General features: G+C 71.9%; 103 protein-coding genes (1 of these 103 cut by a window edge). 56 read left to right on the top strand and 47 right to left on the bottom strand.

All coding sequences use genetic code 11. The annotated features are described in order from the left end of the window. On the bottom strand, positions 1-330 hold the 5' portion of the coding sequence (locus ACLZOT_RS16590) for an NAD(P)-dependent oxidoreductase (protein WP_416969676.1). The gene continues 564 nt to the left of window position 1, outside the view; only the first 330 of its 894 coding nucleotides appear in the window; it begins with the start codon at positions 328-330; its stop codon lies off the left edge, out of view. A gap of 140 nt (positions 331-470) precedes the next feature. On the opposite strand from ACLZOT_RS16590, the gene ACLZOT_RS16585 reads away from it, so the two are divergent. The 3 genes from ACLZOT_RS16585 to ACLZOT_RS16575 are packed head-to-tail and all read left to right on the top strand — an operon-like array spanning position 471 to position 3,352. After that, positions 471-1,748, top strand: a complete 1,278-nt coding sequence (locus ACLZOT_RS16585) for an aromatic ring-hydroxylating oxygenase subunit alpha (RefSeq protein ID WP_416969675.1) — start codon at positions 471-473, stop codon at positions 1,746-1,748. Positions 1,749-1,760: 12 nt separating this feature from the next. Next, a complete protein-coding gene (locus ACLZOT_RS16580; RefSeq protein WP_416969674.1) occupies positions 1,761-2,090 on the top strand; it encodes a hypothetical protein in 330 nt (109 codons plus the stop codon). After that, positions 2,090-3,352, top strand: coding sequence for an amidohydrolase family protein (locus tag ACLZOT_RS16575; protein ID WP_416969673.1), 1,263 nt, complete (start codon positions 2,090-2,092; stop codon positions 3,350-3,352). The genes ACLZOT_RS16580 and ACLZOT_RS16575 overlap by 1 nt, the downstream gene beginning before the upstream one ends. 17 nt (positions 3,353-3,369) lie before the next feature. Here ACLZOT_RS16575 and ACLZOT_RS16570 read toward each other — a convergent pair whose 3' ends face one another. Further along, a complete protein-coding gene (locus ACLZOT_RS16570) occupies positions 3,370-5,358 on the bottom strand; it encodes a beta-N-acetylhexosaminidase family protein (RefSeq protein WP_416969672.1) in 1,989 nt (662 codons plus the stop codon). Positions 5,359-5,369: 11 nt separating this feature from the next. Next, a complete protein-coding gene (locus tag ACLZOT_RS16565; RefSeq protein WP_416969671.1) occupies positions 5,370-7,487 on the bottom strand; it encodes an endo-beta-N-acetylglucosaminidase in 2,118 nt (705 codons plus the stop codon). Positions 7,488-7,778: 291 nt separating this feature from the next. On the opposite strand from ACLZOT_RS16565, the gene ACLZOT_RS16560 reads away from it, so the two are divergent. The 4 genes from ACLZOT_RS16560 (at position 7,779) to ACLZOT_RS16545 (ending at position 12,039) form a co-directional block, all read left to right on the top strand. Beyond that, entirely contained in the window at positions 7,779-8,825 is a 1,047-nt protein-coding gene (locus ACLZOT_RS16560) for a LacI family DNA-binding transcriptional regulator (RefSeq protein WP_416969670.1), read from the top strand. Between the two features lie 156 nt (positions 8,826-8,981). Next, the gene (locus tag ACLZOT_RS16555; RefSeq protein WP_416969669.1) at positions 8,982-10,262 is read left to right on the top strand and encodes an ABC transporter substrate-binding protein; all 1,281 of its coding nucleotides are present in this window, start codon (positions 8,982-8,984) and stop codon (positions 10,260-10,262) included. Positions 10,263-10,288: 26 nt separating this feature from the next. Beyond that, entirely contained in the window at positions 10,289-11,230 is a 942-nt protein-coding gene (locus ACLZOT_RS16550) for a carbohydrate ABC transporter permease (protein ID WP_416969668.1), read from the top strand. Continuing rightward, complete coding sequence (locus ACLZOT_RS16545; RefSeq protein WP_416969667.1) at positions 11,227-12,039, top strand: carbohydrate ABC transporter permease; 813 nt, start codon at positions 11,227-11,229, stop codon at positions 12,037-12,039. Before ACLZOT_RS16550 ends, ACLZOT_RS16545 begins: the two co-directional genes overlap by 4 nt. A gap of 10 nt (positions 12,040-12,049) precedes the next feature. Here the strand turns inward: ACLZOT_RS16545 and ACLZOT_RS16540 are convergent, their stop codons facing one another. From ACLZOT_RS16540 to ACLZOT_RS16530, 3 genes are read right to left on the bottom strand one after another with little or no spacing between them, the layout of a single operon-like run. Beyond that, the gene (locus tag ACLZOT_RS16540) at positions 12,050-12,784 is read right to left on the bottom strand and encodes an alpha/beta hydrolase fold domain-containing protein (protein WP_416969666.1); all 735 of its coding nucleotides are present in this window, start codon (positions 12,782-12,784) and stop codon (positions 12,050-12,052) included. Continuing rightward, the gene (locus tag ACLZOT_RS16535; RefSeq protein WP_416969665.1) at positions 12,774-13,493 is read right to left on the bottom strand and encodes an enoyl-CoA hydratase/isomerase family protein; all 720 of its coding nucleotides are present in this window, start codon (positions 13,491-13,493) and stop codon (positions 12,774-12,776) included. The genes ACLZOT_RS16540 and ACLZOT_RS16535 overlap by 11 nt, the downstream gene beginning before the upstream one ends. Before the next feature lie 40 nt (positions 13,494-13,533). Next, the gene (locus tag ACLZOT_RS16530) at positions 13,534-14,520 is read right to left on the bottom strand and encodes a 2Fe-2S iron-sulfur cluster-binding protein (protein ID WP_416969664.1); all 987 of its coding nucleotides are present in this window, start codon (positions 14,518-14,520) and stop codon (positions 13,534-13,536) included. Between the two features lie 67 nt (positions 14,521-14,587). Between ACLZOT_RS16530 and ACLZOT_RS16525 the strand changes: the two genes are divergently transcribed. The 7 genes from ACLZOT_RS16525 to ACLZOT_RS16495 are packed head-to-tail and all read left to right on the top strand — an operon-like array spanning position 14,588 to position 22,752. Further along, a complete protein-coding gene (locus tag ACLZOT_RS16525; protein WP_416969663.1) occupies positions 14,588-16,150 on the top strand; it encodes an AMP-binding protein in 1,563 nt (520 codons plus the stop codon). Positions 16,151-16,185: 35 nt separating this feature from the next. Then, on the top strand, positions 16,186-17,364 hold the full coding sequence (locus tag ACLZOT_RS16520) for an amidohydrolase family protein (protein ID WP_416969662.1): 1,179 nt from the start codon (positions 16,186-16,188) through the stop codon (positions 17,362-17,364). Further along, positions 17,361-18,794, top strand: a complete 1,434-nt coding sequence (locus tag ACLZOT_RS16515) for a FadD3 family acyl-CoA ligase (RefSeq protein ID WP_416969661.1) — start codon at positions 17,361-17,363, stop codon at positions 18,792-18,794. Before ACLZOT_RS16520 ends, ACLZOT_RS16515 begins: the two co-directional genes overlap by 4 nt. Continuing rightward, positions 18,791-20,365, top strand: a complete 1,575-nt coding sequence (locus tag ACLZOT_RS16510; RefSeq protein ID WP_416969660.1) for a methylmalonyl-CoA mutase family protein — start codon at positions 18,791-18,793, stop codon at positions 20,363-20,365. The genes ACLZOT_RS16515 and ACLZOT_RS16510 overlap by 4 nt, the downstream gene beginning before the upstream one ends. Beyond that, entirely contained in the window at positions 20,365-20,763 is a 399-nt protein-coding gene (locus tag ACLZOT_RS16505; RefSeq protein ID WP_416969659.1) for a cobalamin B12-binding domain-containing protein, read from the top strand. The genes ACLZOT_RS16510 and ACLZOT_RS16505 overlap by 1 nt, the downstream gene beginning before the upstream one ends. 1 nt (position 20,764) lies before the next feature. Beyond that, complete coding sequence (locus tag ACLZOT_RS16500; RefSeq protein ID WP_416969658.1) at positions 20,765-21,721, top strand: TIGR03564 family F420-dependent LLM class oxidoreductase; 957 nt, start codon at positions 20,765-20,767, stop codon at positions 21,719-21,721. Beyond that, positions 21,718-22,752, top strand: a complete 1,035-nt coding sequence (locus ACLZOT_RS16495; RefSeq protein ID WP_416969657.1) for a CaiB/BaiF CoA transferase family protein — start codon at positions 21,718-21,720, stop codon at positions 22,750-22,752. Before ACLZOT_RS16500 ends, ACLZOT_RS16495 begins: the two co-directional genes overlap by 4 nt. On the opposite strand, the gene ACLZOT_RS16490 is transcribed toward ACLZOT_RS16495, so the two are convergent. The 5 genes from ACLZOT_RS16490 to ACLZOT_RS16470 all read right to left on the bottom strand — a co-directional run bounded on the left by ACLZOT_RS16490 (position 22,745) and on the right by ACLZOT_RS16470 (position 28,302). Next, the gene (locus ACLZOT_RS16490; protein WP_416969656.1) at positions 22,745-23,380 is read right to left on the bottom strand and encodes a GNAT family N-acetyltransferase; all 636 of its coding nucleotides are present in this window, start codon (positions 23,378-23,380) and stop codon (positions 22,745-22,747) included. The two genes, ACLZOT_RS16495 and ACLZOT_RS16490, sit on opposite strands and share 8 nt — an antisense overlap. Positions 23,381-23,469: 89 nt before the next feature. Next, positions 23,470-26,097 carry a caspase, EACC1-associated type gene (locus tag ACLZOT_RS16485; RefSeq protein ID WP_416969655.1) on the bottom strand — a complete coding sequence of 876 codons (2,628 nt, stop codon included), beginning with the start codon at positions 26,095-26,097 and terminating at the stop codon, positions 23,470-23,472. A 6-nt stretch (positions 26,098-26,103) separates the two neighbouring features. Beyond that, positions 26,104-26,517, bottom strand: a complete 414-nt coding sequence (locus ACLZOT_RS16480; protein WP_416969654.1) for an effector-associated constant component EACC1 — start codon at positions 26,515-26,517, stop codon at positions 26,104-26,106. 84 nt (positions 26,518-26,601) lie between these two features. Continuing rightward, entirely contained in the window at positions 26,602-27,447 is an 846-nt protein-coding gene (locus ACLZOT_RS16475) for a polysaccharide deacetylase family protein (protein WP_416969653.1), read from the bottom strand. Positions 27,448-27,534: 87 nt separating this feature from the next. Next, positions 27,535-28,302: an SDR family NAD(P)-dependent oxidoreductase gene (locus tag ACLZOT_RS16470; protein ID WP_416969652.1), complete on the bottom strand. Its 768-nt coding sequence runs from the start codon at positions 28,300-28,302 to the stop codon at positions 27,535-27,537. Positions 28,303-28,348: 46 nt separating this feature from the next. On the opposite strand from ACLZOT_RS16470, the gene ACLZOT_RS16465 reads away from it, so the two are divergent. From ACLZOT_RS16465 to ACLZOT_RS16455, 3 genes are all read left to right on the top strand, one after another. Beyond that, a complete protein-coding gene (locus ACLZOT_RS16465; RefSeq protein WP_416969651.1) occupies positions 28,349-28,945 on the top strand; it encodes a TetR/AcrR family transcriptional regulator in 597 nt (198 codons plus the stop codon). Positions 28,946-29,000: 55 nt separating this feature from the next. Further along, positions 29,001-30,326: an acyl-CoA dehydrogenase family protein gene (locus ACLZOT_RS16460; protein WP_416969650.1), complete on the top strand. Its 1,326-nt coding sequence runs from the start codon at positions 29,001-29,003 to the stop codon at positions 30,324-30,326. 73 nt (positions 30,327-30,399) lie between these two features. Further along, positions 30,400-31,467 (top strand): phosphotransferase family protein, encoded by a 1,068-nt coding sequence (locus ACLZOT_RS16455; RefSeq protein ID WP_416969649.1) that lies wholly within the window; start codon positions 30,400-30,402, stop codon positions 31,465-31,467. Positions 31,468-31,481: 14 nt separating this feature from the next. On the opposite strand, the gene ACLZOT_RS16450 is transcribed toward ACLZOT_RS16455, so the two are convergent. Next, positions 31,482-32,249, bottom strand: a complete 768-nt coding sequence (locus ACLZOT_RS16450; RefSeq protein WP_416969648.1) for an SDR family oxidoreductase — start codon at positions 32,247-32,249, stop codon at positions 31,482-31,484. Positions 32,250-32,303: 54 nt separating this feature from the next. On the opposite strand from ACLZOT_RS16450, the gene ACLZOT_RS16445 reads away from it, so the two are divergent. Together ACLZOT_RS16445 and ACLZOT_RS16440 are read left to right on the top strand one after the other, a co-directional pair. Beyond that, a complete protein-coding gene (locus tag ACLZOT_RS16445) occupies positions 32,304-33,758 on the top strand; it encodes a class I adenylate-forming enzyme family protein (RefSeq protein WP_416969647.1) in 1,455 nt (484 codons plus the stop codon). A 48-nt stretch (positions 33,759-33,806) separates the two neighbouring features. Next, a complete protein-coding gene (locus ACLZOT_RS16440) occupies positions 33,807-34,922 on the top strand; it encodes a thiolase family protein (RefSeq protein ID WP_416969646.1) in 1,116 nt (371 codons plus the stop codon). A 59-nt stretch (positions 34,923-34,981) separates the two neighbouring features. Here the strand turns inward: ACLZOT_RS16440 and ACLZOT_RS16435 are convergent, their stop codons facing one another. The 4 genes from ACLZOT_RS16435 to ACLZOT_RS16420 are packed head-to-tail and all read right to left on the bottom strand — an operon-like array spanning position 34,982 to position 38,020. Next, positions 34,982-35,776 carry an acyl-CoA thioesterase gene (locus ACLZOT_RS16435; RefSeq protein WP_416969645.1) on the bottom strand — a complete coding sequence of 265 codons (795 nt, stop codon included), beginning with the start codon at positions 35,774-35,776 and terminating at the stop codon, positions 34,982-34,984. Between the two features lie 8 nt (positions 35,777-35,784). Further along, positions 35,785-36,519: an acyl-CoA dehydrogenase family protein gene (locus ACLZOT_RS16430; RefSeq protein ID WP_416969644.1), complete on the bottom strand. Its 735-nt coding sequence runs from the start codon at positions 36,517-36,519 to the stop codon at positions 35,785-35,787. A 5-nt stretch (positions 36,520-36,524) separates the two neighbouring features. Further along, complete coding sequence (locus ACLZOT_RS16425; RefSeq protein ID WP_416969643.1) at positions 36,525-37,613, bottom strand: acyl-CoA dehydrogenase family protein; 1,089 nt, start codon at positions 37,611-37,613, stop codon at positions 36,525-36,527. After that, positions 37,610-38,020 carry a nuclear transport factor 2 family protein gene (locus tag ACLZOT_RS16420; RefSeq protein WP_416969642.1) on the bottom strand — a complete coding sequence of 137 codons (411 nt, stop codon included), beginning with the start codon at positions 38,018-38,020 and terminating at the stop codon, positions 37,610-37,612. Before ACLZOT_RS16420 ends, ACLZOT_RS16425 begins: the two co-directional genes overlap by 4 nt. 93 nt (positions 38,021-38,113) lie before the next feature. On the opposite strand from ACLZOT_RS16420, the gene ACLZOT_RS16415 reads away from it, so the two are divergent. Genes ACLZOT_RS16415 through ACLZOT_RS16390 form a run of 6 tightly spaced genes read left to right on the top strand, consistent with a single transcriptional unit; the run spans position 38,114 to position 43,620 of the window. Then, the gene (locus ACLZOT_RS16415; RefSeq protein ID WP_416969641.1) at positions 38,114-40,219 is read left to right on the top strand and encodes an ABC transporter permease subunit; all 2,106 of its coding nucleotides are present in this window, start codon (positions 38,114-38,116) and stop codon (positions 40,217-40,219) included. Further along, positions 40,203-40,928 (top strand): ABC transporter ATP-binding protein, encoded by a 726-nt coding sequence (locus tag ACLZOT_RS16410; RefSeq protein ID WP_416969640.1) that lies wholly within the window; start codon positions 40,203-40,205, stop codon positions 40,926-40,928. The genes ACLZOT_RS16415 and ACLZOT_RS16410 overlap by 17 nt, the downstream gene beginning before the upstream one ends. Then, positions 40,925-41,632 carry an ABC transporter ATP-binding protein gene (locus tag ACLZOT_RS16405; RefSeq protein WP_416969639.1) on the top strand — a complete coding sequence of 236 codons (708 nt, stop codon included), beginning with the start codon at positions 40,925-40,927 and terminating at the stop codon, positions 41,630-41,632. The genes ACLZOT_RS16410 and ACLZOT_RS16405 overlap by 4 nt, the downstream gene beginning before the upstream one ends. Beyond that, on the top strand, positions 41,629-42,021 hold the full coding sequence (locus ACLZOT_RS16400; RefSeq protein ID WP_416969638.1) for a hypothetical protein: 393 nt from the start codon (positions 41,629-41,631) through the stop codon (positions 42,019-42,021). Before ACLZOT_RS16405 ends, ACLZOT_RS16400 begins: the two co-directional genes overlap by 4 nt. After that, positions 41,993-42,304, top strand: a complete 312-nt coding sequence (locus ACLZOT_RS16395) for a hypothetical protein (protein ID WP_416969637.1) — start codon at positions 41,993-41,995, stop codon at positions 42,302-42,304. The genes ACLZOT_RS16400 and ACLZOT_RS16395 overlap by 29 nt, the downstream gene beginning before the upstream one ends. 17 nt (positions 42,305-42,321) lie before the next feature. Next, positions 42,322-43,620 (top strand): amidohydrolase family protein, encoded by a 1,299-nt coding sequence (locus ACLZOT_RS16390; RefSeq protein WP_416969636.1) that lies wholly within the window; start codon positions 42,322-42,324, stop codon positions 43,618-43,620. A gap of 50 nt (positions 43,621-43,670) precedes the next feature. Here ACLZOT_RS16390 and ACLZOT_RS16385 read toward each other — a convergent pair whose 3' ends face one another. Genes ACLZOT_RS16385 through ACLZOT_RS16375 form a run of 3 tightly spaced genes read right to left on the bottom strand, consistent with a single transcriptional unit; the run spans position 43,671 to position 46,336 of the window. Further along, complete coding sequence (locus ACLZOT_RS16385) at positions 43,671-45,014, bottom strand: hypothetical protein (RefSeq protein ID WP_416969635.1); 1,344 nt, start codon at positions 45,012-45,014, stop codon at positions 43,671-43,673. Positions 45,015-45,029: 15 nt separating this feature from the next. Beyond that, the gene (locus ACLZOT_RS16380; RefSeq protein ID WP_416969634.1) at positions 45,030-45,851 is read right to left on the bottom strand and encodes a hypothetical protein; all 822 of its coding nucleotides are present in this window, start codon (positions 45,849-45,851) and stop codon (positions 45,030-45,032) included. 23 nt (positions 45,852-45,874) lie between these two features. Continuing rightward, on the bottom strand, positions 45,875-46,336 hold the full coding sequence (locus ACLZOT_RS16375; RefSeq protein ID WP_416969633.1) for a hypothetical protein: 462 nt from the start codon (positions 46,334-46,336) through the stop codon (positions 45,875-45,877). Between the two features lie 288 nt (positions 46,337-46,624). On the opposite strand from ACLZOT_RS16375, the gene ACLZOT_RS16370 reads away from it, so the two are divergent. Genes ACLZOT_RS16370 through ACLZOT_RS16360 form a run of 3 tightly spaced genes read left to right on the top strand, consistent with a single transcriptional unit; the run spans position 46,625 to position 50,163 of the window. After that, positions 46,625-47,806, top strand: coding sequence for an RCC1-like domain-containing protein (locus ACLZOT_RS16370; protein WP_416969632.1), 1,182 nt, complete (start codon positions 46,625-46,627; stop codon positions 47,804-47,806). Then, positions 47,796-48,947, top strand: coding sequence for an RCC1 domain-containing protein (locus ACLZOT_RS16365; RefSeq protein WP_416969631.1), 1,152 nt, complete (start codon positions 47,796-47,798; stop codon positions 48,945-48,947). The genes ACLZOT_RS16370 and ACLZOT_RS16365 overlap by 11 nt, the downstream gene beginning before the upstream one ends. Positions 48,948-48,966: 19 nt before the next feature. Continuing rightward, the gene (locus ACLZOT_RS16360; RefSeq protein ID WP_416969630.1) at positions 48,967-50,163 is read left to right on the top strand and encodes an RCC1 domain-containing protein; all 1,197 of its coding nucleotides are present in this window, start codon (positions 48,967-48,969) and stop codon (positions 50,161-50,163) included. 54 nt (positions 50,164-50,217) lie between these two features. Here ACLZOT_RS16360 and ACLZOT_RS16355 read toward each other — a convergent pair whose 3' ends face one another. From ACLZOT_RS16355 to ACLZOT_RS16345, 3 genes are all read right to left on the bottom strand, one after another. Continuing rightward, positions 50,218-51,042: an SAM-dependent methyltransferase gene (locus ACLZOT_RS16355; protein WP_416969629.1), complete on the bottom strand. Its 825-nt coding sequence runs from the start codon at positions 51,040-51,042 to the stop codon at positions 50,218-50,220. Positions 51,043-51,357: 315 nt separating this feature from the next. Then, positions 51,358-53,049 (bottom strand): ABC transporter permease subunit, encoded by a 1,692-nt coding sequence (locus ACLZOT_RS16350; RefSeq protein ID WP_416969628.1) that lies wholly within the window; start codon positions 53,047-53,049, stop codon positions 51,358-51,360. Further along, on the bottom strand, positions 53,046-54,539 hold the full coding sequence (locus tag ACLZOT_RS16345) for an ABC transporter substrate-binding protein (RefSeq protein WP_416969627.1): 1,494 nt from the start codon (positions 54,537-54,539) through the stop codon (positions 53,046-53,048). Before ACLZOT_RS16345 ends, ACLZOT_RS16350 begins: the two co-directional genes overlap by 4 nt. Before the next feature lie 201 nt (positions 54,540-54,740). Here ACLZOT_RS16345 and ACLZOT_RS16340 point away from each other — a divergent pair, with 201 nt between their 5' ends. Continuing rightward, positions 54,741-55,259, top strand: coding sequence for an NUDIX hydrolase (locus ACLZOT_RS16340; protein WP_416969626.1), 519 nt, complete (start codon positions 54,741-54,743; stop codon positions 55,257-55,259). Here ACLZOT_RS16340 and ACLZOT_RS16335 read toward each other — a convergent pair. Together ACLZOT_RS16335 and ACLZOT_RS16330 are read right to left on the bottom strand one after the other, a co-directional pair. Then, positions 55,256-56,701 (bottom strand): glyceraldehyde-3-phosphate dehydrogenase, encoded by a 1,446-nt coding sequence (locus ACLZOT_RS16335; protein WP_416969625.1) that lies wholly within the window; start codon positions 56,699-56,701, stop codon positions 55,256-55,258. The genes ACLZOT_RS16340 and ACLZOT_RS16335 overlap by 4 nt on opposite strands. Before the next feature lie 143 nt (positions 56,702-56,844). Beyond that, positions 56,845-57,240, bottom strand: a complete 396-nt coding sequence (locus ACLZOT_RS16330) for a DUF3291 domain-containing protein (RefSeq protein ID WP_416969624.1) — start codon at positions 57,238-57,240, stop codon at positions 56,845-56,847. A 110-nt stretch (positions 57,241-57,350) separates the two neighbouring features. On the opposite strand from ACLZOT_RS16330, the gene ACLZOT_RS16325 reads away from it, so the two are divergent. After that, positions 57,351-57,977 (top strand): MerR family transcriptional regulator, encoded by a 627-nt coding sequence (locus ACLZOT_RS16325; protein WP_416969623.1) that lies wholly within the window; start codon positions 57,351-57,353, stop codon positions 57,975-57,977. Positions 57,978-58,026: 49 nt separating this feature from the next. Here ACLZOT_RS16325 and ACLZOT_RS16320 read toward each other — a convergent pair whose 3' ends face one another. The 5 genes from ACLZOT_RS16320 to ACLZOT_RS16300 all read right to left on the bottom strand — a co-directional run bounded on the left by ACLZOT_RS16320 (position 58,027) and on the right by ACLZOT_RS16300 (position 63,877). After that, positions 58,027-59,289 carry a beta-ketoacyl-[acyl-carrier-protein] synthase family protein gene (locus ACLZOT_RS16320; RefSeq protein WP_416969622.1) on the bottom strand — a complete coding sequence of 421 codons (1,263 nt, stop codon included), beginning with the start codon at positions 59,287-59,289 and terminating at the stop codon, positions 58,027-58,029. Between the two features lie 40 nt (positions 59,290-59,329). Further along, positions 59,330-59,575: an acyl carrier protein gene (locus ACLZOT_RS16315; RefSeq protein WP_416969621.1), complete on the bottom strand. Its 246-nt coding sequence runs from the start codon at positions 59,573-59,575 to the stop codon at positions 59,330-59,332. Between the two features lie 80 nt (positions 59,576-59,655). Next, positions 59,656-60,495 (bottom strand): IclR family transcriptional regulator, encoded by an 840-nt coding sequence (locus ACLZOT_RS16310; protein WP_416969620.1) that lies wholly within the window; start codon positions 60,493-60,495, stop codon positions 59,656-59,658. Between the two features lie 224 nt (positions 60,496-60,719). Beyond that, a complete protein-coding gene (locus tag ACLZOT_RS16305) occupies positions 60,720-61,697 on the bottom strand; it encodes a hypothetical protein (RefSeq protein WP_416969619.1) in 978 nt (325 codons plus the stop codon). Continuing rightward, on the bottom strand, positions 61,694-63,877 hold the full coding sequence (locus tag ACLZOT_RS16300) for an MMPL family transporter (RefSeq protein ID WP_416969618.1): 2,184 nt from the start codon (positions 63,875-63,877) through the stop codon (positions 61,694-61,696). Before ACLZOT_RS16300 ends, ACLZOT_RS16305 begins: the two co-directional genes overlap by 4 nt. A 309-nt stretch (positions 63,878-64,186) precedes the next feature. On the opposite strand from ACLZOT_RS16300, the gene ACLZOT_RS16295 reads away from it, so the two are divergent. The 10 genes from ACLZOT_RS16295 to ACLZOT_RS16250 all read left to right on the top strand — a co-directional run bounded on the left by ACLZOT_RS16295 (position 64,187) and on the right by ACLZOT_RS16250 (position 78,229). After that, positions 64,187-64,888: a TetR/AcrR family transcriptional regulator gene (locus ACLZOT_RS16295; protein WP_416969617.1), complete on the top strand. Its 702-nt coding sequence runs from the start codon at positions 64,187-64,189 to the stop codon at positions 64,886-64,888. A 345-nt stretch (positions 64,889-65,233) separates the two neighbouring features. Beyond that, positions 65,234-69,880 carry an aminotransferase class I/II-fold pyridoxal phosphate-dependent enzyme gene (locus ACLZOT_RS16290; RefSeq protein WP_416969616.1) on the top strand — a complete coding sequence of 1,549 codons (4,647 nt, stop codon included), beginning with the start codon at positions 65,234-65,236 and terminating at the stop codon, positions 69,878-69,880. A gap of 186 nt (positions 69,881-70,066) precedes the next feature. After that, the gene (locus ACLZOT_RS16285; RefSeq protein ID WP_416969615.1) at positions 70,067-71,185 is read left to right on the top strand and encodes a Gfo/Idh/MocA family protein; all 1,119 of its coding nucleotides are present in this window, start codon (positions 70,067-70,069) and stop codon (positions 71,183-71,185) included. Beyond that, complete coding sequence (locus ACLZOT_RS16280) at positions 71,186-72,964, top strand: acyl-CoA dehydrogenase family protein (RefSeq protein WP_416969614.1); 1,779 nt, start codon at positions 71,186-71,188, stop codon at positions 72,962-72,964. It begins immediately after the preceding gene. Positions 72,965-73,010: 46 nt separating this feature from the next. Beyond that, entirely contained in the window at positions 73,011-73,163 is a 153-nt protein-coding gene (locus tag ACLZOT_RS16275) for a hypothetical protein (protein WP_416969613.1), read from the top strand. Continuing rightward, complete coding sequence (locus ACLZOT_RS16270) at positions 73,160-74,173, top strand: AvrD family protein (protein ID WP_416969612.1); 1,014 nt, start codon at positions 73,160-73,162, stop codon at positions 74,171-74,173. The genes ACLZOT_RS16275 and ACLZOT_RS16270 overlap by 4 nt, the downstream gene beginning before the upstream one ends. After that, positions 74,170-74,853: an AAA family ATPase gene (locus ACLZOT_RS16265; RefSeq protein ID WP_416969611.1), complete on the top strand. Its 684-nt coding sequence runs from the start codon at positions 74,170-74,172 to the stop codon at positions 74,851-74,853. The genes ACLZOT_RS16270 and ACLZOT_RS16265 overlap by 4 nt, the downstream gene beginning before the upstream one ends. A 37-nt stretch (positions 74,854-74,890) precedes the next feature. Then, positions 74,891-75,979: an NADH:flavin oxidoreductase gene (locus ACLZOT_RS16260; protein ID WP_416969610.1), complete on the top strand. Its 1,089-nt coding sequence runs from the start codon at positions 74,891-74,893 to the stop codon at positions 75,977-75,979. A gap of 28 nt (positions 75,980-76,007) precedes the next feature. Next, complete coding sequence (locus tag ACLZOT_RS16255; protein ID WP_416969609.1) at positions 76,008-77,282, top strand: nucleotide disphospho-sugar-binding domain-containing protein; 1,275 nt, start codon at positions 76,008-76,010, stop codon at positions 77,280-77,282. Beyond that, positions 77,279-78,229: a dTDP-glucose 4,6-dehydratase gene (locus ACLZOT_RS16250; RefSeq protein ID WP_416969608.1), complete on the top strand. Its 951-nt coding sequence runs from the start codon at positions 77,279-77,281 to the stop codon at positions 78,227-78,229. Before ACLZOT_RS16255 ends, ACLZOT_RS16250 begins: the two co-directional genes overlap by 4 nt. Positions 78,230-78,494: 265 nt before the next feature. On the opposite strand, the gene ACLZOT_RS16245 is transcribed toward ACLZOT_RS16250, so the two are convergent. Beyond that, complete coding sequence (locus ACLZOT_RS16245) at positions 78,495-79,310, bottom strand: AraC family transcriptional regulator (RefSeq protein WP_416969607.1); 816 nt, start codon at positions 79,308-79,310, stop codon at positions 78,495-78,497. Positions 79,311-79,554: 244 nt separating this feature from the next. Here ACLZOT_RS16245 and ACLZOT_RS16240 point away from each other — a divergent pair, with 244 nt between their 5' ends. Both ACLZOT_RS16240 and ACLZOT_RS16235 read left to right on the top strand, forming a co-directional pair. After that, positions 79,555-80,343, top strand: a complete 789-nt coding sequence (locus tag ACLZOT_RS16240; RefSeq protein ID WP_416969606.1) for an IclR family transcriptional regulator — start codon at positions 79,555-79,557, stop codon at positions 80,341-80,343. A 171-nt stretch (positions 80,344-80,514) separates the two neighbouring features. Then, a complete protein-coding gene (locus tag ACLZOT_RS16235; protein WP_416969605.1) occupies positions 80,515-81,060 on the top strand; it encodes a cysteine hydrolase family protein in 546 nt (181 codons plus the stop codon). 71 nt (positions 81,061-81,131) lie between these two features. Here ACLZOT_RS16235 and ACLZOT_RS16230 read toward each other — a convergent pair whose 3' ends face one another. Genes ACLZOT_RS16230 through ACLZOT_RS16190 form a run of 9 tightly spaced genes read right to left on the bottom strand, consistent with a single transcriptional unit; the run spans position 81,132 to position 89,831 of the window. Next, positions 81,132-82,514 carry an FAD-binding oxidoreductase gene (locus ACLZOT_RS16230; RefSeq protein WP_416969604.1) on the bottom strand — a complete coding sequence of 461 codons (1,383 nt, stop codon included), beginning with the start codon at positions 82,512-82,514 and terminating at the stop codon, positions 81,132-81,134. Beyond that, positions 82,511-83,617 (bottom strand): acyl-CoA dehydrogenase family protein, encoded by a 1,107-nt coding sequence (locus tag ACLZOT_RS16225; RefSeq protein WP_416969603.1) that lies wholly within the window; start codon positions 83,615-83,617, stop codon positions 82,511-82,513. Before ACLZOT_RS16225 ends, ACLZOT_RS16230 begins: the two co-directional genes overlap by 4 nt. Then, a complete protein-coding gene (locus tag ACLZOT_RS16220) occupies positions 83,614-84,606 on the bottom strand; it encodes an ABC transporter substrate-binding protein (RefSeq protein WP_416969602.1) in 993 nt (330 codons plus the stop codon). Before ACLZOT_RS16220 ends, ACLZOT_RS16225 begins: the two co-directional genes overlap by 4 nt. Before the next feature lie 27 nt (positions 84,607-84,633). Then, the gene (locus tag ACLZOT_RS16215) at positions 84,634-85,737 is read right to left on the bottom strand and encodes an LLM class flavin-dependent oxidoreductase (RefSeq protein ID WP_416969601.1); all 1,104 of its coding nucleotides are present in this window, start codon (positions 85,735-85,737) and stop codon (positions 84,634-84,636) included. Between the two features lie 27 nt (positions 85,738-85,764). After that, positions 85,765-86,730 (bottom strand): ABC transporter substrate-binding protein, encoded by a 966-nt coding sequence (locus ACLZOT_RS16210; protein ID WP_416969600.1) that lies wholly within the window; start codon positions 86,728-86,730, stop codon positions 85,765-85,767. Continuing rightward, positions 86,727-87,443 carry an ABC transporter ATP-binding protein gene (locus ACLZOT_RS16205; protein WP_416969599.1) on the bottom strand — a complete coding sequence of 239 codons (717 nt, stop codon included), beginning with the start codon at positions 87,441-87,443 and terminating at the stop codon, positions 86,727-86,729. The genes ACLZOT_RS16210 and ACLZOT_RS16205 overlap by 4 nt, the downstream gene beginning before the upstream one ends. A gap of 2 nt (positions 87,444-87,445) precedes the next feature. Further along, a complete protein-coding gene (locus tag ACLZOT_RS16200) occupies positions 87,446-88,279 on the bottom strand; it encodes an ABC transporter permease (protein WP_416969598.1) in 834 nt (277 codons plus the stop codon). A 14-nt stretch (positions 88,280-88,293) separates the two neighbouring features. Beyond that, the gene (locus ACLZOT_RS16195; RefSeq protein ID WP_416969597.1) at positions 88,294-89,136 is read right to left on the bottom strand and encodes a sulfurtransferase; all 843 of its coding nucleotides are present in this window, start codon (positions 89,134-89,136) and stop codon (positions 88,294-88,296) included. Then, on the bottom strand, positions 89,133-89,831 hold the full coding sequence (locus ACLZOT_RS16190) for an alpha/beta hydrolase (protein WP_416969596.1): 699 nt from the start codon (positions 89,829-89,831) through the stop codon (positions 89,133-89,135). The genes ACLZOT_RS16195 and ACLZOT_RS16190 overlap by 4 nt, the downstream gene beginning before the upstream one ends. Positions 89,832-90,125: 294 nt before the next feature. On the opposite strand from ACLZOT_RS16190, the gene ACLZOT_RS16185 reads away from it, so the two are divergent. Beyond that, positions 90,126-90,974 carry a LysR family transcriptional regulator gene (locus ACLZOT_RS16185; RefSeq protein WP_416969595.1) on the top strand — a complete coding sequence of 283 codons (849 nt, stop codon included), beginning with the start codon at positions 90,126-90,128 and terminating at the stop codon, positions 90,972-90,974. Positions 90,975-91,081: 107 nt separating this feature from the next. On the opposite strand, the gene ACLZOT_RS16180 is transcribed toward ACLZOT_RS16185, so the two are convergent. From ACLZOT_RS16180 to ACLZOT_RS16155, 6 genes are all read right to left on the bottom strand, one after another. Beyond that, entirely contained in the window at positions 91,082-91,477 is a 396-nt protein-coding gene (locus ACLZOT_RS16180) for a MarR family winged helix-turn-helix transcriptional regulator (RefSeq protein ID WP_416969594.1), read from the bottom strand. 65 nt (positions 91,478-91,542) lie between these two features. Beyond that, positions 91,543-91,893, bottom strand: a complete 351-nt coding sequence (locus ACLZOT_RS16175) for a VOC family protein (RefSeq protein ID WP_416969593.1) — start codon at positions 91,891-91,893, stop codon at positions 91,543-91,545. Positions 91,894-92,096: 203 nt separating this feature from the next. Further along, entirely contained in the window at positions 92,097-93,128 is a 1,032-nt protein-coding gene (locus ACLZOT_RS16170; protein ID WP_416969592.1) for a LacI family DNA-binding transcriptional regulator, read from the bottom strand. After that, on the bottom strand, positions 93,125-94,030 hold the full coding sequence (locus tag ACLZOT_RS16165; RefSeq protein WP_416969591.1) for a carbohydrate ABC transporter permease: 906 nt from the start codon (positions 94,028-94,030) through the stop codon (positions 93,125-93,127). The genes ACLZOT_RS16170 and ACLZOT_RS16165 overlap by 4 nt, the downstream gene beginning before the upstream one ends. Next, complete coding sequence (locus tag ACLZOT_RS16160) at positions 94,027-94,953, bottom strand: carbohydrate ABC transporter permease (protein ID WP_416969590.1); 927 nt, start codon at positions 94,951-94,953, stop codon at positions 94,027-94,029. Before ACLZOT_RS16160 ends, ACLZOT_RS16165 begins: the two co-directional genes overlap by 4 nt. After that, positions 94,950-96,272, bottom strand: a complete 1,323-nt coding sequence (locus ACLZOT_RS16155) for an ABC transporter substrate-binding protein (RefSeq protein WP_416969589.1) — start codon at positions 96,270-96,272, stop codon at positions 94,950-94,952. Before ACLZOT_RS16155 ends, ACLZOT_RS16160 begins: the two co-directional genes overlap by 4 nt. A 228-nt stretch (positions 96,273-96,500) precedes the next feature. Here ACLZOT_RS16155 and ACLZOT_RS16150 point away from each other — a divergent pair, with 228 nt between their 5' ends. Continuing rightward, positions 96,501-98,519, top strand: a complete 2,019-nt coding sequence (locus ACLZOT_RS16150; RefSeq protein WP_416969588.1) for a beta-galactosidase — start codon at positions 96,501-96,503, stop codon at positions 98,517-98,519. Between the two features lie 125 nt (positions 98,520-98,644). After that, the gene (locus tag ACLZOT_RS16145) at positions 98,645-100,213 is read left to right on the top strand and encodes a glycoside hydrolase family 53 protein (protein WP_416969587.1); all 1,569 of its coding nucleotides are present in this window, start codon (positions 98,645-98,647) and stop codon (positions 100,211-100,213) included. A gap of 59 nt (positions 100,214-100,272) precedes the next feature. Here ACLZOT_RS16145 and ACLZOT_RS16140 read toward each other — a convergent pair whose 3' ends face one another. Then, entirely contained in the window at positions 100,273-100,659 is a 387-nt protein-coding gene (locus ACLZOT_RS16140) for a VOC family protein (protein ID WP_416969586.1), read from the bottom strand. A gap of 285 nt (positions 100,660-100,944) precedes the next feature. Between ACLZOT_RS16140 and ACLZOT_RS16135 the strand changes: the two genes are divergently transcribed. The 10 genes from ACLZOT_RS16135 to ACLZOT_RS16090 all read left to right on the top strand — a co-directional run bounded on the left by ACLZOT_RS16135 (position 100,945) and on the right by ACLZOT_RS16090 (position 110,773). After that, positions 100,945-101,238 (top strand): ArsR/SmtB family transcription factor, encoded by a 294-nt coding sequence (locus ACLZOT_RS16135; protein ID WP_416969585.1) that lies wholly within the window; start codon positions 100,945-100,947, stop codon positions 101,236-101,238. 128 nt (positions 101,239-101,366) lie between these two features. Next, entirely contained in the window at positions 101,367-102,326 is a 960-nt protein-coding gene (locus ACLZOT_RS16130) for an SMP-30/gluconolactonase/LRE family protein (RefSeq protein ID WP_416969584.1), read from the top strand. A gap of 64 nt (positions 102,327-102,390) precedes the next feature. Beyond that, complete coding sequence (gene crcB / locus ACLZOT_RS16125) at positions 102,391-102,828, top strand: fluoride efflux transporter CrcB (RefSeq protein ID WP_416969583.1); 438 nt, start codon at positions 102,391-102,393, stop codon at positions 102,826-102,828. 9 nt (positions 102,829-102,837) lie between these two features. Beyond that, positions 102,838-103,203, top strand: a complete 366-nt coding sequence (gene crcB / locus ACLZOT_RS16120; protein ID WP_416969582.1) for a fluoride efflux transporter CrcB — start codon at positions 102,838-102,840, stop codon at positions 103,201-103,203. A gap of 85 nt (positions 103,204-103,288) precedes the next feature. Beyond that, positions 103,289-104,128, top strand: coding sequence for an undecaprenyl-diphosphate phosphatase (locus ACLZOT_RS16115; protein WP_416969581.1), 840 nt, complete (start codon positions 103,289-103,291; stop codon positions 104,126-104,128). A gap of 157 nt (positions 104,129-104,285) precedes the next feature. Then, positions 104,286-104,963 carry a FadR/GntR family transcriptional regulator gene (locus ACLZOT_RS16110; RefSeq protein ID WP_416969810.1) on the top strand — a complete coding sequence of 226 codons (678 nt, stop codon included), beginning with the start codon at positions 104,286-104,288 and terminating at the stop codon, positions 104,961-104,963. Further along, on the top strand, positions 104,960-106,399 hold the full coding sequence (locus tag ACLZOT_RS16105) for an amino acid permease (protein ID WP_416969580.1): 1,440 nt from the start codon (positions 104,960-104,962) through the stop codon (positions 106,397-106,399). The genes ACLZOT_RS16110 and ACLZOT_RS16105 overlap by 4 nt, the downstream gene beginning before the upstream one ends. Positions 106,400-106,434: 35 nt before the next feature. Further along, positions 106,435-107,451: an asparaginase gene (locus tag ACLZOT_RS16100; RefSeq protein WP_416969809.1), complete on the top strand. Its 1,017-nt coding sequence runs from the start codon at positions 106,435-106,437 to the stop codon at positions 107,449-107,451. Positions 107,452-107,582: 131 nt separating this feature from the next. After that, positions 107,583-108,992, top strand: coding sequence for an aspartate ammonia-lyase (aspA, locus tag ACLZOT_RS16095; RefSeq protein ID WP_416969579.1), 1,410 nt, complete (start codon positions 107,583-107,585; stop codon positions 108,990-108,992). A gap of 134 nt (positions 108,993-109,126) precedes the next feature. Beyond that, positions 109,127-110,773, top strand: coding sequence for an alpha/beta hydrolase (locus tag ACLZOT_RS16090; protein ID WP_416969578.1), 1,647 nt, complete (start codon positions 109,127-109,129; stop codon positions 110,771-110,773). Here the strand turns inward: ACLZOT_RS16090 and ACLZOT_RS16085 are convergent. Continuing rightward, entirely contained in the window at positions 110,754-111,815 is a 1,062-nt protein-coding gene (locus ACLZOT_RS16085) for a hypothetical protein (protein ID WP_416969577.1), read from the bottom strand. The genes ACLZOT_RS16090 and ACLZOT_RS16085 overlap by 20 nt on opposite strands. A gap of 110 nt (positions 111,816-111,925) precedes the next feature. Between ACLZOT_RS16085 and ACLZOT_RS16080 the strand changes: the two genes are divergently transcribed. Continuing rightward, positions 111,926-113,245 (top strand): hypothetical protein, encoded by a 1,320-nt coding sequence (locus ACLZOT_RS16080; protein WP_416969576.1) that lies wholly within the window; start codon positions 111,926-111,928, stop codon positions 113,243-113,245. Positions 113,246-113,280 lie beyond the last annotated feature (35 nt).

Here is a 113,280-nt window from a genome sequence, read left to right as displayed (position 1 = left end):
GCGGGCCGCCGTCACCCCGACCGTCGACGTGTCCACGATGTGCGTCACCCGGCGGCCTCGCGCGGTCGCGAGCTGCCGTACGACGTCCGCGCAGACCGTGCCGTCGGGCAGGCTGAGGACGACGGTGTCGGCGGCGCGGGCGAGGTCCGCCGGGGACGGGGACCAGCGGGCGCCGAGCGGGGTGCGGGCCGGGCCCGCCGTGTCGTGGGCGACGAGTTCGAAGCCGGAGCGTACGAGGTTGCCGGCGAGGGCGCCGCCCATGTTGCCGAGGCCGACGAAACCGACGACGGGCCTGGTCACCGGGTGGCGCCGCCTTGGGGCGTCGTCCATGTCCTGCTCCTTCGGCGGGCGTCCTCCGTGGAGGAGAGTCAAGTTCACGCTATACGAGAACGCAGGGTGCGGAAATGGCATTCTCAAAAAGCGAGATCCCTGTTACCTTTGCGGTGTCGACCGACCGGAGGTTCCGATTCATGGCGCACTTCCCGAAACCCGCCGAGGGCAGTTGGACCGAGCACTTCGAGCTCGACACGGAGCCGGTCTCCTACGCGGACTCCATCTCGCCCGAGTACTACGAGCAGGAGCGCGAGGCGATCTTCCGCCGAACGTGGCTGAACGTCGGACGGGTGGAGCAACTCCCCCGCAAGGGCTCGTACTTCACCCGTGAACTGGACGCGGCCGGCACCTCGCTGATCATCGTGCGCGGCACCGACGGCGAGGTCAGGGCCTTCCACAACATCTGCCGCCACCGGGGCAACAAGCTGGTGTGGGACGACAACCCGCGCGACGAGACCAAGGGCACCTGCCGCGCCTTCACCTGCAAGTACCACGCCTGGCGCTACGACCTCGAAGGCAAACTCGCCTTCGTGCAGCAGGAGTCGGAGTTCTTCTCCGTCGACAAGTCGCGCTACGGCCTGCTCGGCGTCCAGACCGAGATCTGGGAGGGGTTCGTCTTCGTCAACCTCGACCCCGACAACACCACGCCCCTGCGCGAGTACCTCGGCCGCTTCGGCGCCGGCATCGAGGGCTACCCCTTCGACAAGCTGACCCAGGTCCACAAGTACCGCGCGGAGATCGGCTCCAACTGGAAGCTGTTCATCGACGCGTTCGCCGAGTTCTACCACGCGCCGATCCTGCACTCCGGCCAGTACGTCTCCGAAGAGGCCGCGAAGATCAAGAAGTACGGGTACGAGGCCCTGAGTTACGACATCGACGGCCCCCACAGCATGGTCTCCTCCTGGGGCGGCATCGCCCCGCCGAAGGAGCGCGCCATGGTCAAACCCATCGAACGCGCCCTGCGCAGCGGGCTGTTCGGCCCCTGGGAGGCCCCCGACATCGGCCTCACCACCGAACAGCTGCCGCCCGCCGTGAACCCGACCCGCAGCAAGGTCTGGGGCATGGACTCCTTCGTCTTCTTCCCCAACTTCATGCTGCTGATGTGGCGCCCCAACTGGGTCCTGACGTACCACTACTGGCCGACGTCCTACAACACCCACATCTTCGAAGGCACCTGCTACTTCGTCCCGCCGGAGAACGCCTTCCAGCGCCTCCAGCAGGAGCTGGCTGTCGTCTCGTTCAAGGAGTACGGCCTCCAGGACGGCAACACCCTCGAAGCCACCCAGACCATGCTGGAGACCCGCACGCTCGACGCCTTCCCGCTCTGCGACCAGGAAGTCCTGCTGCGCCATCTCCACACCACCGTACGCAAGTTCGTCGACGCCCACGCCAAACAGCCGTCCACCGCCTCCTGAAGGGACCCCGGCATGAGCAACGTCTTCCCCGCCGAGTTCGCGGCCCTGGAGCCCTACGCGGACTGGGCGCTCCAGGGCGAGAAAGCCCGCTACGCGAAGCGGATCGCCTCCACGATGGAGGAGCTGCAAGCCTTCTACGACGTGGCGTTCCCGCTGCTGGAGAAGGGCACCGCGTATCTGGAGAACGTCACTCTCGACGGTATCGGTGACGAGGACAAGCACCTGTTGTGGGCGTTCTGCTCGCTGGTGACCGTCGCGTTCCCCGTCGAGGCGTGGGGGCAGCCGCGCGTCCCCGACAGCGGGCCCTCCGCGATCGACGCCGTCGTCGAACCGGCCGTCTGATGGCGCCGGCCCGCGCCGACGGCCCGCCGACACTGCTGCGGGCCGCCCGCCTCCTCGACGTCGACAAGGGCGAACTCGTACGGCCCGGCGCCCTGTTGGTGACCGGCGAGCACATCGCAGAGGTCGGCGAACCCGAGCGGCTCCCCGAGGGCACGGTGATCCGCGACCTCGGGGACGTCACCCTCCTGCCCGGCCTCATGGACATGGAGGTCAACCTCTTCCTCGGCGGCCCCGACCACCGCAGCCCCCTGATCCCCGTCCAGGAGGACCCGGCGCTGCGGACCCTGCGCGCGGTCACCAACGCGCGCCGGACCCTGCACCGGGGCTACACGACCGTACGCAACCTCGGCCTCTTCGTGCAGACCGGCGGCGTCCTCCTCGACGTCGCCCTCAAGAAGGCGATCGACCTCGGCTGGGTCGACGGGCCCCGGATCGTCCCCGCCGGGCACGCCATCGCGCCGACCGGCGGGCACCTCGACCCCACGATGTTCCAGGCGTTCGCGCCCGGCGTGCTGCCGCTGACCGTCGAGGAGGGCATCGCGAACGGCGTCGCGGAGGTCCGCAAGGCCGTCCGCCACCAGATCAAGTACGGCGCGCAGGTCATCAAGGTGTGCGCCTCCAACGGGGTCATGTCCCACACCGGGCCCGCCGGCGCCCAGCAGTACTCCGACGAGGAGCTGCGCGCGATCACCGACGAGGCCCACCGGGCGGGCCTCAAGGTCGCCGCCCACTGCATGGGCGACACCGCGATGCGGGCCGCGATCGAGGCCGGCATCGACTGCATCGAGCACGGCTTCCTCGCGAGCGACGCCACCCTCGGCCTCATGGCCGAACGCGGCACGTTCCTCGTCGCCACCACGTCCCTGACGGAATCCATGCCCACCGCCCACGCCGACCCCGTCCTCCAGGCCAAGGCCGCCGACGTCTTCCCCCGCGCCCGCGAGTCCACGTCCCGCGCCATCGCCCGAGGCGTCCGCATCGCCCTCGGCACCGACGCCCCCGCCGTCCCGCACGGCCGGGGCCACCTGGAACTGGCCGCGCTGGTCAGGCGCGGGATGCACCCCGCCGACGCCCTGCGCGCGGCCACGACCGTCGCGGCCGACCTGATCGACGCGCAGGACCGGGGGCGGCTGGCGGCGGGACTGCTGGCGGACGTCATCGCCGTACCGGGGGACCCCCTGGCCGATGTGGGGGTGACGGAGAAGGTGACGTTCGTGATGAAGGGCGGGCGGGTGTACCGGGACGACGCGGAAGGGGCGTGAGGCGCTTGAGGCGCAGGTCAGCGTAGGGAGCGCGCCTCCGTGAGGAACACGTCGAGGACCCCGTCCGCGACCCGCACCGGGCCCTGCGGGCGGGTCTCGCCGGGGATCGTCCGGATGGCGCCCGCGCGGGTGGCGAGGGTCTGGGCCTCCGTGAACAGGCGTTGTGCTTCAGGCTCGTTGGCGGAGAGACGGGCGGTGAGGGCGTCCAGGGTGCGTTCGAAGGCCGGGCCCCACAGGCGCAGGGCGTTGAGCCACGGGACGGAGTCGGCGACGAAGCCCGGGTCGGTGACGCCGGTGGTGATGCGGTCCGGGGTGGCGGTGAGGAGTTGGGCGTACGGGCGCAGGGCACGCAGCGCCGGGTCCTTGGCGCCGGTCGCCCATGCCGTACGGAACTCGCCCAGGCGCGCTGCCAGTTGAGGGGCCTGGGGCTGCCAGGGGGCCGCGCCGAACGTCGGGGCCAGGTGCTCGACGTCGAAGAACGCCAACAGGGCCTCCACGGTGGCCGGATCGCCGTTCGCGAGGTACGCGGCGGCTGCCCGCCACGCCCGCTGCGCGTCGTAACCCGTGTCGTTCCAGGCGAAGTCGGCGCCGCCGAACAGCGCCACCTTGCTGGCCGCCGCCTGGTTCATGGGGTTGAGGACCAGGCCCGACAGCTGGGCGTGCAGGCCCGGTTCGCGCGCCGAGTAGGGGGCCAGCAGGAGACGGCCCTCCGCCTGGCCGTAGTCGTTGACGGGGTAGTTGTCCCACAGGAACACCTTGCGGCCCCACACCGTCGCCGCCCGGGACGCGTCCTGGACGGTGACGCGCGGCGGGACCGTGTCGGTGCCGGTCCACATCACCTCGACGCGGGCGTCGAGTTGCTCACGGATCGTCCGCTTGTAGGGGGTCTCGGTGACGTCGCCGTACTCGGTCGGGACCATCTGGAGCGGCCGGGTCCCCGCGCGGGCGTCGAGGAACTCCCGCTGCAACCGGTTGAGGAGATCGACTTGGGCGCGTGCCGCCGACTGCTGCGAGGGCGCCCCGTACGCCGTCCGGTCGCCCGTGCAGTTCCAGCGCGTGTAACTGATGTCGTCCAGCGGCACGGAGAAGCTGCGCACCCCGAGGTCGTACACGGCCTGGAGCTTGGCCTGAAGGGCCGCGCGGTCGGCGGCGGAGCTGTAGCAGATGGAGACGCCGGGGGAGAGGGCGAAGGTGAAGCGGACGTGATGGTCGGTCGCCTGACGCACCAACTCACCGAGCTGGGACAGGAGCTGAGGGGGGTAGGGGTCGCGCCAGCGCTCGCGGTGGTAGGGGTCGTCCTTCGGCGCGTACAGGTACGTGTTCATCTTCAGCGCGCCGTAGAAGGCGAGTTGGTCGAGGCGCTCCGCGTGCGTCCACGGACTGCCGTAGAAGCCCTCGATCGCACCACGCAACGGCATCAGCGGACGGTCGACGACGGATACGGCTGACAGGGTTGCTCCGGCGGCGAGTTGGCGCAGGGTCTGCGCGGCGTAGTAAGTGCCGCTCGCGTCGGCGCCCGCGAGGACCACCGTGCCGCCGCCGGTCGCGGCGCGGGAGGCGAGCGCGTAGCCCTCGGCGGGGAGGGTGGCCGGCACCTGACCGCCCGCCGCCCGGAGGGCGTCGGCGACCCGGGTGTCCTGGATGCCGCCGATCACCACCGTGAGGTCGGCGGGGTCGACTCCCGTGGCGGGCAAGGGGGATTCGTCGATGTCCGTGGCGCCCGCCGCACGCAGGACGGAGACGACGAGGTCGCGGGTGGGGCGGTCCTGCTGGCCGGCGGTGCGGACGTGGACGCGGGGCGGGACGGTCAGGGGGTCGCCGTTGGCCGCCAACTGCTGGGGGCGGGGGGTGACTTGGGGGAGCGCGGCGTCGGTCGCCGAAGCCGGTGGGAGCGCGGCGTTTGTCGCGGGGGCCGGTGAGGGCGCGGCATCGGCCGCCGAGGCCGGTGGGGGCGCGGCGAAGACGCAGGACGCGACGAGTGCGGCGACGGTCAGCCTGAGGCCCATGCCGTTCCCTTCTACCAGGCCAGCGAGGTCGAGGCGGCGGGGCTGCGGCGCCCGGTCAGGGACACCGCCTCCAGTTCGAGCGTCGTCACCGCGTCCCCGCCCCGGTCCAGCGGCGACACGCAGTACGCGCCGTCGTACGTCCGCCCCAGCCACCGCCGGCCACCGGACGTGCGCCGGAAGACGTCGTACCGGGCCACCTCGTCCGGCGCGAAGTCCCAGGTCAGATAGGCACTCGCGGCGTCCCCGGCCCGCACCGCGCGCTCGACGGCGAACCCGGTCGGACGGCCCGGCACCGGATCGGGCCCCGCGTCCGCGATCCGCAGCTCACCGAGGTGCACGGCGATCCCCGGGGCCCCGCCCGCGCCGGCCAGCAGCGAGACGTGGACGGCGACGACCGTACGGCCCGCCCACGTACCGAGGTCGCCGGTCCAGCGCGTCCAGCTCCCGGAGACCGGACCGGCGTTCAGCCAGGTGATCTCCGTGGGCGTGTCCTCGAAGACCAGCCCGAGCCGCAGCGCCGCCGTCCCGGTCGAACCCCGGTGCACCAGCGAGGCGGTCGACGCCGAGGTGAGCGGCAGCCGTGTCTTGTACAGGCGCACGACAGCCGACGCGGACGCCCCGAGCGCGCCGCTCAGCCGCAGGGAGTTGCCGCCGTCGTACGCGATCGTGTGGTCGTAGTCCGCGCGAACCGCCGTACTGGGGGCGCCCGTTGCGTCGCGTATCCACCACTGCCAGGTCGGCAGGAGGTCCTGGACACCGATGTCGAACCACGGGCGGTCGCCGACCTGGACGCCGTCGACGAAGAAGCGTTCGCCCGTGCCGGTGCAGAAGCGGGTGACGAACGGGAGCCGGCCGATCACCGACTTCTCGACGATGTGGTGGGCGGTGCCGTCCCAGCCCGCCGGGTCGAGCGGGCTGCCGCTGCTCGGCTGCCGGGTGCGGCCGGACCGCGAGGGGTCCTCGGCGGGGCCCGACCAGAGCTGGCGTTCACGGGCGTACGCCGGGGCCTGGTTCGCGATCGTGCTCTTGTCGCCGTCCACCGTGTACCAGACCATCTCGGAGCCGAGGAACGCCCAACTCGTGCGCGGTTCACCGCCGTCGGGGAAGATCGCGCGCGGGTCGTAGGGCTGGGCGAAGCGGTACATGCCGATCTCGCTGCCCGCGTACACGACCTCGAACGGGTCGAGGCCGAGGGACTGGGCGTGGGTGCGGGACGCCTGGATCTTGGCCGAACTCCACCAGTAGTTGAGGAACACGCTGTTGTTGACGCGCTGGCCGCCGTTCACGATCCAGGGCGAGTTCACCGAGTTGAACTCGTTCTGGTAGGAGATCCCGCCGCCCACCGTGAGGGAGTCGTACCACTGGAGGTGGAAGCCGGCCGGGGCCTTGCGGGCGAGGTAGGTGAGCATCTCCATCAGGAGCCTCGCCTGCGCCGCGGTGATCGTGGCCTCCTGGTTGATGAAGTAGCCGTCGAAGCCGAAGTAGCGTGCCATCGCGATGAGTTGGTCCGCGAGGGGGAACGTGCCCTGCGGGGTCCTCTCCACGATGTCCGCGAAGTTCTCCGGGCGCGGCCAGAACCAACACCCCAGGCTGAGCACGCCGTTGCGGTGAGCGGCGTCCGTGTAGCCGGGGTTGGGGAGGTTCAACAGGCCGTAGGGCGGGTTGGGTTCGGTGTGGCGGCCGTCCAGCGGGAGGCCGTGCCAGGAGGCGTACAGGTCGGGGTACTGCCAGAAGCGCAGCGCGTACGCCTCGGCGACCGGGCCGTACGGATAGCCCTCGGTCTCCCAGCTCGGCTGGACGTAGTCGTTGGCGAGGACCGCGAGCTTCGGCCGGGGGTCCAGGTTCCGGCGGGACTGGGTCGGCTCGAAGGGGGCGATGCGGGAAGCGAGCGGGACGCGGGAGCGCAGGTAGCGGGCGTGGCGGTCGGTGTCCGGGTGCCACGCCTTGATCTGCGGGCCGGAGTAGCCGTGCATCAAAGGAGGTTCGGGGCCGAAGCCCGCCGCCGCGAGGGACTGCGCGTGCGCGGCTGTCGCGGGGAGGGCGGTGGCCAGCAGTCCGGCGCCCGCAGCTTGCAGAAGGCTGCGGCGCCGCAGGGATCTCGGTAACGGGCCTGACGCGTCGACGGGCATGGGGGTCCCCTCTCCTCGGTAAGAGCCTTTGTCGCATCCCTGGCCGGGCGCCCGCCGCCTGGCACGCACTCTCGCCGCGTTGCCGGAGCGCCCACGTGACTCCTCCCCCAAGCTCTCGGCTTCGCTCGACCAGGGGGCACCGGACGACGTGCGCTGATCCGACCAGGGATGCGACAAAGGCTCTAGGCGAGAGCTGACACTAAAGCGCTAAAGTGTGCGCCGCAAGAGGCAGTTGACGAGGTATCAGGTCAATGAGTCACGAGCGTCAGGCGTCAGAACACCGAGGTTTCCATGACCGGCCAGGGCCGCCGCCCCACCCTCCGTGACATCGCCGAGCGGTGCGGGATATCCGAGGCCGCCGCCTCCTTCGCCCTGAACGGCAGGCCCGGCGTCTCCGAGGCCACCCGCAGACGCGTCCTGGAGGTCGTCGAGGAGCTGGACTGGACCCCGCACCCGGCCGCCCGCGCCCTCACCGGCGCAGGCTCCTCCACCGTCGGCTTCGTCGTCGCCCGCGACGCCCGGGACGTCGGCACCGAACTCTTCTTCCACCGCCTGATGACCGGCATGCAGACCGTGCTGAGCGGTCGGCACTACGGACTGTTGTTCCAGGTGGTAGCCGATGTGGACGAGGAGATCGCGACCTACCAGAAGTGGTGGCACGAGCGAAGAGTCGACGGCGTCGTCCTCGTCGACCTGCGGCAGGACGACCCGCGCCCGGCCGCCGTCGCCGCCCTCGGCCTGCCCGGCGTCGTCGCGGGCGGCCCCGACCCCGGCGGCCACCTGCCCTCCGTACCCGTCGACGACGCCGCCGCGATGCGCGCCGTCATGGGCCACCTGCGCGAACGCGGCCACGACCACGTCGCCTACCTCTCCGGCACCGCCGCCATGCTGCACGTGCACCGCCGCATCGAATCCTTCGAACGCACCGGCCACGACCTGGGATTCGCCGGCCTTCGCACCCTGTCCACGGACTTCTCCGCAGCGGCCGGCGAGCGCGCGACCGAGACCGCGCTCACCGCCACCCCCCGTCCCACGGGCCTGATCTACGACAACGAGGTGCTGGCCGTCGCCGGCCTGGACGTCGTCCGCCGCCACGCCCTGCGGATCCCGGACGACGTCGCGGTGGTCGTCTGGGAGGACACCCCGGTCTGCACGGCACTGCGCCCCGCGCTCACCGCCCTGCGCCGGGACGCCGTCGGCTTCGGCGCGGACGTCGCCCGGCGGCTGCTGAACCTGCTGGACGGGGAGCCGCCGACGGAACCGGCGGAACTGGTGCCGGTGTTGGTGACCCGCGCCAGCACTCGCTGTGTCAACTCGCCGCAAGATCAAGAGGGTTGACGGCTCGTCAGCCCCATCCACCCGCCCCGTCCCACCCGTTGACACCCTCAACTTAAGCGCCTTAGTGTCGGCTCTCGCCGTCCCCGGCACGATCCGCCGGGGCAGTGAACGCACCGGAACTCGCCGAACCGACCGATCGACGCGAGGGAGTGCACGATGAGACGTCTCGGCATGGCGGGAGCGATCCTGGTTCTGGCCGGATGCGGAGTGGGCGGCGGGGACGACTCCGGCGGCGGCACCGACGGACCGGTCGGCGGCAAGGTCACCGGATCGATCACCTTCCAGACCTGGAACCTCAAGGGCAACTACGCCGACTACTTCACCGGCCTCGTCGCCGCGTTCGAGAAGGAACACCCCGGTACGAAGGTGAAGTGGATCGACCAGCCCGCCGACGGCTACTCCGCGAAACTCTCCGCCGACGCCGCGGCCGGCACGCTCCCCGATGTCATGGACCTCGGCCCCGAGGCCGGCTACACCCTCGCCGGTGCCGGCAAGCTCCTCGACATCGCCAAGGCCGACCCCGCCGCGAAGGCCGACTTCCTCCCGGCCGCCTGGAACGCCATGACCTGGCCCGGCATCGACGGCGGCACCTACGGCTACCCCTTCTACCTCAACACCGGCCCCTCCTTCTTCAACACCGCCCTCATGACCAAGGCGGGCCTCGACCCGAAGACCCTCCCGAAGACCTACGACGAACTCTTCACCCAGGCCGACAAGATGGCAGCCTCCGCGAAGGGCGCCTACTCGATGCTCGGCCGCACGCCGGTCATCGAGACCTTCGGGACGTACGGCGTCGAGCTGATGAACAAGGACGCCACCGCGTTCACCTTCAACAGTGCCAAGGGCGTCGAACTCCTCACCCGCTACAAGAAGTTGTACGACTCCGGCGCGCTCACCGAGGACATCCTCAACGAGAAGCAGGTCGGCGAGGTCGACAAGTTCAAGGCGGGGCAGCTCGGTTGGCTCCCCGGCAGCGCCTACAACCTCGCCGACTTCAAGAAGAACGCCCCCGCCATCTACAAGAGCGTCGCCATCGGGCCCATCGTCGCCAACGCCGCGCCGAACATGTACATCGAGTCCCTCGCGGTGAGTTCGAAGACCGGCAACGCCGCCACGGCCGTGGCCTTCGCCAAGTTCGCGACGAACAAGGCGAACCAACTAGCCTTCGCGCACCGGGCGGCGATCTTCCCGGCCACCCAACACACCCTGGACGACCCGTACTTCACGAAGGACGACGGCACCGACGAGGGCCGTGTCCGGGTCGAGGCCGCCGCGCAGATCGGGCGGGCCGTCGTCCACTGGCCGCCCGCCTTCTCCCAGGCCATGGTCGACGAACTGCGCGAACAGGTCGCCCTCGCGCTCAAGGGCGACAAGTCGCCGAAGCAGGCCCTCGACGACACGGTGGCCTTCTGCAACGACAAGCTGCGCCGGGCGTGACGGCACGGGTCGTCGCGGAGAGGGGTATGACGGAGGCGAGGGCCGGTGCCGGGAACGCGGGGCGAGCCGGGGCCGGTGCCGCCGGGCGTACCCACCGCTGGTGGTCCGCCCCCTGGCTCTTCCTCGCCCTCGGGCTCACCGTCACCGCCGTCTTCGTCCTCTTCCCCTTCCTCAACACCGTCGTCCTGTCCTTCACCGACGCGACGATGGTGCGCGGCGGTCAGTTCGTCGGCCTCGACAACTACCAGCGCCTGGGCGACGATCCGCGGTTCTGGACGGCGCTGCTCAACTCCAGCCTGTACGTCGTGTGCGTCGTCCCGTTCATGGTCGTGCTGCCCCTGCTGCTGGCGACCCTCGTCAGCGGGCCCGGCCGGTTCATCGGCGTGTTCCGCAGCGCGTTCTACACGCCGGTCGTCATGTCCGCCGTCGCCGTCGGCCTGATCTGGACCAACCTCCTCGACAGCCGGGGACTCGTCAACGAGGCGCTGTCGTGGCTGGAGTTGGTCTCGAAACCGGTGCCGTTCATCGCGGACCGGTGGCTGCTGCTGATCAGCGCGATGTTCGTGACCGTGTGGACCGGCGTCGGCTACTACATGGTCATCTACCTCGCCGCCCTCGCCCACATCCCGACGGCCCTGTACGACGCCGCGTCCGTCGACGGCGCCGGACCCGTACGGCGGTTCCTGTCGGTGACCGTGCCCGGGGTGCGGTCCACGATGGCGCTGGTCGGGGTGCTGTCGTCGGTGGCCGCGTTCCGGGTGTTCAGCGAGGTGTACGTGCTGTCCGGGAACACCGGGGGGACGGGCGGCAAGGACATCACGATGACGATGCTCATCCAGCGGGAGGGGACGGGGCTGTCGGCGGACACCGGGTACGCGACGGCGATCAGCGTCGTCATGTTCGTGATCACGCTCGCGCTGCTGATCGTTCAGCTGCGCATGCAGCGACGGGACGGGGACGCGGAGTGAACCGCTGGGTCCGGTACGCGCTGCTCGTGCTCGTCTTCGTCATCCTCGTCGGGCCGTTCCTGTGGCAACTCTCCCTGTCCTTCAAGGGCGCCGGGGACGACCTGTACACGCGCCCGCCCAGGCTCCTCCCCAGCGACCCGACGTTCGGCAACTACCAGGAGGTCGTACGCAGGGTCCCCGTACCGAGCTACCTCCTCAACTCCACGATCGTCGCGCTGATCTCGGTCGCCGGGAACGTCGCCGGGGCGACCTGCGCCGGCTTCGCGCTGGCGCGGCTGCGGTTCCGGGGGCGCGGGCTCGCGCTTGCCGTGTTCGTCGCCGCGCTGCTCGTGCCGGGGGAGACGGTCATCGTCGCGCAGTTCCTGCTGATGCGCTCGCTCGGCCTCAACGACACGCTGCTCGGCGTGGCCCTGCCGACAGCGGTCGCCGCCCTCAACGTCCTGCTCATGCGCAACGCCTTCCTCGCGCTGCCGGTCGCCCTGGAGGAGGCGGCCGTCATCGACGGGGCGAACGTGTGGAAACGGTTCGCGCTGATCTGTGTACCGCAGGTCAAGGGGGCGATGGCGGTCGTGGCGATCTTCGCGTTCGTCGGCTCCTGGAACGACTTCCTGTGGCCGCTGATCGTCCTCTCGGACCAGGACAAGTACACGCTGACCGTCGGCCTCAACGCGCTGCGGGGCACGTTCTTCGACAACCCCCGGGTGGTGGCGGCCGGCACGATCGTCGCCGTGGCACCGGTGCTGGTGTTCTTCTTCGGGCTCCAGCGGTTCTTCTTCCGGGGGGTCGAGGAGGGCGGGGTGAAGGGGTGAGGGGGCCGTCTCAGCCCCCCGCCGCCCCCACCTTCTCCGACCCGCACCACCCCCGCAGGAACTCCGCCGCCGCCTCCACCTGCCGCATCCCCTGAGCCGACGCGTCCTCATAGATCCGTACGTCCACGGCGACCCCCGAATGCGCGGCCCGCGTCGCGAAGGACAGGGTGTCGTCGAGGAGGACCTCCGTGCCCGCCGCGTGCAGCTGGACCGGCGGAAGCCCGTGCAGATTGCCGTGCAGGGGACTGAGCAGCGGGTCGGTGCGAGAGGCCGTCCCGACGTACGCGAGGGCGCGCAGCCGCAGCGTCTCCGCATCCACCGTCCGGTCGGCCGCCGCGTTGAACAGCAGACTCGGCGCGTCCAGCGTGAAGTCCAGCAGCGGCGAGGTCAGCACGGCACAGGTGGGCGGCGTGGCCCCCTCGTCGCGCAGCCTCAGCAGCAGGGACGCCGCCAGCGTCCCGCCGAGCCGCTTCCCGACGACCGCCACCGGCCCCCGCGCATGGCAGTGCTCCCACGCGGCGTACACATCGTCCACGGCCTGCGGGAACCGGGGCCGGTACCGCGCGCACACGACCGTGAACCCGGTACGCCGCGCCAGCTCCCGCGCGGTCGGCAGCGCGTCCTGCGGAGTGCCGCCGAGCCGGGGATCGCCGTGCAGACACAGCAGCGTATGCCCGGCGAGCGTCCCCTCGGGACGCACCTCGGGGCCGAACTCCCCGTCCGTCACGCGCACGTCACTTCCCACGGGACATCACCCTCTCCGCCGCTTCCCAGTGTTCCTCCGCCACCCACAGCTCCGCGAAGGCACCGGCGGCCTCCCGAGGCGTACGCCCTCCGGTCGTCAGCCGCTTGATCTCCCCCGCCTGCGGGTTGGCCAGCGAGAGCGCCAACTCCCGCCACCCGGCGGCGAATTCACCGCGCGGCAGCACGACGTCCACCAGCCCGAGCCGCTCCGCCTCCACCGCGCCCAGAATCCGCCCGGTCCCGGCGAGCAGCAACGCCCGCGCGGGCCCCACGAGTCGGGCGAGCCGCTCGGCGCCGCCCCACGCGGGGACGATCGCCAGCGTGGTCTGGTTGAACCCGATGCGTACGTCGTCGGCGGCGACCCGGATGTCGGCGGCGACGGCGACCTCCGCGCCGCCCCCGAACGCGTGCCCGTTCAACGCGGCCACAACGGGTCCCGGGAACAAGGCGATCCGCTCGCACAGCGCCCGCATCCGCAGCGCCATCCCGGCCGCCTCCTCCAGGGTCCTCAGCTTCGCCAGCTCCTTGAGGTCCCCGCCGGACACGAACGCCTTCTCCCCGGCGCCGGTCACCACCAGCGCGTGCGCGCCCTCGGCCGCGTCGAGCGCCTTCTCCAGTTCGCCCATGGTGGCGGGGTCGATGGCGTTGCGGGCGTGCGGGCGGTCGATGGTGACGACGGCCAGTCCGTCCTGGAGTTCCAGCTCAACCATGCGCGGCCTTCCGGTCGTTCGGCGGATGCTCCCAGGGATGTCAGTCCTCGTACTCCACGGTGACGTCGGAGGTGGTCGGTTCGGCCTGGCACGTCAGCACCCAGCCCTCCTCGACCTCGTCGGCGTCCAGCGCGTTGTTCACCCGCATCTTGACCTCCCCCGCCGTGAGCCGCGCCATGCACGTGGCGCAGTCCCCGGCCTCGCAGGAGAACGGCGGCATGAACCCGGCCCGCCGCGCACTCTGCAACAGCGTCTCGCCGGGCCGCCGGGGGACGCTGCGGCGCTCCCCGCGCAGGACGACGGTGACGGAACCGGTGTCGGGGGCGGCCGGAGCGGATACGGTGCTCGATGCCGTGGCGAACCGCTCCACGAAGATCCGCCCGGCCTCGACTCCCGCCGCCAGCAACACCTTCTCGACCAGCGTCATGAACGGCTCGGGCCCGCACAGGTAGTGATCGGCGCCGGGATCGGCCAGCCGGCGGACCTCGTCCTCGGTGACCAGCCCGTCCCGGTCGTCCAAGTGCCGCAGGACATCGAGCCGTTGGGGATGCCGTCCGGCCAGTTCGGCGAGGCCCGGCTCGAAGATCGAGGCCGCCCGGCTCTGATGCGCCGTCAGGATCCGCACCGGCCTCGCGGTTGTCGCCAGCGCGCTCTTCACCAGCGAGAACACCGGCGTGATCCCGCTCCCGCCCGCGTACGCGACCAACGGCCGCCCGGCGGACCCCTCGCGCAGGCAGAACGCCCCGGTGGGACGCGTCGCGTACAGCGTGTCGCCCGGCCTCAGCTCACGGTGCATCCACCCCGACACCAGCCCGCCCGGCACCCGCTTGACGGTCACGCACAGTTCGCCGTCGGTGTCGGGCGAGCTGGACATCGAGTAGCTGCGCAGTGTCCCGCACGCCTTGAACGTGAGGAACTGGCCTGCGCGGTAAGGGAAGTCGGCGTCGAGGGCGTATGTGCGCACATCCGGCGTCTCGTCGACGATCCGGGTGATCCGCACCGGATGGAAGCCGTGGTCGCGTGCCATGTATGGAACTTACCTTCTCATCATGGGAGAGTGCAATTCTCGTACACGGCCCTCGTGAGGAGCTGTCATGACGATGATTCCCCCGGACGCCCTGCGCACCGTCCCGCCCGAACTCGCCGCCCACTACGAGGCATCCGGCTGGTGGACCCGCGAAACCCTCGGCGACCTCCTGACCGAAGGGCTCGCCAAGGCGCCGGGCGTAGAGTTCCGCGTCCACTCCGAACTCCGCCCCTGGCAGGGCACGTTCGCCGAGGCCGAGACCCTCGCCCGCCGCCTCGCGGCCGGCCTGGAGGAGCGCGGCGTGGGCCAAGGCGACGCCATCGCCATGCAGTTGCCCAACTGGGTGGAGGCGGCGGCCGTGTTCTGGGCCGCCGCCTTCCTCGGCGCGGTCGTCGTCCCCATCGTCCACTTCTACGGCCCCAAAGAGGTCGGCTACATCCTGCGCGCCACCCGCCCGAAGGCGTACTTCGCCCCCGAGCGCTTCGGACACCTGGAGTTCGATCCGCACCTCGTACGGGACGTCCCCGTGGTCGGCGTCGTCGGCCGCGACTTCGACGAACTCCTCGCCGACGAGCCCCTGTCGGGCACCCGGCCCGTCGACCCCGCCGCCCCGGCCCTGATCGCCTTCACCTCCGGCACGACCCGCGACCCCAAGGGCGTCGTCCACAGCCACCGCACCCTCGGCTACGAGACCCGCCAGCTCGCCGAGAGCTACCCGCCCGACCGGGGACGGCAGTTCACCGTCGCCCCGGTCGGCCACTTCATCGGCATGGTGAACGCCTTCCTGATCCCCGTCCTCGACGGCACCCCCGTCCATCTCGGCGACACCTGGAACCCGGCCCAGGCGCTCGCCCTGATGCGGGCCGAGGGCCTCACGGTCGGCGGCGGCGCGACGTACTACATGACGAGCCTCCTGGACCATCCCGACTGCACCCCCGCCCACATCGCCCACCTCAAGTACGCGGGCCTGGGCGGCGCTTCGGTCTCCTCGGCCGTCACGACCCGCCTGGAGTCCCTGGGCATCACGGTCTTCCGAGCGTACGGCTCCACCGAGCACCCCTCGGTCACCTGCACCCCGTACGACGGCCCGGCGGCCAAGCGCCTGCACACGGACGGACTCCCGCTGCCCGGCGTCGAGCTGAGGCTCGCGGCGGACGGCGAGATCCTCACCCGGGGCCCCGACCTGTGCCTCGGCTACACCGATCCGGCCCTGACCCGGGCCGCGTTCACCCCGGACGGCTGGTACCGCACCGGAGATCTGGGGGAGTTGGACCCCGACGGTTGGCTCGCCATCACCGGCCGCAAGGCGGACGTCATCATCCGGGGCGGCGAGAACATCAGTGCCCTGGAGGTCGAGGAGGTCCTCCTCGCGCTGGACGGCGTGGCCGAGGCGGCGGTCGTCGCGGCGCCCGACGTACGCCTCGGGGAACGCGCGGCGGCCGTGCTGCGGATGCGCGCCGGCTGGTCCGCGCCGGGCCTCGCGGAAGTGCGGCTGCACTTCGAACGGGCGGGGCTGGCGCGGCAGAAGTGGCCCGAGGAGATCCATGCCCTCGACGAGTTCCCGCGTACCGCGAGCGGCAAGGTGAAGAAGTTCGTCCTGCGTGAGCGCATTGCGGCCGGCACCTTGTGAGAATACGATTCTCCCAATCGGTGAAGGAGGATCTCATGCCCTCGCGTTCGCTCGCCTATCCGCTCTTCGACGCGGACAACCACCTCTACGAGACCCAGGAAGCGCTCACCCGCTACCTGCCCAAGGAGTACGACGGGGCCATCGAGTACGTCACCGTCCGGGGCCGCACGAAGATCGCGATCCGGGGCCAGATCAGCGAGTACATCCCGAACCCCACCTTCGACGTCGTGGCCCGCCCCGGCGCGATGGAGGAGTACTTCAAGGTCGGCAACCCGACCGGCAAGACCCGCCGGGAGATCTTCGGCGAACCCATGCGCGCGATCCCCGCCTTCCGCGAACCGGCCCCGCGCCTGGCCCTGATGGACGAGCTGGGCATCCAACGCAGCCTGATGTTCCCCACGTTGGCGAGCCTCATCGAGGAACGCATGAAGGACGACCCGGAGTTGATCCACGCGGTCATCCACGCCCTGAACCAGTGGCTCCACGAGACCTGGGGCTTCTCCTACCAGGGCCGCATCTTCACCGTCCCCGTCATCACGCTCCCCGTCGTCGACAAGGCGATAGCCGAGCTGAACTGGGTCGTCGAGCGCGGCGCCCGCGCGATCCTCATCCGGCCCGCGCCCGTCCCCGGCCACGGCGGCACCCGCTCCTTCGCGCTGCCCGAGTTCGACCCCTTCTGGAAGCGCGTCGTGGAGACCGGCGTCCTCGTCGCCTTCCACTCCTCGGACTCCGGGTACGCGAACTACGCGAACGACTGGGAGGGCAACCGGCGCGAGTTCCTGCCGTTCAAGCCCAACGCGTTCCGGCAGGTCAACGAGTGGCGGCCGATCGAGGACGCGGTCAGCTCGCTGATCTGCCACGGCGCGCTCTCCCGCTTCCCCGAGCTGAAGGTCGCCGTCATCGAGAACGGCGCCTCCTGGGTCGAACCGGTCCTCGCCCGCCTCGCCGACGTCCACAAGAAGATGCCGCACGAGTTCCAGGAGGACCCCGTCCAGGTCTTCCGCCGCAACATCCACATCAGCCCCTTCTGGGAGGAGGACATGGCCGCCCTCGGCGACCTCATCGGCATCGAGCGCGTCCTGTTCGGCTCCGACTACCCCCACCCCGAGGGCCTCGCCGACCCCGTCACCTACGTCGACCACCTCGTGAAACTCTCCGAGGAGGACAAGGCGAAGATCATGGGCGGCAACCTGGCCCGGCTGATCGACGCATGACCACCGCCCGCAGCATCCCCGAACTGGTCCGGCTCGCCGCCGACGCGTACGGCGACGCCGAGGCCGTCGTCGACGGCGAGCTGCGCCTCACCTTCACCGCCCTCGCCGACCAAGTCGCCCGTACGGCAGGGGCGTTCGCCTCGGCGGGCGTACGGACCGGCGACCGGGTCGCGCTGTGGGCGCCCAACTCCGCCGAGTGGATCGTCGCCGCCCTCGGCATCCTCGCCGCCGGCGCGGCCGTCGTCCCCGTCAACACCCGCTTCCGCGACGAGGAGGCCCACGACATCGTCGTACGCAGCGGCGCGCGGCTGCTGCTCGTCCAGAACGGCTTCCTGGAACGGGAGTTCACCGGGCCGCCCGGGGTGCGGGTGATCGACCTCAGGAAGGACGACTTCCTCGCCTCCGGTCCACCGCTCGAACTCCCGGTCGACGGCGGAGACTTGGCCGACATCATCTTCACCTCGGGGACGACCGGGCGGCCCAAGGGCGTCATGACGACCCACGCGCAGATCCTGAGGCTGTACACGGAGTGGTGCGACCTCGCTCAACTGCGCACCGGGGACCGGTACTTGATGGTCAACCCGTTCTTCCACATCTTCGGCCTGCACGCGGGCATCGTCGCCTCCCTCGTGAGGGGCGCGACCATGCTGCCGGTCGCCGTGTTCGACGTGGCTCGGGTCCTGGAACTGGTCGAACGCGAGAAGGTGACGGTCCTGCCCGGGCCGCCCACCCTCTACCACTCCCTCCTGGAGGCAGGCCGCACACGGGAGTTGGGCTCGCTGCGGGTCGCGGTGACCGGCTCGGCGGACATCCCCGTCGAACTCGTCCGCCGCATCACCACCGAACTCCCCTTCACCCACCTCATGACCGGCTACGGCCTCACCGAGGCCGGCACCGTCACCGCCTCCCGCCCCGGCGACTCCTACGAGGCGATCGCCACCACCGTCGGCCGCCCCTGCGCGGGCGTCGAGGTGCGCATCGCCGACGACGGCGAAGTCCTGGTGCGCGGCTACTCCGTCACGAGCGGCTACCTCGACGACCCGAAGGCCACCGCCGACGCCATCGACCCCCAAGGCTGGCTCCACACCGGCGACTTGGGCGAGCTGGACGCCGAAGGGCGCCTGAAGATCGTCGGCCGCAAGAAGGACATGTTCGTCGTCGGCGGCTTCAACGCCTACCCCGCCGAGATCGAGGGCTACCTGCTGCGCCACCCCGCCGTCGCCCAGGTCGCCGTCGTCGGCGTCCCCGACGCCCGCATGGGCGAGGTCGGCAAGGCGTACGTCGTCCCGCGCGCCGAGGTCACCGAGGCCGCGCTGATCGCCTGGGCGAAGGAGCGCATGGCGGGCTTCAAAGTCCCCCGGTACATCGAGTTCCGTACCGAACTGCCGCTCACCGCCACCGGAAAGGTGCTGAAGGACCAGCTGCGATGACCGATCCCACGACCGCCTCCGGTATCCCCCTCAAGGCCGTCTACGGCCCCGCCGACCGGCCCCTCGAACCCCCCGACCCGGGCAACTTCCCCTTCACACGCGGCAATTACCCCACCGGCTACCGGGGCCGCACCTGGACCCTGCGCCAGTACTCCGGCTTCGGCACCCCCGAGGAGTCCAACCGCCGCTACCGCTACCTCCTCGACCAGGGCGGCACCGGCCTGTCCGTCGCCCTCGACCTGCCCACCCAGTGCGGCTACGACTCCGACGACCCCGAGTACACCGACGAGGTCGGCCGCGTCGGCGTCGCCGTCGACACCCTCGCCGACGCGGAGATCCTCTTCGACACGATCCCCCTCGACCGGATCAGCACCAGCTTCACCATCAACGGCACCGCCGCGATCCTCCTCGCGTTCTACGTCGCCGCCGCCGAGAAACGCGGCATCCCGCGCGCGAAACTCACCGGGACCATCCAGAACGACATCCTCAAGGAGTACGCGTCCAGGGGGACTTGGATCTGGCCGCCCGAACCCTCCCTGCGGCTCATCGCCGACACCATCGAGTTCTGCGCCGCCGAGGTGCCCCGCTTCAACGCGATCTCCGTCGCCGGGGCGCACTTCCGCGACGCGGGCGCAACCGCCGTACAGGAGATGGCGTTCACCCTCGCCGACGGCGTCACCTACTGCGAAACCGTCCTGGAACGCGGGCGCATGACGATCGATCAGTTCGCACCGCAGATCTCCTTCTTCTTCTACACCCACGGAGAGTTCTTCGAGGAGATCGCCAAATACCGGGCCGGGCGCCGCCGTTGGGCGACCATCGTGCGCGACCGGTTCGGGGCCACGACCGACAAGGCGTGCATGTTCCGCTTCGGGTGCGTCGCCGGCGGGGCCTCGCTGTACGCGCCGCAGGCCCGCAACAACACCGTACGCGTCGCCTACGAGGCGCTCGCGTCCGTCCTCGGCGGGGTGCAGTCCATGTTCACGGCCGCCTGGGACGAGCCCTTCGCGCTGCCCAGCGAGGAGTCCGCGACGCTCGCGCTGCGCACCCAGCAGATCCTGGCCCACGAGACCGGGGTCACCAAAGTCGCCGATCCGCTGGGGGGTTCGTACTTCGTGGAGGCCCTCACCGACGCCACCGAGGAACGCGTCGAGCAGATCATGGCCGACCTGGAGGCGCACGGCGGGATGGTGCGGTGCATCGAGGACGGCTACCTCCAGACCCTCATCGCCGACGAGTCCTGGCGGCTCCACCAGGCCGTCACCTCCGGGGAGCGGACCGTCGTCGGCGTCAACAAGTTCACCGTCGAGGAACCGCCGCCCGACCTCGCGACCTACGAACTCGACGCCGACGGCCGTGAACGCCAGCTGAAGCGGCTCGCGCAGGTCAAGGCCGACCGCAGCAGCGCCGAAGTACGGGCGCGGCTCACGGAGTTGAAGCAGGCCGCCTTGAGTGACGTCAATCTGATGGGGCCGCTGATCGACTGCGCCAACGCGTACTGCACGGTCGGGGAGATGGCCGGGGCGCTGCGCGAGGTGTGGGGCGAGTTCCGGCAGCCGGTGGTGTTCTGATGAGCCGTGTACGCGTACTTGTCGCCAAACCCGGCCTTGACGGGCACGACCGGGGTGCCAAGCTCGTCGCGCGCGGCCTGCGCGACGCCGGGTTCGAGGTCGTGTTCACCGGCATCCGGCACCGCGTCGACGACATCGCCGCCACCGCCGTACAGGAGGACGTCGCCCTCGTCGGGCTGTCCATCCTCTCCGGGGCCCATCTTGCCCTCACCCGGCGGACGTTGGCGGCCCTGCGCGCCGCCGGGGGCGAGGACATCCCGGTCGTCGTCGGGGGGACCATCCCCGCCGGGGACGTCGACCTGCTGCGGGAGGCCGGGGCCGTCGGGGTGTATCCGACCGGGACCTCGCTGGAGGACATCGTGGCGGACATACGCGCCCTCACCACAGGACAGGAGTGACATGCGAGTCGGAGTGATGAGCGGCCCCGAGCGCGGGGACGCCGCGTACAAGGCGCAGCGGATGGTCGAGGACGCGCGGTGGGCGGAGGAGGCCGGGTTCGACACCGTGTGGGTGCCGCAGGTGCCGACCGACTTCGACGCGCTCACCGCCATCTCCCTGATGGGGCAAGGCACTTCGCGTATCGAGCTGGGGACGGCGGTCGTGCCCGTGCACGCCCAGCACCCCGTCGCGCTGGCCCGGCAGGCGATGTCCGCGCAGGCGGCGGCCGGCGGGAGACTCGCGCTCGGTGTCGGGGCCTCGCACCACTGGATCGTGCGGGACATGCTGGGGATCCCGTACGAGAAACCCGCCGCCTACACCCGGTCCTACCTCGAAGTCCTCAACGCCGGGCTCGCCGGGGGGAGTTCGGTCGACGTCGAGAACGCGCACTTCCGGGTGCACAACCCGCTCAGCATCGCGCCCGTCGCCGGACTGCCGGTGCTGATGGCCGCTCTGGGGCCCGTGATGCTGCGGATTGCGGGGGAGTCGACCGACGGGACCATCCTCTGGATGGCCGACGAGCGGGCGGTCGGCGAGCATGTCGTCCCCACCATCACCAAGTCCGCCGAAGCCGCGGGCCGTTCGGCGCCCCGCGTCGTCGCCGGGATCCCCGTCTGCCTCTGCGCGCCCCACGAGGTCGACGCCGCCCGCGAACGCGCCAACCGCATCCTCGGCGAGGCCGAGGTCTCCCCCAACTACCAGCGCCTGCTGGAGTACGGCGACGCCCGCGACGTCGGCGACCTCTGCGCCGCCGGCGACGAGGAGGCCATCGCGGCACGCTTCCGCCGGTTCGCCGACGCGGGCGTCACCGACCTCTCCGTACGGCTCCTGCCGATCGGGCACGGCCGGGAGGAACTGGTCGCCTCCAAACTCCGTACACGGGACGCGGTCGCGGCCATCGCGGCGGGCCTGCGATGAGCGGGCCCCTGGCCGGGCTGCGCATCCTCGAAGTCGGCCACATCCTCGCCGGGCCGTACGCGACCATGCTCCTCGCCGACCTCGGCGCCGAGGTCACCAAGCTGGAACCGCCCGGCGGTGACCTCTCCCGGCAGGTCTCCGCCGCCTACTTCGCCAGCCTCAACCGGGGCAAGCGGTCGGTGCGCGTGGACCTCGCGAGCGACGAAGGACAGGCCCGGCTCCACGAACTCGTGCGCGGCGCCGACGCGTTGCTGGTGAACCTGAAGCCGTCCGCCGTACGCCGGTACGGGCTGACGTACGAGGCGCTGAAAGCCTGGAACGAACGGCTCGTCTGTGTCGCCCTCACGGGGTGGGGCATGGACGCGGGCGACGATCCCGCGTTCGACTACGTCGTCCAGGCGGCCACCGGCATCGCGTCCCTGACCGGCGATCCGAACGGCCCGCCTCAACTTCCCGGTTACTCCTCGGCGGACAACTCGGCCGGTCTGACAGCGGCGTTGGGACTCTTGGCGCAGGTGGTCTCAGGGAAGGGCGGCCAAGTAGAGGTCTCCCTACGGGATGTGATGCTCAGTCAGCTCAACTACCACGCCTCCGCCTGGCTGAACGAGGGCAGACCGCCCCGCCGTCTCGGCGGAGCCCACGCCTACTACGTCCCGGCCCAGCTCTTCCCCACAGCCGACGGCCACCTTTCCCTCTTCATCACCCACGACGGCTTCTGGCACACCTTCGCGACCGAGGCGGGCATCGAGGGCTACGCGACGATGGCCGAACGTGCCGAAAAACGCGACGAGTTGATCGCGGTGGTCACGAAGGCCCTGGCCACTGACACGGCCACCTCCTGGGAATCCCGCCTCCGCCCCCTCAGGGTCCCCGCCCGCGCCGTACGCACCGTCCCGGAGGCCCTGGCGGGCGCGGCGGACGCGGTGATAGAGGCGGGGCCTTACCGGTTGGTCGGCAGCCCTATCCGCATGGCGGGCCACGAACCGGCGTACGGCCCCCCGCCCCGCCTGGGCGAACACGGGGCTATGTAGAGGGCCCGCTCGCATTCGGTTCCCGCACGGCGCCGGTCAACGGTGCCATGACACGCCATCCCGCCGTCTCGTACAGGGCCCGCCCCTCCGGCGTCGCGCCCAACACGCCGACAGCGGCGCCCTGTTGGACCGCAGCCGTGGCCAGCGAACCCATCACCAGGCGCCCCAGCCCGCGTCGCTGATGCTCCGGGGCGGTCTCCACCTGGTCGACGACGGCGGTCGAACCGGTGACGGCGATCTGCCCCCGCGCCGCGAAGGCGCCGTCTGCGGTCCGCACCAGGGCGTGGACCACCCCCGCACGGCTCCACGTACGCAGCCGATAGCCCGCGGGAACCCCCGTACGCGAGGCCCGCAGCGCGGCGGACATCAGAAATCCAGGCCCACCCGCCAGGGACCAGCCGGGCGCCAGCCAAGGAGCGAGCACCTCCGGCTCCACGAACGCCTTCAACCACACGCCCGGCGCGCTGGTGTTCTCCGTGATCTTCCGGACGGTCGTCTCGTCGGCGGTGGTGAGGACGTGGCGCATGACGTGCGTCGAGAGCCCGACATCGATGGTGAAACCCCAAGGGGAAGGCTCCGGTTCGGCGGCGCCGCGCGAGACGACCCAGCCGGCTACCCACGCTTCCACGGCATCGACCGTGTTCCTGAAAGACAAAGCCCCTCCCGAAGTAAGTGGTGCAAGCGTAATACACCTCTTACGTCAGGGCTCCGGGGTTCTCAGGACGGGGAAGGGGAGACCCACGTGGACCAGTTGAGCCGCCAGACCTGGACCGTGTTGTTCTGGGAGGCCGTTGTGAGGGTGGTGCTGTCCGGGCTGAAGTCGGCTGTCTGGATTCTGGCGGTTGAGGTGGGGGCGGGGAGGGTGCGGGTGATGAGGGGGCGGGTGTAGTCGACGACGTCGACCGTGCCGGTGTCGGAGACGAGGGCGAGGCGTTCTCCGGAGGGGCCGAACCGCGCTGTGGTGATGCCGGTGAAGAGCTGCTCGCGGGCGCGGTTGGAGATCCGCCAGAGCTCGACCGTGTTCCTGGCGTCCATGAGCGCGAGGAGTTTGCCGTCGCCGCTGAAACCGAGGGGGCGGGCCGTGGAGAGCGCGGCGAGGCGCTTCCCGGTGGTGATGTCCCACAGGCTCGCCTTGTGGTCGGCGGTGAACTCGCTGCTGGTGGCGAGCGTCCTGCCGTCCGGGCTCAGGGCGATCACGTACCCCGTGGCGAGCGTGGCGGTGACCTTGCCGGTCGTCACGTTCCAGATCTTCACCGTGCCGGGATCGCCCGCCGCGCCCGCCGCGAGCGTCTTGCCGTCCGGGGTGAAGAGCATGCTCTGGACGCCGTTGTCGAAACCGGTGAGGGTGGTGACGAGCTTGCCCGTGGCCGTGTTCCACAGGCGGATCGGGTTGCCGTAGTCCTGGTTGGCGGCGAGACCGGCGGCTGTCGCGAGGAGGTCGCCGCGGGGACTGAACGCCATCATGACGCTGCCCGGGGCTCCGGTGAGGATGTCGATCGTGCCGTTCGTGGCCAGGTTCCGCACCTGGACCGTCGCCTTGGCGGCGCTGTCCCTGTCGACCGTGGCCAGGAGACCCCCGGCCGGGCTGAACAGCGGGTACCCCTGATGGGGAAGCGTCGTGACGGTCCCCGCGTCCGCCGCGCGCAACAGCTGTACGCCCGTGTCGCCGGTCGCCGCGATCAGCGTGCCGTCCGGGCTGAACACGGCCGAGGAGCCCGCGTCGGTGACGGACGCGCGCAGGGTCGGGCCGGCCACCTGGAAGGAACCGGCCGAATCCTTGTCGCCGCCCTTCTCCCCCAGATACGCCAGAGTCACGGGAACGGCCACGCCCACGGCCAGCACCACGGCGGCGACGAGGACCTTGACGCGGGTGGAGAGGGCGGGTCTGCGGGGCGGACGGGGGAGCGAGGGCGTGGCGGCGGCGCGGGAGCGGGGCGAGGGAGGGGCGGTGGGCCGGGGAGGGACGGGGGTGGTGCGGGGGAACTGGGCGGGGACGGAGGCCGGGGTCTCGGCGGGGGCGGCGGCCGGGGGCCGAGGCGCTTCCGATGCCGACGGCGTTTCCGGCCCGGGAGGAGCTTGCGGAACCGGCAGGGCTTCCGCAGCCGTGGGCCGATGCGTCCGAGGAGCCGGCGCCTGCGGCACGTCCGGTTCCCGGAGCCGGGGTGTGTCCCGAGGCGGTGCCGGTGGTGTGTCCGGCTGCGCGGGCCGGGGCGCTTCCGGAGCCGGGGCAGGTGCCGTGTCCGGTTCCCGGAGCCGAGGTACATCGGGTGTCGGCACCGAAGCCGAGGCCGGTTGTTCCGGGGCCGAGGCCGGGGCCGGGGATGGCGTCGGCGGCGGCACCGACGAGGGCACCGGGGATGGCGCCGACGGGGGCACCGGCGATGGCGCCGACGGCGGAGCCGGTCGCGGCGTCAGCGACGCCAGCCGCATCACCGCCGCCCCCGACACCTGCTTGCTGTCATCGTCCACCAACCGCCGCACCTCCTCCAGCGCAGCCGCCCGCACCACCGCGTTCCCGATCCGGTGCAGATGCGTGAGCCCCTCCAGCGCCCCCAGCCGGTCGCCGACCATCGGACTCGCGAGGGCGTTGCGCAGATGCCGGGGAAGGCTCCAGTTGACGTTGTGCGCGATGACGATCCGGCCCTCGACGTCGTCCTGCTTCTTGGGCCGCTGCTGAGGCATCGCCTCGACGACCCGGTCGTGGACGTACCCGTACAGCTCGTCGAGGGTGATGTCGCCGTCGCCGTCGAGATCGGCGCTGCCGTCGCGCAGCCCTTCCACGAGGTAGCGGGTGAACACCGACTGCGCGGCCTGCCCCTGCGCGCGCTCGCCGTCGAAGGAGTACTGCGTGGAGTCGGAGGCGGTGAGGACCGTACGCCCGCGCCCCTGGAACCGCTCCAGCGCGTGCACCTCGGTGTCGCCCTTGGTGCGCGCGGGGAACGCGCCGCTGTAGCAGCAGTCGAGGATCAGCACCATCCGCCGGGACGCGCAGCCCTCCATCGCCTGGTCGATCTGCTCGGCGGACAGGGCGGTGAACAGCAGGCTGTCGTGCCGGGTGTCGGTGGTGGCGAGGTAGAGCCGGCCGTGGTCGTCCTTGAGGCCGTGCCCGGTGAAGTACAGCAGCGTGAGGTCGTCGCGGCGCCGGTCGCGGTACAGCTCGCTGATCGCCGAACCGACGCGGTGGTACGGCTCGTTGACGAGCGTGGTGACCTCGAACCCGGCGATGTCCGGGTCCCGCAGCACCTCGGCGAGCGCCTCCGCGTCGTGCGCGGGCGAGGCCAACTGCCGCAGCGTGGCGTCCTCGTGGTCGTACGTCGCGACGAGCAGCGCGAGCCGGCGCCCCACGCCCCCTCACCGCCCCGAGCCGGAGTGCCGGCGGACGAACGCCTCGACCAGCGCCCGGCGTTCGGCGTCGGTCGCGGCCTCCAGCTCGATCGTGTCGCCGTCGACGGTGACCGTCACCCGGTGCCGGGCGGCGGAGCGGTTCAGCCAGTCCTGCACGGTGCCGATGAGCGAGGTGAACACCCCGCCGGGCGCGCTGAGCGCCACGACGATCGCGCCGAGCGTCACCGCGTCCGCGCCCTTGGCGCCCTCGGGAGGGGCGGCGCCGGGCGCGAACCGGACCGACTCGACGTCCAGTTCGTCGAGTTCGGCCCGCAGCCGGCGCAACAGCCGTTCGGCGGCCTCCGGTTCGAGTTCGGGGTCGGGCGCGACGTCCAGCCGTACGTCCCGCACTCGCCCCGTGGCCGAAGCGCTCTCCCACATGACGCCCCCGATCGTTCCGCCCACTTCAGTGTGGTCGCCCGCCGGGCTTCTGGGGAGTCTCCGGGGAAACTTCGGGCAAGGGTGCTAGAGGTAGTCCTCCAGCCGCGCCACCGTGAACCCCTGCTCCTCGATGTGCCGCAGCATGTTCACCGTCATCTGCGTGATCGTCCGCCCCTTCAGCTCGGACGGCCCCCGGAAGTGGGCGAGGATGATGTCGCCGGGCCGCAGCTTCTTGCCGGGGAGCTGGTACTGCATGTTCTTGATCTGCATGGACTCGCGCCACAGGACGATCGCCTGGAGCCCGCAGGACGCGGCGGCGCTGCGGGTGGCCTCGTTCCAGTTGCCGTAGGGCGGGCGGAAGAGGCGGGGCGCGGTGCCGTAGTGGGCCTTGAGCCTGGCCTGCTGCCCGCAGATCTCCTCCTTCTGCGCGGCGGCGCCGAGCGTGGGGAGGTTGGGGTGGGACAGGGTGTGGTTCTCGACGGGGTTGCCGAGGGCCTGGAGCTTCGTGAAGTAGCCGTAGTCCGAGCGGATCGCCGCGTCCGTGAGGAACATCGTGATGGGGAGCTTCAACTCCCGCATCATGGTGATGAATTGGGGATCCTGCTCGGTCCCGTCGTCGAAGGTCAGGAAGACGACCTTCTCCTTGGTGGGTATCTCGCTGATCACCGGTATCGTGCCGCCCGTCTTGAGCGCGACCGGCTTCACGGCGGGCGGCTCCGGCGCCTCGGCCAGCGGCTTCAGCCCCCACTTGCGGTACGCGGCCTCGACGGCGGCGCGGGGGTTCGCGGAGGGCGCGGCGCTGGACCCGGACGGCGACGCCGACGGCCGCGACACCGCTGAGGACTCGGTCGTACACCCTGTCGCCAGGCTCGCGACGAGGAGCGCCGCCGCCGCTCCCTTGACCCGCCAATGCATCTGCTGTGCTCCCATGTGATCCGTACGCCGACCCCGTTCACCTGTTGGGATGTCGAACAGGCGTCCATGGTTCCGTGATCACACGATCGCACAAGCCGTTGACTAGGGCATTCCCCCGTCCACCCGCAGCGTCGCCCCGGTCGTGTACGACGCCGCGTCCGACAGCAGGTACAGCGCCGCCCCGACGACCTCGCGCGGCTCCCCGATCCGCTGGAGCGCGTGCGGCCGCACCCCCTCGGCGAGCCGCGCCGGATCGTCCTGCCACCCCCGCGTGGCCCAGGTCGCGAACGGCCCGCACATGAGCGTGTTGACCCGTACCTTTGGCCCGAGCGCATGGGCGAGCCCGACGGTCATGCTGTTGAGCGCGGCCTTCGCGGCGGCGTACGGCACGATCGCGGGCCTCGGCCGGATCGACCCGGTCGAGCTGACGTTGACGATCACCCCGCCCCCGGCCGCACGCATCCGCGCCCCCGCCAGCACGGACAGCCGGAACGGCCCCTTGAGGTTCAGGTTCAGGACGGAGTCGAACATCTTCTCCGATACGGCGGTGAGGTCGCCGTACACCGGACTCATGCCGGCGTTGTTGATCACCGCGTCGAGCCGCCCGAACCGTTCGTAGACGGCGTCCACCAGCCCCGGAATCTCGTCCCACCGCCCGAGGTGGACGGCGTGGGGGAGCGCCGCGCGCCCGGTCCCGGCCTCGATCTCCCGCGCCACCGCCGCGCAGGCGTCGTACGTCCGGCTGGCGATCACGACGTCGGCCCCGCAGCGGGCGACGCCGAAGGCCATCGCCCGCCCGAGCCCTCTGCTGCCGCCGGTGACGAGGACGGTCCGGCCGGTGAGGTCGAAGAGGTTGTCCGCGTATCCCATCCCGCCTCCTGGAGCGTTCTCCCGAGTGAGAGTAAGGTTCTCAAGTATGCAGAATAGCATTCTGAACCCGGTGGACCGGAGGAGCGCCGAGGCGCTCATGGATGCCGGGCTCGCGCTGATGGTGGAGGGCCGGCCCCGGGTGGCCGACATCGTCGCCGCCGCGGGTTCGTCCAACGACGCCTTCTACCGGTGCTTCGGCAGCAAGGACGCCCTGGTCGAGGCCATCGTGGAGCGCGGCGCGCGGGCGGTCGTCGAACAGGTCCGCCGCTGCGTCGCACGCGCTGCGGACGACGGCCCCGAGGCCCAGCTCAGAGCCGGGCTCGGCGCGCTGGTCAGGCAGGCGTCGGACGCCGGACAGGCGAGGCGGATCAGGGCGGTTCTGGCGAACGGGCACGGCGGCCAGGCCACCGTGGTCTGCCTCGTCGACGCCCTCGCCGCGCTCCTCGCCCAGCCCGCAGCCGAGTTGGGCGCCGCCGACCCGCTGCGCACCGCGCGCACGGTCGCCGGATCGGTCGTATCCGCCCTCCAGTACTGGCTGTTCACCGAGGAGGTCCCGGGCCCGGCCGAGGTCGAGCACCTGGTCGGCTTCCTGCTCGCCGGGGTGCGGGCGCCGAGGGTTCGCGCGGCCAGGGCTCCGCTCTAGTGGTGAGAATGTCATTCTGCTAGCGTCAGAACACCATTCTGATGGAGGGTGCGTCATGTGGGACTTCAGTACCGACGCCGAGTTCCAGGAGAAGCTGGACTGGGCCGCCGGGTTCGTCCGCGAGGAGATCGAGCCGCTCGACGTGCTCTTCCCGGGCAACGCCGACCCCTACGACCGTGACAGCGAGGTCTTCCGCGAAGTCGTCCGCCCGCTCCAGCGCGAGGTGCGCGCGCGGGGCCTGTGGGCCGCGCACCTGCCGCCCTCGCTCGGCGGCATGGGCATGGGACAGGTCAAGCTCGGGCTCCTCAACGAGATACTGGGCCGCTCCAGTTGGGCCCCGATGGCCTTCGGCACACAGGCCCCGGACTCGGGGAACGCGGAGATCCTCGCGCACTACGCGACCGAGGAACAGCGCAAGGAGTACCTGGAGCCGCTGCTCGACGGGCGGATCGTGTCGACGTTCGCGATGACCGAGCCGACCGGGGGAGCGGACCCGGGCGGGTTCACGTGCCGGGCCGTACGGGACGGCGGGGAGTGGGTGATCGACGGCGAGAAGTGGTTCGCCTCGAACTACCCGCTGGCCGCGTTCGTCATCGCGATGGTGATCACCGACCCCGACGTCCCCGTCCACCAGGGCGCCTCGATGATCCTGGTCCCGGCCGGGACACCCGGCATGGAGATGGTGCGCGGCACCGGCATGGGCGGCGAACCCCTCGGCGAGGGCGTCCACGCCTACCTGCGCTTCACCGGCTGCCGCGTCCCCGCCGAGAACCTCCTCGGCGAACCCGGCAGCGGCTTCCTCATCGCCCAGACCCGCCTGGGCGGAGGCCGGCTGCACCACGCGATGCGCTCGGTCGGCCAGTGCAAAAAGGCGCTGGAGATGATGACGGAACGGATCGCGTCCCGCCGTACACGCGGCGGCCCCCTCGACGGCCAGCAGGCGGTACGCCACCAACTCGCCGACACCTGGATCCAGATCGAACAGTTCCGCCTCCAAGTCCTGCACGCCGCCTGGCAGATGGACCGCGCGGCCCGCACCGGCGACCGAACCCACGCCCGCGAGGCCCGGCTGCACGTCTCCGGCGTCAAGGTCGCCACCCCGAAGACCCTCGTGGACGTCGCCTACCGCGCCCTGCACGTCCACGGCGCGCTCGGCGTCTCCAACGAACTCCCCCTGGTCAAGATGTGGCTCTCCGGCCCCACCCTGGGCGTCGCCGACGGCCCCACCGAGGCCCACCAGGACGTCGTCGCCCGGCTGTTGCTCAAACAGGCGACCCCGGCGGACGACCCGTACTTCGGCTCGGCGCACCTGCCGACACGGCTGGCGGCGGCACGCGCGAAGTACGCGGACCGGCTGCCGGAGACGGCGGTGACCTGGTGAACGGCCCCGGCGCGAGCGGCTCCAGCGCGAGCCTCGACAGCACGGCACGCGTACCGACGGAAGGCGGGACCCGGTGACCGATCTCGAACACCCAACCCCGGCACAGGAGTCGAGCCCCGACCTCGCCCGCCTCAACGCCTGGCCCGGCCTCGCCGGCCTCCCCGGCACCGGACACGTCACCTCTCTGGACCCCCTCAAGGGCGGCGCCCAGAACCAACTCCACACCCTCGTACGGGAGGACGGCACCGAACTCGTCCTGCGCCGCCCCGGCCGCCACCTCGCAGCGGGCGCCTCCGACGCCTTCCGCCGGGAAGGAGCCGTCCTCGCGGCCCTCGCCGCCACCGACGTCCCCCACCCCCGCCTGTACGCCAGCGTCCAGGACCCGGAGATCCTCGGCGCCCCCTTCTCGGTCCTGGAGAAGATCGACGGCTTCATGCCGAGGGGGCAACTCCCCGGCGCCTACGCCGAGAACCCCGACTGGCGCCGCACGGTCGCCTTCGCGTTCATCGACGGCGCGGCGAAACTCGCGCAGGTCGACCCGTACGCCCACGGCCTCGGTGAACTCGGCCGTCCGGAGGGCTGGTTGGCCCGCCAGACCCCCAAGTACCTGAAGGTGCTGCACGGTTACCGCGACACCCCCGGCTACCGCGAGACCGAGTCACCGGAGGTCGACACGGTCGCCGACTGGCTCACCGCGCACACCCCGCAGAGCGGGACGACGGGCATCGTGCACGGCGATCTCCAGTTCGCCAACGTCATGTTCGCCCACGACGCGCCCCGCCTCGCGGCGATCGTCGACTGGGAGATGGCCTCCCTCGGCGACCCCCTCCTCGACCTCGCCTGGATCCTCACGGCGTGGCGCGAGAAGGGCGATCCGCCCGGCAGCGACCCCCAGTTCCAGCCCTGGGACGGCATGCCCGGACGCGCCGAACTCGTCGCCCACTACGGTGACTTGACCGGCAGGGACGTGTCCGGCTTCCGCTGGTACCAGGTCCTCGCCTGCTTCCGCCTCGCCGCCCTCCTGGAGGGCAGCCACGCCCGCGCGCTCGCCGGGAAGCAGAACAGCAGGATGGGCGAGGCGATGCACGCGTACGCGGGCTGGCTGTGGGCGAAGGCCCGCCAGGAGATCGACGGCGCCTGAGAGGGGGGCCGGCCTCACTTGGGCGGGAACCTCAACCCCCCGTCCAGACGCACCACTTCACCATTCAGATAGTCGTTCTCGCACAGATGCTGGACCAGCGCCGCATACTCCGACGGCCGCCCCATCCGCCGAGGGTGGGGCACCTGAGGCCCCCAGTACGCCTCCAGCTGGTCCGCCGCCTTCCCGTACGCGGGCGTCAGCACGGTCCCCGGCGCCACCGACACCACCCGCACCCCGAGCGGCGACAGGTCACGCGCGGCGACGAGGGTCATCGCACTGACCCCACCCTTGGCGGCGGCGTACGGGAGTTGGCCGATCTGCCCCTCGTACGCGGCGATGGACGAGGTCATGACGACGACACCGCGCCCTCCGTCGTCGCCGTACGGCTCGGTGCGGGCGATCGTGGCGGCGGCCAGCCGCAGGACGTTGAAGACGCCGGTCAGATACACGTCGACGGTCGTGCGGAACCCGGCGAGGTCCATCGGTGACCCGTCCCTGCCGACCAGCCGGCCGCCGCTGGCGCGACCGCCGTGGCAGTCGACGGCGATCCTCAACTCGCCCAGGGAAGACGCCTCTTCGACGGCGGCGCCGACCGAGTCCGCGTCGGTCGCGTCGGTCCGGACGTACCGCACCCCCAACTCCGACTCCAGCTCCTTGCCCTTCGCGTCGGCGAGGTCCGCGACGACGATGCGCGCGCCCGCCGCGTGCAGCCGCCGTACCGTCGCCTCGCCCAGTCCGCCCGCGCCGCCCACGACCAGCGCCGCGACACCCTCGATCTGCACAGAAGTTCCCCTCTCTTGCGAGTGAGGCTCTGAGTGTATGAGAATGGCATTCTCATGAACATAGCCGTGATCCTGGAAATGGCCGCCTCGGCGGGGGACCGGCCGGCGGTCACCGAGGGCGGACGGACCCTCTCGGCCGCCGGCCTCCGGCGCCTCGCCCACCACGCGGCAGCCCGCTTCCGTGACCGCCCGGCGGTCCTCTACCTAGGCCGCAGCCACCTCGCCTACCCGGTCGCCCTGTTCGGCGCCGCCCTCGCCGGAGTCCCGTTCGTCCCGCTCAACTACCGCCTCTCCGAGCACCAGTTGGCCGAACTGATCGACCGGCATCCGGGCGCCCTGCTCCTCACCGAGGACGACCTCGACACCCTCCTCGACCCGGCCGGCGACCCCGGGCTCCGCCCCGTCCCCGACGACCGCGACGCCACCGCCGTCACCCTCTACACCAGCGGCACCACCGCCGCCCCCAAGGCCGCCCTCCTGCGCCACCGCCACCTCCTCGCCTACGTCTTCAACACCCAGGAGTTCGGCTCGGCGGACCCGGCGGACGCCTCGCTCGTCGCGCTCCCGCCCTACCACGTCGCCGGGTTGATGAACCTCCTCACCAACCTGTACGCGGGGCGCCGCATCGTCTACCTGCCCGACTTCGACGCCGAGGGCTGGCTCGCGATGGTCAAACGCGAGGGCGTCACGCACGCCATGGTCGTCCCGACGATGCTCGCCCGCCTGACCGCCGACGACACGCCCGCCGACGTACCGACCCTGCGCAGCCTCGCCTACGGCGGCGCCCGCTGTCCGCGCCCGGTCCTGGAGCGGGCCCTGCGGCGCTTTTCCGGCGCCGGGTTCGTCGGCGCGTACGGGCTCACCGAGACCTCGTCGTCCCTGTGCGTGCTCGGACCGGACGACCACCGCAGAGCGCTCACTGATGAAGACCCCTCGGTCCGGGCCCGGTTGGGGTCCGTCGGTCAGCCGCTGCCCGGCGTCGAGGTCCAGATCCGCGACGAGGGCGGCGTACCCCTCGAATCCGGCGCGAGCGGGCTCGTGTTCGTGCGCGGGGAGCAGATCTCCGGTGAGTACGAGGGGGCGGGCGGCCTCGACGCCGAGGGCTGGTTCGCGACGCGGGACCGGGGGCGGCTCGACGCGGACGGGTACCTGTTCGTCGAGGGGCGCGCGGACGACACGATCATCCGGGGCGGCGAGAACATCGCGCCCGCCGAGATCGAGGACGTCCTGCTGCGCCACCCCGGCATCGAGGAGGCCGCCGTCCTCGGGCTGCCCGACCCCGAGTGGGGGCAGCGGCTCGTCGCCGTGCTCGTCGGCGCCGGGGACCCCGAGGAGATCCGCGCCTTCGCCCGACAGCGGCTGCGCTCCGCCAAGACCCCCGACGCGGTCGTCTTCCGCCCCGAACTCCCGCGCACGGCGACGGGGAAGATCCTGCGCCGCACCCTCGTCGCCGAACTGGCCGACGTCCAGGAGGAGTCCGGCCTCCAAGGTGAGTCCGCCGATGCCTGAAGCCGACCTCCAGCCGACCTTCAGCCGACCTCCAGAAGGAGCACGCCGATGCCCGAAGCCGTCATCGTCAACGCCCTGCGCACCCCGATCGGCACCGCCTTCAAGGGCACTCTCAAAGGGACAACGGCCCACGAACTCGCGGACGTTGTCGTCTCCGCCGCCGCCCAGGGCCTGGACCCCGCCCTCGTGGACGACGTGATCCTCGCCGAGACCCACTACGGCGGCGGCGTCATCGCCCGCCACGCCGCGCTCACCGCCGGACTCCCGCACGTCCCCGGACTCGCCCTCAACCGGCACTGCGCCGGCGGCCTGACCGCCGTCCAGACCGCCGCCGCCTCCATCAGGGCCGGCATGGACCGTCTGATCCTCGCCGGAGGCGTCAACTCCACCTCCACGGCGCCCAAGTTGACGTTCCAGGGCGAACCCTGGGTGCCGCCCACCCACCCGGACCGCCCCGACGCCCCCAACCTCGACATGGCGATCACCGTCGGCTGGAACACCGCCGTCCAGGAAGGCATCAGCCGCGAGGAGATGGACAGTTGGGCGCTGCGCTCGCACCGCAACGCCGTACGGGCCCTGGACGAGGGGCGGTTCAAGGAGGAGACCGTCCCCGTCGGTGACTTCGCCGCCGACGAGCACCCGCGCCGGGACACCAGCGCCGAACGGCTCGCCGCGCTGAGGGTGCTGCACCCCGAGATCGAGGGGTTCTCCATCACGGCCGGGAACGCGTCCGGGGCGAACGACGGGGCGGCCGTCCTGGCCGTCGCGGACGCCGGGCTCGGACTGCCCGCGCTCGCGACGGTCCGCGCCTGGGCCTCGGTCGGCGTCGACCCCGCCGAGACCGGGATCGCCTCGGTGCTCGCGATCCCCAAGGCGCTGGAGCGGGCCGGGCTCACCGTCTCCGACGTCGACCTCTTCGAGATCAACGAGGCGTACGCGTGCGTACCGGTCGCCGTGATCCGCCGTCTCGGCCTCGACCCCGAGACGGTCAACGTGAACGGCAGCGGCTGCTCGCTGGGGCACCCGATCTCCGCGTCCGGGGCGCGGATGCTGGTGACGCTCGTGCACGAACTGCGGCGCCGGGGCGGAGGGTTCGGCGTCGCGTCGATGTGCGCGGGCGGGGGGATGGGGTCGGCGGTGGTCGTGGAGGTGCCGGCACCGTGACCGCGTGAACGCCGCGTTCGAGGAGGGGCCGCCCTGAGGAAGGCCCCTCCTCGAACGGTTCACCCCCCGAACCGCAGCAACGCCTCCTGCGCGTACGAGGCCACCAACTCCCCGCCCTCGTCCAGCACATCGCCCCGCCCGAAACACCGCCCGTGCGCCGCCACCGGACTCTCCTGCCGCAGCAACAGCCACCCTCCGGTCGCGGGCGGCCGGTGGAACCACACCGTATGAGCGGTCACCGCCGACGCGAACAGCCGCCCCGAGTCCCCCTGCGTCACCCCGGCCACCGGCCGCAGCGCCGTCCCGATGAGCGTCAGATCGGTCGCGTACGACAGCAGCGCGGGCCCCAACTCCCGCCGCACCGAAGGAATCCGGGTCCACAGCTCGTACACCGGCGCCTCGGACTTCACCGTGTCGAGATCGCTCGACGCCCTCGACTCCCAGGGCAGCAGCCCGAGTTCGACCCGCCGCTCCTCCCCGGGCACCCCCGGCACCGCCTCCACCGTCTGCCGCCCAAGGCCCTCCTCCCACCCGTGCAGACTCGCGCCCGCCACCGCCACCACCCCGTGCTCCTGCCGCGCCAGCAGCCGCACGGTCGCGAAGGTCCGCCCCTCCTGCACGACGTCCACCTCGTAGCGCACCGGCTCCCCGGTCCGCCCCTCGCGGGTGAACTGCGTGTGCAGGGACTTGAGTTCCTTCCCGGGAGCGGCCAGCACCGCAGCCCGCGCGAACTGCGCGAGGAACTGCCCCCCGAACAGCCGCCGGTACTCCAGCCGTTGGGAACGCCCCTCGAAGACCCCCGGCGAGACGGGCGCCAGTTCGAGGCACCCCAGCAGATCGTTCCAGTCGGTCATGACACCCCTCAGAGTTCGACGAGACGCGGCGCCCGCCCCTCGCGCACCAGCAACTCCCCGGCCTCGCGGGTCAGTTCACGCGCCGACCCGAGCAGCCCGTCCAGCACGAGGACACGCTTCACATGCCGGTGCAGCTCGTGCTCGGCCGTGAACCCGAGCCCGCCGAGCGCCTGCCCGCAGTGCCGGGCGGCGAGCAGCGCGGCCCGCCCGGCGGCGGCCTTCCCCAGCAGGGCGCCCACGTCATCGGAGGCGGCGTCCAGCGCGGACGATGCCCCCTCCAGCGCGACGTACGTCTCCGCGAGCCGATGCCGCACCGCCTGGAACGAGGCCAGCGGGCGCCCGAACTGCTCCCGGTCCAGCACGTGTTGACGAGCCAGCGTGAGCATCGCCCGCCCGCTCCCGACCAGCCACCACCCCAGCGCCCGCCGTCCGGCCCCCACCGGCACGGACGAACCCCCCGACACCCGCCGCACCTCGAACGGCGCCTCCCGCCCCCACCGAACCCACCCCCCACCGGCGAACGGCAACGGCACGCTCCCCCCGAGCCCCCGCCCCGCCTCCCGCAGCACCACGTCGTTCACGACGGGCACCCACGCCCCCGTCTCCCCGAGCAGCCGGAACAGGATCGGTACGACCCCCTCCTCGTCCAGCATCTCGGGCCACCCCAGCTCGGCGAGGTCGGTCCCCGAGACGAGGGCCTTGCGGAGGGTCTCCTCCAGCAGAGCGCGTTCCGTGGCGTCCACGCGCCTCACTCCTTCCCGAGGTCGAGCAGGCGGCGGGCGACGATGTTGCGCTGGATCTCGGCCGTGCCGCCGTAGATGGTCGCCGCCCGCGAGTACAGGTACTCCGTCCGCCACGGCGACTCGCCCAGCTCGATCACCCCGGGCAGCAGATCGCGCGCGGTGTCGTAGAGCCGCTGTTCGGCGGTCGCCAGGAGGATCTTGTCCACGGACGTCTCCGGGCCGAGGCGTCCGCCGTCCGCCAGCCTGCGCTGGGTGGCCGCCGAGCGGGCGCGGGCCGTGTGGAGGTCGAGCCAGACGGCGCCGAGCGCGTCGGTGTCGGGTTCGCAGCCGACGGCCAGGAGGCGGTCAAGTCGCGTGTGGAGGTGGGCGATCCGGTGCCAGAAACAGGTGGAGCGCTCGTGCGGGAGGAGGTCCATGGCGAGCCGCCAGCCGTCGCCCTCCGCACCGAGCAAGCGCTCGGCCGGGACGCGTACGTCGTCGAGGAAGACCTCCGCGAACTCGTCGACACCGTGCATCGTGCGCAGCGGGCGGACGGTGATGCCGGGGGAGTCCATGTCGACGAAGAACGCGCTGATCCCGGCGTGCCCGGGACCGCCCGTGCGGGCCAGCAGCACACAGCGGGCCGCGTACTGCGCGAGGCTCGTCCACACCTTCTGGCCGGATACGACCCACCCGTCGCCCTCGCGGACGGCCCGCGTCGACAGGGACGCGAGGTCGCTGCCCGAACCCGGCTCCGAGAACCCCTGGCACCACTGCTCGGCGCCCCCGAGGAGCCGGGGGACCAGCTCGGCGGCGAGCGCGGGCGGCGCGTAGTCGATCAGCGTCGGCACGAGCACCTCGACCATCGACCAGATACCGGGCTCGGCGAGGTCCCGCGCGGCGACCTCCTCGCCCAGCACGGCCCGCAGCACCTCAGGCCCGCCGAGTCCCCCGACCTCGGCGGGCCAGCCGTACCGCATCCAGCCGGCGTCCCACAACGCGCGCCGGACACGGGCGAGTTGGGCGACCTGGGCGTCAAGGCTGTCCCCCTCGGCGGAGAGATCGTGCGCGTCCAGCCAACTCCGCAGCCCTGTACGGAAGTCCGCGACCCTCATGAACGTGTGAAGGCGTGCGGGCGCCCCGAGTCGTGGGTGCCGCTGCGCCGGATGAACGTCATCGAGCGGGTGCGCAGCCGCCAGCCCTGGTCCGTGCGGACGTACGTGTCGTTGTAGTAGCCGATGCGCATCGCGTGCTCCGAGTGCTCGACGAAGCACAGGGGTTGGGTGCCGGTCGCGGTGTCGCCGGTGAGGTCGATGGCCGGAGTGCCCACCAGGAACAGGCCCTTGGGGGCGGCGGCGACCAACGCCGGGAACTCGTCGAGGGGGTAGGTGTCGCCGAAGGCGCTGTAGGTGCCGTCCGGGGTGAAGACCTTCAGCACGTGGTCGATGTCGCCGCGCGTCATCGCGACGGCGTAGCGGGCGAGGAGCTGCTCGATCTCTACGAGGTCGGTGGTGGGACTCAACGTGACACCCTCCTGATGAGAACGTGATTCTCGCAAATGAGTATCGTGCACGAATGGTTGATTCTCCAATAGAGAGAAGCTAGTTTCCAAGCCATGGATCAGTTCCTGGCCTTCACGGTGGTGGGTCTGACCACGGCGGCGATCTACGCCGTGATCGGCAGCGGCCTGGTGCTCACCCACACCACGGCCGGAGTCTTCAACTTCGCGCACGGCGCGGCGGGCATGTTCGCCGCGTTCGCCTACTGGCAGCTCGCCGTCGGCTGGGGCTGGCCGGTTCCGCTCGCCCTCGCCGCCGTCCTGCTCGTCCTCGCGCCCGCCTTCGGACTGCTCGTCGAGCGCGTCCTGATGCGGCCCGTCCAAGCGCTCGGGGAGGCGGAGCGGCTGGTGATGACGGTCGCCCTGCTCACCGGGTGCATCGCGCTCGCCCGCTGGATCTGGGACCCCAACACCCCGCGCCCGCTCAGCCCGTTCCTCACCGACCGCCCCGCGCTCGACCTCGGCCCGGCGACCGTCACCTGGCACCAGGCCATCACCATGGCCGCCGCCCTCGCCATCGCGGCCTGCCTGTGGTTCCTGCTGCACCGCACCCGCGCCGGCACGGAGATGCGCGCCTCCGTCGACGACCGCGCGCTCGCCGCCCTCACCGGCGCCGACCCCCTGCGCGCCGGACGCCTCGCGTGGGTCCTAGGCATCCAACTCGCCGCCGTCGGCGGCATCCTGATCGCCCCGACGGTCGCGCTCGACGCCCAGCAGCTCTCCCTGCTGATCGTCTCCGCGTACACCGCCGCCGTCTTCGGCCGGCTGCGCAGCCTCCCGCTCACCTTCCTCGGCGCCGTCGTCGTCGGCCTCATGGAGGCGTACCTCGCCGGGTACCTCCCCCAGAACGACTACCTCCCCGGCCTGCGCCTCGCCGCCCCCGCCCTGCTCCTCCTGCTGGCCCTGCTCGCCTTCCCGCACCGCCGACTGCGGGGCAGGGACCGCAAGTTGGTGCGCGTCCCCCTCCCGCAGGCGCGCGGCTCGCTCGTCTTCGCGGGGTGCGTCGTCCTGCTCGCGGTCGTCCTGGTGACCGTCCTGTCCGAGGACAAGGTCATCTCCTACGGCACGATCTTCTCGCTCGGCGTCGTCGCCCTGTCCTACGTCCCGCTCGCCGGATACGCGGGCCAGATCTCGCTGTGCCAGCTCTCCATCGCCGGCATCGGCGCGGTGGTGTGGGGACACCTCGGCGACCGGGGCCAACTCTGGGCGCTCCCTGCGGCCGTGCTGATCGCCGCCGCCGTCGGCGCGCTCATCGCCCTGCCCGCGCTGCGGCTCTCCGGCATCTATCTCGCCCTGGGGACAACGGCGTTCGCCGTGATCCTCGACCGGTGGATCTTCACACTGCCCGCGTTCGACGTGTTCGGCGTGCGCATCGCCTTCTTCGACCAGGGCTCGGTGTCGGTGACCGGCCCCGACCTGTTCGGCTGGCACCTCACCAGCCCGGTCCAACTCCTGCTGCTGGCCGCCGTGTTGCTCGCGGCGACCTCCCTCGGCGTCGCCGCGCTGCGCCGGGGCCGCTTCGGGCGGCGCCTGATCGCCCTGCGCGACAGCGAGGCCGCCTACGCGACGCTGGGCGGGCGGCTGCTGGGCGCCCGGGTCGCCGTGTTCGCACTGTCGGCGGGGATCGCGGGACTCGGCGGCGCGCTCTACGGGATGCAGCAACAGACCGTCACCGCCGAGCAGTTCAACATGATCGCCGGACTCCCGATCTTCCTGATCGCCGTCATCGGCGGCCTCGGCGCGGTCGGCACCGGCCTCTTCACCGGGCTCGCCTTCGTCGTACCGACCCAACTGTTCAACGAACTCGGCTCCTGGGCCCACGACGTGTCGGCCCTCCTCATCGCCCTCGCCGGGATGGGGCTCGCCCACAACCCGAGCGGGGTGCTCACCGGAATGCGGGAGGAGTGGACGCCGCTCGCCCGGGACCGGGTGCTGATGCCGGTACTCCTCGGGACGCTGGCCGCCGGCTGGGCGGTGACCGCGACGGGGCTGCTGCCCGGATGGCCGGTCCTGGTCGCCGTCCTCGCCGTCGCCCTAACGCTGCGGTCCCGCGCGGCAGTTCAGCTCAACCCGACAGGTGACGTACCGGTCGAGTGGTGGGGGATACGGCGGCCCTGGCGGGCGGACGACGGGGAGGTGCTGGCCCGTGCCACAGCGAACTGACCTCTTGAGCGCCGACCACGTCACCGTCGCCTTCGGCGGACGCCGGGCCCTCGACGACGTCTCCCTGTCCGCCGCCCCCGGCAAGGTCACCGGCCTCATCGGACCCAACGGGGCAGGAAAGAGCACCCTGTTCGACGTCGTCTCCGGCCTGCGCCGACCCCAGACCGGCCGGGTGACCCTCGACGGACACGACATCACCCGCGAGGGCCCCGCCCGCAGAGCCCGCCGGGGCATGTCCCGCACCTTCCAGCACCTGGAACTCTTCGGCCGGTTGACCGTACGCGACAACCTCCTCGTCGCCGCCGAACTGAGCCCCGCCCGACGCGACGCCGCCCGGCTCGCCGACCAGGTCCTCACCCGCCTCGGCCTCACCCACCTCGCCGACGCCCCCGCCGACGCCCTGCCGACCGGAATCGCCCGACTCGTCGAAGTGGGCCGGGCGTTGGTCCTCGGCCCCCGCATCCTCCTCCTCGACGAACCCGCCGCCGGCCAGGACCCCGAGGAGACCGAACGCTTCGCCGCGCTCCTGCGCTCCCTCGCCGACGACGACGGCACCGCCGTCCTCCTCGTCGAGCACGACATGAGCCTCGTCATGACGGTCTGCGACGAGGTGTACGTCCTCGACCTGGGCCGCGTCGTGGCCTGCGGCCCGCCCCAGGTGGTCCAGCGCGACGAGACGGTCCTCGCGGCCTACCTGGGGGAGTCATGACCGCACTGCTCGAACTCGCCGGGATCCGGGCCGCGTACGACGGGATCACCGTCCTGCACGGCGTCGACCTCGCCGTGCACCCCGGCCAGATCGTCGCCCTCCTCGGACCCAACGGGGCCGGAAAGACCACCCTGTTGAAGGTCGCGGCCGGCGTCCACCCACCCAGCGGCGGCCGGTTGCTGCTCGGCGGACGCGACGCGACCGGCATCCGCGCCGGCGACCTCGCCCGCGCCGGGGTCTGCCTCATCCCCGAGGGCCGGGGCGTCTTCCCCAACCTGTCCGTGCGCGACAACCTCCGCATGATGACCTTCACCGGCCGCCGCCAGGAGGACATCGAGGAGGCCGCGTACGCCCGTTACCCCGTCCTCGGCACGCGGCGCACCCAGGCCGCGGGCACCCTCTCCGGCGGCGAGCAGCAGATGCTGGCCCTCGCGCGGGGCCTGACGACCGACCCGGCCGTCCTCCTCCTCGACGAACTGTCCATGGGGCTCGCCCCGTTGGTCGTCGCCGGGCTCTACGAACGCGTCGCCGAGATCGCCCGGCAGGGCGTCGCTGTCCTCGTCGTCGAACAGTTCGCCGCCGCCGTACTCAAGATCGCCGATCACGCCGCCGTCCTCGCCCGCGGCCAGGTCCAGTGGCAGGGCAGCCCCGACGGCTCCCTGCACGCCGAACTCTCCTCCTACTACCTGGGGAGCGCCCCATGACGCAGGACGCCCGCGCGGACCGGTTCGTCCGTGACCTCGCCGACCTCAAGATCCCCGACCCCGCGAGTGCCCGCAACGTCCTGTGGCTGCGCCTCGGCGTCCTGCTGATGCTCGCCGGGCTCGTCCTCGGCGGCCTCGCCTTCCCCCTCGCCCATGCCACCGACTCGACGCTCGGCCAGGGCGACGCGCTCGCCCTCGGCCTCGGCGGCGTCAGCGCGGCCGTCGTCGGCGCCGCCCTCTTCCTGCGGTACTCCCTCACCGGGTTCCTGCGGTTCTGGCTCGCCAGACAGGCGTACGACCTCGACCGGCTGGGCGACCGCCTGACCCCCCTGCCCACCCTCCCGGAAGGAGAGCCGCGCCATGGCGTCGCAGACCCCGCGCCCCGGTGACCAACTCGCCTCGACCGTCTCGACGGCCCGCGTCATCGTGATCCGCGCACCCGGCGAACTCACCGGCGCGATCGAGTGTGGCGGCCAACCCCTCCTGCCCGCCGCACAGTTGGTCTCCCCACCCACCGGATCCGGCACAGCCGACGTCCTGATCGGCAAGCGGTACGTCGATGCCGGCGACACCCTCGAACTGCTCTGCACCGCCTCCGGGGCCGGTGAACTCACGTACGGCGGCGAGCCGTTGACCGTCAAGGCGGCAAAAGCACTGCCCGCCTCCGACTAAGTCCAAGGAGCGTGTTCATGCACCACGACGACATGATCCTCATCAGCGTCGACGACCACATCATCGAGCCGCCCGACCTCTTCGCCAACCACCTCCCCGACCGCTACAAGAAGGACGCCCCCCGCCTCGTCCACCTCGACGACGGCTCCGACATCTGGCAGTTCCGCGACAACCGCGTCGGCAACTCCGCGCTCAACGCGGTCGCCGGGCGCCCCAAGGAGGAGTACGGCCTGGAGCCGCAGGGCCTCGACGAGATCAGGCCCGGCTGCTACGACGTCGACGAGCGCGTCGCCGACATGAACGCGGGCGGCGTCCTCGCCCAGATGAACTTCCCCTCGTTCCCCGGCTTCTCGGCCCGCCTGTTCGCCACCGAGGACCCCGACCTCTCGCTCGCCCTCGTGCGCGCCTACAACGACTGGCACATCGACGAGTGGTGCGCCGCGCACCCCGGACGGTTCATCCCGATGGCCCTCCCCGCCATCTGGGACGCCGAGTTGTGCGCCCAGGAGATCCGCCGGGTCGCCGAGAAGGGCTGCCACTCGCTGACGTTCCCCGAGAACCCCGTACCCCTCGGCTACCCCAGCTTCCACACCGAGTACTGGGACCCGGTGTGGAAGGCCCTCACCGACTGCGGCACGGTCATGAACCTGCACATCGGGTCCTCCGGGCGGCTCGCCGTCACCTCCGCGGACGCGCCGCCCGACGTGATGATCACCCTCCAGCCCATCAACCTCGTGCAGGCGGCGGCCGACCTGATGTGGTCGCGGGTCCTCAAGGAGTACCCGGCCGTCAGGATCGCCCTCTCCGAGGGCGGCACCGGCTGGATCCCCTACTTCCTCGAACGCCTCGACCGCACCTACGAGATGCACGCGACCTGGACCCTCCAGGACTTCGGCGGCAAGCTCCCCTCGGAGATCTTCCGCGAGCACTTCCTCACGTGCTTCATCTCGGACCCGATCGGCGTCAAGCTCCGCAACGAGATCGGCATCGACAACATCTGCTGGGAGGCCGACTACCCCCACAGCGACTCCATGTGGCCCAACGCGCCCGAGCAGTTGCACGAGGTCCTCACCACGCACGACGTCACCGACGCCGAGACCGACAAGATGACCCACCTCAACGCGATGCGCTGGTACTCCTTCGACCCGTTCGCCCACATCCCCCGCGAACAGGCGACGGTCGGCGCCCTGCGCGCCGCGGCGGCCGGGCACGACGTCTCGGTCAAGTCCCGCAGCCACCAAGTCATCGCCCCGGCCGAGAAGTTGGCGGTGTTCCGGAAGAAGGCGGAGGCCGCGCTGGCGGCGCGGGGGGACTGAATGCGGAAGGGGTGACCGGCACATACGGTCACCCCCTATTCGACGTCACCTCAGCCGATCCGCCGCACCCCCGGCGCCGTGGGCATCGACGGCCCCGTCAGCCCCTTGTCCGTCGACGAGGCAGGAGCGTCCGCCCCGACCGGCGTCGTCGTCATCGGCCGAGCCGCCATGCACCGCTGCTTCTCGGCGTCCGCCATGGGCCCCGTCCGCTGAAGCAGCCGATCAGGTACAGCTCGTGACGGACCGTCGACCACCACGTGCACCCGATAGTCGTCCTTCTTGCTGGCGAACCACCCCTCCACCCGCTCCCGCGCCGGCTGCAACTCCACCCAGCTCACCTCACCCGGCTGGATCCGCTCGACGACCGTCCGCTGATCGCTGCTGAACCACTGCCACGGCCGCTTCCACGCCTTCTCGTAGGCGAGCGCGAACTGGGTAGCCATCGGGCGGGACGTGACGCGCTTCTCGTCCTCCGTACGGTCACCGGACGTGGGCAGCCGGGCCACCTCCTCCAGCGACAGACCGGCGTCCGCGTACGTCTGCGCGACGCTGTCGTGACTGCGCTCGGCGAAGCTCAACACCCGCGTGTGCTCAAGGGTGTTGCGCGTGCAGTTGACGAACGCCTCCCCGATGACCCGGGACCGGCCGTAGTACCGGAACGACGTCCGCCGGTCGGGCCGGAACTCGCACGCGTTCTCCCCGTTGCACGCGGCGAGCGCGTTGTGCAGGGACTTCTCCTTCTCGTTGCCCTTGAACGCCTCCGACGTCCCCAGCGACATCCGGTCGACGGTCTGGTCCACGGCGGGCGGCACCTCAACGGCCCTGATCCGCGCGACCATCGGCGAACAGGTGATGTGCGCCTTGGAGTTGGCGACCCTGGAGGTGAACGTGAGCAGCGGATCGTTCTCGGACGCGGTGAACGTGTACGTCCGCACGGTCCAACGCCCGCTCCCCGGCGTCCCCTTGACCCGGTCGGGATCCTTCGCGGTGGTCACCGGCTGGACGGCACCCCCGCTCGCCTCGACGGTGTACGCCTGCCCGTCCGCGACGTCCGCGGGCAGGCACTCCTTCGACACGGCGGGGCTGTCCTCGTAACTCACCGTCACCTGGGCCCCGTTGCGTACACCGCGCAGCCGCTGGGAGAGGGTGTTGCCGTCCTTCTGGAGAGCGACTCCGTGCGAGCCGTCGGTGCGGCCGGACGCGGCGGGGGAGTAACGCTGGTTCGCGCCGGTCCAGTTGTCGATGCCGACGGTGGTGGGACCGTCCCCCTTCATCGCGGGTTCGGCGAAATCGCCGTTGAGGACGGGGACGGGCTGTTCGGCGGGGGCCGCGACCGCTGGGCAGGGTGCGGCGAGAGCGAGGGACACGAGCGCGGGAAGGACGAGATGACGCATGGGAGAACTCCTCGCTCAGGGGCCGGGAGGCGGGGTGGGTGCGGGCCGGATGCCCTGGCAGACGTTCGGCGGCGCCGCGTACGTCTGCGCCACGAACGAACTCGTGTTGACCATCGACGGACTGTCCACGGAGATCCCGAGAATCTTGCTCCCGATGTCCGTGAGGAGATTCCCGGTCACGCGCCGCATCGCCGCGCTCGCACCGAACACCAGGACGTCGTGCGCCTTCACGGTCGTCTTGTACGTCGTCTGCTCGGTGGTCTCCACCGTCCACGACTTGGAGTACGTCGCCTTGAACTCGGCCTCGAACGCGAGCCGCGCGGTGAGTGATCCGGAGACCGTCGCACCGCCGGACACGGTCGTCTTCGTACCGGTCTCGTCGGTCGGACCCTTGCTGAGGTCAGGTGTCTTGTGGGTGTTGGAGCTCTCGTTGGCCAGGTTGGTCGTGACCGAACCGGTCGTGTTGACCGTCCCCTCGGCGGTCACCTTCCCGGTGATCTCCCCGCCGATGTTGTCGGTGCTGCTCGCGTGCAGCGTCACCACACGCTCGATGTTCATGTCGCTCTGCGTGCAGTTGACCACCGAGTTGCCCAGCGACCGTACGGCGGTGGCGAATTCACGGGTCAGTACGCGGTTGATGCGGAAGGAGCAGGCGGACTTCTTCGTCTCGCAGTACTTCAGGACGTCCTCGACCTTCGCGGGCTTCCCGTCGGGCCCGACGGCACGCGCGGCGGGCGGCGGACCGGGGTCCCCCTCGGGCAGCGGAGCCGCCGAGACCGGCGTGGCGAGCGCGAGTGAGGTCAGTACGGCGGGGACGAGCAGGGCGGTACGGCGCACGGCACTCTCCTTGACGGTGGGGTTCAGGAACCGAGCAGGGAACACAACTGGTCGTTGGGGAACGGCGATTCACCGGCCGGGAGGGTGGCGGCGAAGCCGGAGCAGACGGTCGTGGAGGTGGACGACGCGTTGTCCGCGGGCTCCGTCCTGAACCCGGAGATCGTGTCCTTCATGTCGGCGATGCCCTGCTTCTCGGCGGCTCCGGACCCGGAGAGCTTCTCCATGCACTCCGAGGAGCCCGGCTCGCACTCCTGGATCTGCTTGCCGACGGCGTCGATCTGCTTCTGCGCGTTCGCCGCCCCCTCCTCGGTCTTCTTCTGCTGGTCCTCGACCTTCTGCGCGGCGGCCTCGGAGTCCTTGCACGCCTCGTCCTCGGGGGCGCACTCCGAGGCGGCGACGGCGACCGCGTGCGCGGGCGACACATAAGCGGTGGAACAGACGGCCAGCGCGAGGGCGCAGGCGCACAGGAAACGGCGTGCGGGCATGGCGGCTCCCGGGGAGAGAAGAGGGGGATTCGAACAAGCGGGGCAGACGCTAATCGGACAAACGCACGGAAAACCGATCGAGGCGTGCGTGTCGATCATGGTTCACCGCATCGGCCCACGGCCCCTGAACGGCCGGTTTCCCGCCCCGCCCGGAAACCGCCACGCCGGGCAACTCGAACGGACGTCCGTCAATCAGGTGTTTCGAACATCTCGGCTCGCGGCCTTGATCGTCTCCCGGGAGGCTGCTGGAGGGCGCCCCACCCGAATCCGACGAAGGAGAGCACAGCCATGTCCCGCCTGAGAACGCTCACCGCCCTCACCGCGATCACCGCCACCCTGGCCCTCGCCCCCACCGCCGGCGCCAACGAAGGCAACCCCACCGTCCTGAGCTGGGGCGCGGGCCGCACCGGCCAACTCGGCAACGGCACCCTCTCCGACAGTCTCTCCCCGGCCTCCGTGACCAGCCTCTTCCGGGGCGACGTCGACCAGATGTCGGCCGGCGGCACCTCCTCCGCCGACTCCTTCGCCCTCGCCCGCACCGACACGACCGTCAAGGCGTGGGGCCACAACTCCTCCGGCCAGCTCGGCAACGGCGGCAACACCAACCAGACCGTCCCGACGACCGTCCCCCGCCTCAGGGGCATCAAGGACATCGCCGCCGGCGGCCGGCACGCCCTCGCCCTCGACACGAACGGCCAGGTCTACTCCTGGGGCGACAACGCGTACGGCCAGCTCGGCAACAACCGCACGGGCGGCAGCCGTACCGTCCCCGACCGGGTCCAGGGCATGCCGAAGGTCAAGCAGATCTCCGCCGGCTGCGACTTCAGCCTCGCGCTGCTGGAGAACGGCACGGTGTACGCGTGGGGCCGGGGCATCCACGGCCAGCTCGGCACCGGGAACCGCGCCACCAGCTCCGTACCGCGCAAGGTCGTCGGCCTCAAGGACATCTCGAAGATCGACGCGGGCTGCTACCACGCGCTCGCGATCACCGCCGACGACACGGTCAAGTCCTGGGGCTACAACCTCTACGGCCAGCTCGGGAACTCCTCCACCAAGTCCTCGACCGAGCCCGTCGACGTCGACTGGATCGAGGGCGTCTCGGACATCGAGGCCGGTGCGCACCACAACTACGCGATGACCAGCGACAGCCACGTCTGGGGCTGGGGCAGCAACCAGTACGGCCAACTCCTCGAAGGCGACGAGGCGTTCGGCGACAACGTGTCCCGCACGAACCGCACCGCGCCGGTCGAGATCCCCCGCCTGGAGGGCGTCCAGCACCTCGCCGCCGGGGCCCGGCACGGGGTCGCGGTGACCGCCGACGACGTCTTCACATGGGGGCACAACGGGGAGGGGCAGCTCGGCAACGGGACGACGGTGTCGCGGTTCGACTCGGTGAAGATCCTCCAGGAGGGGTCGGCGATCAAGAACGTGGCGGTGTCGCTCGGGGGGAACACGACGTATGCGTACTGAGGCCGCCGCGCTCGCCGTCGGCCTCGTCCTCCTCACCGGCGGCGCCGCGCACGCCGGACCGAGCGACCCGTGGGTACGGGCCTGGGGCGCCAACGGCGTCGGCCAGCTCGGCAACGGCAGCACGCTGGCGCAACCCACCCCGGCGGCGGTCAGGGGCCTGCCCCGGGGCGCCGTACGGCAGGTCGCGGGCGGCGGCTGGAACGGGCCCAGCAGTTTCGCCGTGGCGCTGCTCACGGACGGCACGGTACGCGCCTGGGGCGCCGGCACCGACGGGAGGCTCGGCGACGGCACGACCGTGAACCGGCCGTACCCCGTCACGGTGACCGGCCTCGCGGGCGTCACCGAGGTGGCCGCGAGCGCGGGCGCCGGATACGCCGTACGCGGCGGACGGGTGCTGGCCTGGGGCGACAACACGTACGGCCAGGCCGGTGACGGCGTGTCCGGCGGGTCACGCACCCGGCCGGTCGCCGTGCAGAGTCTCGACCGGGTGAAGAGCCTCGCCGCCGGCTGCGATCACGTCGCCGCACTGCGCGAGGACGGCAGCCTGTGGAGCTGGGGCCGCAACCACGTCGGGCAACTCGGCATCGGCACCACCACCGACCGGGCCACCCCGCAGCGGGTGCCGGACCTGACGGACGTGGTGTCCGTGACGGCCGGCTGCCACCACACGCTCGCCCTCACCGCCGACGGGACGGTCAAGGCGTGGGGCCGCAACTGGGACGGCCAGCTCGGCAACGACTCCACCACGGACAGCCCGGTGCCCGTCGACGTCCGGCACCTCACCGACGTGGCCGCCGTGTACACCGGCGGCTACCACAGCCTCGCCGTCCTGGACGACGGGAGCGTACGCGCCTGGGGCTGGAACGGCTCCGGGCAGCTCGGCGACGGCACCACCGTCAGCCGCACCACGCCAGTGCCGGCCGCCGCTCCGGCCGAGGTGCTGTCGCTGGCAGCGGGCCGGGACCACACGCTCGCCGTTCTCGCGGACGGCTCGGTCGCCGCCTGGGGCGACAACACCGACGGCCAACTGGGCGACGGCACGGGCCGATCCTCGTCCGCGCCGGTCACCGCGCTGCCGCCGGGCAGTGGGACCACCGGCGTCACGACCTCCCTCTCCTGGAACTCCAGCTATGCCTACTGAACCGAAAGGCACCATCCCCGTGAGACCCCTCCTCCTCGCGGCCCTCGCCGCCACCACCCTCACCCTCGCCACGCCCGCCCACGCGGCCGGCCCCGCCGACCCGTGGGTCCGCGCCTGGGGCGACAACGGCGTCGGCCAGCTCGGCAACGGCTCCAAGATCAGCCAGCAGACCCCGGCCGCGGTGACCGGCCTGTCCCGGAACGACGTCCGCAAGGTGTCCGGCGGTGGCGGCACCGCGAGCGGCACGGGCGCGAACGCCACCACCAACTCCTTCGGCATCGCCCTCCTCAACGACGGCACGGTCAAGAGCTGGGGCGCCAACACCACCGGCCAGCTCGGCAACGGCACGACGACGAACCAGGAGTTCCCGGCGACCGTCGCGGGCGTGTACGGCGTCAGCGACGTCTCGGCGGGCGCGGACCACGTCCTCGCCGTCAAGGACGGCCGGGTACTCGCCTGGGGCAGCAACGCGACCAAGCAGCTCGGCACCGGCCAGGACACCACCAACCCCTACAAGAACCCGACCCCTGTCCAGAGCCTCGACCTGGTGAAGGACGTCGGCGCGGGCTGCGGCTTCAGCGTGGCCCTGCGCCAGGACGGCACGGTGTGGACGTGGGGCTCCAACGCCAACGGCCGTCTCGGCGTCCCCGGCGTGCCGGTCACGACCACCACGAGCCGTGAGACCCCGCAGCAGGTCCCCGACCTCACCGACGTCGAGTCGATCGCCGTGGGCTGCGACCACGTCCTCGCGCTGACCGCCGACGGTGTGGTCAAGGCGTGGGGCAAGGGCGCCGAGGGCCAGCTCGGCGACGACAAGAAGGCCGACAGCCCGACGCCGGTCGACGTCGCCTACCTCGGCACGGTCGCCCGGGTCTTCGCCACCAACGCCTCCTCGTTCGCCGTGTTGGACGACGGCAGCGTCCAGGCATGGGGCAAGAACGACACGAAGCAGCTCGGCGACGGCACCACCGCGAACCGCACCACCCCGGTGCCGATCGACTCCCTCAAGGGCGTCCAGGAGATCGCGGGCGGCCCCGACTTCACGCTCGCCGTCCTCGACGACGGCTCCGTCATCGGCTGGGGCGCCAACGCCGCCGCCCAGCTCGGGGACGGCACGGTCGTCAGCCCGCCCGGCACGACGACGGCCCTGCCCCCGGGCAGCGGCGTCACGCACGTCGCCGCACTGAAGTCGGGCAAGTCGGGGTTCGCGTACTGACACGCAAAGAGAGAGGCGGGGCCGGAAAGAACAGGCCCCGCCTCACCGACACACTCACGCCTTGCGCGCGACCGCCCCGTACGCGTCCACGTACACCCGCTGCGTGTCCGCGTTCGGCCGCCACTCCGTCACCTGCACGACACCCGGCTCCAGCACCTCAAGCCCGTCGAAGAAGCCGCCGATCTCCTCGACGCTGCGGACGTAGTACGGCACGGCGCCGCTCTTGTTGTACGCGTCGGACGCGGCGATCATGCCGTCGCTGGTCGACGTCGAGTCGCTGATGACGAGGTGGCTCCCGGACGGCAGCCCGGCCATCAGGTCACGGACCAGCGTGCGCGCCTGCTCGTACTCGCCGACGTGGCCGAGGGTGTTGAGGATCATCAGCGCGACGGGCTGCGAGAGGTCCAGCGTCCCGGACGCCTTCTCCAGGATCGCCGCCGGGTCGTACATGTCCGCGTCGAGGTACGCCGTGACGCCCTCCTTCGTACTGGTCAGCAGCGCGTTGGCGTGGGCGAGGACGATCGGGTCGTTGTCGACGTACACGATCTTCGTCTCGGGGGCGACGCGCTGCGCGACCTCGTGCGTGTTGTCGGCGGTGGGCAAGCCGGTGCCGATGTCGAGGAACTGGCGGATGCCGACCTCGCCGGCGAGGTGCGTGACCGCGCGGCCCAGGAAGTGGCGGCTGGTCACCGCGACGTCGACGAGGCCCGGGAAGATCTCCTTGATCTGGTCCCCGATCTCGCGGTCGACCTCGTAGTTGTCCTTGCCCCCGACGAAGTAGTTCCAGAACCGCGCCGAGTGAGGCGTGGACGTGTCGATCCGCGCGCGGGCCTCCTGGGCCTGGCTGGCGGGGGAGTGGGTGTCCTGGGTGTCCGACACGGCGGAGCCTCCTGCGGATGATGAACAACGCTGATCAGAACGCCACCCTAGGCGAACACCCTTTGGCCGAAAGCCACTTGCCTCCATTGCTGGCCACCGACCGTAAAGTTCTGGCCAGGGGGTGCGGTGGGCTCAAAAGCGCTGTGGCCGGGGCGTGTTCGCATTCCGGAGGGGGCTCGTCGGGCATTCCGGCAGGCCAAAAACGCCTGGACGCGGGCACATTCGCGACCGCACCCGGCGCGAAACGGCCCGGGACCGCCGTACGGCCGCCCGCACCGGCAGCCGACCCCGGCCCGAACTCGCCGATGCGCGCGGTCAGTCCCGCCGCCTGCCCACCGACACCGCGAACACCGCCAGCAGCACCAGCGCCCCCGCGGGCCCCAGCACCGTCCACGGCGCCAGCTCCAGGTACGGCTGGTTCTCCGACAGCAGCCGCCCCCACTCCGGCGTCGGCGGCTGCTCCCCGAGCCCCAGGAACCCCAGCGAGGCGAGGACGAGCACGGTCGTCGGCAGCCGCAGCAGCGCGTTGCGGATCACGGCGGGCAGCACCGCCGGGAGGTGATGGCGGCGCAGCAGATACGCGGGTCCCGCGCCCAGCGAGCGGGAGGCGAGGGTGTGCCCGGCGGCCCGCTCCTGCGCCAGCAGCGCCGCCGTCTGCGCGGCGTACGGCGCCCACCCGACCAGGCACACGGCCAGCGCCGCTCCCCACACCGACGGCCCGGTCACCGCCGTCGTCAGCAGCCCGGCGAGGACGGCGGGCAGCGTCGACACGACCTCCGTCAGCCCCGCACCGACCCGGCCCGCGACCCCCAGCAGCAGCCCCGCCAGGACACTCACCCCCGTCACGGCGAACGCCACCGACGCCGTCCGCAGCGCCCCGTGCCCCAGGCGGGCCAGCATGTCCCGCCCCAACGAGTCGGTGCCCAGGGGATGTCCGGCGGACGGCGACAGCAGCCGCGCCCCCGTGTCGACCTGCGCCGGATCCCGCAGCAGCCCGGCGACGACCAGCGCGACCAGGGCGCCGCCGCAGACCACCGCGAGCCATCTCCGGGGCCGCACCCCCGCCACCGGCAGCGCGGGCAGCGCCCCGTCCCGCAGCGCCGGTCCGAGCAGCACCCGGCAGACGGCCCGGATCGCGAGCCCGGCCCCCACCCCGAGCAGCACCAGCACCAGCGTCACCGTCTGCAAGGGCGGCAGATCCTGCGCGAGCGCCGTGTCGAGGGCGAGCCGCCCGAGCCCGGGGATGTTGAAGATCTTCTCGACGGCGACGGACCCGCCCACCAACCCCACGACGGTCGGCAGGAGTTGAGGCAGCACCCCGGGCAGCGCCCGCCGCAGCGCGTTGCGCGCCAGGTACCCCCGCGACAGTCCGAACGCCCGCGCCGTACGCACCCACGGCTCCCGGAACACCCCCGGCAGCGCCTGTTGCAGCAAGCCCCCGATCATCGCCCCCGACGGCACCCCCAGCGCGAGCGCGGGCAGCACCATCGACGACGGCCCCTCCCAGCCGCTCGACGGCAGCCATCCCAGCCACACCCCGCACACCGTCGCGAGCAGCGAGGCCAGCAGGAACTTCGGCAGCGCGGCGAGCACGGCGGCGAACTCCCCGCCCCCGGCGCGCTGTTGCCGCCCGCGCGACCCCAGCCACAGGGTCCGCGCGCACACCAGCCCGACCACCGCGACGGTCACCGCGAGCGCGCCCAGCATCATCGTCACCGACACCGCGAACGCGTCCGAGACCTGCGGCCACACCGCCTCCCCGGACACCCAGGAGGTCCCCGCGTCCCCGCCGATCCACCGCACGAGATGCGCCAACGGGCCGTCGTCCAGACCGAGTTGCTCCCGTACGGCCGTCAACTGGCCCGGCGTCGGGTCCTGGTCGCCGGAGCGGGCGCGAAGGACCGTCAGCGCGGGGTCGGTTCCGGAGAGCCAGGGCAGCGCGGTGACGGCGGCGAGGAGGGCGGCGCCGGCCAGGACACGGCCGGCGACGGTGCGGGAGTCGGTCACTTCAGGTGCGTACCCGCGTCGATCAGCGAGCGCTCGCGCGGGTCGAGGACGACGCCCTCGACGTCCGCCGAGATTCCCTGCACGACCTTCTCGTGCACGAGCGGGACGACGGCGTCCGTGCGCAGGACCTCCGCCTCGGCCCGCATGATCTTCTTGTACCGGGCGGCCGAATCCCCTTCGGCGGCCGCGGACTTGATCGCGGCGTCGACCTTCGCGTCCTTCAGCCCGGCGATGTTGTAGACGCCGTCGCTCGTGAAGTCGCTCGCGAGGTACGCCACCGCGTCCCCCGTGTCGAGCAGCGTCACGCGGGAGAACACGAGCGCGTCGTACTTCCCGGCGAGCAGGTCGGCCTCCATCTGCGTGTACTCGCGGACGTCCTGCTTGACGCTGAACCCGGCCTTCTCCAGCTGCTGTTGGAGGACGGTGGCCGCCTCGGGCAGCTCGGCCCGGTTGGTGTACGTGGCGAGGCGCACGGTCGTCCCCGCGGGGACCTTCGCGGCGGCGGCACGCCCGGTCACCGCGACCCGGTCGGCGGCGGCCCAGGACACGGCGGGCCCGAACAGGCCCTGACCTGCGTCCGCGTACCCGCCGAACACCGAGCCGACGAGCGCGGAGCCGTCCACGGCCTCGCGTGCGGCGGCCCGCAGACCGGCGTTCGCGAACGTGCCGGAGCGCGTGTTGAGGACGAGGCTGTCGGTCCGCACCGACGGCACCTCGTGCCGGGTCCTCGCGTCGAGGAGCTTCGTCTGCGAGGTGGGTATCCACTCCGCGATGTCGACGTCCTTGCTCCGCAGGGCGTTCGCGCGGGCCGTGCCGTCCGCGATCCAGGTGACGTCGACGCCGGGCGCCTTCGCCTTGCCGCCCCAGTAGCCGTCGTACCGATCGAGCGTGGCGCTCGTCTTGCCGGTCAGCTTCGTGATCGCGAAGGGGCCCGTGCCGGTGCCGACCGGGGTGACCGCGCCGTTCGCGCCGTACGCCTTCGCGGCGAGGATGCCCAGCGCCGGGCTCGCCAGGCGCAGGGGGAGGACCGGGTCGGGGGTCTTCGTGGTGAGCGTGACCGTGTCGGTGTCGTCGGCCTTCGCGGTGAGGGTGACGTCGCTCAGGACACGGGGCTTGGTCGCGGCGGAGTTCGCGTGGCCGAGGGCGTTCACGACGGCGGCGGCGGTGACCGGGGTGCCGTCCTGGAAGGTCGCCCTGCGCAGCTCGAACGTCCACGTCGTGGGCGCGGTCCGCTTCCAGGACGTGGCCAGCGCGGGTGCCGCCGCACCCTTCGTGTCCAGCGCGGTGAGGCCCTCGGTCACCGAGAGCTTGCTCAGCACGGTCGCGTCGTTGCTGTACGGGGACAGCGCCTGCACGGGCGGCACCGCGAGGGCGACCCGCAGCCGTCCGTCGCCGCCCTGCGCGGAGTCGGACCCGCCCGAGGAGAAACAGCCGGCCAGCAGCGGGGTGAGGGCGAGCGCCGCGATCAGACCGCGGGAGGTGGTGCGCATGGGTGTCCTGTCGTACGGGGAACGAACGCACCCCGGCGTACGGACATGAACGACGCCGAGGACAAGCCCACCTTATAAGGCAAGCCTTACCAATCTCACACCCGGGGTACAGGAACCCCGCGCCGTCTGCGAGACCGTCCCCCGAGCGGCATTCGGTCGTTGACCAGGGCGACCCACCCCCTCCGCAGGAAGGAACCCGCCGTGGACGAGACCGTCACCGTCGAGAAGCCGGAAGCGTGGCTGCCGAGAGCGGAGTGGGTGAAGACCCAGCCGCAGACCCTCCTCGCCTCCTGCGTCCTCCTCCTGGACGACGCCGGCCGCGCCCTGCTCCTGCGCTACGCCCCCGCCCAGCTCGCCGCCGGCGACTGGTGGCTGCCCGGCGGCATGCTCGACCACGGCGAGGACCCCTGGACGGCGGCCCGCCGCGAACTGCGCGAGGAGACGGGCCTCGACCTTTCCGGCGGCCCCCGCCTGATCGGCGTCGACCACCGCGCGGACGTGGAGCACTGCGGCCCGGTCCTCGACTGCTACTTCTACGGCGGCACGCTCTCCGCAGGCACCCCGATCGCCCTCAGCGAGGAGCACGACCGGTACGCCTTCCACCACCTCACCGACCTCGACGGCCTGCTCACCGCGCCCCACCTGCGCACCCTGCGCGCGCTGTACGAGGCGGCGGCGAGCGGCACGACGCTGTGCCTGCGGGAGGGGACCCCGCTCTAGACGGCCGTCGCCGGGAACGTCGGGTACTCGACGCCCGACACGTGCTGCACGACCCGCACGACCTGGCAGGAGTACCCGAACTCGTTGTCGTACCAGAGGTAGAGGATCGCGTTGTCGCCCTCCACCTTCAGCGCGCCCGCGTCGACGATCGAGGCGTGCCGGGAGCCGATGAAGTCGCTGGAGACGGCGTCGGGCGCGGTCGTGAAGTCGATCTGGCGGCGCAGCGGGGAGGTCAGGGACACCTCGCGCAGGTAGTCGTGGACCTCCTCGCGGGTCGTCTCACGGGCCAGCTGGAGGTTGAGGATCGCGATGGAGACGTCCGGGACGGGCACCCGGATCGAGCTGCCGGTGATCCTCGCCTTCAGGTCCGGGAGCGCCTTCGTGACGGCGGAGGCGGCGCCCGTCTCGGTGATCACCATGTTGAGCGGCGCGGACCGGCCCCGGCGCTCCGACTTGTGGAAGTTGTCCAGCAGGTTCTGGTCGTTGGTGAAGGAGTGCACCGTCTCGACGTGCCCGCGCTCCACCCCGAACGCGTCGTCCATCGCCTTGAGCGGCGGCACGATCGCGTTCGTCGTGCAGGACGCGCAGGACAGGATCCGCTCGTCCGGCTTGATCGTGTGGTGGTTCACGCCGTGCACGATGTTCGGTACGTCGCCCTTGCCGGGCGCGGTCAGCAGCACCTTGTCGATGCCGGGCCGCAGATGCTCGCTCAGGCCCGCGCGGTCGCGCCACTTGCCGGTGTTGTCGATGAGGATCGCGTTCGAGACGCCGTACGCGGTGTAGTCGATCTCGGAGGGGTCGTCGGCGTAGATCACCTTGATCTCGTTGCCGTTGGCGGTGATCGTGCCGGCCGTCTCGTCGACGGTGATCGTGCCGTGGAACTGGCCGTGGATGGAGTCCCGGCGCAGCAGCGAGGCCCGCTTGACGAGGTCGCCGGGGCCGCCGCCGCGTACGACGACGGCGCGCAGGCGCAGGCCGTTGCCCGAGCCGGACTTCTCGATCAGCAGGCGCGCGACGAGGCGCCCGATGCGGCCGAAGCCGTACAGGACGACGTCCCGGCCCGCGCCGCGCTCGATCTTGTTGGCGCCGGTCGCCCCGGCCACCGCCTCGGCCGTGAACTCCTCGACGCTCAGGCCGCGTCCGTCGGCGCGGTAGCTCTCCGCGAGCAGCCCGAGGTCGATCTGCGAGGGGCCGAGGTCGAGCGCGGTGAGCGCCGTCAGGAAGGGCATCGTCTCGGTGACCGACAGCTCCTGGCCCGCGATCTGGCGGGCGAAGCGGTGGGTCTTGAGGATGCTGACGACCGACTTGTTCACCAGGGAGCGGCTGTGCACGAGGACGGTCACGTCCCGTTCACGGTGCAGCTTCCCGATGACCGGGATCATCGACTCCGCGGTCTCCTCACGGTTCATCCAGTTGGTGAACGAGTCCTCGTTGACAGTCACAGGGCTCTCTTTCGAGCTAGGCGGCGCTCATCTGCGGTGCTCATATGGTAACCCGGTGTTCATATGAGCAAAGCGGGGGGTCCGGTGCGTTTGCTCACCGGGCGCATCGGCGCGCACAACCCGGCCGCCGCCTGCCGAAACGGTCACCTCGGTGAGCGTCGTTTCGCCGCCTCCTCGGCCAGGCGCTTCTTCGCGTCGGCCCAGTCGACCGCGGGCGGGCCCGTCCAGTAGGTGAAGGTGGAGGACTTCATCGTCGACCGCAGGCCGGTCATCGCCGGCTTGTGCGGCGCGGCGCGCGCGTACGCGTGCAGCGCCTCCTCGCTCTCCCAGGACGACAGCGTCCAGAACGTGCGCTTCAGGGGTTCGGCGATCAGGGAGGCGCCGTACGCGCCCGGCGCGTTCTTGACCTGCTTCCAGAGCGCGGGGGATCTGAGCAGGAAGCGCAGGGCGTCGGTGAGGGTGCGGACCTCGAAGCGGGAGGCCATGAGGTACGCGTCGGTGTCGGGCGGGGTCGGGGCGGTCCAGCGGAGCATGGGCATGGCTGTGCCCTTTCGGTATTGGATACCTTCACTATCTATGTTAGACAGTAGAGGTATCCAATTGCGGGCCGCAAGACCGAACGGCCGGAAGACAAGGCGGGACCCCACCGATGCGCATGTCCGAGCTGAGCCGCCGCAGCGGCGTCTCCGTCACGACGATCAAGTACTACCTGCGCGAGGGCCTGCTCCCGCCCGGCCGCCAGACCTCCGCCACCCAGGCCGAGTACGACGACCAGCACCTGCGCCGGCTGCGCCTGGTCCGCGCGCTGACCGGCGTGCGCGGACTGCCCGTCAGCACCACCCGCCAGGTCCTCGACGCCCTCGGTGAGCACACCCGCGACCCCCACATCCTGCTCGGCCTCGTCCTCGGCGCGATCAGCCTCACCGACGAACCCTCCGAGGCTCCGGCCGGCACCGCCGAAGTCGACGCCCTGATCGCCGAGTTGGGCTGGGACGTGCACACCGGAGCCCCCGCCCGCACCGCCCTCGCCGAGACCATCGCCTCCCTGCGCTCCCTCGGCGCCCCCGTCGACCGCGCGACCCTCCTGCCGTACGCCCGCCTCGCGGAGCGCACAGCGGCGCTGGACCTCGATCAACTCGACGGTATCGAGGACCCGTTGGAGACCGCCGAACGCGCCCTCGTGCTCACCGTCCTCCTGGAACCCGCGCTCCTCGCGCTCAGGCGCCTCGCGCAGCAGAACGAGTCGGCGCGCAGATACGGGCACCACCAGAAGTAGGCCAACTCCCCTTGCGGCAAGGGGAGCTGACCTACCGTCATGTGTCAGTTCACGGCGTCCGGAACGCCAGCACCACGTTGTGCCCGCCGAAGCCGAACGAATTGTTCAGGGCGGCGATCCGCCCGTCCGGCAGCGCGCGCGGCTCGTCGCGGACGATGTCGGCGTCGACCTCCGGGTCCAGGTTGTCGACGTTGATCGTCGCCGGGGCGATCCGGTGGTGCAGCGCGAGGACCGCCGCCACCGTCTCCACGCCGCCCGCGCCGCCGAGCAGATGCCCGGTCATCGACTTGGTCGCCGAGACCGCGAAGTGGTCGGTGGCGTCGCCGAACACCTTCCGCAGCGCCTTGAGTTCGGCGACGTCGCCCTTCGGCGTGGACGTCGCGTGCGCGTTGACGTGCACGATCTGCGCCGGGGTGAGGTCGGTCGAGTCGAGCAGCGTGCACAGCGCCGCAGCGATGCCCCGGCCCGAGGGCTCGGGCTGCGTGATGTGGTGGCTGTCCGAGGACATCGCCTGGCCCACCGCCTGCGCGTACACCCGCGCTCCGCGCCGCTCGGCGTGCTCCGCCGACTCCAGGACGACGACCCCGCAGCCCTCCGCTATCACGAACCCGTCGCGGTCCGTGTCGTAGGGGCGCGAGGCCCGCTCGGGCTCGTCGTTGCGCTTGGACATCGCCATCATGTTGCCGAACGCGGCCAGGTTCAGGGCGTGGATCGCGGCCTCGGTGCCGCCCGCCACCACCACGTCGGCCCGGCCCGTACGGATCATCTCGATCGCGTAGGCGATGGACTCGGCGCCGGACGCGCAGGCGCTCGACGCCGCGTGCACCCCGGCGCGGGCGTTGATCTCCAGGCCGACGTTGGCCGCCTGCGTGTTGGAGAGCATCATCGGGATCGTGTGCGGGGAGACCTTGCGGAAGCCCTGCTCCCTGAGGATGTCGTACTGGTGGAGCAGCGAGGTGACTCCGCCGACGCTGGCCGAGATCGCGACGCCGACGCGGTCGGGGTCGGCCTCGCCGCCGTCCCCGGCGGGTCCGGTGAAGCCGGCGTCGGCCCACGCCTCGCGGGCCGCGATCAGCGCGAACTGCGCGGAGCGGTCCAGCTTGCGCAGCTCGGTGCGGGGCAGCACCTGATCCGGTTCGACGGCGATCTCGGCGCCGATGCGCACGACGACGTCCTCCACCCAGGGGTGGTCGAGGAGTCGGACGGCGGAGCGGCCTGCCAGCAGCCCCTGCCAGGTGTCGGCGACGTTGCCGCCCAGCGGCGTGGTGGCTCCGAGCCCGGTGACGACCACACGGCGATCTGACGAGTTCATTGCGAATCACTCCACAGCGGGGAAGGGACGTACGGGTCCGTCAGCGGCTGGCGAGGATGTACTCGATGGTGTCGCCCACCGTCCTGAGGTCGACGGTGGCCTCGTCGGGGATCTCGACCCCGAAGCGCTCCTCGGCGGCGACGACGACCTCGACCAGGGAGAGCGAGTCGACGGCGAGATCGTCACGGAACGACCGCTCGTCGAGGACGTCGCTGAGCGGGACGCCGGAGATCTCGCTGACGATGTCGGCGAGTCCGGCGTGGATCTCGTCGCGGGTGGCGATCACGTGGTGCTCCTGTTCATGGGGACGTGCTCTGGGGAGGGAGAGAGGGGAGCGGGGGAGCGGTTCGACGCGGGACCGGCTGGTCAGGCGAGGTCCGTGAGTGCGGCCCCGCGGCCGCGCCCTCCTCGGGAGGCGGTGGCGGTCGCCGGCTCGGTCTCGCGGGAGCGGTGTGCGAGGGCCTCGGTGATACGGCGGGAGGCTTCCAGCGCCAGGGTGATGTGCCGGGGGGTGATGACGGCCGAGGACTCCGTGACGATCCCGAGGGCGCCGACGCCGGCGCCGTTCTCGTCGCGGACGGGCACCGAGAGCCCGGCGACGCCCTCGATCAACTGATCGCCGCCCACGGCGTATCCGCGGCGCCGCGTCTCGTCGAGCAGTTTCCGCAGGGCTGCCGGGTCGGTGACCGTGCGGTCCGTGTACGCGGGGAGTCCGGCGGCGTAGACGTCGTCCCGCACGGCGGCCGGGGCCTGTACGAGGAGCACCAAGCCGCAGGCCGTCGCGTGCAGCGGGAAGCGGTTTCCCGTCGACCAGGTCCTGTGGAGCGCCCCGCCCCGGCCGGAGACGGACTCCAGCCACACGCCCTCACGGCGGTCCCGGACGGAGACCATCACCATGGAATGCGTTTTCGCGTGCAGGTCGACCATAGGCGATATCGCGGCCTCACGTAAAGCCGCGTGCCTCGGTGCGAGCGAGGCGACCTCCCATAAGCGGAGGCCGATGGCATATTTGTTGGCCCCGATCCGCTCCAGCGCGCCCCAGTCGAGCAGCTTGGAGACTATTCGGTAGGTGGTGGCGACGGGTATTCCGGCCCGTCTGCTTATTTCACTGGCTGAAAGACTCACGTTGCCGGAGTCGAAGGCTCCGAGAACGTCGAAGACGCGCTCGATGACCGAGCGGCCTTCCGAGGTTTGAGGTGACACCATTGGACATTTCCCTTCCGCGGAAACACTTTGATAATTGCACTTTCAAGGAGTCTAGGGAAGGGCTGTGAAGGTTGTTCTTCGTGCGTTCACGATCGGGTGAATGGAATACGTCATTGAATTACCGCACGGCGGTGAATTGGTACAAGGTCGCCGTCGGTGTCGTGATCATGAACAGAAGGTGCGAAAGGGGGCAGGAGCAACCCGCCCCCTTCCAGAGGGGCCGCTCAGCGCCGGGGATGCCGGGGCCGCAGCGCCGGATCGCTCGCCGGATGCCCGACCCGGAAGAACACCAGCGGACGTTCACCCGGCTCGGCCGCGCACAGCCGCGCCAGGTCGTCGTGCGTGCCGGGACAGTCGATGACATGGCTCTGCGGATGGACGTACACACCCTGCCGGAACAGGTCCAGCCACAGCCGGGTCACCAGCCGGCCCGCCTCGACCTCGTCCGCGGGGCCCGCGTCCCGGCCCATGATGACCAGGACGTCGCCGTCGCCGCTCGTGGCGCTCGACGACAGCGCCGTCAGCAGCCTGACCAGGCCCAGCGGGCGCAGGGCGCGGTAGACGGGGCGGGAGAACAGGACGCCCATCGCCGAGCGCTCCGCCTTGCTGAGGACGAGCATCACGTCGTTCAGCCCGTCCTGGGCGTACGCCGGGTGCTTCGGGGAGAGACGGGTCCAGGCGAGCAGCTCCGCCGCGATGCCCTCGTGGCCGAAGAACCAGTGGTACGCCCGGATCAGCAGCGGGCGCGCGGTCGCCGTCGGCACCACGGCGATCCGGAAACCGGCCTCGCGCGCGCTGAGCTGGGCCTGTTCCAGCAGCTCCGGGGCGACCCGGTCGGGCTTCCAGGGGCCGCGCCACACACGCCGGCGCTCCACGCCGGCCGCCCGCTCGACGTCCGGCACGGCGCGGTCGGCGGGCACGATCCGGCCCACACGGGTCGCCGCCGCGTCGAAGTCGGGCTCGAAACGCACCGCCGTACCCTCGGTGTTCGCGCAGATCAGGAACGTCTCGATGTACGTGCCGAGGGAGAGCCTGAGGTCGCGCAGGGACGGGTCGCTCGGGCCGAGCGCGTAGCGCGGGTCCCAGCCGACCTCGATGTGGTCGCCCCGGTGGCGCAGGTCCCAGGGCTGGGTGTTGTGGGCGTTGGCGGCGCGTGCGGCGGCCGCGGCGGCGTTGTGCAGCTGGGGCAGGGTGTCGGTCATCGCGCGGATCCCGTCGGCTCGGGTTCGGGGGTGGCGGCGGGGGCGGCGTCCTGGGCCGGCTCCTCTTCCAGCGACTCCTTGATGCCGAAGCGCCGGTGGACGGCCTTGAGGGGCGCCGGGGCCCACCAGTTGTAGTCACCGGCCGCCCGCATGAAGGCGGGGACCAGCACCCCGCGCACCAGGAACGCGTCGACCACGATCGCGAGGCCCGTCGCCAGGCCGTACATCTTGATCAGGGACACGCCCGAGGTCAGCATCGCGAAGAAGGACACGGCGAGGATGGCCGCCGCGGCGGTGATCACCGGCCCGCTCGCGCCCAGGCCCTCGCGTACGGAACCCTCCAACTGGCCGGTGCGGTCGTAGCGCTCCTTGATGCGGGCGACCAGGAACACCTCGTAGTCCATCGACAGGCCGAAGGCGATGCAGAACATCAGCACCGGCATCGACACCGCCAGCGGCGAGGCCGTGAAGTCGAGGGCGCCCGACAGGTGGCCGTCCTGGAAGATCCAGACGGCGACGCCCAGGATCCCGACCAGGCTGAGCGTGTTGAACACCAGCGCCTTGACGGGCATCAGCACGCTGCCCGTCAGCAGGAACAGGAACAGCAGGCTGAAGACGCTGATCAGGACGATCGCCAGCGGCAGCTTGCCCGCGATGGAGTGCGTGATGTCGACGAGCTGCGCCGCCTGACCGCCGACCAGCACCTTCCCGCCCTCGGGATCGACCGCCCGCACCTCGCGCGCCAGGTCACCGCCCTTCTCCGAGTACGGCACGACGTCCGACTGCACCTGGATGCGTACGGCGTCGCCCTTCTGGTACCCGGCGGCAGCGGCGGCCGGCAGCACGGTCACGCGGGCCCCGCCCTTGTAGACCCCGGCCGCCCCGATCACCTGCGTCACACCAGGGACCTTCGACAACTCGGCGGAGTACTGCTGAAGTTGGGCCTCGGTACCCGTCCAGTTCTCCGACACGACGTTCAGCGCGCGGTCGTCGCCCGCGCCGAAGTCGTCCCGGACGGCCTCGGTGACCACGCGGCTCTCGGCCGCCGCCGGCAGGACGCGCTCGTCCGGGACGCCGAACTGGGCGTTCGTGAACGGCACCGCCATGAGCAGCAGCAGCGCGATGACCGGGGTGGCCAGCAGCGCCGGGCGCTTGAAGGCGAGGCCCGCCATCCGGCCCCAGAAGGTCTCGGCCGGCTCCCGCTGGGGGCGGGGGCGGCTGCGCTTGAACGCCAGCTTGTCGATGCGGTCGCCCAGCAGGACGAGCGTCGCGGGCAGGACGTACAGCGAACCCAGCACCGCGAACAGCACCACCGCGATGCCGGCCAGCGCGAACGAGCGCAGGAAGTACTGGTCGAAGACGAACAGGGTGGCCAGCGCCGCGCCGACCACGCCGCCGCTGACCGCGACCGTACGGCCCGCCGTCGCGCGGGTGATCCGCAGGGCCTCGGCGTTGGTGCGGCCCGCCGCGCGCTCCTCGCGGTAGCGGGTGACGATCAGGAGGCTGTAGTCGACCGAGAGGCCGAGCCCCAGCGCCGTGATCAGGTTGACGGCGAACACCGAGACCGAGGTGAACTGGGCGCCGATGTTCACCGCCGCCAGCGCGCCGACGATCGTCAGGACCGACAGCAGCATCGGCAGCAGCGCCGCGACCAGGCCCCGGAAGACGAAGACGAGCAGCAGCAGGGTGATCGGGATCGCGATGGTCTCCGCCGCGATGATGTCCTTCTCCACCTGGTTGTTCATGTCGTTGTTGATCGCGGTGATACCGCCGAAGGAGACCGCGACCGCGCCCTTCGGGTCCGAGAGCTCCTCGTGCAGCTCCTTCGCGGTACGGATCGACTCGTTCTCGTCGCCGTCCACGCGGACGAGGACCAGACCCGCGTCGTCCGCGCGCAGGGACGAGTCGCCGGTCGTCCAGTAGGAGGCGACGACGCGCGCGCCGTCCGTCCCCTTGACCTTCGTGGCGATCTCACCGGCCTTCGCGCGGGCGGCGGCCGAGTCGACGCCCCCCTTCGCGTCCCTGACCAGGACGACCAGGTTGGGCTGGCTGTCCGGGAAGGAGCGCTCCAGTGCCTCGGCGGCGGCCACCGAGTCCGAGCCGGGGTCGTCGAAGCCGCCCGACTTGAGGTTGTCCAACACACCGGCGCTCGCGGCGGCGGTGATGAGCAGGAAAAGCATTCCGGCGAGAAGGGTGAACCACGGACCGCGGCGGTTCGTCCTGTCGTTCCCGGATGGCACCGAGGTGACCATCACGTGGGTCCTTTCTTCCTCTGCGGCTACGGCCTGGAAGGGGTGGGGGGAGCGGGTACGCGCGGCTGACCTGCAAGAACGTTCCGCTGCGTGGCCCGGATACGGGTATGCGGGGAGGCGCTCCCGTTTTGGAGCGCTGCTCTCTTCCTGGAGCAGTGTTGCAGTGAGCACCGCCTCGAAGCAAGAGCGCTGCTCTCACTCTTGGTCAGTGCTTTGCGGGATGGCAGACTGCTCGGTATGGACGTGATCCAAGGAGCCAAGGAGCGGGCCCGCGCGGAAGTCGCCCTGGCCATCAAGGAACAGGCCCGCGCGCACCTCGCCACGGAAGGGCCCGGCCGGCTCTCCCTGCGCGCCGTCGCGCGCGAGCTGGGGATGGTCTCGTCGGCCCTCTACCGCTACTTCCCGAGCCGCGACGACCTGCTCACGGAACTGATCGTGGACGCGTACAACGCGATCGGGAGCGCCGCGGAGTCCGCGTACGCGAAGGCCGCGGACGCCACCCCGTGGGGCGCCTGGCACGCCACCTGCGAGGCCGTCCGCGCCTGGGCCCTCGCCCACCCCCACGAGTACGCCCTCCTCTACGGCTCGCCCGTGCCCGGGTACGACGCCCCCCAGGACACGGTCGCGCCCGCCTCACGGGTGGCCCTGGTCCTGCTGGACGTCCTGGAGAAGGCGCACGCCGCGGGGGCCCTGGCCGTCCCCGAGGGCGCCGCCGACGCCGAGGCCGTCCTCGGCGCCGACGTCCTTCCCCTCCTCGCCGAACGCTCCCTCCCCGCCTGCGTGGTCACCTCGGCGGCGGCCGCGTGGGCCCAGCTCTTCGGGCTCATCAGCTTCGAGGTGCTCGGGCAGTTCAACCGGGTGATCGAGGACCGGGAGGCGCTGTTCACCCAGGGGGCGGGGGCGCTCGCGCGGCAGGTGGGGCTGTCGGCACAGGGGTAGCGGCGGCGGTCGCGCGTCGGCGAGGGCGGTCCCGGGTGCGGGGCCGCCCTCCGCTGTTTCCTTCACACGGGAAGCAGTTTTCCGTCCGCCCCGGCCCTCTTTCGGAGCCCCGCGCAGATATCTTTTCCGCTCGATGAGAAGGCGGGTTGTGTGCGCTCCAGGGTCGCATGCAAGCTCTGCGTGTCGACGTCGGGAGACCGGGGCGCGTAAATCCCGGTGTTCCCTGAGGTGTCTTCCGATGTTTTCCCGTATTTCCCCAGAAGCGGGCCGGGGCATGCCCCCGCGACATTCGGCGTCGACAGCCGAGTCCTTTGCAGAATCGACGTTGGATCGAGGTACCGGTCAATGGCTGGAATGGCTGTCGTCGGCATGTCGTGCCGATTCCCCGGAGCCGCCAATATCGACGAGTTCTGGCAGATCCTGGTGAAAGCGGAACCACAGTTCGCGGCTGTTCCGGCATCTCGCTGGGACCACTCCGTGTATCACCGCCCGGGCGATTTCCGAGATCCGCACTCCGTGTACACGGACCAGGTCGCGTTCCTGGACGAGGTGGACCACTTCGCCCCCGCGCACTACGGGATCCCGCCGCGCCGGGCGAGAGTGATGGACCCGCAGGCGAAACTGTTCGTCGACCTCTCGCGGGAGGCGCTCCAGGACACCGGCTGGGAGCAGGACGGCTTCGACAGGTCGCGCACCGGCGTGTTCTGCGGCGTCACCTCGCTCGACCACCGGGACATCAGCGTCTCCCGGATCACCGCGAGCCTCTTCGCGGACGGCTCCCTGCACAACGGCGAGGGCGACCCGGACCTGATGGACCGCCTCCACGAGGCGATGGGCTCCTCGCTGATGCCGATGAACCCGTTCACGATCCCGGGCTGCCTCGCGAACATGGTCCCGTGCACGGTCAGCGAGGTCCTCGACCTCGGCGGCCCGTCGATGTCCCTGGACGCGGCGTGCTCCTCGGCCCTCGTCGCCCTCGACACGGCGGTCAAGAGCCTGTCCACGGGCGCCTGTGACATCGCCCTCGTCGGCGGCGTCTACCTGAGCTTCAGCCCGACGCCCCTGGTCGGCTTCGCACGGGCCGGCGCCGTCTCCCGCGCGGGACACTGCCGCCCCTTCGACGAACGCGCCGACGGATTCGTCCTCGGCGAGGGCGGCGCCACCCTCGTCCTGCGCCCCGTCGAGGACGCTGTCGCGGCCGGCGACCGCATCTACGCCGTCATCACCGGCGTCGGCTCCGCCAACGACGGGCGCGGCGGAGGCCCCATGACCCCGCAGGCCCAAGGACAGCTGGCGGCCCTGCGCGCCGCCTACAAGGACGCCGGGATCGGCATCGGCGACGTCGACCTGCTGGAGGCCCACGGCACCGGCACGCCCGTCGGCGACCGCACCGAGGTCGAGGCGATCGGCATGCTGCGCGCGGAGGAGGGCGCCGACCGGCCCTGCTACCTCGGCTCCTCGAAGGCCCTCATCGGCCACAGCCTCTCCGCCGCGGGCGCGGCCGGCCTCGTCAAGGCGGCCCTCGCCGTCCACCACGGCGTCGTGCCCCCGCAGCCGGCGGAGATCCGGGTCAACGCCGACATCCCCATCGAACAGGCCGGGCTCAGCCTGACGGTCACCGCGAAGGAGTGGCCGCACGACGGCGTCCGCCGGGCCGGCGTCAGCTCCTTCGGGTTCGGCGGCACCAACGTGCACGCCGTCCTGGAGAGCGCCCCGCAGACCGCCGAACCCCGCGACGAACGCCAGGACGAGCCCTGGCTGTTCCTGCTCTCCGCCGGCAGCACCAAGGCCCTCGCCCAGTACGCCGACGCCCTGCACGACTCCCTCGGCCGCGACCCGTCCGCCACCCCCGAGGAGGTCGCCCGCACCCTCGCGACACGGGAACTCCTCACCGCCCGCCTGTCGTTCGTCGCCGCCACCCGCGAGGAACTCCTCGACAAGCTCCAGGGCGCGGCGAGCCGCCTCGCGGACGGCGCCCTCGGCGAACTCGCCCCCGGCGTCCACGCCTCGGCGAAGCCGCTGCCCGCCGAGGAGCGCCGGATCGCGTTCGCCTTCCCCGGCCAGGGCTCCCAGCGCCCCGGCATGCTCGCCGACCTCGCCCGCCGCTTCCCCTCCGTCGCCGCCCGGGCCGCCGAACTCGCGGCGGCCACCGCCGAGGACGCCCCGACCGTCGCCGAGTTCCTGCCCGGCCTCCTGTGGGAGGCCCACGGTGAGGACGACACGGAGGCCCAGGCCGCCCTCACGGTCACCGACCTGTGCCAGCCCGGCCTCGGCATCACCGGCGTCACCACGATCGAACTCCTCGCCGCCTGCGGCATCGAACCCGACCTCGCGGTGGGCCACAGCGTCGGCGAGTTCCCGGCCGCCGTCGCCGCGGGCGCCTTCGCGCCGGAGGACGCCGTCAGGTTCATGGCCGTCCGCGGCGCCGCCCTCGCCGCCGCCGTCCCCTCCGGCACCGGCGCCATGCTCGCCGTCCAGGCCCCCACCGCCGACGCCGAACGCCTCGCCGAAGCCGTCGAGGGCGTCTGGCCCGCCTGCTACAACCACGAGGGCCAGGTCGTCTTCAGCGGCAGCGCCGAGGCCGCCGACGCCCTGCGCGAACACTGCGCGGCGAACGGCACCGCCGCCGTCCGCCTGCGCGTCTCGCACGCCTTCCACTCCCCGCTCGTCGCCGCCGCCGACGAGGTCATGGCCGACACCATCGCCGCCCTCCCGCTCACCGGCCCCGCCCGCCCCTTCGTCTCCGGCGTCTCCGGCGCCCGCGCCGAACACCCGGGCGACATCAAGGAGTTGTGGGCCCGCCACAACACCGCGCCGGTCCGCTTCACCGACGCCGTCCGCACCGTCGCCGACTCCGGGGCCGCCTTCCTCGTCCAGGTCTACGGCGGCGACACGCTGCTGCGGATGGCCCGCCGTACGCAGGCGGGCGCCGGACTCGGCCTCGTGCCGCTCACCGTGTCCCGCGCCGACGACGGGCGCGCGCTGCTCACCGCGCTCGGTCGGCTCGCCGTCGCGGGGGCGCCGGTGAACACGGCACCCCTGTTCGCCGGGCCCGGTACGCGGCTGCTGTCGCTGCCGCCGTCGCCGCTCGCGACCGACGTGTACACCGTCCGGACCGGTGCCGGTCGGCCTCGGCGCGAGGCCCGGCCCGCCGTCGCCGGCCGTGTCGTCGGCGTCGACGCGGCCGCCGGCACCGACATCGCCGAGGCGCCCCTGCGAACGCTCATTCCTTCCCCCGTCCCCGCCACGCCCCACCAGAACGGAGAGCCTCGGATGAGCGGACTCATCGAGTTCCTGCACGCCCAGGTGTCCCTGCTCCAGTCCTTCGACCCGGCAGCCGCGCGCACCCTGCCCCTCCCGGCGGTCCCGGTGACCCCCGCGCCCGTCCAGGAGGCCGCGCCCGCCGCCGTCCTCGCCGCGGCCCCCGCGCCCGCTCCGGTCGCCGCCGCGGTGTCCGAGGACGTCTCCGGCATCGTCGTCGACGCGATCACCAAGGTCAGCGCCTACCCGCAGGACTTCCTGCGCCCCGAGCACGTCTTCGCCACCGACCTCGGCTTCGACTCGATCATGCTCGCCGAACTCGCCACACGGCTGCGCAGGCAGTGGCCGCACCTGGAGGTCAAGGCCGCCGAGATGATGGAGATCGCGTCCGTCGGCGACCTGGTGCGGACGGTGGAGAGCCGGCTCGGCACCGGTACGCCGGCCGTGCAGCGGACGATCATCCCGAGCCCCAAGGCGGCGCCCGCGCCCGCCCCGCTGCCCGCGCCCGTCGCCGCCCCGGACCGCAGCGAGGCCGCCGACGTACGGCTCTTCCCCGAGGTCCGCGCCTCCCTGGAGCGCAAGGCCGGACTGGAGGCGGCGGCGACCGTCAACCCGTACTTCCTGCGCCACGAGGGCACCATCCGCGACACCAGCCGCGTCGGTGACCAGGAGCTGATCTCCTTCTCCAGCTACAACTACCTGGGCCTGTCCGGGCACCCCGAGGTCGCCGACGCCATCCAGGAGGCCGTCGCCCGCTACGGCTCCTCCGTCTCCGCCGCGCGCATCCTGTCCGGCAACCGGCCGCTGCACGACGAACTCGACCAGGGGCTCGCCGAACTCGTCGGCGCACAGGACGCGTTGAGCCTCGTCAGCGGACACGCCACCAACGTCACCGTCATCGGGCACCTCATGGGCCCCGAGGACCTGATCCTGCACGACGCCCTCGCGCACGACAGCATCATCCAGGGCTGCCGGCAGTCCGGCGCCGCGCGCCAGCCGTTCCCGCACAACGACCTCGTCGCCCTCGACCGGATCCTCGGCCACGTCCGGGGCAACTACCGGCGCGTCCTGATCGTCGTCGAAGGCGTCTACAGCATGGACGGCGACACCGCCGACCTGCCCGCCCTCGTCGCCGTCAAGCAGAAGCACGACGCGCTCCTCATGGTCGACGAGGCGCACAGCATCGGCGTCATGGGCAAGACCGGCGGCGGCATGGCCCAGCACTCCGGCGTCAGCCCCGACGACGTCGACGTCTGGATGGGCACGCTCTCCAAGTCCCTGGCGAGCTGCGGCGGTTACGTCGCCGGCCGGCACGAGCTCATCGAGCACTTCCGGTACACGCTCCCCGGGTTCGTCTTCAGCGCGGGCCTGCCGCCGGCGTCCACCGCCGCCGCGCTCACCGCACTGCGCGTGATGCGCCGGGAGCCCGAGCGCGTCACCCGCCTCCACGACAACGCGGCGCTCTTCCTCAAGCTCGCCGCCGACGCGGGCGTGGACGTCGGCACCAGCTCCGGAACGCCGATCGTCCCGGCCATCACCGGCGACTCGACCAAGGCCCTCCTGCTGGCCGACCGCCTCTTCGCCCGCGGCATCAGCGCCAACCCGATCCTCCACCCGGCCGTCGAGGAACGCCTCGCGCGCCTGCGCTTCTTCATCACCTCCGAGCACACGGAGGAGCAGATCACCGAGTCGGTACGGATCATCGCCGAGGAACTCGCGGGCCTCGCCTGAGCGGGGGCCGCGGCCTTGCAGGACCCGTAGGCGTCCTCCGGAGCCCGCGCCCCGCACCCCCGCGGTTCCCCACGCACCCCCCGCACCCTCCCGACCGGCACCGGGGCGGCCCCACGGGTCCCCCCGCCCCTGGCCCCCGCCCCGGGGCCACGCCCCCCGTCCGCACCTCGTCCCCAGGAAGCAGCCATGACCGAACCGATCCGCGTGGGCGTCATCGGAGCCTCCCCCGAGCGGGGCTGGGCCACGATGTCCCACCTGCCGGCCCTCACCGCGCTGCCCGACTTCGAGATCACCGCCGTGGCCACGACCCGCACGGGCAGCGCCCGCCGCGCGGCCGAACGCTGCGGCGCCGCCCACGCGTTCACCGACCCGGCCCGCCTCAGCGGCCACCCCGACGTCGACCTCGTGGTCGTCGCCGTGAAGACCCCCGACCACGCCGACCTCGTCCTGCCGGCGCTGGACGCGGGCAAGCACGTGTACTGCGAGTGGCCGCTCGCCCGCACCACGAAGGAGGCGGAGGTGATGGCGGAGGCGGCGGCGCAGGCCGGCGTCCACCACGCGGTCGGCCTCCAGGCACGGCACGCGCCCGCCGTACGCCACGCCCGCTCCCTGCTCACCGGCGGCGCGATCGGCCGCGTCACCGGCGTCCACGTGTACGCGGCACGCGCCAAGGGCGTCGGCGGCACGATCACCTCCGACGCCGTCTACACCCTGGACCGCCGCAACGGCGCGGGCACCCTGGAGGTGGCCGGCGGCCACACCCTCGACCTCCTGGAGTTCCTCGCCGGACCGGTCACCCGCCTCTCCGCCGACCTGTGCGTACGCCAGCCCCGGCTGACCGTCTCCGACACCGCCGAGAGCGTCGGCGTCACCAGCCCCGACCACGTCATGGTGCAGGGCCTGCTCGGCACCGGAGTCCCCGTCAGCGTCCACATCCACGACGGCAAGAGCGGCGACGCGCGCACCCGCCTGGAGTTCTCCGGCACCCGGGGGAGTCTCGCCGTCGTCTCCGAGGGCCCCGCCGCCGGACACGGCATCCAGGTCAGCGACGTCCACCTGTACGAGGCGACCGCGACCGACACCGCCTGGACCCACCTCGACACACCCCCGGCGCACACGGCGCCCGTCGACGTCCCCGCCACCGCCGTACGCAACGTCGCCGAGCTGTACACCGCCCTCGCCGCCGACATCCGCACCGGCACCCGCACGGTCCCCGACTTCGAGACCGGCCTGCGCCTGCACGGCCTCCTCGACACGGTCCGCGCGTCGGACGAGAGCGCCGCGGGACAGGTACGGGGGCTGTAGATGACCACGGACACGCCGGCCGAAGAGGGCACGCGCGCGACAGCCGCCGGCAGCTTCACGCCCACCGAGGATCTTGCGCCCGCCGGCCCCTCCGCGCCCGCTGAGGATCTTGCGTCCGCCGGCACCTCCGCGCCCGCCCCCACCTTCCTCACCTCCCTCCTCGACGGCCGCCCCGACTGGCCCGGCTGGACCACCCCGGCCCGTCCCGACCGCGCCGGACAGCTCCGGGCCGACGCCGCCGTCAGGCGCCTGCTCACCCTCCTCGACACGGACGTCGACCTCGAAGCCGTCGAGCGGGACGGGGAACTGCCCGAGGGGTTCCTCAAGTCGCTGCACGACGCGGGCGCGTTCACGCTGGGGGCCGACGAGGAGCTGGGCGGGCTCGCGCTGGCCCCGTACGACGTGTTCCGTGTCGTCGAGGCCGTCGCCACCCGCTCCGCCGCCGTCGGCTTCCTCCTGGGCGTGCACAACGGCATCGGTGTCGGCGCCTCCCTCCTCCCGGTCCTCCCGGAAGGGCCCCTGCGCGACCTGATCCGCCGGCACATCGCCGCCGGCATGGTCTCGGGCTGGGCGGACACCGACCCGGAGGGCCAGGGCAACCAGTGGCCGACGGTGACGGCGACGCCCGCCTTCGACGGCGACGGCTATGTCCTGGACGGGGAGAAGCTGTTCATCAGCAACGGCCCCGTCGCGACGCTCCTCGGCGTCACGGTGACGGTCCGGGGCGACGCGCACGCCCCGCGCGTGGGGCTCGCCGTCGTCGACACCTCCGACCCCGGCTTCCGCGTCGAGGACGAGCTGGAGCACCTCGGCGTACGGGGCCTGCCGAACGGGCGGCTGACCCTGACCGGCGTCCGCGTCCCGGACGCGCAGCTGGTGACCGTCCCGGAGGGCGATCCCCGGCGCACCCCGGTGTTCGCGTCGGCGGTGATGACCGCGCGCCTGCTCATCCAGGCAGCCCCCGCGCTGGCCATCGCCCGCAACTGCCTGCGCTGGTCGGTGGAGTTCACCGCGCGCCGCCGGATCGACGGGGCCACCCTGGGGGAGTACGACCTGACCCGCCGCACCCTCGCGGAGAACGCCGCCGACGTCCGGCTCATGGAGAGCGTGATCCGCTGGGCCCTCGCCGGACCCGCCCCGCAGGACCGCCTGTTCGAACGCCATGTCGCCCGCAACATCTGCACGGACGCCTGCGCGCGCGTCGCCGACCGCACCCTGTCCCTGATGGGCGGCGAGGGCATGGAGACCGCCCGCTCCAAGCGGGCCCGGGGCGCCCTCCCGCTGCCCGTGGAACGCGCCTACCGCGACGCCCGGGTCCTGCGCACCGCCGGCGGCGTCGACTTCCTGGCCGACGTCCAGGCCGCGAACGCCCTGCTCGCGCACCGGACCCGCGGGACGGCGCGGCAGGCCCCCCACCAGGGCCCGGCGCAGGAAGACCTCTCCCCCCGCAACCGCCTCCACCTCGCCGTCCTCACCGACCGCATCGCCCGCTTCCCGGCCATGGCCGACGCGGTGGCCGAGGCCGTCGCGCCCGATCCGCGCGCCCGCCAGTACCCCCTGCTCCTCCTCGGCCGGATCGCCCGCGAACTCCTCGGCACCGCCGCCGTCCTGGCCGCCACCGCGCGAGACGGCGACCAGGCCCTCACGGACGTCCACTGCACCGCCGCCGAGGCCCGCCTGCGCGACCTGACCGCCCGCCTCGACGACCCCGGGGGCCCCGACCACGCGGGGATCGCCGCCGCCCTCCTGGCCGACGCCGCACCGAAGCCCGCGCCCTGACGCCGGGTGCCCCGCACCCGCCACTCCACCCCCGCAGGAGCCAGCCATGCCCACCCAGCCCCCCGCCGAGGCACCACCGCTCCTCCCCGCCCCGCCGCCTCCGGAGCCCGAACTCCGGCCCGCGCACGAGATGTTCCTCGCGGTGATGGCCGCCCCGTACCTCAACCGCCCCGCCCTCGCCTCCGGCAGGCGCCGGTGACCGCCGGCCGACTGGCCCTCGGGGACGTCGAGGACTACCTGGGCCCCGCCGAGGGCCGCTACTTCGGCGGCGGCTTCCGGCGCGTGCGCCAGCGGCTGACGGCCCTCCACCTGACCGGCTGCCCGCAGGTCACGCAGGCGACGGCGACCGCGTCGGTCGGCTACCCGGCCGACTGGTCCGCGAAGGGCACCGGCGGGCTCGTCCCGCACCTCAGCACCATCGACGCCCTGGTCCTGGCCGCCCGCACGGCCGAACTCCTCCTCACCCACGCCTACGGCCTCGACGCGGGCTCGCGCTCCCGGATGTGGCTGCGCCGGATCGTGATCCGGGCCGGCAACCGCCCCCAGGAGGACCTGGCCCGGCTCCCCGTGCACGGCACGGCCGACCCCGCCGAGTCGGTCGCCGTCGCCGACGGCCTGCGCACCTCCGCCGTGCGGGTCGGGATCGGCTCGATGGACGTGCGCTGCGAGATCCAGCACGAGGACCAGGGCGGCTACCGCCCCTCGCGCAGCGCGCTGTACGAGGACGCCGACACGGCGCTGGGCACGCCGGGCGGCCCGTACTGCGCGGAGCGGTTCCGGCGGCGCGGACAGCGCGTCACCCGCCTCGCCGTCGACGCGGCGGCGGGCCGGGCGGACGCCGAGGTCGCCCTCACACCCGCGCCCGGCGAGAGCGCCGGCACCGGCCTGGAGGCCGCGTACGCGCCGAGCGCCTCGATGGTCGACGCGATCGCCGTCATCGGCCAGCTCGCCCAGGTCCTGATGTACGAACTCGACGGCCTCACGCGCGGGGGCAGCGACACGCTCTGGCTGCGTCGCGCCGAACTCGCCACCGACCTGCCGCTGCGCGCCGTGGACCGCGCCTTCCCCGCGCACGCGCGCGTCGCGGACACCCGGCTCGTCGACATCGACGAGGACCGCTGGCGCGTCTGCGACCTGACCTACGGCTTCCACGGCATCACCGGCACCTTCTCGGTGACCCACCGACTCCCCGACCGAGGAACGCGATGACCTCTCCAGCACGGGCCCGCAGGATCGCCGTCTCCGGCACCTACTGCACCGGCAAGACCACCACCACGATCGCCCTGGCCCACCTCACCGGCGTCCCGCGCACGCACGCGCGCACCATGCGCGAGATCCTCGCCGACGCCCTGCCCGGCAAACGCCTTGAGGAGTGCTCGGCGCCGGAGCTGATCCAGCTCGGCATCCAGCGCTACACCGAACGCGCCGTCCACGAGTCCCGCCTCACCGGAGGGTTCCTCTCCGACGGCTCCTCGCTGCACGAGTGGGTCTACGGCAAGGTCCGCGTCCGCGCCGGCATCCACCCCACCGACGGCTACGACGCCACCGACACGCCGCCCGACTTCTACGAGGAGGTCGTCGACTCCCTGGGCGCCGTGTTCCAGCGGCACGCACGCACCGCGTACGACGTCTTCGTGCACCTGCCCGTCGAGTTCGCCCTCGTCGAGGACGGTCACCGGCCCGTCTCGGAGCGCTTCCGCCGCATGTCCGACGAGCTGCTGCGCACGACCCTGGACGAGCTCGCGATCCCGTACCACGTCGTCGGCGGGCCCATCGAGGAGCGCCTCGCGACGATCGTCGACATCTTCGGCCTGCCGACCCGCATGAGCCTCGCGCACGCCGTCGACCTCGCCTACGCGCAGACCGCGCGGACCACCGCCGCCGCCTGACCCCACTCGCCCCACCGCCCTCCCCAGGAGCACCCTTATGCCCGAAACGACTGAGACCTCCGCGTTGTTCCGGCCCTTCTCGATCGGCTCGCTGAACCTGCCGAACCGGATCGTGATGTCGCCGATGACCCGCAACTTCTCGCCCGGCGGGGTGCCCGGACCCGACGTCGCCGCCTACTACGCCCGCCGCGCCAGGGGAGGGGCGGGCCTGATCGTCACCGAGGGCACCGTCGTCGGCCACCCGGCCGCCGCGCCGACCCCGACCGTGCCCCGCTTCCACGGGGAGGACGCCCTCGCGGGCTGGGCGCGGGTCGTCGAGGAGGTCCACGCGGCCGGCGGCCGGATCATCCCCCAGCTGTGGCACGCCGGACTCGAACGCAAGGGCGACGACGTCCCCGACCCGCACGTCCCCGCCGTCGGCCCCGCCACCCTCACCGAGGCGGAGATCGCCGGGATCGTCGCCGCCTTCGGCCGGGCCGCGGCCGACGCCCGCCGCCTCGGCTTCGACGGCCTCGAACTGCACGGCGGCCACGGCTACCTGATCGACCAGTTCCTGCGTCCCGAGACCAACCCCCGCACCGACGCCTACGGCGGCGACCTCGCGCGCCGCACCCGGTTCGCCGCCGAGGTCGTGGCCGCCTGCCGTGCCGCCGTCGGACCCGACTTCCCCGTCATCCTGCGGATCTCGCACTGGACGGTCAACGACTTCGACGCCCAGCTCACCTCCGGTCCCGAGGAGCTGGCCGAGCTGCTCGACCCGCTCGTGCGCGCCGGAGTGGACGCCCTGGACTGCTCCACCCGCCGGTTCTGGCTGCCCGGCTTCCCCGCCACCGGCTCCGAACTGAGCCTCGCCGGCTGGGTCCGCAAACTCACCGGCCTGCCCACGATCGCCGTCGGCTCGGTGGGCCTGACCGGCAGCGAGTTCCTCACCACCCTCATCGAGGGCAAGGGCGCCGACAACGCCTCCCTGCGAGACCTCCTGGAGCGCCTGGAACGCGAGGAGTTCGACCTCGTCGCCCTCGGCCGGCTCCTGCTGTCCGACCCCGACTGGCCGGCCAAGGTCCAGGGTGGCCGCCACGACGACCTGCGCCCCTTCACCGCCGCCAGCCTCCTCAGCCTCGACTGACGCCCCCTCACCCGATCGGAGACCCGTCATGCGCGTCCTGTTCACGCTGTTCCCCGCGACCGCCCACCTGCACACGATGGTCCCCCTCGCCTGGGCGCTGCACGGCGCCGGCCACGAGGTCGTCGTCGCCTGCCAGGAAGGCGCCCTCGACCCGGCGATCATCGGCAACATCACCGAGGCCGGCCTCACCGCCGTACCCCTCGGGCCCGCCGTCGGCGGGCCGCCCCCGGAGGCCATGCAGCAGGGTCTGATGGCCTTCGCCGACGCCTGGCGCTTCGACCCGGCCCACCCGGGCGAGGCGGCCGACTGGCACGCCGCCCGCGCCCTGCTCGGCGGGATGTTCTCCTTCGCCTACCCGGAGCCCGACGAGAACGGCTCGTTCCTCGACGAGCTGATCGCCTTCACCCGCTCCTGGAAGCCCGACCTGATCCTGTGGGACAAGCTGGTGATCCCGGCGGCGATCGCCGCGCGCGTGACGGGCACCCCGCACGCCCGCCTCGTCTGGGGCCTCGACAGCATCGCCGCCCTGCACGAACTCACCGAGGCCGAGACCCCCGGCCGCCACGACTGGCTGAAGTGGCTCGACCCGCTGCTCGCCCGCCACGGCCTCGCCTTCAGCGACGACACCCTCCTCGGCCAGTGGAGCCTCGACCTCGTCCCGCCCGCCATGCGGCCCCCGCTGAAGCTGCCCGCGATCCCCGTGCGCCGCCTGCCCTTCAACGGCTCCTCCGTACTCCCCGACTGGCTGCGCGGCGAACCGGAGCGCCCGCGCGTGGTGCTCACCCTCGGCGTCAGCCGCCGGATGATCGGCGGCGGCACCGTCTTCCCCGCGCCGGAGTTCCTGGAGCGCGTCGCCGAACTCGACGTGGAGGTCGTCGCGACGCTCGGCAGGGGGCAGCTCGCCCCCGACGTGACGCTCCCCGCCAACGTCCGCACGGTCGAGTACGTGCCCCTCAACCAGGTCCTGCCGACGACGTCCGTGATCGTCCACCAGGGCGGCACGGGCACGTTCACGGCCGCCGTCGCCCACCAGGTGCCCCAGCTCGTCGTCCCCGTCGTCGCCTGGGACGAACCGCAGAACGCGCGGCACGTCGAGCAGACCGGCGCGGGCCTCGTCGCCGACACCGGCGCCCTCGACGCCGACACCCTCAGCAAGCAGGTCGCCCGCCTCCTCGACGAGCCGTCCTTCAAGGAGGGCGCCCGCCGCCTGTACGAGCAGACGCTCGCCGCGCCGGTCCCCGCCGACGTCGTGCCCGTCCTGGAGAAGCTCGTCGCCCGGTACCGGGAGGAGGCCCGCGCGTGAGGATCCTCGTCACGGGAGCCGCCGGGTTCGCCGGCTCCCACTTCGTCCGCTCCCTCCTGGCCGGCGCCTACCGCGGCTGGGAGGGGGCCAGGGTCACCGCCCTCGACACCCGGCCCGTACCGGAGCGCCACGCGCGCGTGGAGGCCGTCCGGGGAGACGTGGGCGACCCGTTCCTCCTGCGCGACCTGCTGCCCGGCCACGACGCCGTCGTCCACTTCGCCGACACCACGCGCGCGGACACCGCGGAACTCGTCCGCACGAACGTCCTGGGCACCCACACCCTCCTCGACGCGATCCGGGGCAGCGGCGTGGAGCGGACGGTCGTGGTCTCCACGGCCGACGTCTACGGCCCGCCCGTGGCCGACGACGCCCCGAGGACGGAGGAACACCCCCTGAACCCCGTCACGCCGTACGCGACCTCCCGGGCCGCCGCCGACCTCGTCGCCCGCTCCGCCTGGCACACCCACGGCGTCGACCTGTCCGTCACCCGCTCCGCGGTCTGCTACGGCCCCCGCCAGCAGCCGGACCGCCCGCTCCCGCGCCTTGTGACGGCCCTCCTGGAGGACGTCCGCCCACGGCCCTACGACGGCGCGGCCGTGCGGGAATGGCTGCACGTCGACGACCACTGCCGCGCCGTCCACCTGGTCCTCAACCGGGGCCGCGCGGGGGAGACCTACCACGTCGGCGGCGAGCCGGTCGCGCCCGCCGCCCTCGCCGAACGCCTGCGCGCACTGACCGGCACGCGCGCGGGAGGGCACGACGGCGCCGTACCCCCGCGCGCGGTGCGCGCCGTGCTCGACGACGGCCGGATCCGCGAGGAGCTGGGCTGGGCGCCCACCGTTCCCTTCGAGCGGGGGCTCGCGGACACCGTGGACTGGTACCGCGACCACCCCGGCTGGTGGACCGCCGCACGCCGCGCGCGCGAGGCGGCGACGGCGGCGGCCTGACGCGCGGGGCCGAGGGCAGGGGATGGGGGTCCCTCGGCCCCGCGCCGTATTGCACCGCCCCATTCGCAAAGGTTCGGACTATTGGGCACGGACTCGCTCTGGTGCAACGGAAGGTCGCCCGAAGCACGCAGGGCACAGTCTTGCCACTTTTGGTAATCCGGAACAACCGTTCTTCCGAACAGTGGAAAGAAATCCAGGTTTACGGGCGTAGATCTCCGCCCTTAATAGAGCGGCTGAACGACTAAGCGGGTCCGAGGTGCCCGAATCACGCCTGGTGCCCCCTTTTTGACTCACGGCGGAACGCTCCGGGTGTCATATTCACGCGACGCACGAAGAACTTGCCGAAGTTGGTCACCTCGGAGAATCCGAGCTGCCGCGCGATGGCGTTGATCGGCAGGTCCGTGTGGACCAGTAACCGCCGCGCCTCCAGCGCCACCCGGGCGTCGATCACGTCCTTCGTCGACGTCCCCGCGACCGCGCGGCAGGCCCGCGACAGCGCGCGCGTGGAGCAGCTCAGCGCCGCCGCGTACTCCTCGACCAGCCTCGTCGAACGGAACGAACGGTCCAGCTCGCGGCGGAACCGCAGGAACAGTTCGCCGTGCTCGCCGCTGAACGCGGACGTCTCCTTGTGGCGCAGCCGGCACATCTGGTCGATGTGCAGCAGGACGACGGCCAGCAGATGCTTCAGCAACTCCTCGCCGAGCCCTTGGTCCGGGCGCTCGAACTCCTCCTCCAGCAGGTCCAAAACCCTTCGGAACGCGGTGAGTTCACCTTCCCCCAGCCGCCAGTGCGAGGGCCGCAGGACGTCGTCGAGCATCGCCATGTGCGCGCTCAGGCCCAGCGGGAACGACTCCGTGAACATGATGATGTCCGCGTCCATGTCCGGCCCCGGCGCGAACTGCACGACCTGGTTGGGGCGGGTCCACAACAGGGTTCCCGGACGGACCGTGAACGGGTGGGAGTCGATGGAATAGTTCCCTCCGCCTTCCGTCGCCAACAGGACCTGATGGAAGTCCAGGCGGTGCGGCGCGCTGAGGAACTCCATGTCCCCGAGGCCCCGCAGCACGCTCAGCGAGGTCACCGCGAGACCGAGTCCCGGCCGGCAGAGGGGAGAGAAGGGGACGACGGGGATCGCTAACGATGCGAAATCGACCATGGGCGTTCCGGAATCGACCTTTCTCCACTGCACTTGAGGGTTCAATCATAGACGTGGTCGCCCGATGCCGGATCACTTCTGGTTCCTCACGTGCCGCTTGGGTGTGCGCACGTGTCAACACGCACCCCGTAAGCACCCTTGTCATGAAGGTGAAAGGAATCTGAACGGGATGACCACTCCCCACTCCTCCCCGGAGCGTTCGGTCGTCGACCGGACGCTGAGCATCCTTGCCGCCTTCGACCCGGACAACCGGACCCTGTCCCTCAGCGACATCAGCCGGCGCTGCGGCCTGCCCGTCGCCACGGTCTACCGCATCGTCAACAAGCTGAACGCCTGGGGAGCCCTGGAACGCGCCGCCGACGGCGGCTACAGCATCGGCCTGCGCCTGTGGGAGACCGCCTCCCTGGCACCGCGCGCCTCCCACTTCGTCGACGCGGCCCACCCCCACCTCGTCGCCCTCGCCCAGCAGACCTCCGCCGCCGCGACCATCGCCATCCGCGACGGCTGCGAGAGCGTCTGCCTGGCCCACGTCGCCGGCGAACCGCGCCACCCCGCCTGCGGGACCCTCGAACGCCGCCGCATCCCCCTGCACGCCACCGGCGTCGGCCTGGTCCTGCTCGCCCACGCCGACGAGACCGCCCAGCAGGAGGCCCTGATGCCGCCCCTGCGCGCCTACACCACGGCCACCGTCACCGACGTCAGCGAACTGCGCCGCGGACTGATCCGGGTACGCCGCGAGGGACACGCCCTCCTGCACGGCGCGTTCACCCCGGGCCGCAGCAGCCACGCCGTACCCGTGCGCGACGCGCGCGGGACCGTCGTCGCCGCCCTCGGCGTCAGCGGCTCCCCCGAGGTCGTCCAGCCCGCCCGCACCGCACCCCACCTGCACGCGGCGGCCGCCGCCATCGCGCTCGAACTGCGTGCCGTCGGGTTCAGCTGGACCGAGATGGGAGCCTGAGATCCACACGGTGCGCGAGGGGCTCAGGCCGGGTAGGACTGATCCGGACGACCCCTCGCGCCCGCCCCGGAAGACAGGCAGACAGCAGACGATGACGGACCCTCAGGACACCGGCACCACCGGTACCACCGGCACCGCCCCGGCCCGCGTGCGCGCCCGGGAGGCCGCGATATGACCCACCTCGCCGTCATCGACATGCAGCACGTCTTCGCCGACCCCACGAGCCCCTGGGCGGCACCCCGCTACCGCGAGGCCGCGACCGGGGTACGACGGCTGCTGTCGGCCTTCGGGGACGACGTCACCTTCACCCGCTTCGTCGCCCCCGGGGAACCGGCCGGCGCCTGGCGCGCGTACTACGCCCAGTGGCCGTTCGCCCTCCAGCCGCCGGACGCGGCCCTGTGGCATCTGACGGACGGTTTCTGCGCCCTCGCGCCACAGGTCCTGGACGCCCCCGCCTTCGGCAAGTGGACCCCCGCGCTCGCCGAACGCGTCGCCCCGCACGGCCGCCTCGTCCTGGCCGGCGTCAGCACCGACCGCTCCGTCCTGGCCACCGCCCTCGCCGCCGCCGACGCCGGCGTCGAGGTCCTCGTCGCCGCCGACGCCTGCGCGGGCGCCAACGACACCGCCCACGCGAAGGCCCTGGACATGATGGACCTCTGCCAGCCGCTGATCAAGGTGACGACGGTGGCGGGGGTGAGGGCCCTGCTGGGCCGCTGAGAGGGCGTCAGAAACCCGCCGGAGGGCGTCAGAAACCCGCTGGGAGGCCCCCTGTGCCCCCCCAGAACCCCTCAGAACCCCTTCCCCGGGTTCAGGATGCCCAGCGGGTCCAGCGCCTCCTTCACGCGGCGGTGGAGCCCGTACGCCGCCGGCCCCAGCTCCTCCGCGACCCACTGCCGCTTCAGCACCCCCACCCCGTGCTCCCCGGTGAGCGTGCCGCCCAGCCGCAGCGCCAGCGCGAAGATCTCCCCGGCGGCCTCCCACGCGGCGTCCGGGAGCCGGTCGAGCGCCGGGTCCACGACGACGATCGGGTGCAGGTTGCCGTCGGCGGCGTGCGCCAGCGTGAACACCGGCACACCGTGCCGCGCCGAGATCGCCCGGATCTCCCGCGCCGCCTGCGCGAGCCGCGACCGGGGCACGGCGATGTCCTCGATCAACGGCCGCCCCAGCCGCTCCAGCGCCGGCAGCGCCTGCCTGCGCGCCGCGAGCAGCGCCTCCGCCTCGGCGGGATCCTCGGTCCGCTCCACGGCCGTCGCGAACGGCGCCAGCACCTCCGCGACCGCCGCCGCCTCCACCCCCGCACCCGCCCCGTCGCACTGCACCACCAACAGCGCCTCACCGCGCGCCCTGAGCGCCGGATCGACCGCCTCCAGCACCGGCCCGTCCAGCAACTCCGCCAACGCCGGCACCACGCCCGCGCGCGAGATCGCGTACGACGCCCGGGCCGCCGCCTCGAACGACGCGAACCACGCCGCCAGCGTCGCCGACGCGACCGGCACCGGCCGCAGCCGCAGCGTCGCCGACGTGATCACGGCAAGGGTTCCCTCCGAACCCGTCAGCAGCGCCGTCAGGTCGTACCCGGTCACCCCCTTGACGGTCCGGCGGCCCGTCCGTACGACCGTCCCGTCCGCGAGCACCGCCTCCAGGCCGAGCACGCTGTCCCGGGTCACCCCGTACTTCGCGCACCGCAGCCCGCCCGCGTTGGTCGCGATGTTCCCGCCGATCGTCGACCACGCCGCGCTCGCCGGATCGGGCGCGTACTGCAAGCCGTGCGCGCCCGCCGCGCGGTCCAGGTCGGCCGTGACGACACCCGCCTCCACGACCGCGAGCTGGTCCTCGGCGTCGAGTTCGAGGATCCGGTCCATCCCCGACAGGTCGAGCACCAAGGAGCCCTCACCGGCCGACGCGCCCCCGGACAGCCCCGTACCGGCACCCCGGGGGACGACCGGCACGCCCAGGGAGTGGGCGTGCCGCAGCACCGTGCCGACGTCCTGCACGCGCCGCGCGTGCACCACCGCCAGCGGCAGCCCGTCCGGGCGGGTCCCCGAGCGGTCCGTGCAGTGCGCGGCCAGCGCGTGCGGGTCCGTGCTCAGGCACTCCGGCGGAAGGTCCCGCGCGAGCAGGCCCAGCACGCGCGCGGGCGCGACCGCCGACGTACCCACGGGCGCGCTCACAGCCCCAGTGCCTTCCCGCCGATCGCCAGCAACGACACGTCCTCCTGCGGCGCGTGCACCGGCGCGCACTGCACGTCCCGGAAGTGCCGCTCCAGCGGGTTGTCCCGCGCCAGCCCCGGGTTGCCCAGCAGCCGCACCGCCAGCTCCACCGCCCGCACCCCGTGCCGGTCCGCCAGCACCCGCGCGCCCAGCGCCTGTTCCGGCGTGTACGACGTGTCCCCCGCGTCCAGTCGCGCCGCCCCGCCGAACACCAGCTCCTCGGCGCCCGCGAGCAGCACCTCGATCTCCCCGGCCGTCCGCCTGAACCGTTCCGTACGAGCCACCGCGTGCCCCAGGTTCGCCGGCACGCGCGCGTGCGCGAAGGTCCGGAAGAAGTCCTGCGCCGCCCTCGCCACGCCCAGGTACAGCGCCGCCAGCGGCAGATGCAGCGCCGCGCCCGCGCGATTGTCCTGCTCGGCGCCCCGGCCGTACGGGCCCAGACCGATCACCTGCTCGTACGGCACCTCCACGCCCCGGAACGTCACGTCGTGGCTGCCGCTCGCGCGCAGGCCCAACTGGTCCCAGCGGCCGGTGATCTCGATCCCCGGCGCGTCGCCCGGGACCAGGAACGTCCCCACGCGCGGGTCGTCCTCGTCGGTCGTCGCCCACACCAGGAACCAGTCCAGGCCCTCCGCGCCCGTCACGAAACGCTTGGTTCCCTCGACCGACCAGCCGTCCGCCGTCCGCCGCGCCCGTGTCGAGGGGAGTCCGCCGCGTGCGGGAGAGCCCAGATCGGGTTCCACGCGCGCGTGGTTGACGAGCACCGGGCGGGCGAACGACTCCTTCACCACGCGCGCGTACAGCTCCTGCGGCCAGTGCGGCTGTGCCGCCTGGCGTGCGTGCGTGGCCAGGGTCATCGCCGCGATCAGCGCCACCGAGGGGTCCAGGCGGCCCAGCCTGTGCAGGATCCGCGCGGACTCCTCCACCCCCGCGCCCCAGCCGCCGTACCGCTCCCCGATCGTCGCCGTCAGCAGGCCCTCCGTGTGCGCGATCGACAGGGACTCGGACGGGAAGGCGGCGGACCGGTCGTACTCGGCGGCGAGTTGCGCCATGCGGGCGGTCACAGGGCCTTCCTCAGGTCGGCGTTGAGGTCCGTCGTCCAGAACTTCGCCACGTCCAGGCGGGAGTCGAGGGCGCCGAGTTCGGTGAACGCGTCCGCGACCTGCTGCTCCGATGCCGTCGCCGCCGTGTCCACCGGCCTTGCCCGGGTGGGGCGTTGCTTCTGCTGGGCCGCCAAGTCGTCCTCGGCCTGCTTCACCGGCTGGTGCGTGTTCTGGGCGATCACCTTCGCGAACTCCGCCTGGTGGCCGTCCCGCACGTACGCGTACGCCTTCGAGATCCGCGCGATCAGGTCCGCCGCCGCTTCCTTCTGCGCCTCGCTCTTCAGCACGCTGTCCTTCGCCGACCACAGGAAGTTGCCCGAGAGGATGTCCGCACCCGAGCCGATGGTCCTCGCGCCCTGCTGGTGCGCCGTGATGACGGATGTGCCGTAGGAGGCGAACGCGTCGATCGAGCCGCCGTTCAGGGCGGCCAGGCCGTCATTGGGGAGGAGGGGTTTGGCGTTGATGTCGGACCACTTGAGGCCCGATTGCTTGAGGAGTTCGTACAGGAAGTAGTGGGCGGTGGTGTTCTTCACGTAGCCGACGGTTTTGCCCTTGAGGCCGGCGATGCCGGCGACCTTTGAGTTCTTGGGGACGATGACTTCCTGGTTGAGAGTGGCTCCCAACTGGACCGCTACGACCTTGAAGTTCGGCTTTCCGTCGGCGGCGGCGAAAATGGGCGGGATCTCGCTGGAGGAAGCCAGGTCGAGGGCTCCGGCCCGGACGGCTTCGAGTTGTTTGTCGCCGCCCTGGAAGACGCTCCATTTGACGTTGTACGGGGTGTCGTCGAGGTTCGCGAATTCCAGGACCGCTTCCTCGACTTTCCAGCCTGTGGCGCCTACTCGGAGGGTTACGTCGGAATCTGCTTGTGCATTACCGCCGCAGGCGGTGGCCACCGGCAGGAGGAGAACGGTGAGGAGGAGGGAGGCGCGTGGGGCGGGGCGAAACAGCACGGGGTTCTCCAGGTTCTTGAGGGGCGTTCAGGCGGCCTGAGATCCCGGACCGGCCCGATGGGCCAGCTCCTGCCGGACCAACGGCAAGACGAACCGCGCATAGTCGATCGCGTCGTTCAGGGGGTCGTACCCCCTGATGGACAGCAGGTCGCAGCCGATGTCCACGTAGTCCAGGAGGGCCTTGGCCACCGTCTCCGGCGAGCCCACCAACGCCGTGGACGCGCCCGCCGCGTTCGTCGCCACCGCCGGTGCGGTCCACAGGCAGCGGTCGTGGATCTCTCCTCGGTCCGCGATGTCGAGAAGCCGTTGTGATCCGACGTTCGCGGGGCGTCCCTCGGTTTTGTAATGCCGCAGCAACTCCGTGTTCCTGGCTTGGTCCTTGAGCACCCCGAGTGTGCGGCGTGCCTTCTCCCACGCCAGTTCGTCCGTGGGTGCGATGATCGGCCGGAACGACACCCAGATCCGAGGGCGGGGGCGGCCCGCCGCATCGGCCACGGCATTGACGGAGGCGATCTGTTCGGCGGTCTCCTTGAGGGGTTCACCCCACAGGCCGAAGATGTCTCCCTGCTGTCCGCCGACCCGGTAAGCGTCCTGAGACGATCCGCCTACGGAAATCGGGATGAGCCCGTTCACCGGCTTCACGTCGGAGTGGTACCCCTCGAACCGGAAATACTTCCCCTCGTGGGATACGGGCCCTTCGGACTCCCACACCTTCCGCAGAATCTGGATGTATTCGTCCGACCGCTCGTACCGTTCGGCCTTGCCGAGGTAATCCCCTTCCCGGTGCTGTTCCTCTTCACTTCCCCCGGAAATGATGTGCACGGTCAGCCGTCCCCGGCTGATCTGGTCCAGCGTGGCGAGCGCCCGGGACGCGTGGGTCGGGAAGATCACCCCGGGCCGGTGGGCCAGGATGGGCCGCACCCGCTCCGTGTGCGTCGCGACGAACTGCGCGATCTGGAACGCGTCGGGCGAAGCCGAGTGGTAGGCGACGAGCGTGTGGTCGAACCCTCCGTCGTCCAACGCCCGCGCGTACGTGCGGAGATGGCCGACGTCGAGGCCGGTCCGGCTCGCGGCGGCCGGTCCTGAGGCGCCCGCGTCGGTGTGGACGGCGCTGATGAACTCGACAGGCATGGTGGTCGACTCCCTGGGAGAAGAAGGTCACTTGAGGACGGACGTGTCGGCTGCCGAGGCCACCTCGACGTTGGGCTCCAGCACCCCGATCCCGTTCATGAGGTCGGCGACGCCCTGCACGGTCTCGTCGATCTCCGGTGTCACCGGCAGGACTTGGCTGTACGCGGCCGACGCGAGCGTCCTGGCGATCGACGCGTCCGCGCCGTTGCGCTCCTGGATCGCCCGCGCGTACGCGTCCTGGTGCGTGCTGGTCCACTTCAGCGCCGTGCCGAGCCGCTTGAGGAAGTCGCCGAGCGCCGCCTTGCGCGCGGGGTCCGCGAGGGTCTTCTCCGACGCGCCGATGAAGCCGTAGCCGCTGACCCGGCCGTCCGCGCCGTCCACGATCAGCTTGCCGCCCTGGTCGAGGGCCACCGCCTGGTAGACGCCGAAGATCGCCCAGACCTTGATCTTCCCCGAGGCGAAGGCCGCCTGCGCGTCCGTCGGCAGCAGGTACTGCACCTGGACGTCGGAGTACTTGAGGCCCGCCTGCCGCAGCGCGTTCGCGAGAAGGTACTCGGCGATGCTGCCCTTCGCCGAGGAGACGACGACCTTCTGGCCCTTCAGATCCGCGACGCCGGTGATCCCCGAGTCCTTGCGGACGACGATCCCCACGTGCCGGCCGTCGTTCTTCAGCGCGGCGACGTTCTTGAACTTCACGCCCCCGCTGAGCGCTTGGAGCGTCGGCAGGTCCGCCGCGTACGTCGTGTCGGCCGCGCCCGCCTGAACCGCCTGGAACAGCGGGGCCGCGCCCTCGAACTCCGCCCACTTCACCTTGTAGTCCGCGCCCTTGAGCGCGTCCGACGCGGCGACGATCGTCTGGAGCGTCTTCGCCTGGTCCCCGATCGTCAGGGTGACCTGGCCCTTCGCCGAGGAGGCGTCCGCGTCCCCGCCGCACGCGGTCAGGGACAGGAGAGCGGTCAACGTCAGCGCGGCGGCCGCGAGTCGGCGGATCACGAGGGGGTTCCTTCCAGAGTGCGGGTGACGCCCAGCCAGCCCAGGAGACGGGCGCGCAGCGATACGAAACCGGGGGCCGTGAGGTCGCGCGGGCGGGGGAGGTCCACCGTCAGCTCGTGCGCTATCCGGCCCTCGTCCATGACGAGGATGCGGTCGGCGAGGAGTAGCGCCTCTTCCACGTCGTGCGTGACCAGGAGGATCGCGCAGCCGTGCGAACGCCAGAGTTCGGCGACCAGTTGCTGCACCTTGCCGCGGGTCAGCGCGTCCAGCGCCCCGAACGGCTCGTCCAGCAGCAGGAGTTCGGGCTCGCGCACCAACGCCCTTGCCAGCGACACGCGTTGGGCCTGCCCGCCGGAAAGCGTCTTCGGCCAGACGTCCGCCCGCTCCGCGATCCCGACCTCGCCCAGCGCCCGGAGCGCCAGCTCGCGGTCCACCCGCCCCGGCAGCCCGAGGACCACGTTGCGCCACACCTTCAGCCACGGGAGCAGGCGCGGCGACTGGAACGCCGCACTGCGCCGCAGCGGGACCGTCACCTCGCCGTCGATCTCCTCGTCCAGCCCGGCGAGAATCCGCAGCAACGTCGACTTACCGCACCCGCTGTGCCCGAGCAGCGCCACGAACTCGCCGTCCCGGATGTCGAGTTGGAGGTCGTGCAGCACCGTGTTCCCGTCGAAGGACTTCGAAAGCCCCCTGATCTCCACGCTGTTGCCCATCTCTACGCCTCCCCCTCGAAGTCGGCCCGCCACCGCAGCAGCCGGCGCGACAGCACCCGCACCGCGAAGTCGCAGGCGAGCCCCAGCAGCGCGTACACGGCGAGGCACAGCACGATCACGTCCGTACGGAAGTACTGCTGCGCGTTGCTCATCAGGTAGCCGAGCCCGGCGTCCGCGTTGACCTGCTCGGCGAAGACCAGCGCCAGCCACGCCGTCGACAGGGCGTACCGGAGCCCCACGAGGGCACCGGGCAGCGCGCTCGGCAGGATCACGTACCGGATCAGCCCGAGCCGGCCGAGCCCCATCATCCGCGCGGCCTCCACGAGCCCGGCGTCCGTCGAGCGGATGCCGCCGTAGATGTTGAAGTACAGCGGGTACGTCACACCGAGCGCGACCAGCGCGATCTTCGGGGTCTCCTCGATGCCGAACCACACGATGAACAGCGGGATCAGACCCACCCAGGGGATCGCCCGGAACATGCCCATCGAGGAGTCGATGACGTCCTCCCCGAGCCGGAACAGCCCCGCGAGCAGCGCCAGCGTCAGCGCGATCACGGCACCGATCACGAACCCGGTCGCCGCGCGCCGCCCCGACGCCGCGATGGCGCTGGGGAGTTCACCGGACTTCGTCAACTCCGCCGCCTGCTTGAGGACATCGACCGGCGAGGCGAGCACCGACTCCGGCAGCAGCCCCGTCACCGACGTCAGGAACCACAGCAGGACGAGTCCGACCGGCCCCGCCGAACGCCGCACGGAACGCGGCACGTTGAACCGCCGCACCGTCTTCGCCGACCCGCGCAGCGTCACCCGCGACGTGGCGTCACCCGGGACGCGCACAGCTTCCACCGTTGTCACGGCGCACCCCCACCGGTCGCGACCGGACGGTCCGGGTCCGCCGACCACGCCGACCAGGACCCCGGGAACAGCACGCCGTCGAAGCCCGCGATCTCCAGCGCGGCGATCTGATGCGCCGCCGTCACCCCCGACCCGCAGTACACCCCGACCTGTACGCCGCTGTCGGCGCCCTTCTCCGCGAACCGCTTCCGCAGCTCCTCGGCCGGCAGGAACCGTCCGTCCGCCGCGAGGTTCTCCCCGGTCGGCGCCGACACCGCGCCCGGAATGTGCCCGGCGCGCGGGTCCACCGGCTCGACCTCGCCCCGGTAGCGTTCACCGGCCCGCGCGTCCAACAGGAGCCCCTCGGCGGCGAGTCGACGGGCCCCGTCCGCGTCGGTCACCGGTAGCTTGCCTGCCGTGAGGACCACGTCCCCCGGCACTGGGTCCGCCGGGACACCGGATTCCAGCGGCAGCCCGGCGGCCCGCCACGCGCCCAACGCCCCGTCCAGCAGGGCGACGTCGGCGACACCGGCGTACCGAAGGAGCCACCAGGCCCGCGCCGCCGCCGTGTTGCCGAGGTCGTCGTACACCACGACCGGCGTGCCCTCGTCGATCCCCCAACGGCGGGCGTCGGCCTGGAGGTTCGCGATGTCCGGCAGTGGATGCCGGCCGCCCTCGCGGGTCGGCGGGGACGCCAACTCCGTGTCCAGGTCCACGTACACGGCGCCGGGGATGTGTCCGTCGGCGTAGTGGTCGCGGCCGTACGGGTCGCCCAGCGCCCAGCGGACGTCCAGGACCACCGGGGGCCGCGCGGAGGCGAGCCGGGCGGTCAGTTCCTCGGCCGTGATCGTCACACTCATGCCAACCCCTCGGCGATCGGGGCGAGTTCGGGGGACAGGCGCAGGCGTTCCAGGAAGAGGACGACCGTCGCGGCGGCCGTGCGGTGCAGGGCGTCGTTCAGGACGTCGTGCCGGCCGTCCCGGAACGTCACCAGCTCCACCGCGTGGTCCGCGTACACCGCGCGCGCCGACTCCAGCGGGCTCACCGTGTCGGCGGCGCCGTGCAGCGCCAGGACCGGGACGCTCACCAGGTCGAGGCGCGGCGTGTCCGGGGCCGCGTCGAGGGCGCCCCGGCGGAAGGCCGGGTCGTTCGTGAGGCGGCCCCGGTGCGTCGGGCACGCGGTGCGCGCCTCGGCCTCCTCCTCCCAACTCCCCGCGCTCCAGGGGCGGGTGGGCAGACCCGCGAGGATCAGCGCCGCCGCGCCCGGGTGTTCGGCGGCGAGCTGTGCGGCGTACGCGGCGCCCGTGTCCGAGCCGACCAGGACCTTCGGGCCCGGCAGCGACTCGTCCGCGAGGAGTTTGGCGGCCTCGTCGAGGACCGCCGGGTCGGTGGAGGCGTCGCCGAGGGCGCGCACCCGGTACGCGTCGAAGGCGAGACGGCGGCCGAACCGCTCGTACACACCGCCGTGTTCACCACGGCCCGCCAGCACGATCAGCGTGCCGCGCGCGGCGAGACCTTCGGGTTCGTCCCAGGAGAAAGGGGCAGCAGAGGGCATGGGTGGACCACTCCCGTGAAATGAGGAGAAGAACGCAGGGGACAGCGGCCGTCACGCGCGGGTCAGCGCGTACGGATCAGCCGCAGGGGGGGGAGAGAAGAGGTTCAGCGACAGCGCGCGCTGCACGCGACGCCGAAGTCGATGACTCGGCGCTGCGTCAGAAGGGCAGCGGAAGGGGTCGTGAACAGCATGCGTTCATGATGGCCGTTCGTGACCGGACGCGTCCAACGACGATTCGATATCGAAACCGATCAGCCATCGCGATCGATCACGGTGAGCGGTTACGGTCACGGCATGTCCCGACCCGTGCTCGACATCGTGGCCCTGCGCAGCCTCACCGCGATCGCCGACCACGGCGGCTTCCACCGCGCCGCCGAGGCGCTCGCGCTCAGCCAGTCCGCCGTCAGCCAGCACGTCCGGCGACTGGAGAAGACCCTCGGCCGCCCGGTCGTCGAACGCGAGGGCCGGGGCACCCGCTTCACCCCGGCCGGGCGCGGCCTCCTCGAACAGGCCCGCCGCGTCCTCGCCGTCCACGACGAAGCCGTCCGCACGCTCCTCGACATCGAGAGCGACACGATCACGATCGGCTCCACCGAACACGCCGCCGACCAGTTCCTGCCCCGCCTCACCGCCGCCGTCCAGGCGGTCGGCCCCGGCTGCCGCGTCCGCTACCGCATCGACCGCTCGGCCCGGCTCGTGGAGGCGGTGGAGCGGGGCACGGTCGACGTCGCCGTGTACGTCACCGAGGCGGCGGCGACCGAGGGCACACCCGTCGGCGGCCTCCCCCTGACCTGGCACGCCCGCCCCGGCTGGCGGCGCCCGCCGGCCCCCGCGCCGGTCCCGCTGGTCGCGATCGAGGACCCGTGCGCGATCCGGCGCCGGGCGATCTCGACCCTGGCGGCCCACGGCGTCCCCGCGACCGTCGTCGGCGACGCCGGGTACCTCGCGGGGGTCCTCGACATCGCCCGTACGGGCCAGGGCGTGGCCCTCCTCGCCGCCGTGGGCCCGGCCCCGGACGGCCTCACCCCCTGCGCCGGCCTGCCCCCGGTCCCCCCGATCCCGATGAGCGCCCTCGCGAGCCCCCGGACGGACCGGGCGACGGCCCAGGCGGCGTTCGAGGCGGTGCGGGGGTTGCTGGCATGAGGGGTGCGGGTGAGCCACGAGGGTGACGGGTCCCGGGAGGTGTTCGAACACACCCGCCACGCACCCGCCGCGCAGGCGCACGCACGATCGCCGGAGCCCGTCCGCTCCTACGCCTGCGCCCCCAACCCCCGCTCCAGCGCCGCCCGTTGCAGCGGCAGCACCCGCGCGTGCAGCGCCCGCCCCTTCTCCGTCAGCGACACATACACCCCCCGCCGGTCCTCCACGCACACCGACCGCTCCACCAGCCCGTCCTTCTCCAGCCGCCCGATGAGCCGCGACAACGCGCTCTGGCTGAGATGGACACGGCCGACCAGGTTCTGTACGCGGCACTGGTCGCCGTGGCGCGGTGCCTCGGCGGCGAGGAGGTCGAGGACCTCGAAGTCGCTGGCGCCGAGGCCGTGGGGGTGCAGGGCGCGGTCGATCTCGCAGAGCGTGCGGGCGTGGACCGTCAGAATGTCCCGCCACCGGTCCTCAAGGGCCGTCGCGGTCGCGTTCGCTGCCATGAACCGACCGTAACACCGAAATGAAGTGTCATTGATCGTGCAACTTGTGCGGATGCATGTAGTACTCAGGCAACCGGGTCCTGGAGGAGGCCGACGAGGTTCCCGTCCGCGTCCTTCACCGACGCGATCAGCCGGCCGTTGCCGACGTCCTGGGCGTCCTGGAGGAGTTCGGCGCCCGCGTCGAGGAGGGCCGCGAGGCGCTCGCGCAGGTCGGTGACGTGCCAGTAGGGGACCGGCCCGGTCATGCCCTTGCCGTGGCCGTTCGGGTCGAGGCCGATGTCCTGGCCCTCGGCCTTGTACCCGACGTAGTACGGCGTGTCCGCGTACGGCTCGACGCCGAGCAGCGCGCCGAACACGGCCTTCGCGCCGGTCAGGTCCTTGACGGGGTAGATGATCGTCTGAAGTCCGGCGGACATGGGGTGCTCCTCGCGGGTCGGGGCTCGTGCTGTGCCCACCACGCTAGGCCGGGCGCCGGAGATCCGCTTCTCCGATCCTGACCGGTCCGCCGCACAGAACCGCACAGAAAAAAGAAGGGGCGCGCGGGCTCCCCCGCGGCCCACGCACCCCTTCAGGCAGACGCGCCCCACCCTCCCCGGCGGACGCGCCTGCCCGTCTCAGGTCACGTCGAGTCCCGCTTCACCAGCTCCGTCGGCAGGATCACCGCCGCCGGGTCCTCCCCGCCGATCTGCGCGAGCAGCACCCGCACCATCTCGCTGCTGATCCGGTCCCAGGGCTGGCGGATCGTCGTGAGCGGAGGGTTGGAGGCGACGGCGGCGGGCGAGTCGTCGAACCCGCCGACCGCGACGTCCTCCGGCACCCGGCGCCCCGCGTCCCGCAGCACGGCCAGCACCCCCTGCGCCATCAGGTCGGACGCGACGAACACGGCGTCCAGATCCGGCACCCGCTCCAGCAGCGCCCGCGCCCCCGCCTCCCCGCTGGCCCGGCTGTAGTCCCCGGACACGACGAGCCGCTCGTCGTACGCGATGTCGGCCTGCGCGAGCACCTCCCGGTACCCGGCGAGCCGCTCCACCCCGCCCGGCGTGTCCAGCGGACCGGTGACGACACCGACGCGCCGGCGGCCGAGGGAGAGGAGGTGGCGGACCATGTCGCGGGCACCGTCGCGGTCGTCGGCGGCGACGTACGACACCTTCGACCCGATGCCGATCGGCTTGCCGCAGGCGACGAGCGGTACGCCCGCCTCCCGCAGCTCCTGCGCGATCGGGTCGCCGGAGTGGCTGGAGACGAGGAGCACCCCGTCGACGTGCCCCGCGGTGATGTAGCGCGTTATGCGCCGCCGTTCGTCCTCGGTGGCGGCCAGCATCAGCAGCAGCGGCACGTCGTGCGTGGCCAGCGCCTGGGTGCAACCCCGCAGCAGGACATTGAAGTTGGGGTCCTCGAAGAACCTCTCCTGAGGCTCCGTCAGCAGGAAGCCGACGGAGTCGGAGCGGCCGGTGATCAGCGAGCGGGCGTGCCGGTTGACGACGTAACCCGTCCTGCGGATCGCGGCGTTGACCGCCTCCTGGGCCGAAGGGCTCACGTAGTGGCCGCCGTTGAGGACCCGTGAGACGGTGCCGCGGGAGACACCCGCCTCGCGGGCCACGTCGTGGATGGTCGGCGGCTTGCGCCTGCCCCCCGGAGTGCTCATGGTCATGACTTTACGGCCCCGGACAGCAGATCCAGGCTCCAGAACCGCTGAATGACCAGGAACAGCGCCACCAGCGGGATCACCGCGAGGAACGCGCCGGTGATCACCAGCGTGTACAGCGCGGGAGCCGACGCGCCCTGCTGGAGGAGCGTGAACAGCCCAAGCGTGATGGGGAACTTGGTGTCGTCGCTGAGCATGATGTACGGCAGCAGGAAGTTGTTCCAGATCGCGACGAACTGGAACAGGAACACCGTCACCAGACCGGGGACCATCATCGGCAGCGCGATCCGGGTGAAGATCCGCCACTCGCTCGCGCCGTCCATCCGCCCGGCCTCGACGACGTCCGCAGGGACCGCCGCGCTCGCGTAGATGCGCGCCAGGTAGACGCCGTACGGGGAGAGGATCTGAGGCAGCATCACCGAGATGTACGAGTCGGTGACACCCGCCTTCGCCATCAGCAGGTACTGCGGGATGGCGAGGATGATCGGCGGCATCAGCACACCCGCGAGCAGGATGCTGAACATCGACTCGCGGCCCCGGAACCGGTAGATCGCGAGCGCGTACCCGCTGAACGCGGACACAACCGTCGACAGCAGCGCGCCGACCCCGGCGTAGAGGGCCGAGTTGGCCATCCACTGCCAGTAGACGCCGTCCCGGTAGGCGTTGAGCTCCTTGACGTTGTCGACGAAGCCCGAACCGGGCCAGAACGAGAACGTCGAGAAGAGTTCGCTGCCGGACTTGGTGGACGCGACGACCACCCAGGCGACCGGCAGCAGACAGTAGATCGCCCCGATCAGCAGCGCGACCGTCGGGACCAGCGCGATACGGCTGCGCAGCGGCGGTTTCTTCTGCGCCGTACCCGTCGTGTCGGCGGCCGAGGGGACCTTCTGGACGGCAAGAGAACTCATCGGGCTCCCTCCTCCTGCTTGGAGCGGCGGTTCGCGGCGCGCAGGAAGCCGAAGGAGAGCACCAGCGTGGCGAAGGCGATGATCACGGCCTGGGCCGCGGCGCTGTAGATGTCACCGTTGCCGAAGGCGTCCTGGTAGACCTTCATCAGCGGACTCCACGTCGTGGACACGGAGTTGGTGAGCGGTTTGAGGGTCGTCGGCTCGTTGAACACCTGGAGCGTGGCGATGATCGAGAAGAAGAACGTCAGCACCAGCGACGGCGCCACCATCGGGATCTTGATCTTCAGGGCGATCTGCAGCGGCGTCGCCCCGTCGAGCTTCGCGGCCTCGTACACCTCGGCCGGGATCGACTGGAGCGCCGTGTAGATGACGATCATGTTGAAGCCGGTGCCGCCCCACACCGCGATGTTCGACAGCGCGAGGTACAGCGGCCCGCCGTCCAGCAGATCCGGCTGCGGCATCCCCAGCTTGTCGAGGATCCAGTAGAACGGGCTGACGTCCGGCAGGTACAGGAAGCCCCACAGCAGGGCGGCGACCACACCGGGAATGGCGTACGGCAGGAAGATCGCGAGCCGCGTGAACGGCGTGAACCGCACCTTGTCCGCGTCCAGCATCAGCGCGAACAGCAGCGCGAGGCCCAGCATGACGGGGACGACGATGCAGCCGTACCCGAGGACGCGCAGCGCGCCGTGCAGCAGCTCGCTGTCGGAGACGGCGTTGGTGTAGTTCTCCAGCCCCGCCCAGACCTCTTTACGGGCCCCCGACCCGAGGCCGAGGCCCGAGACGTGCGCCTTGCGGAAGCTCAGGTAGACCGCGTACCCGATGGGCAGCGCGAAGAACAGGGCGAAGAGGACGATTCCGGGGAGGAGGAAGGCGTACGGGGCCGACTTGACCCCGTACGACTGCCGGCGTGCGGTTTTCACTCGGAGACCTCGAAGCCCTGCTTCTTCATGTCGGCGACGGTGACGGACTGCATCTCCTTGAGCGCGGCGCCGAAGTCCGACTTGTTCTTGGCGGCGGCGCCGAACGCGTCCTTGAACGTGGTGTACGCCTTGTTGACGTTCGGGCCCCACGCGGAGGGCGCCGTGGTCTTGGCGACGTTCGCGGCGACCTTGTAGAAGTCGGGCTGGTTGGCGAAGAACTCCGGCGGCGTGGTGAACGCGCCGGAGAGCTGCGCGGAGGAGGACGCCGGGTAGATCCCGCTCTCCTTGGCGAGCGCGTTGAGGGCGTCGCCGTCCGTGTTCAGCCAGGTGGCGAACTTCGCGGCGGCCGACTTGTGCTTCGAGTCGGTCGTCACGCCGGTCGAGGAACCGCCCCAGCTGCCGGTGACGTTGTCGCTCGCCGACCACTGGGGGAGCGGGGCCACGGCCCACTTGCCCTTCGTGGAGGGGGCGGCGGTGGTCAGGGTGCCGGGCGCCCACACGGCGGAGACCCAGGCGATCTGCTTGCCGGTGTTGAGCGCGTTGTTCCAGGACGCCGTGTACATCGGCTGGTTGTCGATGGCGTCCTCCTTCACGAGGCCGCCCCAGAAGTCGGCGACCTTCTGCGTCGCCGCGTCGTCGATGCCGACCTTCCACTTGGTGCCGGAGGTCGTCCACCACTTGGCGCCGGCCTGCTGGGCGAGGCCCGCGAAGAGGCCCGAGTCGTTCGCGGAGAACGTCGTCAGGTCGGTGCCCGGGGACTTCTTCTTCAGCGTCCGGGCCGTCTCGGCGAACTGCTCCCAGGTGGTGGGGACGGTGAGGCCGTACTGCTTGAAGAGGTCCTGGCGGTAGTAGAACATCATCGGCGCGACGTCCTGGGGGAGCGCGTAGACGGCGTTCGTGCCCAGCGTGACCTGCTGCCAGACGCCGTCGGCGAACTTGGACTTCGCGTCGCCGACGTTCTTGGAGATGTCGGCAAGGACGTCGTTGGAGACCAGCGTCGGCACCGCCTGGTACTCGGCCTGCACCAGGTCGGGGCCGATGCCCGCCTTGTGCGCGGTGAGGACCTTGGTCACCAGGTCGTCGCCGCCCGCCTGCTTCTGGGCGGTGACCTTGATCTGGGCGGTCTTGCCGGGGCCGTCGTTCCAGAGTTTGACGACCTTGTCCATGCCGGGCGTCCAGGTCCAGTACGTCAGCGAGACCGGACCGGAGGACTCGGACCCGCCGTCGTCGTCGGACGACCCGCACGCGGCGAGCGCGGTGGCGCCGAGCGTGACGGCGATGGCGGTTGCCACGAGGCGACGGCGCTTCGTGTTCGGCATGGAACTCTCCCCTGACCTGGGCCCCCGCCTCACGCGAGGGCCTGCCATGCGATGCGCATGACCTCGGACACTGCCCGTCGCAGTGCCCCGTCATGCTTCTGTGAGCGTTCACAGTAGAGAAACATCCCGGACACTTGTCAATGGTTGTTGCTGTGCGGTTATGTTGGGCTTCGAACGGCGCGGTCGTCTGTGCACGTTCCCAAAAGATCGATCACACGGGAGAGATCCATGCCGGACACCAGCCCCAAGGGCCTCACCAGGCTCGCCTTCGGCGGGGACTACAACCCCGAGCAGTGGCCGGAGAGCGTCTGGCAGGAGGACGTCCGGCTGATGCGCGAGGCCGGTGTCACGATGGTCAGCGTCGGGATCTTCTCCTGGGCCCTGCTGGAGCCCGCGCGCGGGCAGTACGACTTCGGCTGGCTCGACCGGATCATCGGCCTGCTGCACGACAACGGCATCCGTGTCGACCTCGGCACCCCCACCGTCGTCCCGCCCGTCTGGTTCTACCGCGAACACCCCGAGGCCCTCCCGGTCGCCGCCGACGGCACCCGCTACGCCTTCGGCTCCCGCGGCGCCATCTGCCACAGCAACACCGACTACCGCGCCGCCGCCGCGGCCATCACCACCCAGCTCGCCGAGCGCTACGCCGACCACCCGGCGCTCGCGATGTGGCACGTCCACAACGAGTACGGCGTCCCCGTCTCCGCGTGTTACTGCGACTCCTGCGCCGCCCACTTCCGCCGCTGGCTGGAGACCACGTACGGCGGCATCGAAGCCGTCAACGCCGCCTGGGGCACCGCCTTCTGGGGCCAGCGGTACGCGAGCTTCGAGGACATCAACCCGCCGCGCACCGCGCCCACCGTCGGCAACCCCGGCCAGGCCCTCGACTACAAGCGGTTCGCGGACGCCACGATGCGCGAGAACTTCGTCGCCGAGCGGGACATCCTGCACCGCCTCGCGCCGGGCGTCCCGGTGACGACGAACTTCATGACCGCCCTCAGCCAGTGCGACTCCGTCGACTACTGGGCCTGGGGCCGCGAGGTCGACATCGTCACCAACGACCACTACCTGATCACCGACGGCCGCCGCACCCACGTCAACCTCGCGATGGCCGCCGACCTCACCCGCTCCGTCGGCGCCGGCGCCCCCTGGATCCTCCTGGAGCACTCCACCTCGGGCATCAACTGGCAGCCCCGCAACCCCGCGAAGGCGCCCGGCGAGATGGCCCGCAACTCCCTCGCGCACGTCGCGCGCGGCTCCGAGGGCGCCATGTTCTTCCAGTGGCGCCAGTCCCGGCGCGGCGCCGAGAAGTTCCACTCCGCGATGGTCCCGCACGGCGGCACCGACACCCGCGTGTGGCGCGAGGTCGTCGAACTCGGCGCCTCCCTCGACTCGTTGACCTCGGTCAAGGGCTCCCGCACCGAGGCCGACGTCGCCGTCCTGTGGGACTGGCAGTCCTGGTGGGCGCAGAACCTCGCCTGGCGCCCCAGCGAGGACGCCGACCCGCGCGAGCGCGCCGACGCCTTCTACGAGGCCCTCTACGACCGGCACCTCACCGTCGACTTCGCCCACCCCGAGTCCGACCTGTCGACGTACCCGATGGTCGTCGTCCCCGCCCTCTACCTGATGACCGAGGCCGCCGGGGACAACCTCCGCGCCTACGTCGCCGGCGGCGGCACCCTCGTCGTGTCGTTCTTCTCCGGCATCGTCGACGAGCACGACGCCGTCCACGACGGCGCCTACCCCGGCGCCCTGCGCGACGTCCTCGGCCTCACCGTCGAGGAGTTCTCCCCGCTGCTGGCCGGAGAATCGGTACGGCTCACCGGCGCGGACGGTGCCGAGCTGACCGGCGACGTGTGGAGCGAGTTCGTCGTCCCGCGCGGCGCCGAGACGGTCTGGTCCTTCGCCGACGGCCTCGCCGCCGGGCGGCCCGCCGTCACCCGGCACCGCCTCGGCGAGGGCACCGCCTGGTACGTCTCCACCCGCCTCGGCGCCGAGGGCCTCGACACGCTCCTGGCCCGCGCCGCCGACGACGCCGGGATCACCCCGCGCGACCTGCCCCGTGACGTCGAGGTCGTGCGCCGGTCCGGCGAGAACGCCGACTACGTCTTCGTCATCAACCACACCGCCGGTGACGTCAAGGTGCCGCTGGAGTCCTCCGGCACCGAACTCCTCACCGGCGAGCCCGCCTCCGGTCACCTCGCCGTCGCGGCGGGCGCCGTGCGGGTCGTCCGGCTCGACGGCTGAGCCGGCCACCGACTCCCCCTTCGCCCGTGGAGCCGCGAGCCGCGGGCGGAGGGGGTCCCCGCACCCCGGCTTTGTCAGGTGCGGGACACCCCACCCCCATCACGTCGAAGGGACGACGGACGACGATGTTCCATCCCAGACGCACTCTCCAGGCCCTCATGCTGCCGCTGGCCGCGGGCCTCGCCTTCAGCGCCCTGCCCGCGCAGAGCGCCGCCGCCGCATCCACGCTCACCAACGGCGGCTTCGAGTCCGACGGCACCGGCACCGCGACCCCCGCCGGGTGGTCCACCTACTCGGCGGGCGGGCAGAACTCCGCCTCCTTCACCGAGTCCGGTGGCCACGGCGGGAGTTACCGGCTCACCCAGTGGGCGTCCAGCGCCTACAAGGTGGAGACGTACCAGTACCTGTCGGGGCTGACCAACGGGAACTACACCTTGACCGCGTGGGTCCGCTCGGGCGGCGGGCAGAACGCGGCGTACATAGCGCTCAAGGGTTGCGGGAGCGCCGAGCAGCGTACAGACATACCGGTGTCGTCCAGTGGTTGGATCCGCATTGTCACGCCGGTCAATGTGACGAACAACCAGTGCACCATCAGCATCAACAGTGACGCGAACGCCGGGAACTGGATCAATGTTGACGACCTGACGTTCAGTGCAGGGACCACCGGTACATCGATCCATGGTGCCGACATCTCCTCCCTCGCCAAGAGCGAGGCCAAGGGCGGCGTCTACAAGAACGCCTCCGGCACCACCGGCGACGCCATCGGCATCCTGCGCAACGCCGGCATGAACTACGCGCGCCTCAAGGTCTGGGTCAACCCCGCCGACGGCTACAACGACAAGGCGCACGTCCTGGCGATGGCCAAGCGGATCAAGGCGTCCGGCATGAAGCTGCTGGTCGACTTCCACTACTCGGACACGTGGGCCGACCCGGGCGCCCAGTCCAAGCCGGCCGCATGGGCGGGCCACACATACAGTCAACTCAAGACGGACGTGTACAACCACACGTACGACGTGTTGAACGCGTTGAAGGCTCAAGGCACCACCGCCGACATGGTCCAGGTGGGCAACGAGATCAACGGCGGCATGCTGTGGAACGAGGGATCGACCAGTAACTGGTCCCAGCTCGCCGGACTGCTCAACAGTGGATACGACGCCGTCAAGGCGGTCAACTCGTCCACCACCGTCGCCCTGCACCTCGCCAAGGGCGGCGACCTGTCCGGCACCCGCTGGTGGTTCGACAGCGCCGTCTCCAACGGCGTGAAGTTCGACGCGATCGGCCTGTCGTACTACGGCTACTGGCACGGCGCGCTCGCCGACTTCCAGACGACCCTGGACGACGCGGCGGCGCGGTACGGGAAGCCGGTGTTCCTCGCCGAGACCGCGTACCCCTTCACGCTCGCCCAGGACGACTCGCTGGAGAACCAGATCGACCTGAGCAGCGAGCTGGTGAGCGGCTACCCGGCCACGGTCGCCGGGCAGACGAGGTGGCTGAACGACGTCACCAGCATCGTCGAGGCCGTCCCGAACGGCCGCGGCCTGGGCGTCTTCTACTGGGAGGCCACCTGGACCGCCGTCACCGGCAACGGCTGGGACCCCACCGACGCCTCCTCGGGCAACGGCTGGGAGAACCAGGCCCTGTTCGGCTACGACGACAAGGCGCTCGGCTCGATGTCGTGGTTCAAGCACCGGTAGCCGCACCCTGACCCGCTGACCCCCACAGGCCCGGCCGCGCACCCCCCGCGCGGCCGGGCCTACGCCGTCTGCATCAGCTGGACCAGGTTGCCGCAGGTGTCGTCGAGGACCGCGACGACGACCGGCCCCGCGGCCACCGGCTCCTGCGTGAACCGCACCCCGAGCCCGGAGAGCCGCTCGAACTCGGCGCGGACGTCGTCCACGGCGAACGAGGCCGCCGGGATGCCGTCCGCGAACAGAGCCGCCTTGTACGGGCCCACCGCGGGGTGCCCGGAGGGCTCCAGGAGCAGTTCGGGACCGTCGGGGTCGCCGGCCGCGACGACGGTCAGCCACCGGTCGGCGCCCACCGGCACGTCGTGCTTCGTCACGAACCCGAGGACGTCGGTGTAGAAGTGCCGGGCCTTCTCCTGGTCGTCGACGAAGACGTTGGTCAGATGGATCCGCATGATCGCTCCCTGAGGCGTGGACGCGCGTACGCCCTCCCACCGTAGGACCCCCGGCGTCCCCCGGCCGAACGGACGTGCCCGCAGGCCCCGGCGCCACCGCCGGACGGCCCCCGCGGCCATCCGGAACCGTGCCGCACGCCCCGCGCGCGTGTGCGGTCCGCGCAGGCGGGACGGCGTGCCTCGGACGGGCACGGCGGAGTCCGGGACGGGAGGGCCTCGACTGCGGGAAAGTGGACAGACGCGGTAGGAGGAGGCCCCGACGCGAGGACGGAGGGACAGGTTCAGATGCTGAGGACTCCCGTGGCCGGACGGCGCCTGGAGATTCTGGAATGGCTCAAGGAGCCCGCCCTGCACTTTCCCGCGCGGCGGCGCACCACGTCCCCCGAGCACGGCGTCACCGCCGGCGCGCTCGCCCACAAGCTCGGCGTCCGCCGCAAGGCCGCCGAGGTCCACCTCGACCTCCTCGCGCGCGTGGGCCTGCTGCGCGTACGGAAGGTCGGCCGGCGCACCTACTACCGGCGCGACGAGGTCCGTATCGCGGAGGTCGCCCGGCTGTTCGAGAAGGGCTGGCAGAGGTAGCGCGGACGGGCTGCTGGGACGGGGGAGACGGGCCCGGGGAAAGCCCCGGCAAAGGCCCCCGCCCGCGCGCATGGAGACGGGCGGCGGCTGAAAGGATTACCCGACTCCGACAGGAAGGCCACACGTCCATGCACCGTCGCGCGGCTCTCGTCCCCCTCCGGTACGTCACGCTCCCGGGCCACGGCCCCGAGGACGTCGTCGCGGACGGGCACGGCAGAGTCCTCACCGGCGTGTCGGACGGCAGGATCTTCCGGATATCCGGCCTCGACGACCCGCGTGCGGCCCGCGTCGAGCACGTGGGGGAGATCGGCGGACGCCCCCTCGGCCTCGAACTCCTCCCGGACGGCGGCCTGCTGGTGTGCGACGCGGAGGGCGCCCTGCTGCGCCTGGACACCGGCGACGGGAGCGTGCGCGTGCTGACCGAGTCGGCCAAGGGGGAGCCGCTGAGGTTCTGCAGCAACGCCGTCGCCGTACCCGACGGGACGGTCTACTTCACCGTCTCCAGCCGGGAGTTCGCGCTGGGGGAGTGGCTCGGCGACCTCGTCGGCCACACCGGGACCGGGCGGCTGCTGCGGCTGTCCCCGGGCGCCGACACGCCCGAAGTGCTGCTGGAGGGGCTCCAGTTCGCGAACGGGCTCGCGGTGAGCGGCTGCGGCTCCTTCCTGATCGTCGCCGAGACCGGCGCCCGCCGCCTGACCCGGTACTGGCTCACCGGACCCCGTACGGGCGTCGCCGAGCCCTTCGTGGAGGACCTCCCGGGCTACCCGGACAACCTGTGGCGCTCCGGCCCCGACGGCCCCGTCTGGGTCGCCCTCGCGGGCCCCCGCGTCCCCGCCCTCGACCTCCTGCACCGCGCGTCCCCGGCGCTGCGCCGCCGCGCCGCACGCCTCGCCCTGCACGCCCCCTACCGCCCCTCCGCCACGGCCGGCGTCCTCGCCGTCGACGACACCGGCCGCACCCTGCACCACCTCACCCGCCGCCGATCCGGCTTCCGCATGGTCACGAGCGCCTGCCGCACGACGGACGGCCTCCTGGTCCTCGGCAGCCTCAGCGAGCCCGGCATCGCCGTCTGCGCGGCCCCCGCCTAGCACCTCACCAGCGGCGTTACCCTGATGCCCGGCCGTGATCACGGCCGGGCAGGAGACGGACGACATGACAGCGCCGACGGCACAGGGCCCGCGCGAACTCCCGGTCGTCGCGGCGGTGGCCGCCGGCGGGGTCGCGGGCTCGCTGATCCGGTACGGGGCGGGCCTGCTGTGGCCCGCGCGCGCGGGCGGGTTCCCGTGGACCACCTTCGGGATCAACGTCGTCGGCTGCGCGGTGATCGGCGCGTTCCTGGTGCTCGTCACGGAGATCCTGACCGTCCACCGGCTGGTGCGGCCGTTCTTCGGGACCGGGGTCCTCGGCGGGTTCACGACCTTCTCGACGTACGCCGTCGACGTCCGCAGGCTGCTGGGGGAGGGGGAGCCCGCGACCGGCCTCGCCTACCTGGCGGGCACCCTGTGCGCGGCGCTGGCCGCCGTATGGCTCGCGGCCGTCACCACGCGCCGGCTCTGCGGCACAGCCCGGCGAAGCGGACAGGAAGGGTAAGAAACCGTTGTGAACTGGCTGCTGGTCGCCGTCGGCGGCATGGTCGGAGCGCCCCTGCGCTACCTCACCGACCGGGCGGTGCGCTCCCGCCGCGACACGGTGTTCCCGTGGGGGACGTTCGCCGTCAACGTCGTCGGCTGTCTCGTGCTCGGCACGCTCACCGGGGCCGCCTCCGTGGGGCCGGATCTGCGGCTGTTGCTGGGGACCGGCCTGTGCGGCGCGCTGACGACGTACTCGACGTTCTCCTACGAGACGCTCCGACTGGCCGAGACGGGCGCGGGACTGTACGCCGTCGCCAACGTCGCGGGGAGTCTCCTGGCGGGGCTCGGGGCCGCCTTCGGGGGCGTGTGGATCGGGCAGACGTTCTGGTCGTAGCGGGCCGGCGGCGCGATCGGCGCCCTACCCGCGGCTGGTAGGACTGTCCCCCACAGTCGTCCCCCTTCCCGCAGAACTGGATCCCATGAGCGTCACCATCTCTGTCGGCCAAGCCGTCGTCCTCGGAGTCGTCGAGGGAGTGACGGAGTTCCTGCCCGTCTCCTCCACCGGCCATCTGAAGATCACCGAGGGCCTGATGGGCATCTCCGTCGACAACCCGGCGGTCGTCGGCTTCTCGGCCGTGATCCAGGTCGGCGCCATCGCGGCCGTGTTCGTGTACTTCTTCAAGGACATCGTGCGGATCGTCTCCGCGTGGGGCCGGGGGATCGCACAGAAGGAGGAGCGCCACCACCACGACTACAAGTTCGCCTGGTGGGTGATCTGCGCGACGATCCCGATCGTGATCGTCGGCCTCGCCGCGAAGCCGCTGATCGACGGCGCGCTGGGCTCGCTGTGGGTGGTCGCCGCCTCCCTGATCGTCGGCAGCGGTGTGATGTGGGCGGCGGACCAGATGGGCCGGCACAAGCGCGGCGAGGACGACACGTCGTTCAAGGACGCGATGCTGGTGGGAAGTTCGCAGATCCTCGCACTGCTCTTCCCCGGCTTCTCCCGCTCCGGCGCCACCATGTCGACCGCGCTGATCCTCGACCTCGACCGGGTCGCGGCCACCCGCCTGTCGTTCTTCCTCGGCATCCCGGCGCTGACCGGAGCGGGCCTGTACGAGCTGAAGGACGCCCTCGGCGCGGGCGTGGGCGCGGTGCCGCTGGCCGTCGGGACCGTCGTGTCGTTCGCGGTCGCGTACGTCTCGATCGCCTGGCTGCTGAAGTTCGTCGCGAAGCACTCGTTCAACGCGTTCGTCGCCTACCGCATCGTCGTCGGCGTCCTGCTCCTCGGTCTCCTCTCGACGGGTGCGCTGAGCGCCTGATCAGATCACCGGGCGTTGGACGGGCTTTCAGCTCGCACGCCCGGTGAATTTTTCTTTTCGTTCGTCTTGACACCACCTGGCGCGCAGCCGCACCATCACTCCCGTGAACCTGTCAGACAGCCAGACAGGTGGCTCGGGGCCCCGTCGCATCAGTGCGATGGAGGCGGTCCTCACCCACCTCCGCCGCGCCATCGAACGCGGCCAGTACGCCATCGGCGACAAGCTCCCCTCCGAGGCGGAGCTCTGCCGCACCCTGGAGGTCTCCCGGCCCGTGCTCCGCGAGGCCCTGCGCGCCCTTCAGACGATGGGCCTGACGGTCGCCAAGACCGGCAAGGGCACCTTCGTGGTCGCGAGCACCGTCGAGGACCCCACCTTCGGCGACTACGCGGCCAGCGACCTCCTCGAAGTGCGCCGCCACATCGAGATCCCGGTCGCCGGGTACGCCGCCCTGCGCCGCACCCCGGAGAACCTGGACCACCTGGCCCACCTCCTGGACCGCATGGAACGGGAGACGGACACCACCGCGTGGGTCGCGATGGACACCCTCTTCCACCTGGCCGTCGCCGAAGCCGCCCAGAACCCGGTCTTCCGCCGGGTCATCGAGGAGATCCGCGACGCACTGGCACGCCAGTCGGCCTTCCTCAACGAACTGGGCGGACGGCGCGAGCAGTCCAACCGCGAGCACCGGGCCATCGTCGAAGCCCTCATGGACGGTTCCGAGCCCGACGCCGTCGAGGCCATGAGCCACCACCTCGACCGCGTCGAGACGTCCCTCACCGACATCGTGCGCACCCCGCGCGCGGAAACTCCCCTGGAAGGCGGACCCGAGGCGTGAGCGAACAGCACCTCAAAGACGAGACGCGCCCCTCGTCCCCGCACGTCGACGCCGGAGACGAGGGGTACAGCAAGTCCCTCAAACACCGGCACGTCAACATGATCGCCATCGGCGGCGCCATCGGCACCGGCCTCTTCCTCGGCGCGGGCGGACGCCTCGCCGACGCCGGGCCCTCCCTCTTCATCGCCTACGCGGTCTGCGGGATCTTCGCCTTCCTCGTCGTACGGGCCCTCGGCGAACTCGTCCTGTACCGGCCCTCCTCCGGCGCCTTCGTGTCGTACGCCCGCGAGTTCCTCGGCGAGAAGGGCGCCTACACGGCCGGCTGGATGTACTTCCTCAACTGGGCGACCACCGGCATCGCCGACATCACGGCCGTCGCCACCTACACCCACTACTGGGGCATGTTCTCCGACATCCCGCAGTGGGTGCTCGCATTGATCGCCCTGGCGGTCGTGCTGACCGTCAACCTCATCTCCGTCAAGATCTTCGGCGAGCTGGAGTTCTGGTTCGCGATCATCAAGGTCAGCGCGCTGGTGATCTTCATGTTGATCGGGATCTGGCTGCTGGTCACCCAGCACGACGTCGGCGGCCACACCCCCGGCCCGTCCCTGATCACCGACAACGGCGGCGTCTTCCCCAACGGCCTGCTGCCCATGCTGCTGATCATCCAGGGCGTCGTCTTCGCCTACGCCTCCGTCGAACTCGTCGGCGTCGCGGCGGGTGAGACCGAGAACCCCGAGCAGATCATGCCGAAGGCGATCAACTCGATCATGTGGCGCGTCGGCCTCTTCTACGTCGGCTCCGTCGTCCTGCTGTCGATGCTGCTGCCCTGGAACGTCTACAAGTCGGGCGAGTCCCCCTTCGTGACCGTCCTGTCCAACATCGGCATCCCGGCCGCCGGCGGCGTCATGAACCTCGTCGTCCTCACCGCCGCCATGTCCTCCCTGAACTCCGGCCTCTACTCCACCGGACGCATCCTGCGCTCCATGGCCGTCAACGGCTCCGCCCCCGCCTTCACCGCGAAGATGAGCCGCACCCAGGTCCCCTACGGCGGCATCCTGCTCACCAGCGGCGTCTGCGTCCTCGGCGTCGGCCTCAACTTCGTCGTCCCCGCCGACGCCTTCGAGATCGTCCTCAACTTCGCGGCGATCGGCATCCTCGCCACCTGGGGCATGATCATGGTCTGCCACCTGTTGTTCTGGCAGAAGACCCAGAAGGGCGAACTGACCCGCCCCGGCTACCAGCTGCCGGGCTCCCCCTGGACCGAGATCGTGACGCTGGTCTTCCTCGCCTCCGTCCTGGTCCTCATGTACGCCGACGGCGGCGCCGGACGCACCACCGTGCTGTGCCTGCCGCTGATCGTCGGAGCGCTCGTCGTCGGCTGGTACGCCATCCGGGGACGCCTGAAGCGCGCCTCCGCAAAGGCCGACGCGTGACCCCCGCACCGGCCCACGACAACCCGCAGGCAGTGATGTTCAGCAGCACCCCCACCGACGCCCCCCTCATCCGCGAACCCCTCCACGCCCCCGTCGCCCACCTGGTGCGCGGCGGGGTCACCGAAGGGGTCCACTACGGCTCCGTCGTCGTCCTCGGCGCGGGCGGCGAGGTCACCTTCCAGCTCGGCGACATCGAGGCCGCCTTCTACCCCCGCTCCTCCCTCAAGCCCGTCCAGGCCGTCGCCATGGTCCGCGCCGGGCTCCCCCTCGACGGCGAACTCCTCTCCCTCGCCGCCGCCAGCCACTCCGGCGAGGAACGCCACCTCGCCGGCACCCGCCGCATCCTGGAGCTGGCCGGCGTCCCCGAGGACGCCCTGCGCAACGTCGAGGACCTGCCCTACGGCGCCGCCCAGCGCGACCAGTGGATCAGGGACGGCCGGGGCCCCTCGCGCCTCGCGCAGAACTGCTCCGGCAAGCACGCGGCGATGCTCTACACCTGCAAGCTCAACGGCTGGCCCCTCGACGGCTACCTCGACCCCGCGCACCCCCTCCAGCAGGCCATCGCCGAGATCGTCGAGGACCTCACCGGGCAGCGCATCGCCAAGGTCAGCGTCGACGGCTGCGGCGCACCCCTGTTCTCCGTGTCCCTGCACGGGCTCGCGCGCGCCGCCGCCCGCATCACCACCGCCGTCCCGGGCACCCCCGAGGCGAAGGTCGCCGACGCCATGCGCACCCACCCCGAGATGGCCTCCGGCGCCGACCGCGACGTCGCCGCCCTCATGCGGGCCGTCCCCGGACTGCTCGCCAAGGACGGCTTCGAGGGCGTCGAGGTCGCCGCCCTGCCCGACGGGCGCGCGGTCGCCGTCAAGATCTCCGACGGCGCCAACCGCGCGCGCGTCCCCGTCACCGCCGCCGCCCTCGCGCGCGCGGGCGTCGACCCGGCCCGCCTCACCGCGTTCGCGGGCGAGGCGCTCCTCGGCGGCGGCGAACCCGTCGGCGAGGTCCGCGCGGTACGCGCGCTCGACCCGGTCACCCTGCCCGCCTGCGCGTAGCGCCACCCCGGACGCCGCGTCACCCGTGCGGGGTGCGCGCGGCGTCGCGGCAGGGGTGCGGCGAGTGTGCGCGCCGTACCCCTGTCCTGCCCCGGTACACCTCACCCACCCGAAAGAGGACCACCCTCACCATGACCGCCGTCACCCGCAGCGAGCACGACCTCCTCGGCTTCCGTGACATCCCCGCCGACGCCTACTGGGGCGTCCACACCCTGCGCGCCACCGAGAACTTCCCCATCACCGGCATGGCCATCTCCGCCTACCCGCACCTCGTCGACGCCCTCGCCGCCGTCAAGGAGGCCGCCGCCCTCGCCAACGAGGAACTCGGCCTGCTCGCGCCCGAGAAGGCCGCCGCGATCGTCGCCGCGTGCCGGGAGATCCGCACGGGCAAACTGCACGACCAGTTCGTCGTGGACGTCGTCCAGGGGGGTGCCGGGACCTCCACCAACATGAACGCCAACGAGGTCATCGCCAACCGGGCGCTCGAACTGCTCGGGCACGCCAAGGGGGAGTACCAGCACCTGCACCCCAACGAGGACGTCAACCTCGGCCAGTCGACGAACGACGTCTACCCGACCGCCGTCAAGGTGGCGACCGTCTTCGCGGTACGGGGACTGCTCAAGGCGATGGCCGTACTCCAGGACGCCTTCGGCCGCAAAGCCGTCGAGTTCCGTGACGTGCTCAAGATGGGCCGTACACAGTTGCAGGACGCGGTTCCCATGACGCTCGGTCAAGAGTTCTCGGCCTATGCCGTCATGATTGACGAGGACCGCAGCCGTCTTGACGAGGCCGTCGAGCTGATCCATGAGATCAACCTCGGTGCCACGGCCATCGGGACCGGCCTCAACGCCCCCGCCGGGTACGCCGAGGCCGCCCGCCGCCACCTCGCCGACATCACCGGCCTGCCCCTCGTCACCGCCGCGAACCTCGTCGAGGCCACCCAGGACTGCGGCGCCTTCGTCCAGATGTCCGGCGTCCTCAAGCGGATCGCCGTCAAGCTCTCCAAGAGCTGCAACGACCTGCGCCTGCTCTCCTCCGGCCCGCGCGCGGGGCTCGGCGAGATCAACCTGCCGCCCGTGCAGGCCGGTTCGTCGATCATGCCGGGGAAGGTCAACCCGGTCATCCCCGAGGTCGTCAACCAGGTCGCCTTCGAGGTCATCGGCAACGACGTCACCATCACCATGGCCGCCGAGGCCGGACAGCTCCAGCTCAACGCGTTCGAGCCGATCATCCTGCACTCCCTCTCCGAGTCGATCACCCACCTCCGCGCGGCCTGCCTCACGCTCGCCGAACGCTGCGTGGACGGCATCACCGCGAACACCGAGCGGCTGCGGGAGACCGTCGAGAACTCCATCGGCCTGGTGACCGCGCTCAACCCGCACATCGGGTACGAGGCGGCGACCGACATCGCCAAGGAGGCGCTGGAGACCGGGCGGGGCGTCGCCGAACTCGTCCTGGAGAAGGGCCTGTTGCCGACGGAGACGCTGGCGGCCCTGCTGCGCCCCGAGGTGGTCGCGGGCAGCGGATCGCCGCTGGCGTGAGGCCGCGCACGCGGGCCGGGGGTGGCACTGGTGCCACCCCCGGAACGGGCACCAGCATGATCGATTCGGCACCCCCTCCGGCCCGACCATCGAGTCAGACGCCGCACGACCCCGCGCGGCAGTGAGGGGATTCGATGCCCAGGTTCTCGAAGTCCGTGCTCTCGAAGTCCGCGCCGCCGGCGCCCGGCTCCCGCGCGGGCCGACGGCCGGCGACCGCCGTGGGAGCGGTGGCCGCGGCCGTCGCGCTGGCGGCGGGCTCGACCATCACCCAGACCACCGCACAGGCCGCACCGCAGGCCACCGCACGGTCCACCACGCAGGCCGCAGCACCCACCCGGCCCCACTCCGTCCCGGCCCGCTACACGGACCAGCGCCTCGACTGGCAGCCCTGCGCCCGCACCCCCGCGCTGGAGTGCGCGACGATGACCGTCCCCCGCGACTGGTACCACCCAGGCACCGGCGCGGACCTCACGATCGCGGTCTCCCGCCACCGCGCGACCGACCCCGCGAAGCGGCGCGGCGTCCTCGTCATGGCCGCCGGCGGCCCCGGCGCGTCGGGCCTGAACCGCCCCGCCGGGTTCGTGAAGGCGTCGCCCTCCGTCGGCGCCGCGTACGACGTCGTCGGCTTCGACCAGCGCGGCGTGGGCAGCAGCTCGCACGCCACCTGCCAGACCGACGCCGAGTTCCGGGACTTCTACGCCGGTGACTTCCGCGACCGTTCCCCCGTCGCTCTCCAGGGTGTTGTCGACCGTTCCCGTCAATTCGTCAAGAGTTGTGTTGATCGCAGCGGCGACCTGGTCAAGTACTTGACCACCGATCAAGCCGTCCACGACATCGACCTGCTGCGCACCCTGCTCGGCGTCGAGAAGATCGCGTACTACGGCCCCTCGTACGCCACCTGGCTCGGCGCCTACTACGCGACCGAGTACCCGCAGCACGTCGAACGCGCCGTCCTGGACAGCAACCTCGCCTTCGACGGCACCTGGGAACAGGCCGAACTGGGCCAGCCGATGAGCTTCCAGCGCCGCTTCGAGCAGGACTTCCTGCCGTGGCTCGCCCGGTACGACGCGGTCTACCACTACGGGCGTACGGCGGCCGAGGCGCGGGCCACTTGGGAGGCACGCCGGGCCGCGCTGCGCGAGCACCCTCTCACCGCCGGCTCGGTGACGATCGGCCCGAACCAGCTCGACAACGCGACGATCCAGGGCATGTACAACGCCGGCCTGTGGCCCTCCCTGGCGTCCGTGCTGGCCTCCCTGGAGCGCTGGGACACGGCGACGCCGGCCGAGCGGGAGACGGCCGGGGAGACCTTCGCGAACTACCTCTCGCCGGGTTTCGCCGCCACCTACTTCCCGGTGACCTGCAACGACACGCCGTGGACCCGCGACCTCGGCCACTGGCTGCGGCAGAGCGCCACGGACACGCGCGAGTACCCCCTGGTGGGGGCGCGGGAACTCGCGTACGCCGCCGTCTGCGCCTCCTGGCCGCGGTCGGACGCCCCGCGCGTGAAGGTCACCGGCGAGGGGCTGCCGCCGACCCTGATGCTCAACTCCGTGCACGACCCGGCGACGTACTACGAGGGCGCGCTGCGGGCGCACCGGGCGCTGAAGGGGTCGCGGCTCGTCACGGTCACCGGGGGCGGCGACCACGGGCAGTACCAGAACGGCAACGCGTGCGTGGACGCGGTCGTCGACGCCTACCTGCTCGACGGGAAGGTGCCCGCGCGGGACACGACCTGCCCGGCCGGGCCGCTGCCCGTGCCTACCGTGCCGTCACCGTGAGGTACCCGGTCCGCTGCGTGCGGCCGTGGTGCGAGACGACCGTCACCGGGTAGCGGCCCGGCCGCAGACCCGGGCGGACGGTGGCGGTGCCGACGAAGCGCGGGTCGTCGCCGTCGGCGCTCTTGGTGTCGTCGTGGCGCAGCCGCACCACCCCCGTGAACGCCGGGGAGGTGGCGGTCAGCCGGGTCTCCTCGCCCGGGTCCGGGTGGAGGTCGTGCCACATGACCGACACCCGCCCGCCGGGGACCGGCCGGAACGGGGCGTCGCCACGGAAGTAGGTCCCTTCGGGGTCGACGAAGTCGGGGCCGTACGGCTTGCCCAGGTAGTCGGGGTCGCCGGGCCGGGACGCGCGGACCGTCAGCCGCCGCTCGGCGACCCGGCGGCCGTCCGCGCCGTACAGGGCGAAGGTGTACGTGCCGTCCGCCAGGCCGGTCCTGAGCTCGGGCTGTGCCGAGAAGGCGCGCGGGTTGTAGAGGTCCATGAGGTCGTCGTGGACGAGGCGCACGGGCGCGGGGAGGGCCGGGGACCGGACGGTGAAGCCGGTGCCCTTCTCGCCGGGGTACAGGTCGTCGAAAGCCATCTCCACCGGTTCGCCGGGGCGGGTCACCTCCTGCGACGGGGAGAGGGTGAAGGAGGGGCGCGGGGACGGCACGACTCGGATGCTGTCGTGGGCCACGTCGCGGCCGTGGACCGCGACCGTCAGGGGGTACGAGCCGGGCTTGCCCGTCATGCTCAGCGTCCCCAGGGCCCAGTAGTGGTCGGTCTCCCAGCGCAGCCGCACCGGCCCGGTGAACGCGGCCGACCGGGCGGTCACCTCGTCGCCGCCCCGCGCGCGGGTGACGCCGTAGAGCATCATGTGGACGCGCCCTCCGGGGCGGGCGTCGCTCTGACCGTTGAGGGTCAGCGAGGGCCCGGCCGACGGGGATGCGCTCGACGGGCGCGCGGAGGAGGGGGCCGCATGCGGCGCCGTCCCGTCCGCGCCCGCGCACCCGCACAGCACGAGGCCGGCCGCCCCGACGGCCAAGGCCCTGGACCAGTTCATCGTTCCCCCCACAGTCGGTCACCCAGGTAGACGGAGAAACATCGCCATCGGTCACAGCCCGCCGGAAATCCGCTTGATGACCACCCCGGCCCCGGGCGAGAATCGCACGCATGTTCTCCCGCAAGCCGCGCCGCCCCAAGTCCCCCGACACCCTGAAGGCATGGGAATGCCTGGACCAGGGCGACATCCCCGGCGCGCTCAGGCTCCTGCGGGCCGCCGCCGAGAGCGCGCCCCTCGCCGAAGTCGCCCTGGTCGCCGGACGGGCCGCCGGGGAGGCCGGTTTCGACGACCTGCGCGAGGCCGCCGAGGCGGTCGCCGCCGACCCCGCACAGCCGCGCCCGCTCTACGACTTCGGGTACGCCTGCATCGAGCGCGGCGTCGCCGATCTCGCGATCCCCGCCCTGCGTGAGGCGCTGCGGCTGGCCCCCGGCGCGAAGCCGCTCCTGCGGGAACTGGTCGCCGCCTACGAGGACGGCTCACGCCACCGGGAGGCGGCGGACGCCCTCCTCGCGCACGAGGCGGACCTCGACGACTGGCCGGATCGCTACCTGCTGGTGTTCAACGCCGTCCTCGCCGGAGACCTGCCCCTGGCCCGGCGGCAGCACGCGCTCCTCGCCGACCCCGAGGACGAGATGTGGCGCCCCGCCCAGGCCCGCCAGCGCCGCTCCCTGGAGCGCGCCGATGCCGCCGCCACGACGAACCCCCTGGACCACGCCGACCTGCGCGGCTGGCAGTACGTGATGGGCGGCACCGTCCTCGGCACCCTCTCGCCGTACGGCTACGACGCCGGCATGTCCGGCCGGTTCGCCTGGCTCCAGGACACCTACGGCCAGTGCCTGCGCGGTCTGCTCGCGCTGAAGGCGGTGCTCGCGGCGGCCGGGGCGCGGCCCACGTCCGTGTCGCTGCTGCCGGACCGGTCGAGCCGGATCCTGGGCCTCGCGGCGGCCGAGGTGCTGGGCCTGCCCGCGCTGCCGTACGAGGCGGGCCGCGCGGACACCGTCGTCGTCGCCTACGACCTGAACGAGACCGCCGAAGCCGAGCAGGGGCCCGAGATCCTCGGTGAACTGTTCGCCCGGACGCCCGGACAGATCCTCCACGAGCACGCGAGCTGCTGGACCGACCCGCCCGCCGTCACCCCCGACAGCGTGGCCCTGCTGCACCAGTCGGCCACCGCGCCCTGGGGCGACACCCTGCGCGTCGGCGCGGACGGCGAGGTCGAACGCGGCGGCCCCGACCCGCGCCCGGAGCCGGAGATCGCCGCCGACATCGTCGCGGCCGACCCCACCCCCGACGAGGGCGACGGCGCCACCCCGGCCGACCCGCGGGAACGGCTCACGGAGTTCGTCACCGCCGTACGGGACACCTGGCTCCAGGGCGACCGCGCCCGCGTACGGAGCACCGGCCCCGTCCGCAGCAACCGGTTCGGCTGAGAGGTTGAGAGGTTGAGAGGTTGAGAGCCTGAGGG

Source organism: Streptomyces sp. 4F14 (genome assembly GCF_048159485.1).
Taxonomy (GTDB): Bacteria; Actinomycetota; Actinomycetes; order Streptomycetales; family Streptomycetaceae; genus Streptomyces.
This window is presented reverse-complemented; position numbering and strand designations above follow the sequence as displayed.

Excerpts from the sequence above, each read along its gene's own strand:
- ACLZOT_RS16585 (WP_416969675.1), top strand. The coding sequence starts at position 471 with ATGGCGCACTTCCCGAAACCCGCCGAGGGCAGTTGGACCGAGCACTTC.
- ACLZOT_RS16580 (WP_416969674.1), top strand. The coding sequence starts at position 1,761 with ATGAGCAACGTCTTCCCCGCCGAGTTCGCGGCCCTGGAGCCCTACGCG.
- ACLZOT_RS16575 (WP_416969673.1), top strand. The coding sequence starts at position 2,090 with ATGGCGCCGGCCCGCGCCGACGGCCCGCCGACACTGCTGCGGGCCGCC.
- ACLZOT_RS16570 (WP_416969672.1), bottom strand. The coding sequence starts at position 5,358 with ATGGGCCTCAGGCTGACCGTCGCCGCACTCGTCGCGTCCTGCGTCTTC.
- ACLZOT_RS16565 (WP_416969671.1), bottom strand. The coding sequence starts at position 7,487 with ATGCCCGTCGACGCGTCAGGCCCGTTACCGAGATCCCTGCGGCGCCGC.
- ACLZOT_RS16560 (WP_416969670.1), top strand. The coding sequence starts at position 7,779 with ATGACCGGCCAGGGCCGCCGCCCCACCCTCCGTGACATCGCCGAGCGG.
- ACLZOT_RS16555 (WP_416969669.1), top strand. The coding sequence starts at position 8,982 with ATGAGACGTCTCGGCATGGCGGGAGCGATCCTGGTTCTGGCCGGATGC.
- ACLZOT_RS16550 (WP_416969668.1), top strand. The coding sequence starts at position 10,289 with ATGACGGAGGCGAGGGCCGGTGCCGGGAACGCGGGGCGAGCCGGGGCC.
- ACLZOT_RS16535 (WP_416969665.1), bottom strand. The coding sequence starts at position 13,493 with ATGGTTGAGCTGGAACTCCAGGACGGACTGGCCGTCGTCACCATCGAC.
- ACLZOT_RS16530 (WP_416969664.1), bottom strand. The coding sequence starts at position 14,520 with ATGGCACGCGACCACGGCTTCCATCCGGTGCGGATCACCCGGATCGTC.
- ACLZOT_RS16525 (WP_416969663.1), top strand. The coding sequence starts at position 14,588 with ATGACGATGATTCCCCCGGACGCCCTGCGCACCGTCCCGCCCGAACTC.
- ACLZOT_RS16520 (WP_416969662.1), top strand. The coding sequence starts at position 16,186 with ATGCCCTCGCGTTCGCTCGCCTATCCGCTCTTCGACGCGGACAACCAC.
- ACLZOT_RS16515 (WP_416969661.1), top strand. The coding sequence starts at position 17,361 with ATGACCACCGCCCGCAGCATCCCCGAACTGGTCCGGCTCGCCGCCGAC.
- ACLZOT_RS16510 (WP_416969660.1), top strand. The coding sequence starts at position 18,791 with ATGACCGATCCCACGACCGCCTCCGGTATCCCCCTCAAGGCCGTCTAC.
- ACLZOT_RS16505 (WP_416969659.1), top strand. The coding sequence starts at position 20,365 with ATGAGCCGTGTACGCGTACTTGTCGCCAAACCCGGCCTTGACGGGCAC.
- ACLZOT_RS16500 (WP_416969658.1), top strand. The coding sequence starts at position 20,765 with ATGCGAGTCGGAGTGATGAGCGGCCCCGAGCGCGGGGACGCCGCGTAC.
- ACLZOT_RS16495 (WP_416969657.1), top strand. The coding sequence starts at position 21,718 with ATGAGCGGGCCCCTGGCCGGGCTGCGCATCCTCGAAGTCGGCCACATC.
- ACLZOT_RS16480 (WP_416969654.1), bottom strand. The coding sequence starts at position 26,517 with ATGTGGGAGAGCGCTTCGGCCACGGGGCGAGTGCGGGACGTACGGCTG.
- ACLZOT_RS16475 (WP_416969653.1), bottom strand. The coding sequence starts at position 27,447 with ATGGGAGCACAGCAGATGCATTGGCGGGTCAAGGGAGCGGCGGCGGCG.
- ACLZOT_RS16470 (WP_416969652.1), bottom strand. The coding sequence starts at position 28,302 with ATGGGATACGCGGACAACCTCTTCGACCTCACCGGCCGGACCGTCCTC.
- ACLZOT_RS16465 (WP_416969651.1), top strand. The coding sequence starts at position 28,349 with ATGCAGAATAGCATTCTGAACCCGGTGGACCGGAGGAGCGCCGAGGCG.
- ACLZOT_RS16460 (WP_416969650.1), top strand. The coding sequence starts at position 29,001 with ATGTGGGACTTCAGTACCGACGCCGAGTTCCAGGAGAAGCTGGACTGG.
- ACLZOT_RS16445 (WP_416969647.1), top strand. The coding sequence starts at position 32,304 with ATGAACATAGCCGTGATCCTGGAAATGGCCGCCTCGGCGGGGGACCGG.
- ACLZOT_RS16440 (WP_416969646.1), top strand. The coding sequence starts at position 33,807 with ATGCCCGAAGCCGTCATCGTCAACGCCCTGCGCACCCCGATCGGCACC.
- ACLZOT_RS16435 (WP_416969645.1), bottom strand. The coding sequence starts at position 35,776 with ATGACCGACTGGAACGATCTGCTGGGGTGCCTCGAACTGGCGCCCGTC.
- ACLZOT_RS16425 (WP_416969643.1), bottom strand. The coding sequence starts at position 37,613 with ATGAGGGTCGCGGACTTCCGTACAGGGCTGCGGAGTTGGCTGGACGCG.
- ACLZOT_RS16415 (WP_416969641.1), top strand. The coding sequence starts at position 38,114 with ATGGATCAGTTCCTGGCCTTCACGGTGGTGGGTCTGACCACGGCGGCG.
- ACLZOT_RS16405 (WP_416969639.1), top strand. The coding sequence starts at position 40,925 with ATGACCGCACTGCTCGAACTCGCCGGGATCCGGGCCGCGTACGACGGG.
- ACLZOT_RS16400 (WP_416969638.1), top strand. The coding sequence starts at position 41,629 with ATGACGCAGGACGCCCGCGCGGACCGGTTCGTCCGTGACCTCGCCGAC.
- ACLZOT_RS16395 (WP_416969637.1), top strand. The coding sequence starts at position 41,993 with ATGGCGTCGCAGACCCCGCGCCCCGGTGACCAACTCGCCTCGACCGTC.
- ACLZOT_RS16390 (WP_416969636.1), top strand. The coding sequence starts at position 42,322 with ATGCACCACGACGACATGATCCTCATCAGCGTCGACGACCACATCATC.
- ACLZOT_RS16385 (WP_416969635.1), bottom strand. The coding sequence starts at position 45,014 with ATGCGTCATCTCGTCCTTCCCGCGCTCGTGTCCCTCGCTCTCGCCGCA.
- ACLZOT_RS16375 (WP_416969633.1), bottom strand. The coding sequence starts at position 46,336 with ATGCCCGCACGCCGTTTCCTGTGCGCCTGCGCCCTCGCGCTGGCCGTC.
- ACLZOT_RS16370 (WP_416969632.1), top strand. The coding sequence starts at position 46,625 with ATGTCCCGCCTGAGAACGCTCACCGCCCTCACCGCGATCACCGCCACC.
- ACLZOT_RS16365 (WP_416969631.1), top strand. The coding sequence starts at position 47,796 with ATGCGTACTGAGGCCGCCGCGCTCGCCGTCGGCCTCGTCCTCCTCACC.
- ACLZOT_RS16345 (WP_416969627.1), bottom strand. The coding sequence starts at position 54,539 with ATGCGCACCACCTCCCGCGGTCTGATCGCGGCGCTCGCCCTCACCCCG.
- ACLZOT_RS16330 (WP_416969624.1), bottom strand. The coding sequence starts at position 57,240 with ATGCCCATGCTCCGCTGGACCGCCCCGACCCCGCCCGACACCGACGCG.
- ACLZOT_RS16325 (WP_416969623.1), top strand. The coding sequence starts at position 57,351 with ATGCGCATGTCCGAGCTGAGCCGCCGCAGCGGCGTCTCCGTCACGACG.
- ACLZOT_RS16320 (WP_416969622.1), bottom strand. The coding sequence starts at position 59,289 with ATGAACTCGTCAGATCGCCGTGTGGTCGTCACCGGGCTCGGAGCCACC.
- ACLZOT_RS16310 (WP_416969620.1), bottom strand. The coding sequence starts at position 60,495 with ATGGTGTCACCTCAAACCTCGGAAGGCCGCTCGGTCATCGAGCGCGTC.
- ACLZOT_RS16305 (WP_416969619.1), bottom strand. The coding sequence starts at position 61,697 with ATGACCGACACCCTGCCCCAGCTGCACAACGCCGCCGCGGCCGCCGCA.
- ACLZOT_RS16300 (WP_416969618.1), bottom strand. The coding sequence starts at position 63,877 with ATGCTTTTCCTGCTCATCACCGCCGCCGCGAGCGCCGGTGTGTTGGAC.
- ACLZOT_RS16295 (WP_416969617.1), top strand. The coding sequence starts at position 64,187 with ATGGACGTGATCCAAGGAGCCAAGGAGCGGGCCCGCGCGGAAGTCGCC.
- ACLZOT_RS16290 (WP_416969616.1), top strand. The coding sequence starts at position 65,234 with ATGGCTGGAATGGCTGTCGTCGGCATGTCGTGCCGATTCCCCGGAGCC.
- ACLZOT_RS16285 (WP_416969615.1), top strand. The coding sequence starts at position 70,067 with ATGACCGAACCGATCCGCGTGGGCGTCATCGGAGCCTCCCCCGAGCGG.
- ACLZOT_RS16280 (WP_416969614.1), top strand. The coding sequence starts at position 71,186 with ATGACCACGGACACGCCGGCCGAAGAGGGCACGCGCGCGACAGCCGCC.
- ACLZOT_RS16275 (WP_416969613.1), top strand. The coding sequence starts at position 73,011 with ATGCCCACCCAGCCCCCCGCCGAGGCACCACCGCTCCTCCCCGCCCCG.
- ACLZOT_RS16265 (WP_416969611.1), top strand. The coding sequence starts at position 74,170 with ATGACCTCTCCAGCACGGGCCCGCAGGATCGCCGTCTCCGGCACCTAC.
- ACLZOT_RS16260 (WP_416969610.1), top strand. The coding sequence starts at position 74,891 with ATGCCCGAAACGACTGAGACCTCCGCGTTGTTCCGGCCCTTCTCGATC.
- ACLZOT_RS16255 (WP_416969609.1), top strand. The coding sequence starts at position 76,008 with ATGCGCGTCCTGTTCACGCTGTTCCCCGCGACCGCCCACCTGCACACG.
- ACLZOT_RS16240 (WP_416969606.1), top strand. The coding sequence starts at position 79,555 with ATGACCACTCCCCACTCCTCCCCGGAGCGTTCGGTCGTCGACCGGACG.
- ACLZOT_RS16235 (WP_416969605.1), top strand. The coding sequence starts at position 80,515 with ATGACCCACCTCGCCGTCATCGACATGCAGCACGTCTTCGCCGACCCC.
- ACLZOT_RS16215 (WP_416969601.1), bottom strand. The coding sequence starts at position 85,737 with ATGCCTGTCGAGTTCATCAGCGCCGTCCACACCGACGCGGGCGCCTCA.
- ACLZOT_RS16205 (WP_416969599.1), bottom strand. The coding sequence starts at position 87,443 with ATGGGCAACAGCGTGGAGATCAGGGGGCTTTCGAAGTCCTTCGACGGG.
- ACLZOT_RS16195 (WP_416969597.1), bottom strand. The coding sequence starts at position 89,136 with ATGAGTGTGACGATCACGGCCGAGGAACTGACCGCCCGGCTCGCCTCC.
- ACLZOT_RS16190 (WP_416969596.1), bottom strand. The coding sequence starts at position 89,831 with ATGCCCTCTGCTGCCCCTTTCTCCTGGGACGAACCCGAAGGTCTCGCC.
- ACLZOT_RS16185 (WP_416969595.1), top strand. The coding sequence starts at position 90,126 with ATGTCCCGACCCGTGCTCGACATCGTGGCCCTGCGCAGCCTCACCGCG.
- ACLZOT_RS16180 (WP_416969594.1), bottom strand. The coding sequence starts at position 91,477 with ATGGCAGCGAACGCGACCGCGACGGCCCTTGAGGACCGGTGGCGGGAC.
- ACLZOT_RS16175 (WP_416969593.1), bottom strand. The coding sequence starts at position 91,893 with ATGTCCGCCGGACTTCAGACGATCATCTACCCCGTCAAGGACCTGACC.
- ACLZOT_RS16170 (WP_416969592.1), bottom strand. The coding sequence starts at position 93,128 with ATGACCATGAGCACTCCGGGGGGCAGGCGCAAGCCGCCGACCATCCAC.
- ACLZOT_RS16165 (WP_416969591.1), bottom strand. The coding sequence starts at position 94,030 with ATGAGTTCTCTTGCCGTCCAGAAGGTCCCCTCGGCCGCCGACACGACG.
- ACLZOT_RS16155 (WP_416969589.1), bottom strand. The coding sequence starts at position 96,272 with ATGCCGAACACGAAGCGCCGTCGCCTCGTGGCAACCGCCATCGCCGTC.
- ACLZOT_RS16150 (WP_416969588.1), top strand. The coding sequence starts at position 96,501 with ATGCCGGACACCAGCCCCAAGGGCCTCACCAGGCTCGCCTTCGGCGGG.
- ACLZOT_RS16145 (WP_416969587.1), top strand. The coding sequence starts at position 98,645 with ATGTTCCATCCCAGACGCACTCTCCAGGCCCTCATGCTGCCGCTGGCC.
- ACLZOT_RS16140 (WP_416969586.1), bottom strand. The coding sequence starts at position 100,659 with ATGCGGATCCATCTGACCAACGTCTTCGTCGACGACCAGGAGAAGGCC.
- ACLZOT_RS16135 (WP_416969585.1), top strand. The coding sequence starts at position 100,945 with ATGCTGAGGACTCCCGTGGCCGGACGGCGCCTGGAGATTCTGGAATGG.
- ACLZOT_RS16130 (WP_416969584.1), top strand. The coding sequence starts at position 101,367 with ATGCACCGTCGCGCGGCTCTCGTCCCCCTCCGGTACGTCACGCTCCCG.
- crcB (WP_416969583.1), top strand. The coding sequence starts at position 102,391 with ATGACAGCGCCGACGGCACAGGGCCCGCGCGAACTCCCGGTCGTCGCG.
- ACLZOT_RS16115 (WP_416969581.1), top strand. The coding sequence starts at position 103,289 with ATGAGCGTCACCATCTCTGTCGGCCAAGCCGTCGTCCTCGGAGTCGTC.
- ACLZOT_RS16110 (WP_416969810.1), top strand. The coding sequence starts at position 104,286 with ATGGAGGCGGTCCTCACCCACCTCCGCCGCGCCATCGAACGCGGCCAG.
- ACLZOT_RS16100 (WP_416969809.1), top strand. The coding sequence starts at position 106,435 with ATGTTCAGCAGCACCCCCACCGACGCCCCCCTCATCCGCGAACCCCTC.
- aspA (WP_416969579.1), top strand. The coding sequence starts at position 107,583 with ATGACCGCCGTCACCCGCAGCGAGCACGACCTCCTCGGCTTCCGTGAC.
- ACLZOT_RS16090 (WP_416969578.1), top strand. The coding sequence starts at position 109,127 with ATGCCCAGGTTCTCGAAGTCCGTGCTCTCGAAGTCCGCGCCGCCGGCG.
- ACLZOT_RS16085 (WP_416969577.1), bottom strand. The coding sequence starts at position 111,815 with ATGAACTGGTCCAGGGCCTTGGCCGTCGGGGCGGCCGGCCTCGTGCTG.
- ACLZOT_RS16080 (WP_416969576.1), top strand. The coding sequence starts at position 111,926 with ATGTTCTCCCGCAAGCCGCGCCGCCCCAAGTCCCCCGACACCCTGAAG.